This window comes from Pseudoalteromonas sp. 4NS20-0020, from assembly GCF_057554385.1.
The window spans coordinates 115,344-230,686 of record NZ_BAAJMI010000001.1 but is presented as its reverse complement, the minus strand read 5'-3'; the positions used below and the strand labels follow the sequence as shown (position 1 = coordinate 230,686).

Below are 115,343 nucleotides of genomic sequence, written 5' to 3'. Positions count from 1 at the left end.
TATCACCATTATTAAGATCTTTAATAAACGACCTATCAATCTTTAGTCTATCGATAGGAAGGCTTTGTATATAACTTAATGAAGAAAACCCTGTGCCAAAGTCATCAATAGCCACTTCAATACCCAACGCCTTAAGCTCCCTCAGAGTATTAATAACCGTGTCTAATTCATCCATTACTACGCTTTCAGTGACTTCAAGCTCAATGTTTTTTGGGTCCACACCGTATTTTAGTAAGGTATTTTTTACTGTTTGCGCATACCCTTTAACTTTAAATTGCGGAACCGACACGTTAACAGCAATACATATTTCAGTTCCTTCATTTTCTAATCGCTTTTGCTGTTGGCACGCTTGCTCTAACACCCACTGCCCTATATCAACGATGAGTCCAGCGTCTTCAGCTAAAGGTATGAACACTGCGGGTGAAATGTAGGTGCCATTTTCCAACGGCCAGCGTAAAAGAGCTTCGCAACCAATTAATGACAAATCATCAAACGATAACTGCGGTTGGTACCATACTTCGAGCTTCCCTCTGGCAAAATCATGGCGCAGCTGTCTAATTAAACCTAATCGCCACTCCATTTTTTCTTGCATATCAATACTGTAATAAACACCTTCCTTGTGCTTTATTTTTTTAGCATGATTTAAAGCAATATAAGCCACTTTTAATGTTTCTAAACCAGAGCCTTGAAAGTCTTGCTGTTGGCATAAGCCAATTCTAAAATCGATGGGTAACACATGTTCCGCAGCAGAAAACGACGGACTTAACTTTTCATTAAAATCAGTTAAAACAAATTCACTTTTTGGGATTAAAAAACCAAATACATCAGCACCTACACGAGAGAGTAATTGAGCTGTGGGGACAATTGCTCTCAAACGCTCAACAATAGCAATAAGTAGCTTATTACCTACATCTTGCCCTAAGCCATCATTTATATCTGAGAAGTTAATAACGTCTAACAAAACAAACACATATTTGTTTTCACTGACGTTTTGAAAATCATCTATGCGCTCAATAAAATCAGTTCTATTTGAAATACCAGTGAGTAGGTCTTTATAAGCTGCATCTCTTAGCTTTACAAACAACCGTATATTATCGAGCGCAATACTAATATTAGTTAAAAATATTTCAGCAAACTGCAGTTGAATATCTGTCGGTGCTCCACCACTCTCAATATATAAAGCAGCTTTGCGGTGCTTACTTTTTAAAATAAAGGTGATGCTGTTATCTGTATATTGATGAGTGAGTTGTCCAAAACAGGCCTCAACCTGAGATAACGCAGTTTGGTTAACATTAACTAATTTTTCACCAAAATATTCTTCGTACTTTTCACACCCGCCCAGAACCTGAATAAAATTTTCACCATCAAGCTTGGTACAAATTAATCCGTTAGATTTACAACCTAAAATAACCCCCATAAATTCAAGTGCTTTATTGCACAATACTTTTACATCTGTTTGCCCCAAAATGTATTTAGAGGCAGATAAAATAGTATTCATCGCTTGCGCTTGATACTCAAGTAGGCATATCTGTTCGTAAGAACGAATAGCAGCAATAAGCGTTGTCACAAGTTTTGAGCGTGTCAGCTCTGTTTTAGTTTTGTAATCGTTTATATCGTATTCACGAATAACTTTTTCTTCGGGGATATTAGCGGCTTGGCCCGTACGTAAAATAATGCGAACGCGTTTGTTATTAAGAGTGTCTCTGACATGTTTAACCACCTGAAAGCCGGCATCGTCAGTTTCCATAATAACGTCTAAAAAAATAACAGATATATCATTGGGCTGAGTAAGTATATTTTTGGCCTCAGCGCCAGAATATGCGTGATGAAACCTAAGCCTAGCACCACCATACTCTAGTCCAGATAATGCGAGCTTTGTAACCGTATGAATTTCTTCGTCGTCGTCTACAATTAAAATATCCCAATATCGAGATGGCTCAACAACTATTTCGTCGTCTTGCTGTGGGTCTAAAAATAGAAAATCATTTTGTTCAGACGACATATTTACCCTTTTTCTGGTACTGCTTAATGCTTAAATATTCTAACGTAATGTTTAAAAAGCTATAAATTTAGTTTTTGGCTTATGATCTAATTCATACTATAGTCGATTAACAAAAAGTTGTTACATATATAGTTAAAAAAACTACCAAAGGTATGGTTATTAAATTATTAAAAGTACTGTTCAAATATGTATTAGTTTTACTACTTATAATAGTCGTAGTCGGATTACTGCTGCCACAAGATTATCGTGTAAGTAAACACGTAGAAATTAATGCCAATACCAGTACAATAAAAACACTTGTTGCCGACTTTAACCAATGGCACACATGGTCACCTTGGCAGCAAGTAGACCCCACCATTGAGTTTATTGTTAATGAACCTGGTGCTGGTGTAGGCGCTCATCAATCATGGATAGGAAAATGGGGATATGGTGAAATGACTATAACCTCCCTAAGTGATGATGAAATGTCGTTCAACATATTGCTAAATAATGAACACATTATTGAAGGCACACTCACATTTTCACCGCAGGCAAATGCCAATATCGTGACCTGTTATATTGAGGGACAATCAACGACTCTTCTCATTTCAGGCTATATGGCACTCGTATATGAGTATATTTTAAATAACACTCTAGAGCTTGGGTTAAATAATTTAAAAACCGTAGCACAATTAAGCGATATACAAAGCGTAGCAAATAGCCATGACAGTAAAAACAGCACAAGCACGGATTAATCTAGCTAATATAATAGAATCGTTACTTGGCTACCCTGTGACTAAGGTGCCCAACAACGACACTTCGCCATCATCAGAACAAAGTTACAATACAAAAGGGCAAGTAAAACCGCAGTACCATATAAATAGCGAACACCCTTTGCTGACTCGCGCAAAGCAAAGACACGATTTACTGGCTATTAAGCGCCAACAAAATATAGAAGCTATCTTAACCAAAGCAATGGAGTTTTGCCCCGATGTAGCTAGCAATAAACACCCTGATGCAGATTGGGTTGAACACTTTATTGCTTTATGTGAGGACACCTCAAATAGCTCTATGCAAGCATTGTGGGCAAAAATTTTAACCGGTGAAACATTAAGCCCGGGGACTTTTTCAATTAAAAGCTTACAAACACTAAAACACATGACTCAGCGCGAAGCCGACTCTTTGCAAAAATGCGTGTCTTTGTCAGGTTATAATGAAAAAGACGATAGCCACTTTATTTTACTTGGCTTTTATAAAAAACCGTCTTTATTTGACCTACTTCGTAAGGGAAATAAAGTGTCATTAAATTTAGGTAAAACAGGAATAGGCTTTCCTGATATTTTAACTTTAATGGATTTGAATTTGCTTTACAGAAAAGAAATCGAATCTGCGGTGCTTAAAGCTGGCCAAGAACTCACTTTGTCGTTTTTATCTCAAAAGGTGACGCTTAAAGCAAAAAATAGTGATTTGGTTTTAAGCTATTACAAATTCACACAAACCGGCGATGAACTATCTAAACTCATACGATTTCCTGTAAATAAAGTATATAAGCAGCTGGTAAACACGGCACTAGAGGGAGAGTTTGATTTAGCGTGGCATACTACAAAATAGGACGCCACGCTTTGTTCAATTAGAAGGCACTAATTAAAAATGAACCTGAATACCTGCAAACGGACCCGATGCGTCAATATCAGTAGTAATATCATCAATATCGTCAAGCTCTAATACCATTGATCGGTAACCTGCTTTAACAGCAATATCTACAGCTAAGTTATCTACAAGTTCCCAAGCAACACCTACTTGATAATCTTGCACTTTACTATCGTCAATTGCCAAAAGGCTGCCTTCAAAAAACACACTTAAACCTGTAAGTGGTAAGCCTGCTTCTGCACGCGCGTATGCAAGTGGCACAAAACCAGAAAACTCAACCGTTTCAGTAAAATTTGCGCCGCCATCTTGCGTTGTACCATTAACAATGATGTCACCGTCAAACTGCTTTGCGTTTAGACCTAAATCAATAGAAATCAGGTCATTATCAAATATTTCGTAATACAAAATGTAATCTACATGCGTTAAATCGCTTACAGAATTAACGGTTGTACCCACTACGTAGTCTGAACCATTAAAGCTAAACGTATCATTTAGTACAGTAGAGCCATTTAGCTCAAGTTCTGTATACTTTAATTTAAGATTAGGTACTAATGGCACCGGATGCTCAAGCGCGGCGTAATAGCTTATGTATGTTTCATCTTCAAAGTTAAAATCTTGAGGTGCATTTGCTTTGTAAGAAAGCTGACCTTCATTATCCGACTGCCAACCATCAACACCTACATATAAACCTAATAGGGTATCAGCCTGAGCTGCAGGTGCTAAACATGCCATAGATAAGGCAGCTGCTAAACAATACTTTTTCATTTTTTATCCTTGCGCTAATAGTTCGCTAAGTTCGATTAAAGCCGCGTTGGCTCTAGAAATATAATTTGCCATAACAAGAGAATGATTAGCAACATAGCCAAAACCATTTCCGTTTAAAATTAGTGGGCTCCACACGGTTTCTTGCGTGGCCTCAAGTTCACGAATGATTTGCTGTAAGCTAACGCGTGCGTTTTTCTTTTCAAGTACATCGTTAAAGTCATACTCTACAGCTTGTAAAAAATGCAGTAACGCCCACGTTGCACCACGAGATTCATAAAACACATCATCTATATCAAGCCATGGTGTTCTTACTTGCTGCTGCAATGGAGCAAGCGTTGCTTGCTTATTTGAAGAATTACCAGCTAAGTCAGTATTAACTTTATCTTGCCCAACACTTGCACTTAAACGCTGACTTAGACTGCCTAAACGTTTTTCAGCTTCTTTTAACCAACTACGTAAGTTATCAGCGCGGGCATAAAACTGACTATCGCGCTCATGCTGATGAGCCATTTGCGTACGGTAAACAATTAAGTAATCAATCCCTTTTTGGTACTCGCCCTCAGCACTTGGCCACGCCCAAGCTTCAGAACTTATATTAAATTGAGGTTGTGCTTTTTTAAGCGCTTCGTGTTCAGTTGATTGCGATTGAGAGCGGCTAAAATCTTTTCTCATAGAAAGTGATAAATCACGAACCATTTCAAGTGCGCCATATTCCCAAGCAGGCATATCATCCATAATAATGCTAGGTGGTATAACGTCGTTTGATAAATATCCGCCTGGCTTATCAAGCAGCGTATTTGCAACAGTGATAAGTGTTGATGTAGTAATGTAACCCGTCACCATCGTTTCATTTCGAAGTTGCGCTTGCTCTTTTGCACTTTCAACCACATCAAAACGTGAAGGCTCAGTACTCCAGTAAACGGCAATGGCGTAAAATATAATAAGCAGTATAACTATAATGCCTGCTATTTTTCCTTTGTGTTGCGACATGTAAACTCCTAGTGATGAGAATGTTGTGCTGACGACTTAGCTTTATTTATTTGCGACTCTAGCGTAACCACCTCAATATTTGTAAATAAGCGATTACCATCACTAAAATATAGCGTTAGTTTGCGTTCTTGCCCTGCTTTTAAAGGCTCTTGTGGCTCAAATACCATTAAATGATAGCCTCCAGGCTGAAAATCGACACTTTCATGCGCTTTCACAATGACCGATTCAACCTTTTGCATTTTCATCATACCATCAACATGTGCATGCTCATGTATTTCAACACGTGCTAGTCCGTCAATACTGGCCTTTGTTAATATTGCATTTGTACCACTATGATTGGAAATAGTTAAGTAGGCGGCACTTGCCTTACCGCCAGGTAAGAACTCTCTAACTTGCGCGTTACTTACTTCAAGTTGTGCGGTATCGGCTGAATGGTTATGGCCAGAGTGCGCAGCCAAAGATGACGAAAAAAAACTAAAAGCCAATGCAGACACAAAAGATAAACACAATTTTGTCATCATTTTAATCCTTGTAAAAACGTAATATCACACGTTAAATTTAACATAGTTAACGGGGAATAGTGAGTTAAATTAAGGATTAAGAAACCACTTTTTTGTTATCAGCCACTAACCAGCACAATACCGCAATAAATAATAATGGCCATGCAATCATCACTGAGCCAAATAGCAAAGCCAAAACGGTACCAATAACAGCCACTGCTGCTGCACCAATTAAACCTAAAGTCACTAACGCAGCAATTGCGGCAACGGCTACAATGGCTATAAGTACACTCACTAATTCAACACCAACCCAGCTCATATCTGCAATCCACAATGGAAACTGCCACGTGTCAAAGTTTAAAAATGAGAATGAGTTAGTAAAAAACACCAAATAAATGAGTATACAAACAGCTATAGCTTTCATTTTAAAATTCCTTAATATGCTTTTCTTCTAAACAGCAATGCGCAATGAAATAACCAAGCGCAACTACAAACGGAAAACTTAAAAACAGTAAAATAGTAACCAAGCGTGTTGCCCACACCGGAAAATCTAATCGGTAAGCTAAGCCACTACATACGCCAGATATCTTTTTATTTAGCGTGTCTTTAAACCAACCACGCTGATGATTAAATCGACTCATAATTCCTCCTAGGCGCTTTGTTTAGAACTAACATTTAAGCGTGCTTTTAAACTAGCCAGCTCTGTATCAATTTTTTCGTTTTTAACAAGTGACTCGATTTGAGTTGCCGTCGAATTAGCCTTATCAGTTAACTCATACGCCTCGACTTGTGCTTCAATACCCTCAACACGTTGCTCTATTTGCTCAAAACGAGAGAGTGCATGAGCTACTTTATCGCTATTTAACTGAGTATTTATATGCGACCTGGCAACGACTACATCATGGCGCTGCGCTAGTTGAGCTTGCTTTGTTTTTGCCTCTGCTATTTTTTGTTGAAGGCGTTCACAATCAGATCTAATTTTTAATAAAGACTCTTGCAAAGTCTCACGTTGAGCTTGCTTCTTTTCAATGCTTTCGCTTACAGCTTGCTTAGAAATGAGTGCTGACTTTGCAAGATCATCGCGTCCTTTTTCAATTGCTAACTCAGCTTTAGATTGCCATGTCGTAAGCTCTGCTTTTTTAGTATCAAGGTGGCGGTTAATTGCTTTTTCTTCACATAAAAGCGCAGCTGCTGTGCTTCGGCATTCGTTTAATGCATCCTGCATATCGTTAAGCATTAAGTTAACAAGCTTTTGAGGATCTTCAGCTTTATCAAGCATTGCCACTATATTTGATTGAATAACATCGTTTACGCGATTAACTATTCCCATTATATTCTCCTGTTGATTTTTAATTGATTACAACAAGTAGATTCCAAGAGTTATGCCAAGTCACTTTATATTAATAAAAGAAGCTTATTATCAAAGAGTTGAAATGAAAAAAGATAAGATCAAAATGACCACACACTGAATAGCGCTAAGTATAATTGGCCAATAAATTATGTTTTTGACTAATTTTTAGGATCAAAAAAAGCCACTGTATAAGTGGCTTTATATGTTACGTTTGAAAAAATTACTCGGGGACAAAACTAAGTGCTTTATCCATTACAGATAAATCAGCCTGCTTACCATGGCCATTCTCTGAAAGGTGACGTCTAAAGCCACGCGCACCAGGTTGCCCCTGAAAAATACCCAGCATATGACGTGCAACATGCCAAAAATTAGCGCCTAATCGCATTTCCTCTTCAATGTAATCATACATAGAGCGTACAACATCATGACGGGTTTGCGTGTTAGCTGTATCGCCGTAAATTTTTTCATCAACCTCGTTAAGCATAAACGGATTACTGTAGGCCTCGCGCCCAACCATAACCCCGTCAATGTATTGAAGATGCTCAAGGCTTTGCTCAATCGTTTTCACGCCGCCATTAATACTTAAATCGAGTTGCGGATAATCTTTCTTGAGTTGATATACACGCGGGTAATCAAGTGGCGGAACTTCACGGTTTTCTTTAGGGCTTAAACCATTTAGCCATGCTTTGCGCGCATGGATAATAAAGTCATCACAGCCTACTTTATGACTTGCTTCAATTAACGCACATAAAAACTCATACGAATCTTGTTCGTCTATACCAATGCGCGTTTTAACAGTCACCGGAATGCTAACTTCATTTTTCATTGCCGCAACGCACTGAGCAACCAATTCGGGTTCAGCCATTAAACACGCACCAAAGCGACCATTTTGAACCCGATCTGACGGGCAGCCTACATTTAGATTAATTTCATCATAACCACGCTCCTCGGCAAGCTTCGCACATTTTGCCAATGCCTCAGGGTCAGAACCTCCCAATTGCAATGCAACAGGTCCCTCATGCTGGTTAAAATGCAAGTAGTCGCCACGGCCAAACAAAATAGCGCCCGTAGTGATCATTTCTGTATATAGCACGGTGTGCTTTGTCATTTTACGATGAAAAGTACGACAATGACGGTCAGTCCAATCAAGCATTGGGGCGACAGAAAAGCGTCTGTTTAAAGTTGGTTTATCCAAAATATATTCATCCAAATGTAAAACCCAAGTGGGTATAAAAGCAAGGCGTTTAAAGGAGGCGCATTTTACACAAAACTCCGACTAGCAGCAATATTAGCTATATACCTGCAAACCAAAGTAATGCGCTATACCATTTAAAATATTAGTTACTGCAACAGAGCTTAAAATAAGTCCCATTATTCTACTTATAATACTCGCGCCACTATCGCCAATAACTTTATGCACATGTGTTGCAAGTAAAAGTAATATGAGCACCAAAGCCAAAACAGCAAGCATCATCGAGGACGTCATCAGTTGCTCAATCCAAGTAAACTCTTCATTACGCGTCATAAGCACAGCACCTAACATAGCGCCTGGGCTCGCGATTGAAGGAATAGCCAATGGAAAGATGGCTGTTTCAGTGCTGTCACGTACGCTTTTTATTTCTGTTTCGGGTTTGCTTTCACCAAAAATCATCGACAGTGCAAAAAGCAGTAGTACTATGCCGCCCGCTATCTGGAAAGCCGACAATGGAATTTCAATCGCATTTAATAAAAGCTCACCAGCTACAACAAAAAATAGCAGCACAACAGCCGATACCCCAACGGCCTTAAAGATGACTTTGCGCTTAAATTTATCATCTTCTCCTCGGGTCACTGCAATAAATACAGGTACAGTTCCTATTGGGTCTATCACCGCAAAAAAGAAGATAAAAATGGCTAATAATTCGTTCATTTCGGGGTTTCCTAAATAAAAAGCGCCTAATAAAAACACTGCAACTACAACACAGTATGTTAGTATATCATGGTAGCGTAAGGATAAGAGAATGATGAATATAGAATCACTAGTTAGTAAAGCTAAGCAAGTATGTGACAACCGTGGCGCTCGTTTTACGCCTATCCGTGAAAAAGTATTTCGCTTATTAGCCAGTGCACAAGGTGGTGTAGGTGCCTATGATCTACTAGAACAACTCAAAATTACTGAGTCTGGTGCCAAGCCAGCCACTATTTATCGTGCATTAGACTTTTTAGCCGAACTAGGATTTATTCATAAAATTGAAAGCACCAACGCATTTATGTTGTGTCATCATTTTGATCATATTCATCCTGTACAATTGCTAATTTGCGATAACTGCGGATATGTTAAAGAACTTCACTCTACCGTTATCTCTCATGAGCTAAACAACTTAGCGGCAGAAAGTGGGTTTGTAGTATCAGGGCAAACAATTGAAGCTCATGGTAAATGTGAGTCTTGCAGAGCTTTATAAAAACAAAATAATTCTTTATGGCTATACTAGTAAGTTGTAGCCATTCAATAGCACAAATTTAAGAGTATTCAGTATGAATGTAGAGTTTATCAATCCTTTTTTATCATCATTAATCAACGTGTTAAGCACCATGGCACAAACACAGTTGAAACCTGGTAAACCGCGCATTAAAACTGATGAAGTCGCCTGTGGCGATGTATCTGGTTTAATTGGTATGGTTGGCCCGCAAACGCGTGGGTCGTTCTCAATCACATTTGACGAAAGCCTAGCTCTTACAATTATGGAACGTATGCTTGGCGAGCGCCCAGACACTATTAATGAAGAAGTCACAGACATGGTGGGTGAAATCACTAATATGGTAACCGGTGGTGCAAAAAACCTGTTAGGCGAAAAAGGGTTTGATTTTGATATGGCTACACCTATTGTTGTTTCAGGTGCGGGCCATACAATAACACATAAAAGCCAAGGCAAAAAAATCATAATGCCATTTAGTAGCGACGCTGGCACAGCCAATATAGAAGTTAGTTTCGATACACTATGAGTTGGCAACAAAAAACAATTTCACTAAAACCTCGTTCTCGGGGTTTTCACTTAATTGATGATGACGTTTTAAACCAACTCCCCGAAATTGCCCACTACAAAGTAGGCTTACTGCATTTATTTATTCAACACACATCAGCAAGTCTAACGATTAACGAAAATGCCGATCCTACTGTGCGTATGGATATGGAAAGTCACTTCAATAAATTTGTACCTGAGCGACAGCCTTATTATCGTCATGATTATGAAGGCGACGACGATATGCCTGCCCACATAAAAACCAGCACACTTGGTTGTGAATTAAGTATTCCAATTTCAAATGGATACTTAGCTTTAGGAACTTGGCAGGGTATTTATTTAGGCGAACACCGAGATGTTGGTGGCGCAAGGCGCATTATAGCAACTATTGAAGGTGAGCTGCTTTAACTGAAATTTCAAAACTTCTCAGTCAAAAAGTATCCCCCCCTCTTAATTCAACTATACGACCTCAGGATAAAATATCGCTTTATTAATGAAAAGCTGGCTCTGCGCAAAAGTGATAACGTCAAATAATCAAAGCCTGAATGCTGAATATTACAAATAGGAAAAGTTAGGTAATAAAGGTTTGAATTATGCTTTTTAATGAAGATATTTTGAAGGGATAAAAATATTGGAGCGGTACACGAGGCTCGAACTCGTGACCTCGACCTTGGCAAGGTCGCGCTCTACCAACTGAGCTAGTACCGCATTTTTACTTCTTTAGTTATTTTACGTTGGTGCGCGACAGGTCGCGTTCAACACTCTAGCAACTGAGCTAGTACCACATTTTTGGTTAGAAATTGGAGCGGTACACGAGGCTCGAACTCGTGACCTCGACCTTGGCAAGGTCGCGCTCTACCAACTGAGCTAGTACCGCATTTCTAAATTTCAACTCCAATTTCTTTGGTGAGAAATTGGAGCGGCACACGAGGCTCGAACTCGTGACCTCGACCTTGGCAAGGTCGCGCTCTACCAACTGAGCTAGTGCCGCATTATGGTTAGTCAGTAATTTATCCGTTGGTGCGCGACACGTCGCGTTCAACATTCCGGCAACTGAGCTAGTGCCGCATAATCGCTTGCTCAAGCGCACTAACCCCGCGGGGGTTATCGTCTTGAGCGGGGCAGGATTCTACAATAATACGATGTGTTTGCAAGTGTTTTTTACAAATTAAAGAATTTTTCTCTGTATACCTTCAATTCCATAATCGAATCTTTAATGTCGTCTAAGGCAAGGTGAGAGCCTTTTTTATTTACTTGAGCGAGCACTTCTGGTTTCCAACGTCTAGCAAGTTCTTTAATCGTACTTACATCAAGGTTGCGGTAATGGAAAAAATCTTCGAGTTCACGCATATATTTATTCATAAAGCGTCTGTCTTGCCCAATTGAGTTACCACACATTGGGGATGCGCCTGCTGGCACCCATTGTTTTAAAAACTCTAATGTTTGCGCTACCGCATACTCTTCATCAAACGCACTTGCTTTACAACGCGCAGTTAAGCCTGATTTACCGTGCTGAGTAGTACACCACTCGTCCATACCATTAAGTAATTCATCGCTTTGATGAATAGCAATAGTTGGCCCCTCAGCTAATATATTAAGGTCTGCATCAGTGACAACAGTTGCAATTTCAAGTATTTTATCGGTCGCAGGTTCAAGTCCGGTCATTTCCAGATCGAGCCAAATTAAGTTTGATTTATTAATAGTCATAATTACCTTAAACGGTGCTTTTCTTTAGATCCAACGCATTTCGATATATCATATTAGCATCAACCGTCGAGCTAAAGCTTTTTTTATACCAACTCGGTTAAGTATTATTGCGAATTGGTATTATGCTCAAAGCCGACATTTAAACAAGGTTATAGGCCAAACGTGGCAAAACAGAAAAAATTAAGTAAAGGCCAATCGCGTCAGATAAAGGCCAATCATCAAAAGCGTATTAACAGCGCAGGTTCAAAACCAGCTAAAAAAGGTGCCCAAGAGTGGCAGGCAGATAATTTAGGTCAGGTTGAAAGCGCCATTGTGATCAGTCGATTTGGCCAGCACGCTGATGTTGAAACGCAAAATGGAGACGTGCTTCGCTGTAATATACGCCGAACGGTATCTAATTTAGTATGTGGCGACGAAGTGTTATTTCGTCGCGCTAAAGTAAGTGAAGGCGATTTAGCTGGAGTTATTGAAGCAACACAAGAGCGTCGCTCGCAACTTACTCGCCCCGATTTTTACGATGGGGTAAAAGTAATAGCTGCAAATATTGACCAAATACTTATGGTTTCTGCTGTATTACCTGAGTTTACCCCTAGCATTATTGATCGCTATTTAATTGCCTGTGAGGATATGGGTATTGAGCCTATTTTAATCCTCAACAAAATCGACTTAATCGACGAAGCCGGCCTTAAAGATATTCAAAACGTGCTCGATATTTATCGCACATTAAATTATCGCGTACTGCTTGTCAGCAATATAACCGGTGAAGGAATTGATGAGCTTAAAGACATGCTTGTTGGTAAAAATAATATTTTTGTAGGTCAAAGTGGCGTGGGTAAATCAACCCTAGTAAATACTGTACTGCCAAATGCCGAAATATTAACGAAAGAGGTATCAGAAAACAGTGGCTTAGGCCAACACACCACAACGGTATCACGCCTTCATCACTTACCCACTGGCGGTAACTTAATTGACTCGCCGGGTATTCGTGAATTTGGGTTGTGGCATTTAGACGTTGAGCGTGTGACTTGGTGCTTTAAAGAATTTAGAGAATTTATAGGTGGATGCCGCTTTAGAGACTGCAAACACTTAAATGACCCGGGCTGTATAATTAAAGAAGCCGTAGCCAATGGCGACATTTCGCAACTACGCTTTGACAGCTATCACCGAATATTAGAATCAATGGCCGATGGCCGTGCCGGCGCTCGTGCGCCGCGTGTATAATTAAGGAAAAATACCGTGAGCTTAGACAAATTTAAAATCGCAATGCAGTACGCAATGCCAAAACACTTTATTTCGCGCGTTGTGGGTAAATTAGCAGCTGCAAAAGCCGGTGCGTTAACAACAACGCTTATTAAACTGTTTATCAAGCAATATAAAATAGATATGAGTGAGGCTAAATATTCAGACCCGTCTCATTACAAAACATTTAACGAGTTTTTTACTCGTCCACTCAAAGACGGCGTTCGTCCAATGGTTGAAGACGCTGATACAATAATTCATCCAGTAGATGGTGCAATTAGCCAGCTAGGCGACATAGTTGATGGACAGCTTATTCAAGCCAAAGGCCACGACTATAGCTTGCAGGCACTTCTAGGTGGGTCTGAGGACGATACAACTGCGTTTTTAGGTGGTAAATTTGCAACTATTTATTTAGCACCAAAAGATTACCACCGTATTCATATGCCTATTGATGGCACATTAAGCAAAATGATTTACGTACCGGGCGATTTATTTTCGGTAAATCCGCTTACAGCGCAGAATGTTCCCAACTTATTTGCGCGTAACGAGCGTGTAGTGGCTATTTTTGAAACGGAAATAGGTCCACTCGCTATGGTATTGGTAGGCGCAACTATTGTCGCTAGCATAGAAACTGTTTGGGCCGGTACTGTTACTCCACCAGCAGGTAGTGATGTATTTAGTTGGAATTACCCGACCAGCGGTGAAAACGCAATCACACTTAAGAAAGGCGAGGAAATGGGTCGCTTTAAATTAGGCTCAACGGTAGTGCTTGCATGGGGTGCTAATAAAGCAAACATACTAGATGATCAACTACCAGAAGTGGTTACTCGCTTAGGTACTGCGTTTGCAAAAATTAAAGAAAGTGAAGAGCTATAAGTTTTTAGTTTTTAGTTTTTAGTTTTTAGTTAAAGATTAAAAGCACCGCGTTTATGACAAATGCGGTGCTTTTTTATTGGTAGACAATGAGCTTGCTCACGTTAGAAGCCCAGCTTCTCATGGCTTAGCCCCGAGTTTAGCCACGCGAATTACCTCTTATTTTATCCACCACACTCTTTACAGTTTAAATCTTTAACTACTTTAAAATGTTGCTGCTTTAAACTCAGCGCATCAAAAGTAATAAATGCACTCCCCTCAACATGTCCGAGTAAAAAATTAAGCGTAAGTTGTGCCTGCATAGAACCAACAATCCCTAATAAAGGGCTTATTACCCCCGCATTACTGCAATTAATAGCGGGTGCTTCACTCGTTTTTGGAAAAATACAGCCGTAGCAAGGGCTTTGAGTCTGTGTAAAATCAAAGCCCATTAACTGCCCGCTTGTCGCGATAGCAGCGCCAGCTATTAAACGCGTTTTATTTGCTAAGCAATACCGGTTCACGGCATAGCGCGTGGTAAAATTATCTGAGCAATCAAGTACTACATCGGCATTGCTTAAAAGCTCAGCGCAATTCTCCTCATAAAGCTTTTTACTGTGCGTCACTATGTGTATTTGATTATTGAGGCTCGTTAACACTTTACCAGCGGCCGCTACCTTGCTTTGCCCTAAATGATTAACTTTATAAAGCACTTGCCGCTGTAAGTTTGAAAGCTCAACGGCATCATCGTCTATTAAAATAAGCGAACCAATACCTGCCGCCGCTAAATACAAAAGTGCTGGGCTGCCTAAACCGCCTGCACCGACTACAGCAACAGTGGCAGACTTTAGTGCTAACTGCCCTTCTAGCCCCACTTCTTTTAATAATAAGTGGCGGCTATAACGCAGGGTTTCTTTATCGCTGAGCTTATCCATTTGGCTGGTTTATAGCACTTTGTAGCGAGCTAATAGCTGCAATATAGTCATCCGCTTCACTAATGGCCCTTACTACCGCAACACTACCGACGCCTGTATTAGCAACTTCATTTGCGCGGGTTAAATCAATTCCGCCAATGGCAACCGTTGGGTAGCTTTGCATTAATGGCACACACTTTTTAAGTTTATCGAGCCCTTGTATTTGCCCTGTCATATCTTTGGTCGTGGTTGGATAAATAGCGCCAAATGCCATATAACTTGGTCGGTAATTATGCGCACGCAGCATTTCATAAAAACCATGAGTCGAAAGCCCAAGCCTTAAACCCGCCTCTTTAATGGCGGCTAAATTAGCAATGTCTAAGTCTTCTTGGCCTAAATGCACGCCATAAGCACCGTGCTTTATTGCTAACTGCCAGTAATCATTTATAAATACGTGAGCGCGGTACTTTTTACCCAGTTCAACAGCCTGTTTTATGAGTTCATCAAGCTCAGTCTCAGTTTTATTTTTAACACGTAATTGCGCTGTTTTGATCCCTTGCTGTAAGCACTTTTCTAGCCAGTCATTACTATCAACAACCGCGTACAAGCCTAATTGTTTACTTTCACAAAGTGCAAAATCAGCGGCCATATTAAACTCAAGCGGCACATCAAAATCAAGTTCATCACCAAGCCAGCTACCTGGCTCTATAACTTGAGGGTAGTCGTCTAAATGTGTAGGAAATGATGTTTGCGCTACAGGCCCTATTCCTTCACCGTATCTAACCGACTGCTTTAAACCTTGGTTTATATAAGCTTTGGCTAAAATAAAGGCATCTTTTAGTGGGTAATCTTTTGCTAAACACGCTGCAATAACCGACGCCATACTGCACCCCGTACCATGGTTGTGTGGGGTTTGAATTTTTTTATTACCTAGCCAATATTCTTCGTTATTTTGTATGCAGTAATCAATACAGTAACCACTAGGGAAATCCCAATGCCCACCTTTAATAACCACTGACTTTGCTCCCCAACTTAGCAGTTTATTTGCTGCGTCTTTAACGGCGCTTGGGCCAATTAAATATACGCCGGTTAATAATTGAGTCTCGTGCGTGTTAGGTGTTATTACATCCACCAGCGGCAATAAGCACTCTTTAATAGCGCTTACGGTATCTTCTTCGGTTAATACATCCCCGCTTGAAGCAATAGCAACGGGGTCGTAAACAATCACTGGTGGAACTGGCCATTTAGCTTTGTAGTGGCTTATGTGTTCACTGATTAATTGAATTTGCTGCACATTTGCTAACATGCCAATTTTAATTACTTTGGCCTTCATGTCTTTTTCAAGTGCCAAAAGCTGTGATTCAATAATATCGGTAGACACCGCATTAATAGCTTCTACACCTAAACTATTTTGCGCCGTAAGCGCGGTAATTGCGGTACAGCCATGTACACCAAAACTTTGCATCGCCTTTATATCGGCTTGAATACCTGCGCCACCGCCAGAATCAGATCCGGCAATTGTCCACACTACGTTATTCATATATTTTATTTCCTTACTGCTGATGCCAAAACGGCATGCCCATTGTAGGAGTTGAGGGTGCTGCGAGGTCTTTTTCGGGCATTGCTTTAGCGTTATAAGCAAAGCGCCCTGCCTCAACCGCCGCCTTAAATGCAAGGCTCATAGTTTTTGGGCAACCCGCCCCAGCAATGGCTGAATTTAATAATACAGCATCATACCCTAATTCAAGCGCTTGGCAGGCATGCGACGGTAGACCTAACCCTGCATCCACAATAAGTGTTGTATTTGGTAAGCGCTCACGAATCGTTTTTAAATTGTAACTATTTAACAAGCCTTTTCCTGTACCTATTGGTGCCCCCCATGGCATAAGCACTTCGCATCCTAGGTCATTTAAACGCTGACAAAGCACTAAATCATCGGTGCAATAAGGCAGTACTTTAAACCCATCGTTAATTAGTATTTCTGTGGCTTCAAGCAAAGCAAATGGATCAGGTTGCAAGTTATAGTCATCACCTATCAGCTCAAGCTTAATCCAATCGGTAGCAAATACTTCACGACACATTTGAGCAAGGGTTACCGCTTCTTTTACGCTGTGACACCCAGCCGTATTGGGCAATATTTTTAAACCCGTATTTTTTATCAATTGCCAAAAGTCATCACCTGCTTCTGCACTTTGCTGGCGCCTTAGTGATACCGTGACAACCCCCGCACCAGACGCTTTAATTGATTGCGTCATAATATCTGGCGATGGATACAAAGCAGTGCCAATTAGTAATCGGCTATTAATTGCTTCACCATAAATATTTAACGTGTCTTTTACTTGCATGCGCCTACCCACCTTGAATGGGCGATAACAATTCAATGCTATCCCCTTCATTTATAACAAAACCGTTATGCTGACTTTTTGGTATAAATACGCCATTAACAGCCACCGCATAAGGGGCAATTGCTCCATACTCTTTTAATATCTCAAGTAACGCATGAGAGGTTAAATCTAAAAGCTCACCGTTTAACGTAATCTTCATTTAATACTCACCTATGTACGATAGCGCTTGTGCAACAAGAACAGGGGCTAACATATAGCCATGACGATATAAGCCATTAATGCTAATAACATTTCCTGATTTTTTTACTTGCGGTCTGTTGTCACTAAACGCAGGGCGAAGCCCTGTTTGAACCCCTAATAAACGCCCTTCTGCAAACCCACTATGCACAGTGTAAGCTGCCGACAATAGTTCTAGTGTTGAACGAACAGTGGCTGGGCCGCTGTCTTGCGATTCAATTTCAGTTGCACCAATGACATATTCATTATTAGGTTTTGGTGCAATATAAATAGGATACCGCGGATGCATTAATCGCACTGGGCGCGTTAAATTAACTTCTGGTGCATAAAGTCGCGCAACCTCACCTCTTACACCACGAAGCAGTTGCTCCTTTTTTGCGCCAAGCCCTCTGCAATCAATAATAAAATCAAACGGGCGATTATTAATTTCACCATTTTTGATAGTTACCCGCTGATTAAACACAAACTTTACTTTTCGCCTGTTAAGCATGCTGTAGCTTGCTTTATAAAAGGCTTGATTATCTATTTGCCCTTCACAGGGTAAAAACACACCTTGGCTAAAACGATTCGCAAGCTCAGGCTCTAACTGCGCTATTTTCTGAGCATTTAAAGCCTCAGCATTGTGCCCAGCTATGGGTTTTATTCGCTGGGTAAAGCTTTGTAGGTCGCCTTTATCTTGTTGATGTGCAACCACTAATGTGCCTTGCTGCTGAAAAAACACATCGTGTTCAAGCTCTTCTATTATTTGTGGCCAGCGATTTATCGAATCCAATCCCATTTGCGCTAAATCGGCTTCACACAATACCGACTCAGCCAATGGCGCAAGCATAGCTGCTGCAACTTTGCCTGCACTATTGAGAGCATGTTCATCATCGGCCTCAAACACACTCACATTGTGCTGCTTACTTAGCTCAAGTGCAGCAAGCCTTCCTGCTAAACCAAATCCAACAATGGCAATATGGTACTGCATAAAAAATCCTTCATTGGCTTGCCGCGAGTCACAAACTACATGCAATCTTGCGCTAAGGTAGCCACCTCATTGCACGTAGATAGATATCCGCAGCCTAAGGTCGAGTTATATCGCTTTGTGATAAATTTCAGAGCCCGTTTGCTTAAACTCCTCTGATTTAGCTTTCATTTGTGCTTCTACATCAATCATTTTAATTTCAATAGCCTCACCCGCGTTATTAGGATCAATACCACGCTCCTCTAAATCGTTAGCGTAATCGCGTACCTCTTGGCTGATTTTCATAGAGCAAAATTTAGGGCCACACATAGAGCAAAAATGAGCTACTTTGCCCGACTCTTGTGGCAGTGTTTCGTCGTGGTATTCGCGTGCACGTACAGGGTCTAAACCAATATTAAATTGGTCATGCCATCTAAACTCAAAACGCGCTTTTGACAAGGCATTATCGCGCTCTTGCGCGCCTGGGTGTCCTTTAGCTAAATCGGCGGCATGCGCTGCAATTTTGTAGGTAATTAAACCTTCTTTAACGTCTTCTTTATTTGGTAAGCCTAAATGTTCTTTTGGCGTTACATAACACAACATAGCACAGCCATACCACGCTATTTGCGCCGCTCCAATACCCGATGTAATGTGGTCGTACCCTGGTGCAATATCGGTTGTTAGTGGGCCTAGAGTATAAAATGGCGCTTCGCCACAATGTGCTAGTTGCTCATCCATGTTGGCTTTAATCATGTGCATTGGCACATGCCCTGGCCCTTCAATAAATACTTGTACGTCATGCTTCCATGCTATTTGTGTTAGCTCGCCTAATGTACGTAACTCACTAAATTGTGCTTCATCGTTTGCATCAGCAATAGAGCCTGGGCGAAGGCCATCGCCTAATGAAAAACACACATCGTATTGTTTTAAAATTTCACAAATATCTTCAAAGTGCGTGTATAAAAAGTTCTCTTTATGGTGCGCTAAACACCATTTGGCCATAATAGAGCCACCGCGCGACACAATACCTGTAACACGTTTTGCCGTCATAGGTACGTAGCGCAAAAGCACACCGGCATGAATAGTAAAGTAGTCAACGCCCTGCTCTGCTTGTTCAATTAAGGTATCGCGGAATATTTCCCACGTTAAGTCTTCAGCTACACCGTTTACTTTTTCAAGGGCCTGATAAATAGGCACAGTACCAATGGGTACAGGCGAGTTACGTACTACCCACTCACGTGTTTCGTGAATATAGCGCCCTGTTGATAAATCCATGACGGTATCGGCGCCCCAACGAGTCGACCACACCATTTTTTCTACTTCTTCTTCAATAGATGAAGTGACCGATGAATTACCTATATTAGCGTTCACTTTAACCAAAAAGTTACGGCCCACAATCATTGGTTCGGTTTCTGGATGGTTGATATTGTTAGGTAAAATTGCGCGGCCGCGTGCTATTTCGTCACGTACAAATTCAGGGGTTATAAAATCGGGAATACTCGCGCCAAACGACTCGCCCTTATGCTGCGCAGCTAATAATTCTTCGCGAATCTTTGCACGCCCCATATTTTCTCGCACTGCAACGTATTCCATCTCTGGCGTTACAATACCTTGGCGGGCGTAATGCATTTGTGTGACATTTTTGCCCGCTTTACCACGGCGAATTTTTGGTAGGTGATCAAAACGAATATGATCAAGTCCATCATCAGCCATACGCTGCTGTGCAAACTGCGAGGTGACCGAATCGAGTACTTCTGTATCGTTGCGCCCTGCAATCCATTGCTCACGAAATTTTGGTAACCCTTTACGTACATCTAATTCAAAATTTGGGTCAGTGTACGGGCCCGATGTATCGTAAACACGAAGTGGCTCATTAGATTCATACACCGGATTTTCGTCGGTGCCACCAATAAACGTATCACTGAGTGTTATTTCGCGCATACCTACACGCACGCCTGGCTGGCTACCTTCAACGTACACTTTTTGAGAATTTGGAAATGGCTGCCCTGTTAAATTATAAATATATTCAGATGCAGCTGCGCGCGTTTCGCGACGCGATGATTTATTTGTAGTGTTTGACATGACTTACCTCATAACTAAAGGGTTGTCTTGTCAGATATTCCAAAAGGAATAGAGAAAGATCGTAAAGTAGCTTCATGCCACTTTGCAGCCTATAAAAATGGGTATCACTTTATTGCACGCATAAAAAAAGACGCACAAGCGTCCCGTTTAAGGCAGCTTGTTCCCTACGCAGGTATTAACCTGATCAGGTTCACGGATCCCGCTTTCGCGATCTCAGCCTAAGCAACATACTTAGGCACTCCGACAAGTATATAAATTGTTCGTTGATTTAATAAACAATCTTATTAAATCTGCGTTGAGTGTACGCCAGTTAAAAAAGACCCGCAAGGGGTCATTTTTTAAAACTCTAAAATTTATTTAGCAACAAATACAAACTTTTGCTCGCCTTGCATAACTAATTTTTGACCTTGCATGCTAAGCGTTGCACCTTGCTTTAACGTTTTTAAAAACTGCTGTTCAAACTGATCTGTTTTTTCGCCGCAAGATTTTCGGGTCATTCCAACTTTTTGCACACTAAGGCTACTTTCGTTAAGTTCACCCTCGCCAAAAAATCGGTTACATCCTGCAAACCCATTTACTTGAAGCGCTTCTATAAAGCTAACGGAGGCCGTGTATTGTTCCTCTAAGGCTAGATCATCAATTGTAGATAACTGCCATTGTGTGTACTTTAGCTGCTCACTGGTAACGGTCCCTGTTGATGCGCAACCAACACATAAACCGATTATAAGCATCGGTATTGCTGCTAATTTCATACTGCTACTAACTCATTGTCTAATTAATGTCATAATAACAATATTTATGCGATTTATCCGTTAAATTTGCATGTTTTAAATGTAATTTTTTGTTCATAAAACGTTATATATGGAATATGAGTTAGCCTAAATCATTATTGTTGAATAGGGTTTGCATTTCGGGTGGTAAAAAAGGACGCCCTTTTTCGTTAACGGCAGTACCTATTACTTTTGCTTTGAGCATTACTTGCTGGTCGTGTTTACGTACAATAGTTTGCTCAAACGCAAACTTTAAACGACTTAGACGAACGGGCTTTACAGACACATAAAATTCATCTTCTGGCACCAATGAGTGCTTGTAATCAACTTCACTACGAATCACAACTAAATTAACTTTTTGCTTAGCAAGTAATGCAAAGTCAACACCGTTCGAAAATAGGAATTCATGGCGGGCATGTTCTAAATAATTAAAATAAACACTGTTATTAACGATCCCTTGTAAATCGCATTCGTAATGACGTACTTTAAAATCAACTTTAAAAGTCATATTAGTAATCCTAGTTTTTTTACGTATAATCGCTGCGTTATAACACAGGTATAAAAATAATTACTAGGGTCAGTTTATCTTTTAAGATTAATACTAAAAGGTCAACAGACCCCAGCATAAGCCCCTAAAATGGAGTTAAGTAACAAAATGAACTTACGTTTGTCTTTAATCACTGCCGCACTTTTGCCGCTAATGAGCGCCCCTTTTTCAGCTAATGCTGATGATAGCGACATAGAAAAAATAGTGGTCACCGGTGACTTTCAACGAGAAACTATTCAAACTTTAAGTGCCAGTGCAAGTTTACTCAGTGAAGAAGAAATAAGCCTACGTGGTGCAAGTTACTTAGACGAAGTATTAGGCAGTGCCGCTAACGTAAACTTCACTGCGGGTGCGTCTCGTGGGCGTTTTATACAAATTCGTGGCGTGGGTTTACGCTCACAATTTGTTGACCCTATCAACCCTTCAGTTGGTTTAGTTATTGATGGCATTAACTACTCTGGCCTTGGCGGCAGCTCATTATTATTTGATATTGACCAAGTAGAAATTTACCGTGGGCCACAAGGAACACGTTTTGGTGCAGACGGCATGGCCGGTATGATCCAAATGCAATCAGCTAAAGCAACTAGCGATCCGAGTTTAAAACTTCACTTAGGTGCTGGCACATACAACAGCCATGAAGCAGGCCTTGCAGCAAGCACTGGTTTGACCGACGATACAACGGCTCGTGTTAGTTACTTTCGCAGAAAATCTGACGGCTACGTAGACAACTTATACCTGAACGAGTCAACACAAAATCAAGACGAGCAAGTTGCACGCTTTAAGTTAAACTCTCAGCTTACTGAAAACCTAAACACTGAGTTAAATTTTCATTATATTGATATAAACAATGGTTACGATGCTTTTACGCTCGACAACAGCCGCGACAGCGTTGCGGATGAACCAGGTCAAGATAACCAAAAAAGTTACGCGGTAGGTATTGCTAACACTTACACGGGTTTCGATAAATTTGATGTAAGCCTTAATGTTTCAGCAATCGATAGCGAGTTACTTTACAGCTACGATGAAGACTGGGTATGTAATGATATTAACGAGCCGCAACTTTGTGCTGCAGGCTTACACCCTTGGGGTTACAGCTCTACTGATATTTATAATCGCGATCGCGATGATCAATCAGCTAACTTACAGTTTAACGATAAAACCGGTAACTGGGTTGCGGGTCTTTATTATCAAAACCGCGATGTTGATTTAGAGCGCCAATACACATGGCTTGCAAGCCCATTTGCCTCTACCTATGAAACCAGCAATATTGCATTGTATGGCCAAGTAGCAACCCCTATTGGCCCAAAAACCACTTTAATAACAGGCCTACGTGTTGAGCAATACCAAGGTGATTACACCGACAGTAACGGTTTTATACAAGAAACCGACGATGTTATGCTCGGTGGTAAAGTCGCGCTTGAGTATCAAGTAATAGATCGCACTATGATCTACGCAAGTATTACGCGTGGCTACAAAGCCGGTGGTATTAACTCTGAAGCGCTTGCAAAAGCAAAAGATGAAGGCCTAAACCTAGACGCTAACTTTTTTCAACAGCACACCAGCTTCGACCCTGAATACTTATGGAGCGGTGAGTTTGGCGTTAAAGGATCATCACTTGATGACGCTTTAACGCTTCGCTTAGCAGCATTTTATATGCACCGCGACGACATTCAATTAAAAGCATGGCAAGTTGAAGGCCAGCAGTTTACAGGCTACGTTGATAACGCAAGCTCTGGTAGTAACTACGGCCTCGAAATTGAAGGTAATTACCGACTTACCGATAACTTATTGTTAACTGGTAGCGCTGGTTATTTAGACACAGAAATAGATGACTTTGTAACGCAATCTGGTTTAAACCAAGATGGACGTGAGCAAGCGCAATCGCCTAAATACCAATACGCATTCACTGCACGCTATAACTTTACCAACGCTTTTTATGCCATGGTGGGTATTGAGGGAAAGGATGATTACTACTTCTCAGATAGCCATAACTCAAAAGCGCCTAACAGCAACTTAGTTAATTTAAGCTTTGGCTACGAAACTGATATGTGGTCAGTACGCGCATGGGCACGCAACGTGTTTGATGAAGCTGTGCCGACGCGTGGTTTTGAGTTCGGTAACGACCCACTTGATGGCTACGAAACGCATACCTACACACAATTAGGTGAGCCAAGAGTAGTGGGTATAACGTTTACTTTAGAGCTGTAAGTTGTAAGTTGTAAGTTGTAAGTTGTAAGTTGTCAGTTGTCAGTTGTCAGTTGTCAGTTGTCAGTTGTCAGTTAAAGATTAAAAAACACCGCGTTTAATTAAAGCGCGGTGTTTTTATTTATAGACGTCGAGCTTGCTCACGTGAGAAGCAACGCCTCTAATTACTTTAATTTAAGTACAATCGATATAATCAAACAACCTTTCAAAGCCTCGCTTTAACGCGCCAGCAAGCTGTGCGCTTACAGGGCAAGTATCAGGCTCTATCTACATCAAAGGCAATTACATCTTTAATTTTGTCTTTGTTAGTTGCTAGCATTACCAGCCTATCAATCCCCAATGCTACGCCTGAACATTGCGGTAAACCATGCTCCAATGCAGCAATTAAGCGCGAATCCATCGGAACTTGTTTTAAACCGTGCGCTTCACGATACTGGTTATCTTCATCAAAGCGTTTAGCTTGTTCTGTTGCGTTGGTTAGCTCGTTAAAGCCATTCGCAAGCTCCATATTTTTATAATAGAGTTCAAAACGACCAGCGACTCGCTCATCGTGTTCACAAATTTGCGCTAATGCCGCTTGTGAGGCAGGAAAGTGATAGACAAAACAGGGTTTAGTTTGCCCAATGCTCGGTTCTACTTTCATACAAAATAACAGCTGTAGCAAGGTATCTTTATGAGTTTCGTTTTTAGCTATGTCAGCAAAGCCGTGCTCACAAGCATGCGCCTTTAGTTGATCTAAAGATGCTGTCAATGGATCCAGGCCTAATACTTGTTTAAATGCATTCTGATAAGTAATACGCGTTGCTGGCTCCACATCAAGTACACACTGCATTAGCTCATCCATTTCATCCATCAATGCAAATTCGTCAAACCCAGGGCGATACCACTCAAGCATCGTGAACTCAGGGTTATGATGGCTGCCCGCCTCTTCATTTCTAAATGCTTTGCAAAGCTGAAAAATAGAACCTGAACCGGCCGCTAACAAGCGTTTCATTGCAAACTCGGGGGATGTTTGTAAATAAAGAGGCAAACCACCAGCATGCCCGGGGCCCATAAATGAAGTATTAAAACTTGCCAAGTGAACATCAGTGACACTAGCAGCACTTAAGCTCGGTGTTTCTACTTCCATTACATCTCGTACGTAAAAAAATTCACGAATCGTGCGTAAAATTTCTGCGCGTTGCTTTAATGTTTTTATATTTGCGCTGGGCGCCCAAAGTGTTGCTGACATATTTTCTCCAAAAAAAATCCCAGCATAGGCTGGGATTCATACCAATTCGCTTAGGCCGTGTTGCTCTTTGCGAATTGGTATTATTAAGCTACGTTAAATATTACTTAACACGGCCTACGTACTCACCACTGCGGGTGTCTACTTTAATTACTTCGCCAATTTGAACGAATAATGGAACACGAACTACTGCACCCGTGCTAAGTGTTGCTGGTTTACCACCCGTGCCCGCTGTATCACCTTTTAGGCCAGGATCTGTTTCAGTGATCTCAAGCTCTACAAAGTTTGGTGGAGTAACTGCAATTGGGCTGCCATTCCATAGTGTGATAGTACATACATCGTTTTCAACTAACCATTTGCCAGCATCGCCTAAAGCTTTCTCGTCAGCAGCAATTTGCTCAAATGTTTCGTTATTCATGAAATGCCAAAATTCACCGTCTGTATAAAGATACGCTAAGTCCGTATCCATAACATCAGCACCTTCAACCGATTCACCTGATTTAAAGGTTTTTTCAAGTACCTTGCCAGAAATAAGCTTGCGGATACGAACACGGTTAAACGCTTGGCCTTTACCAGGTTTTACCATTTCATTTTCTAAGATACTGCAAGGCTCGCCGTCCATCATAATTTTTAGGCCGCCCTTGAACTCGTTGGTGCTATAATTCGCCATCGTTTCCTCTATTTTAATTTTTTCGAGTAATCTACGTGCCAATGATACAAAGAAATGAAGCAAATTTGCATAAAAACTGGCAAAAAGAATTAGCAAATGTAGTTACCTGTCCAAAAACCTTGCTTGAAATGGTTGGTTTATCGAGCCAAGTCCATGAAAACGACCTAAAAGCTCGCAGTTTATTTCCGGTACGGGTGCCAGTGCCTTTTATAAAAAAAATGCGTAAAGGTGATGCAAACGATCCTCTATTGCTGCAAGTTATGCCTCGTCATCAAGAGTTTTTAAAAAAATCGGGGTTTAATAAAGATCCTTTGCTTGAGCAAGACAACGATCAACCCGGGATTTTACATAAGTATAAATCGCGTGTTTTAGTTATGTTTAAAACCGGTTGCGCGGTAAATTGTCGGTATTGTTTTAGACGTCATTTTCCGTATCAAGAAAACCAACTTAATAAAAAAAGCCTACTAGATGCCCTTAGCTATATAAAATCAGATACCAATATAAACGAAGTGATCTTAAGTGGTGGCGACCCGCTTATGGCCAAAGACGATGCCATTAGCTGGTTTTTAGATGAGCTTGAAAAATTACCGCAAATAAAACGTATGCGAATACACAGCCGTTTGCCTGTGGTAATACCTGCGAGAATTACCGACGAGCTATGTGCCCGCTTACAAAAATCACCACTAAAAATTGTATTTATAAACCATATAAATCACGCCAACGAAATAGATGATGAGTTTAAAGCCGCAATGCAAAAGCTTAAACATGCAGGCGTTATGCTATTAAATCAAGCGGTTATTTTAAAAGACGTGAACGATACGGTTGACGCACAAATAAATTTAAGTGAAGCGTTATTTGATGCCGACGTGCTGCCGTATTATTTGTATTTGCTAGATAAAGTTGAAGGCGCAAGTCACTTTGATATTAACGAAGAGCAAGCAATAAAAATAATGGCAGAGCTTTTAAAAGCTCTGCCCGGATTTTTAGTGCCTAAATTAGTAAGAGAAATAGGCGGTCAAAAAAGTAAAACCCCTATAGATCTCAAACTCATTTAGAGCGACATTTAAACGTATACGTTTATGTTATTACCAAGTGTTGCAGTCACCGATTTAGCCGGTGTTTGCGCACTTGATGATTGCGCAGCACCTTCAATTAGTGCAAGCGCAGCTGCGCCGTCTGCCTGTTGCTGTTTTTTAGCCAAAGAAGCGCTGTAAACTTCACCACTTTCGCTAGCCCCTGACATAACGGGTAAACTTGAACCTGATATATTCATATTACTAACCTGACTTTTAAATGTAATCCACGTATTATATCGGCCATGCAGTACAAAGCTTTAGGAAAACCATGGATTCTATAATTGAACAACTCAACGCTAACTTAAAAATTGTTTATCGTCAGGCACTTGATGCCGACAAAAAACTAGACGAATTACAACAACAAGGCCATGGTAAATTTAAAGCCTTATTTGGAAAAGACGCTGGTTTTGACTTTGAAGCAAAGCGTTTCAAACCCTATGTACTAGACGTTGCAGCCGACGTAGAAAGTTTATCAACCGATGGCTTTAACGAAGAAAAGTTAAAAACAACCGTCATTAAATTACAACAGTTACTCACTTTACTCGCCACGTTTAAATAACCAAAGTTAATCACTTGCCGCTCTTAAGCGGCAAGTTAACTCAATCAATACTTGTTAATACTTGTTCGCCAAACCACTGTGTGAGTAATCTTTTTTCGTGGTCAAATGACTCCTCTCGGCCTCTTCTTATTCTATCCATAAAGCCCATGTCTTTGAGTTCAACATCATTTGCTTCACTTATTACATCGCCTTCTTTATTAACTAACGAATAGTTCAGGTTAATACGTGGGAAAAAAATAGGTTCAACAACGCGTATTTCACTTGTGCCACTGAAACGTACATCACCAGCTAAATCAACATCTGTAATTTCGACATTCAGCTTATAATCTTTTGGCAGTTGCTCAGCAAGCTTGGAAAAATGTTTTTCAAACTGCTTAGTAATTTGCTTATGGTAAGACGCTTTAGTTTGGTTTGATGCACGCACATCGCGATAGTCTTTAAAGTCATGCCACTTAACTGCAGACTCGCCAGCATGTGTAAATAGTGGCAATACAACACACAGTGCCATTGAAATTTTTGTAACTGAGTTCATAGCTATCTCCAAAAAGTAATCCATAACACAACGTATATGGTGTGACTTTATTGCTTACCTTAATTAAATAATCCTAACAGATATATATTAACTATAACTTAATCATAGTTGTTAAATGTAATTATAAACGAACAAAATGTAATCTGATGTACCTTTTAAAACTACTTTAAACCATCTTCTTTGCAAACAAAAAATTAAATATAAAGCATGTAAACTATGCCATTTTATGTTGAAATTAAAACAACTGAATAAAGAACCCTACGGAGCTTTCATGACTATTTTAGTAACCGGTGGCGCAGGCTATATTGGCTCGCATACCGTTTTAGAACTTTTGCAACAAGGAAGTGATGTTGTTGTTATAGATAATTTAGCAAATTCATCGCAAGAGTCTCTGGCTCGCGTTAAACAAATTACGGGAAAAGAAGTAACTTTTTATCAAGGTGACATACTCGATAAAGCTTTTTTAGATTCAGTATTTGTAAAGCATACGGTTAACAGCGTTATTCATTTTGCAGGCTTAAAGTCGGTTGGCGAATCGGTTGCTAAACCAGTAGAGTATTACCAAAATAATGTGCAAGGCACGTTAACCTTAGTTGATGCTATGCGAGATGCGGGCGTATTTAAGTTAGTATTTAGCTCATCTGCCACCGTTTATGGCGACCCTGCAAGCTTACCAATCAAAGAAGACTTCCCTGTAGGCGGTACTACCAACCCTTATGGCACATCTAAGTTAATGGTTGAAATGATGCTCCAGGATATCGCTAAATCTGACGAGCGCTTTGCGTTTGCTATTTTGCGTTATTTTAATCCTGTAGGTGCTCACGAATCGGGCCTAATTGGTGAAGATCCTAATGGCATTCCTAATAATTTATTACCATTCATTGCTCAAGTAGCAGTGGGTAAACTCAAGCAGTTAGCCGTATTTGGTGATGATTACGACACCATTGATGGCACAGGCGTACGCGACTACATTCACGTTGTAGATTTAGCTATTGGCCACTTAAAAGCGCTTGATAAAATAGCTACAAATACGGGTGCACTTGTATATAACCTTGGCACTGGTAATGGCTATTCTGTTCTGCAAATGGTTAATGCATTTATTAAAGCAAGTAACCAAGCAGTACCATACCAAGTATCACCTCGTCGCCCTGGCGATATTGCTGCATGTTACGCCGCACCAGAAAAAGCCCTTAATGAGCTGGGCTGGGAAGCTAAACGCGGAATTGATGCCATGATGCAAGATACATGGCGCTGGCAGTCAAACAATCCAAATGGCTACAGTAAGTAAAGTCATTAAATTTGCGCTTAGCCACAAACCGTTAAGCGCGTTTTTTACCAATTTTGCATTTCTACTAGCCGCGATTGCGTTCGCGCATATTCAAAGCTTAGCTTTTTACCCACATATAAATGCTCTATATTTACCTGAGCATTGATGATCAGTAATTTTTGACAGTCATAAAATTCATCCACTAATGCAATAAAGCGCCGAGCCTCGTCGTCTAAAGTGTGTTCTTCAAGCGTTTGCTTTTCCCGCTGGTAGCTATCTTCTATTCCATGCACAATCGTTTTACCCGTTGCGGTTTCACCCATTTTAGGCACATTATTAACGTACAATACATCAAACTGGGATGCTAAAAACATATAGTCGTTTGCACTACGTGGGCCTGAACATAAAGCCATAAAATCAATGATTACGGCTCTAGGCGCTTTTAATTGGTAGCTAAGTTTACGGCCGTGAATCGTAATTACATCTGAAAAAGTAACCTGTGAATTCGCTTGCACAAAAATAGCTTTAAAATCATCACTCGGTAAGTTGATATAATAGTGGCGGCTATTTTTACCATATCTAAAGCGATGATCCTCCTCACCGGCCACATTGACTATGTGGCAGTGGTTGTTAATTAAATCGATAGTAGGTAAAAATCGCGCGCGTTGCAGGCCGTTGCTATAAAGCTGTTCTGGTTTTGCATTAGAGGTAGCCACCAGCACTAAACCTTGCTCAAACATCGCTTTAAACAATCTAGCCATAATCATGGCATCGCCAATGTCGCTGACAAAAAACTCATCAAAACATAATACTTTAATGTTTTTAGCCCATTTTTTCGCTATCAATGTAAGCGGATTAGCGTGGCCTTATAGCTCAGCTAATTGACTATGAACATGTGCGATAAAATGATGAAAGTGAAGTCGCTGTTTTTTTACCACTGGCACATTGTTATAAAATAAATCCATTAACATAGATTTACCGCGCCCTACCGGCCCATACAAATAAACTCCATTTATATTTGGTGTTTTTTGCCACCATTTTACCGGTGTCTGAAGTTGTATGCTTAAGGTATTTAATGCCATAACCGCACGTTGCTGGGCAGCATCGTACGTCAGCTCACCAGTGGCCACTTTGGCCTTATATAGGTTTAAAATTAGTGTGCTGTGCACTGTCATGGTATTTCACTATCGGCTATAATCGCGCCCATTGTAGCCGACTAAAAATGTGAACCAAAATGAAATTCCCTTGCCGTTTAGATAAATTTATTAGCCACTTAGCAGAAGTACCGCGCACGCAAGCCCGCGCTAGTATTAAGCGTAAAGAAGTAAGCGTAAATGGTGAGGTGATTACAGCACATAACTTTCAGTTAGCAAAAGAAGATGCCGTATTACATAACGGTGAGCCATTAGTATTTTTAGGTAAACGTTACTTTATGCTAAATAAGCCTGTTGGTTATGTGTGCGCAAATAGTGACGACTTACACAAAACAGTTTTTGACTTACTTGATGAGCCAAATATGAGTGACTTTCATGTGGCAGGCCGATTAGATATAGACACAACAGGCTTAGTTATTATCACTAACGATGGCGACTGGTCACATAAAATTACCTCACCACGCAGTAATAAATTTAAAACGTACCTAGTTGAAACCCAAGAACCAATTACCGACGAAGCGCTTGAGCAATTACGCGAAGGCGTTATGCTACACAATGAAAAAGATGCCACCCGCCCCGCTATTGCTGAGCGCTTAGCTAACTACGGTTTACGCTTATCAATTAGTGAAGGAAAGTACCATCAGGTAAAGCGCATGCTTTACGCCGTTGATAACAAAGTGGTTGAATTACACCGTGAGCAAATTACGGGTATTAAGTTAGATGAAGACTTAGCGCCAGGCGAATACCGCTTGTTAACTGAAAATGAGATAAAACTATAGGGCGGTCTGATAACGAACCACTTTCCCTTACGATTTAATTTGCACTAAATCAAAGTCTGCCATGCCCGGTACAATCGCTTGTAAGCGAGATTCGGTGACATCTAACGTATTAAGGTATTCGCAATATTCTGACGCTTTTAGCTCTAATTGGTCTGCTTTTTTTTGCAATGACTTATCAATCTCTTTCGTGATGATATCCATGCGTTGACCCATATCGTTAATGCGATCCTCAATATTGCCTTCACGCGATTTAAACGCATCCCCTAAAGACACTAAAATAGCACCTAACGAGCCATGAACCGCCGAGTGGATTTTTTGGCTTATTTCTTTTGTAAAAAAGTCATCGATTTGAGAAAGTGATTGAGGAGCTATAAAAAAAAAGTCGTCGCCTCGCTTAAACTTATCCATCAACGCGCGTTCTACGTATTGCAGTTGGGTTTTAAGTACTTCAGGCTCTTTATCCGACATGCCCTCAACCACCTGCTCAATAGCACTCAGCCCTAAATTAACACCGTCGGTGGCTAAATTTACAAGTTCGGGTACTGTTTGGCGAATGCCTTGGCTAAATTGCTCCAGTACTTTGCTTTCATCTTCACCTAAATCGACCCAATAGCCACGAATAAAGAGCTGGGTATTGTTGTTAATTTGCACTCGTGTTTGGCCTTTATCAACAATTCGTATTACGTCATCGGTAATAATTAGACCGTGTCTGAGTTCAACATCACACGGTTTTTGAGCAAAGGCAGCGGTACTTGAAAGTGCAATGGACAGCGATAAAATCGCACGAGATAAAAACGCCATATACACCTCAAAAAGACAAAAAATGGAAGGCAAGTAGGTTAACAAAAAACCAATTTTATGCAAGAAAAAACAGCGCTTGATACTATCGAAGCGCTGCTTATAAAGGCGTTTAAAGCTCAGGGCGTATTAACCTGCGCCCTTATAAAATTAAATGGGTGAACCTGGCGGTATAGGCAGAACCTTAAAGTTATTAGGCCACTCTCCATTAGCTAAAAAGTGTTTTACCTGTACCGCTAGGTATTGCTTAAATGCGCTTTCACCGGTGCTTGTATTACTCAGCATAGTGTTTTGATTAAAGTCGTCACTTAGCTTAACTAAGTAATAACGAAGCTGCGCTTGTACCTCTGGGCTTACATTATTATTTGCCACTAAGTCAGCAAACGTTTTTGCTGTTAAAAACTGTATACGCTGGGTTACTTTGCCTTTCATTGTGTCGGGCGACGATACATTATAAACATGGCTATACAACTGCTTTAATAACGCATCTAAACTGTAAAATTGGTTATTACGGGCTTGTTGTTGCGCTAAACGATTTAAGCGCTGTGGATTAAGCAACAACGATAAACTATGCTGCACTGCCACCTCTGGTAAAGCCATTGCATCAAGTGTTAACCCTGTACGCCCCACTACGCTTTCGCGCGATTTAGACTCACCATATGCTTTTGGCGGAATTAACGATAATACCGATTCAGGTATAACTAAATTTTTGGCTGTAAGCGTTGCTAAAATGGCATTAACTGCATCTTGTTGCACTTGCTTATCAACAACCTGAGCGCCTTGGACAGGCTCATCACCGCGTGTTTCATATTCGTAATTTACACCTGCAATTAACTTAACCACAGACTCAACTTGAAAACGATGAAATAAATAAAGTGGTACAAGCTTTTCTTCTAACTGAGATAGCGCAACACCGGACTTAATATTATTAATACCAAATTGCGAAAGTGCCTTTTTACGAACATCTAAAACACGTAAAAGCTCTTCTGATGGGTTAGCGCCGTTATCCCATAAGTGAGCCGTTGGATGAGCGCCCCCTTTAGCCCGCGCGTCAGAATCTGAAATAAACGCTAACCCTTTGGCTTTATTCTCTTTTAAAATTGCGGCCAGCTCTGCGCTTTCATCTTGATTTGTAAAGTCGCTATAACCGTATTTAATTACCTGCGTATCCCATACGCCCATACCGGTTGCATAGCCACGAGTTACATCAAGCTTGCCTTGTTCATTAAAGCTCAATAATGGGTGCGGGTAATCCATTACTGAGGCTCTATCACTTACTGATGCCGCAAAGTTATGGGCAATACCTAATGTATGGCCAATTTCATGGGCGCTTAACTGGCGAATACGATCAAGCGCCATAGCGTGTAAGTTTTTAGCAACTTCATCGCCTTTAAAATAAGGAGCAGCCAGCGCTTCTGCAATTAAAATATCTTGGCGAACACGAAGCGATCCTAAGGTTACATGTCCTTTTAATATTTCACCGGTGCGCGGATCAATAACTGAGCTTCCGTATGACCAGCCACGTGTTGCCCTATGCACCCACTGAATTACGTTGTAACGAATATCCATGGGGTCAACATTGGTTGGTAATACTTTAACAATAAACGCGTTTTTATATCCTGCAGCGCTAAATGCATCATTCCACCACTTACCGCCTTCAAGTAAGGCGCTTTTAACTGGCTCTGGTACACCGGGATCTAAATAATAAACAATAGGCTCAACCGGCTCGCTAATAGGTAAGCTCGGATCTTTTTTTGCTAAGCGGTGACGCGGTATATAACGAACATACATCGACTCGCCTAAAGGCGCTGCGTAATCTTTGTGTTCAATACTCCAAAAGCCCGATTGCGGGTTAAATTTACGTGGTGTGTAATTATCATCTGGTAATTGAATAAGTGAATGGTGCATATGTACGGTAACAGTGTACGGGTCGGCGCTAACTTGGCGTACAAACTTACCCGGCTTTGCGCCTTTAAATGTAAGCACGGCCTCAAGTTCGGTGTTTTTTACAAAGGCTTTTGAACGCGCCATGTAAACCGCACTTCGTGATTCATCAAGGTTAAAATTACCCTGCTTACGGGCAGCTAATGTACGGCTTACTCCATGTACATCGCTCAATAAATAAGGTGTGTAATCAATAAGTGCTGTGCTTTTTTCTTCTGCAACCACTTTAAAGCCCGCCAATATGCTTGATGCAAATGCCTCTTTAATACTTTGCTGTTCAGCTTTATTACTAGTATTAGCACGGTAGTAAGTATTTACAGCACGCAGCATAACTTTATCGCCAAAGCGCTCAAATTGTACCAAATGCGTGTTGCCAAGCTGGCCTCGATCAAGCCCAATATCGTTTGACCCTATCCCGTATGGCAAACTTTGTTGTAATAAAAACTGCTGCTCAAACTTATCTACCTTTAAATACACTTTGCCGTTTTGAGTATCGTAATAAAACGAGTAATACCCCGGAAAGTGGTTCATTTGTGTAGTAAATTCATCAATTGACTTAATTGCTGCGTGCGCTTGAGTTATGATAGAGCACAACACGGTAAAGAATATGTAACTTAGTAGTGGTATTTTTTTCATAATCTTATCTTTGTTATTGGCGTTTTAGGTACGATTAGGTGCCCCCATTATAGGGCGGTATTTAAACAATACAGATATTTAAGACGAATTTCAGCGCTCTAAACTAATCTCTCTCACATTATGATTGGTTTTAACACGTTATCAGGAAAATAGAATGCGTAGACTCCCTCCAGTATTGCTAGAAGATGGTTGCCCAAGAGAACTATTATCATTAATCCGAACTATTTTAGCGGCATGTAAAGAAATATCGTTTCGTGTTGGTCAAGGTGCGCTTTCTGGCGTATTGGGCTCAACACTTGATGAAAACATTCAAGGCGAAACGCAAAAAAAGCTCGATGTATTATCTAATCAGCTATTAAAAGATATTTTACTGGAGTCGGGCACAGTTAAAGCCATTGCCTCTGAAGAAGAAGATTACACCGTTGCAGGAAACCCCGACGCTAAATATATTGTGGCATTTGACCCACTTGATGGGTCGTCAAACACCGATATTAACTCGCTGGTAGGGACTATATTTTCAATTATGGAAGCGCCTGAAGGCTCAGATGCAGCAGACGAAAGTATTTTTATGCAACCTGGCCACAAGCAAGTTGCGGCAGGTTATGTACTTTACGGCCCATCAACAATGTTGGCGCTTAGTACAGGTAAAGGCACACGCATGTTCACCCTTGATAAAACCCAAGGGAGCTTTTTACTAACAGAAGACTTTGCCACTATACCTGCAGATACAAACGAGTTTGCAATTAATGCGTCTAATCAGCGTCATTGGCAACCCGCTATGCAAAACTACATAAATGATTTACTACAAGGCGATACCGGCCCGCGCGCTAAAAACTTTAATATGCGCTGGATTGCAGCCATGGTAGGCGATGTTCATCGCGTACTAAGCCGAGGCGGTGTATTTACTTACCCAACTGATACTAAAGATCCTAGTAAACCCAATAAACTGCGCCTGCTTTACGAAGCAAACCCAATGGCTATGCTAGTAGAACAAGCCGGCGGCATTGCCTCAACAGGGTCTGAACGTATTATGGATATTCAGCCAGAAGCTATCCACCAGCGTGTAGCGGTTATTTTAGGATCTAAAAACGAAGTAGAAACCTGCTTGGGATATCACAAGTAACCACGTTGTCAAAAAATACTAAAACCGCATCTAATTTAAATGCGGTTTTAAGTTAACCTAAACTTTAATCCTTTAACAATGCCAGTATTTTTTCAAGCTTTTGGTGATCAAGCTCGCCCATTTGCTCGCTATTACTTAGCGCATAAATAACGCCCTCGTGTTCAGCGCAATCAACGTCTTTTCGTGACTCAATAACGTTAGCCCAAAGCTCTAAGTCATCTAAATCTATTTCACCACTCAAACAGCGTTTAATTACACCAACTAATACGTCAGTTTTTAATGTATATAAGGGCGCTTGACCATATGCAGGCGTTGACACAATAACCGATATTGCATCGTCTCTTTGTGCCGAAAACGTAATAAATTCTGCTAATGCTTTTTGTATATTCATAATGTTTGTTATTCTTGGTGCTCTACTGTTGATAAGAACTAAAATGACTCAAACAAACTGCAGCCAATGTAATACAGTGCTTAACTGTAATGTAAATAATATAACCGCATGTTGGTGTAACCAGTTACCTGCCATTTTACCCCTAGACGCAGCTGCAACAAGCTGTTTGTGCCAAACCTGTACACTTAATAAAATTAATCACTACCTTGAAGAGCTATATACCCAACCAATTAAAGATCAAATTGCGTTTGCAAAAGCATTTAAAGGAAACGATAACTTAATTGAAGAGCTCGACTACACGATGCAAAATGGATACATGGTATTTAGTAAGTGGTTTTTTTTAAAGCGAGGAACCTGTTGTAAAAATGGCTGTAATAACTGCCCGTATGGATACAAGCTGTAAAAAGTTTCAAAGTGAATAAAACATTATTATCACCACAGAGAAGACAAGGAGCAGTGCAGGAGAAGTAATTTTAAAACCAATCAACCGTTACGCTCTACTCAATGTAGCGTGCTGCGCCTCGGTGCGCTCGGTGGTAATTAAATGCTATTAAGTAATACAACAAAAAGTGACTTATTCACCACAGAGAAAACAAGGAGTAGTGCAGGAGAAGTAATTTTAAAACCAATCAAACGTTACGCTCTACTCAGTGTAGCGCGCAGCGCCTCGGTACTCTCGGTGGTAATAAACATTTAAAGTTACCCACACGTAGGCGTGAAGCTTGCTCACGCAAAGGTTGTTAATGTGACTATGTATAAATTAAACGTGCCAGCAAGCAAGGCGCCTACAAAAATTGCTTGTTATGGTATTTTCACTTATACATCTTTGGTGATAGGCAATGAATCACTCGCGCCCCACTCACTCCAAGAACCGTCATAAACACTTAAGTTTTTATAACCACATTCATCAGCAAATAAAGCTAAAATACACGCTGTAATACCTGATCCACAGCTAAATTGAATATACTCTGCAGTACCTACAGCGTTCTCAAATTTTATCTTTATTTCTTCAAAAGCTTTAGCCTCGCCATTAGTTAATGTATCTAAAAAAGGCAATGAACGGCTTTGTGGTATATGCCCACCTCGCATGCCTTTTCGAGGTTCACTCTCTTCACCAGTAAAGCGTTTATAGGCACGCGCATCTAACAATATAGTATTTGCATCATCTATTGCTGCTAATACTTGCTGGCGGTCAATAAAGTAATTTGGATTATAACTTGCTTCAAAATTACCACACGTTAAAGCCTCACTATAACCGTGCTGCACTGCATAGCCGCACGCTAACCACTTTTTAAGGCCGCCATTTAAAACCTTTACATTGTGATGCCCCATGGCTTTTAGCATCCACCACGCCCTTGCAGCACTAAATAAGCCAGCATCTTCGTATACCACAATAAACGAATCATGGTTTACACCCGCATGCTGCATAACCTGTGTAAACTGCTGTGCATTACACATTGTGCTTGATAGCGGGTTTGATTTATCTGCTAGCTCATTTTTTATGTCAAACCGCTTTGCATTGGGTAGCATAGCTTCAGGCACATAAGTTCCTAAAACACCGGGGCGAAGCATACCCGCATCAAACAAAACTAAAGTAGGGTCGTTTAGCCTTTTTTGTAATTGCTGACAGGTTATTAGGTTTTTGATTTGATACCCTTTTAATAATAGAGCTAATGGGGTTTGGAGTAATAATCAAAATATTACTCAATTATCGCTCTTATAAGTTTCTATGAAGGATTGCGAACTACTTCAATTATTTCCGTAGTTGAAATGGAAGGTGTTCTAGTTAAGTATTGTACGTCACATAACGTTTTGAAGTTATCGAATTTACCTGCCCAATCATCCCCCATTACTAACAAATCTGCATCATGTTCTTTTATATAATCGCCTTTGAGCTCAAGGGAATGCTCTATAAAAATTTCATCGACACAGCGTAAAGAACTAATTATTTTAACTCTATCACTTTCGCTATAAACTGGAGTTCTACCCTTCTTTTGCATATTGAGTGCATCTGATGATATCCCAACAATTAAATAGTCACCTAAGGATTTGGCGCGTTCTAAAATGTTAATATGACCGACATGAACAATATCAAAGGTACCAAATGTAATAACTCGTTTCATTCATAACTCTCTAAGTAATTAACTATACGGTCAGCGCAATTTCCATCTATTTTTCCTGCAAGCTGCTCTATAATTTTTTTCCGGTTAAATCTAAACTCTTCCGATTCTGAGGCACACAACTGAACTGCAGATACAACATCACTGAACTGTTCAGCCCTTTGACAAATTTTGTGAAAATAATTTATGTCCTCATCAAGCCGTGCCTTAAAACGATAAGAAAATATACCTCTATAATTCCATCGCAACTTGTAAAAGTCACACCACACAACAGGCTTATCTAGAGCTGCAAACTCAAATATAGCAGACGACGCGTCTGATAACATTATGTCTGCAACCGCTAAAAAAGGCGTTAAGTTAAATTCACTTTCACTTGTTAAATAAACATTATTATATTTTTGCCAGCGCATGATTTTACTTTTTTGTTTTTTATAACGCGGTTTAGACAAACTAAAAAAGTGTGGTTTTATAATAATATTATAATCAGGAAAACACTCTGGAAAATCATCGCTCATACACTCAATAGAGCTCGGATAAAAAGTGGGGGCATATAAAAGTGTTGGCTTATTCTTATCTAAACCCAACCCAGCCAAGTCAACTTTTTCGACTGAGTTGTTAATAATTGGATCTAATTTCGCATAGCCGCTATCAACAAAATTACCATTTGGATATAAGTTTTTTAATCGTTTTAAACGATGTTCACCTTCAACAAAGCGAACGGTAGTCGTTGTGTTTGATACATCGTAGTAGCAGCTTTTTGGACCTATGCCATGCTGCATTAATACACTTTTATTATTGAGCTTATCAACGTCTAAAAACGCATTACCAAACACGACCCAATCACACTCAACACCCTGATAGAAATCTAATGTATTTGATTTATCTTCCAACCAAATTGCTTTTATTGAATGTTCAACTGCGAATGTCTCGCAAATATCTATAAATTGTTTTTCTTGAGATCTATAAAATACTAATGCGCATTGATGACCTCTTTGTGATAATTTTTCAATTACAGGTATATATTGAGGTAAATAATAAATATGCTGGACGTCGAAATATACAAACATGAAAAATATACAATAAAGTAACAATATTGTTCATTGTACATAAGTAATGGCTTGTATTGTAGGTAAACAGAAAATAATGTTTATCCACTATATGTTAATAATGTCGCTTCTTAATGGCGCCATTTTTGACAAAATTTTATTTTGAATAGGATGAGGTATGTTTTGCTCATTCATGGCATTCACCAACAAATCAACAACATGATTAAAATCTTTTTCTGTTATATTCATGCCGGTGTGTATGTCTACCATTGAATCACCTGCGTAGCTGTATTTACACGGACCATCAGTAAGCATGCACATATGCAAAATAAAACCTTGACGAAAATGCGCTATGTTTGTGTGCTTAAAATAGTGAAATACCTGCTCGTCGTTGCCTATTTGATTAATAAAGCTATCAATTAGTTTTTCTATGCCGGCGTTGCCGCCAATTTGGTAATATAAAGTAGGCGGTGCTTTATTCGTACAGCCCATTAAAATACCAACACATAAAAACCCAACTGCAATTAACTTCATTACCAATACCCTGTTACCGATAAGTACCAACCCGTTTGATCGTCTGCCCCTGCAATACGCCCTAAATCTAAATATGCGGCAGTTACACTCACGTTTTTATTAGGCATCCAGGCAACAAAAACGTCTTTCCAGTCTTGCTCACCCAAGTTTAAGTTATTCGCTTTTTGACGATACTCAATACCGATTGCCAATTCACGACTTAAAAATACAGCGGTGCTACCTTCAAATAAAAACGCGCTTTCCGCATTGCCGCCACCATAACCGAGTAGTCCCAGTTCATTGGCTTCACTATAGCGTGTTGTTACATTCCAAAACCAGTTATAACCTGCAAGTGCACCTAAGTGAAGCTTACTGGCAGCCAAGTAATAATCTGTACCGCTGGTATCCTCTGCGCCAACAAGTTTGGCTACGGTGCCGTCATCTAGCGATTTATGCTGTATACCTAAACTTAACTGCGGCAATTGGCTGTAAACAATATCACCATATAAACGTATTTTTGCACTGGTAATCGATTGCTCTATTTCTGTGTTAAGTGCTGGCACGTCAAACTCTTGTTTTGCGTAACTTAGCTCTACCCGATTAAATAAGTTTAACTGCGCACCACATACATTTAATGCGTAATCACTCACATCAGCTCGGCTACAAAAACCATTTACCGAAAATTCATCTTCGCTCGCATAACCCGCAAGCTGAGCCCAAGGCACAATACCGCCACCGCCGCTACCTTCAACTTGAGATACACCAGGTGTTGCTAGTAACTTTCCGCTACTGTTGGCAACCGTTGGCAAACTTATTAGCAATAAAACACTGACAAATAAATGCTTAATTTTTACCATAGTATTCTTCCAGCCATTGTTCTAATAAATCAGCTTTTAAAGGCCGGCTAAGGTAGTAACCTTGTGCATGGTCGCACTGCATTGTTTTAAGTAAAGCTAACGACTCTTCGGTTTCGACCCCTTCAGCCACCACCGAAAAACCTAACTGATGCCCAAGCGTAATTGACGACTGCACTATGAATTGATCTTTTTGAGAGGCATCTAGTTTTAAAATAAAACATTTATCAAGCTTAAGCTCATCAATAGGCAACATTTTTAAACGCCCCAGCGATGTTTGCCCTACCCCATAATCGTCAAGCGATATTTTAACGCCAATTTGTTTTAAATCTTTAAGCGCTTTTATGCCCTTTTCTTCGTTTTCTATCATGTCGCGCTCGGTTAATTCAATGGTGATTAACCTTGCATCCACATTATGTTTTTTAAGCGTAGCGACTAACGCGGCATGAAACCCCGGAAACGCAATATCTTGTGCAGATACATTAATAGCGGCTTGAAGCTCAATACCCTTCGACTTCCAGTCGGCAACTTGTGCAACAACGGTATTTATTACCCATGCAGTTAGTTCAACAATTAGCCCTGAGCGCTCAGCTAAATCAATAAATAACTCGGGATTAACCCAGCTGCCATCTTTACGCTGCCAACGAATAAGCGACTCAACTTTATCTATTTTTTGAGTTTGCATATGCAGCTTAGGCTGGTAGGTCATAAACAGCTGACCATCGTCGTCGCTAATAGCTTGCTTTAATTCATCAAGCATAATTAAACGATCTAAGTGGGCCTCGTCCTCGCCATCTTGGTAATAATGTATATGGTTTTGGTTATTGGCCGCATTTTCTACGGCAATAAGCACTCGCCTTACTAAGTCGTCACTGGCAGTACCTTGCGATGGGTACTGCAATACCCCGGTACTAAACTGTAAGTTAATTTTTAGCTTTTGAATGGTATAACACTCTTGGAGCCTAGCAATTAATCCCTCTATGCCGCACTTTTTCTCGCTAACCGCACTGCTTGGAAATACCGTTAAAAACTCATCTCCCCCAATACGCGCATGAATCCCACCAAACTCATCCGAAAACTCACTTATTCTGCATGCCACGGTTTTTATACATTCATCGCCAATGCGCGGGCCAAGCTTATCGTTTATATGGCGTAACCCTTTTATATCAATAGCTACAAGCGTATATTGAGTTAATTCGCTTAATTCTTTGTCCAACACTTCCAACATCGCAGAGCGATTATAAAAGCCGGTTAAAGTATCGTGTCGCGCCTGAAAACTAATTTGTTGTTCACGCTTGTTGATGTCGTTACCCATGTTGTCGAACGCATTAACTAAGGTCGTTATTTCTGTGCTTTGTTTTTTACCTTTAAACTCAAAATTATAATTACCTTGCGCAAACTGCTTAGCAATTACAACCAGCTGAGAAAGCGGCGTTGTTAAGTTATTTGCTAATAAGCTACTTGTTATTACACCTACAAACATCGTTAAGATAGACAAAATAATAAGGGTAAAAAATAGCTTTTCAAAATCGCTATAACTTTGTGTTAAATCGGCGCTTAATAAAATAATAATTGGGTGTGTTGCCAAAGAGGCTAAATTAATATCTCGGTTTCGGTAAACCGGGTACTCGCCAAATATTCGTGAGGTGGTGGCCGAGTTAAAATAACTCACCGGTTCAAAAGGCGTTGGGCGCTCATCTAGCGAGCTAATTACTAGGTTGTCGGCACTGCCTACAAAACTTACATCCATGCCCGTTAAGCTTTTAAGCTCACTTGCAACACTGTCGTCTATTTTAAAGCCTACTAAACTGTAAGCTATGGTTCTTGGGGCTTTTACAGGTAATAAAATAACCTGGTAAAGCTCATTGTTTAACACTACAAATGTGGATTGCTCTTGTGCGTTAAATAGCTCTGCGAGTAAAGGTCGCAAGTCGTCTTCAAAGGCACCTTGCTCTAAATTTGACGAAATTAGCTGACCCGATAAATCTATAAGCAACATTAATTGCGCGTCTATCCGTTGGCTGTGATTATACAAAACACTGCTTATGGTACCCGCATCGCGCGTGGCAACCGCTTGTTTAAAACCAAAATCGGCAGTTAATACTTTAGCTGCTGTTAACAATAGGCTTTCTTTTGAGGTTAAATATTGCTTATAAACGTTTTGCGCAACACTTATGTCTTGGTCTACTTTTTGTTCTTGAAACTGACTTGTTGACCACCAAAAACTAGCAACACTCACAAGCGTTGTTAATAACACCAGCCCTACGCAGAGTGAGGTAATTCGGTTTTTTAAACTATGAGTCATTACCAGCCTTAAATTTGCTACCAAAGGTGTTTCTTGGTGCTGGTGTAGATGTGTTTACCGTCATGGTGTGTTTGCTTTTAGCGCTTACTGTTATAATTTTTTTATTCTCCAAAGGTGCTGTTTGCAAAGCGTGCCATACGCTTAATTCAATCGGTAATAGGTTATTTGGCAAGGTTACTTTGCCTTGCTTATTTGTTTTATAAACATGTTTGCTACCTGCCACATATATGTAGCCAACCATGGAGTCGTGAATATTACACCCCAAAACAACGACTCCTTGATTATCAAAAGTAATAGGTGCTTTTGGTTGCCCTGAATATAACTTTAGCTGAAAAGGCTTAGCTTGCGAAAAAGAATACACATGGTGGCGAATATTATCGCTATTTGGAAAGTCAACTTGCTGCCCTTTTTGCACCACTAATAGCTCTGGCAAAAACTGTTTATGAACTTGGTCCATAGTGGCTACAGGAAGATTTGGCTTGGCTAATTGCTCGGCGTTAAAGTGTAGCTCAATAACAGCATTTGCTAGTTTACTACCGTGTTGATCTTCTACTACCAACTCCAGTGCAGCGGCGTTAGAAAAGTAACCAAAAAACAAACCCATGGTTAAAAAACGGCAACTTTTAGTTATTTTTTGCAAACAACGTTCAAACATAACAACACCTAACTATTAACGTTAGGTTAAGGTAATTAATTACAGGGGTTAATTGCAAGGAATATAGCCCAGTAACTAAAAATAAAAAGTTAGCCACTGGGTTTTTTAGTTCTTTAGTATGGCTATTTTACAATTAAGCCATAATCAGCGTCTAAAATAGAAATGACCTCTTGGCGCGGATCTTCAGGAATAGTAATTGCTTCACCAACTATTTTGCTGGCAATACCCACATAAGTATTAGACACTTCAAGCATGACTGATTCGGGTAAAATATACTCTTTTGCTAATTTTTCACGCTCAGCCATGCGATCTTTGTTTAGTAATACGTCGCTTTCTGGCACGTTATTAATTAACAATTGGCGAAAGCCTTCTTTAGAGTTTTCAACAATTTTACCATCTCGATACGCAGCGCCATCCCATATACGCGATGAATCTGGTGTACCCACTTCGTCGATATAAATAAGCTGTTGTGCACCATTTAGGTCTTCTACATAACCAAATTCAAACTTGGTATCTACAAAAATTTGGTCAAGCTTGGCAAGCTCTTTACTAATTAAGCCAAAGCCTTCTACTAACAGCTTTTCGTATTTTGCAACGTCGTCTTCCGACTTAAAATTAAATACGTCTAAGTTATTTGTTATGTTCTCGCGGGTAATATTTACATCGTCTACTGGCGGTATGTCGGCAACGCCTTCAATAATCCCCTTGGTTGATGGCGTAATAAGTACATTATCGAGTTTTTGATTCGCGTTTAACCCTTCAGGTAAATCTATACCGCAAAAGTTACGTGTCCCTTTAGCGTAATCACGCCACATGCTACCCGTAATATATTGGCGCGCTATCGCCTCTACCTTAACGGTGCTTGCTTTACGAACAATCCATACATATGGGTGCGGAATATCCACAATATGATTGCCAGCTAAGCCTGCTTCGTCAAATAATTTAAACCAATATGATGCAACGGTGTTAAGTGCTATCCCCTTACCCGGCACACCACTTAAGCCATTTTCACCTTGCCAAATACAATCAAACGCTGAAATACGGTCCGAAATCACCATAATAGCCAGCTCAGTACCTGCAGGTACTTTGTAGCCTTTATCTTTAATTAATCGTGCACTGTCTTCGTCTGTTAGCCAATAAACTGAACGCACTTTACCACTGTGTACTTCACCTTTGGTGCGGATGGGTAAATCATCGTTTATGTCTAAAACTTTATAGCTAGTCATGCTATCTCCGGGGTTAGGGATGCTCTATGAGCAAAGTATGGTATGGGGTTATGTGCGGTATGATAATCCAGCCAACTTCAAAGCTCAATCTTGGGCTTGAAACTAAATAACTTGAACTTTGGTTAAGAGATTTAGCAAGAATATTTATATGGTTGTCACAATCGGGTAAACTAGCTGTGCTATAGAGTCGAGGAGCTAGCTTGAACTACTTAACCACCACCAAAAATAAAAAATACTTAATGTATATATCTCAAAATTATTCATACGCAATTTTGAGGCCTATTCAAGCGGCCATATTAGCGAATGGTGGTCAGGTACGCTGGTTTTTACAAGGTAGCTCTGTAAACCCTGACTTTTTAACACCCGATGAAATACGTCTGAATTCAATAGACGACATTCACAACTGGAAACCCGATGCTACGTTTGCACCGGCTAATTTAATTCCTACGTTTTTTCCGGGTATTAAAGTGGGTGTATTTCATGGTTTTGATGCCGGAAAACTTGATAAAAAAGGTAACAACGACCACCTAAAAGCAAGGGGCTGCTTTGATCTTTACTGTACTCAAGGCCCCAATACCACAGTGCCATTTAAAGCCTTACAAAAAAAGCTTGGTTATTTTAAAGTAACTGAAACTGGCTGGCCAACGCTCGACCGCTTGTTTACTGGCGAATTACAAAACCCATATACCAGCAAAGCCGACACTCGCCCTACACTTTTAATTTGTTCTACTTTTTCAAAACGTTTATCACTTGCACCTAAACTTTACGAGCAAATAAAGCACTTTAGCGAAACAGGAAAGTGGCGCATATTAATGCAGTTTCATCCTAAAATGCCTATTGAGCTTATTAATAAATACAAAGCGTTAAGTAATCAAAACTTAACGTTTATCGAAACCGACGACGTAGTCCCCTTATTAAAGTCGGCCGATGTAATGCTGTGTGATACCTCGTCGGTGCTTTTAATGTTTATAGTGCAACGCAAGCCTGTTGTGACCTTTTGTAATAATGCCCCAGACAAGCACTTACTAAACGTAACAGTTCCAAATAAGCTAGAAGACGCGATAGACCTTGCATTTACCTACCCTAAAACATTGATGCAAAATATAGAAAGCTATTGCCAACAGCTACACCCATACACAGACGGTAAATCAAGTGAGCGAGTAGTGGCTGCAACGAATGAGTTTTTACATAGTGACGAAAAGCTAAAACCTAAACCGTTTAATATTATTAGGCAGTTTAAAACGCGTAAAAACCTTAATTATTGGAAGTGGTAAACAAAACAATGATAAGCCTTAATAACGTTACTTTTAAATGGCATAAAAACGATAAAACGCCCACGCTAACTGTTAGCAAACTTAACATTGAAAAAGGCCAACATGTTTTTTTACATGGCCCAAGTGGTTCGGGCAAATCAACGTTACTTGCCTTACTTGCCGGTATAAATAAAGCCACCAGCGGCAATGTCACGTTACTAAACCACACCTTAAATACCCTAAGTAACACCCAGCGAGATGTATTTAGAGCTGACCACATTGGTATTATTTTTCAAAACTTCAACTTACTTCCTTACCTATCGCCTATTGAAAACGTAATACTGGGCTGCCAATTTTCAAAAAAGCGCCAACAAAAAGCATTAAGCCACTCTGCCACATTAAATAATGAGGCAACACGGTTATTAAACGCGCTGGGGTTAACCGAGCAATATCATAATAAAAATGTGGCCGAATTAAGCATTGGCCAACAACAACGCGTGGCCGCCGCACGCGCATTTATTGGTAACCCAGAAATTATAATTGCCGACGAGCCAACTTCAGCCCTTGATACACAAAACCGCGAAAGCTTTATTAACTTATTGTTTGAACAAGCGAGTAATACAAACAGCACACTGATATTTGTAAGCCACGACGAAAGCTTAAAGCCGCTGTTTAATCGCTCAATCGACTTAGTAAGTTTGCAGGAGACATTATGATCCTTACAAAGCTTGCTTTAAAAAGCCTAATAAATAGACGGGCAAGTGTTGTTTTAACACTGTTTACCATTGCCGTTAGCGTGATGTTATTGCTAAGTATTGAACGTGTTAGGGTTGATGCTAAAAGCAGCTTTAGCAATACCATTTCGGGTACCGATTTAATTATAGGAGCCCGCACCGGCGATATTCAATTACTGCTTTCATCAGTATTTAGAATTGGCCACACCAATAATGGCGTGAGCTGGCAAAGCTACAATTACATAACAAGCCAACGCGGCGTAAAGTGGAGTATTCCTATTAGCCTTGGCGACAGCCACAAAGGCCAAGCTGTGTTAGGCACAACACCCGATTACTTTACCCATTACCGCTTTGCTAAAAAACAACATTTGAGTTTTAGTGCAGGTAATCCTTTTAGCACTATTCACGGCGTGGTATTGGGCAGTGAGGTGGCAACAAAACTAGGCTACAAGCTGGGCGATAGCATTGTAATATCTCATGGTATGGGTAATACCAGTTTTCATCATCACAACGACAACCCGTTTGAAGTAGTCGGTATTTTAAACCCAACGGGTACCCCGGTCGACAAAACACTGCATATACCGCTTGCCGCTATTGATTTAATTCACGGCGGTAACGCAAGTCATAAGCACGATGAGCACGATGAGCACGATGAGCACGATGAGCACGATGAGCACGATGAGCACGATGAGCATAACAACCTAACTGGTCACCCTAAACAAATCACTGCATTTTTAATGGGGTTTGATTCGCCTTTATATACACTACAAATTAGGCGTAATATAAATCAGTACAAGCCCGAGGCTCTATTAGCTATTATGCCTACCGTCACGCTAAAAGACTTATGGGAAATGCTCGCCATTGTTGAAAAAATACTACTACTTTTTTCATTTGTTGTCGTGCTAATAAGCCTGCTCGGTATGTTAACCACGTTGCTTGCAAACCTTAATCAACGTCGCCGTGAGCTTGCTATATTACGCTCAGTTGGTGCAAGGCCATGGCAGCTATTTACACTTATAAGTATGGAATCCTTGCTTACAACATTTTTAGGCTGTGTGCTTGGGTGTGCATTATTTTACGCCACCTTATTTTTAGGAGCCGACTACCTACAAAGCCATGCGGGTATTAGTGTAAATATAGCTATGCTTTCACGCTATGAACTCACCCTCATAGGCGTTATTATGGCGGCGGGTTTTATTATTGGTTTAATACCAGCAACTCGTGCTTATTTTTACTCACTCAGCGACGGCATGAGTATAAAAACATAATGTTTAGGAATTTTATGACACTTTTTAAAACAGCTTTAAATGCTTTTTGCATATTAAGCTTAGCTATTATTAGCTTTTCAAGTAACGCTAACCCACCTAAAGAAATTTTTTGGGAAGACTTAATTCCAAAAGGCCATGTGCAAATAGATACCCAAGCACAAGCAAACCACGAAGGCAGCGATCAAAACTGGGTACAGCCCGACCTAGACGCCCCTGTAGTAAAAGAACTAGACGGGCAATCTGTCAGCTTACCCGGCTTTGTTGTACCGCTAGAGGGCGATAGCGAAGTAATCACCGAATTTTTATTAGTACCGTATTTTGGCGCCTGCATACACGTACCACCACCGCCACCTAACCAGCTTGTACACGTTACTATAAAAGGCGGCGTACCAATCGAAAGCCTTTACGATGCAATTGTAGTCACAGGTATTATTACAACAGAAACCTGGTCAGGTGAATTAGCGCAGGTAGGTTACAAAATGCAAGCCGTAGGCGTAGCGCCGTTTGAGCTCTAAAAATCTTTCAGTTTTTCTTGCAACGCTCTTAGTCTTCTCTGTGGTGATAATAATGTCTTATTCACTTTGTTAACTAGGTGCAAAGCCTAAGCTACAAAACAATTTCTACCACTAGAACACTGAGGCGCTGCGCGCTTCACATAGAAGAGCGTAATACAATATATATGTTTTAGAATTACTTCTCCTGCACTGCTCCTTGTCTTCTCTGTGGTGATAATAATGTTTTATTCACTTTATCAACTAGGTGCAAAGCCTAAGCTACAAAACAATTTCTACCACCGAGAACAACGAGGCGCTTCGCGCTACACTGAGAAATGCGTAATACAATATATTTGTTTTAAAATTACTTCTCCTGTACTACTCCTTGTCTTCTCTGTGGTGATAATAATGTTTTATTCACTTTATCAATTAGGTGCAAAGCCTAAGCTACAAAACAATTTCTACCACCGAGAACACCGAAGCGCTGCGCGTTGCACCGAGAAGAGCGTAATATTACTTCTCCTGTACTGCTCGGTGCTCTGTGTGGTGACATCATCACTTTTATATCAAAACAACGCGCGCCTAAAAATAAAGCAAAACATCTGGGTAATTTTAATCGTGACCGCGAAGCTTGCCCACGCAAAACATAAAACCCAGCACCAACCCAAATATATAAGCTCCCACAAAAAAAGCGCGGGTAAAGCCTCTGCTACAACGAAACCTTCTAAAGCGCAGCGTCTCTAAGCCTCTTTGTGAATAATTGACATTTAAATAAAACCTTAATGCACTAAGAGAAGCAAATGAGCAGTAAATGAGAAGACCAGAGCCAATTAGTTTGAGTTTATTTTCCATCATCTAACACACCGAAGCGCTACGTGCTATAAAGATCAAATATACTATTTGCTAGTAACTTCTCCTGTACTGCTTCTTGCCCTCTCTGTGGTGAAAAAATCGTTTTTGTAAATAACGCTCACCAATACAAACCTTAGTGACTATTCTGATGACTGCCAGGTACCTATGATCTGATAACTGACAACTGCTTTCTACTAATTCATATTTGACAACTAAATGGGGCCTTAAAGCTTTTCTAAAACATGCTCTGCGCGGCTTACTGTGAACTCTTTGCCCTCTTCTACAAATAACTCAGTAACAACCGCGTTATTCACAATCATCGCGTAGCGAGATGAACGAATACCACCAAAGCCAGCGGTGTCTTTTTCAAGCCCGAGTGCTTTGGTAAAGCTTGCATCACCATCGGCTAACATTAAAATTTCTTCAGCGTTTTGCGAGTCACCCCATGCTTTCATTACAAAGGCATCGTTTACCGAAACACAATAAATAGCATCAACTCCTTTTGCTTTAATTTTATCAGCAAGCGTAATAAATTCAGGTAAATGCGCATTTGAACACGTTGTCGTAAACGCCCCCGGCACAGCAAATAACACCACTTTTTTACCATCAAATAATTCTTTGTTAGTCAGTGTTTGCATGCCTTCGCTTGTTAACTGCGTAAGTGTAACCTCTGGTACGTTTTGGCCTTGTTCAATCATGATAAACCCTTAAAAATATAAATAACGAATAGCCCATAGCATAGTGGACTTTGCTAATAGACGCAGCTTTATTATCAATAAGCATAAATACAAATTTTTCACACAATATACGTTAAGGTAAAAGTTGGAGTGCTCATCTACTAATGCGAACTTACAGTCGCACAGCGAATTTAATGTAGGCGCTTTGCTTGCTAACGTACTTTGTTTATAGATAGTTAAATAACCTTTTGCGTGAGCAAGCTTCACGCCTACGTGGAAATAACTCTAAAAATAATTACCACCGAGCGCACCGAGGCGCTGCGCGCTACACTGAGAAGTCCGTAATACAATGCATTGGTTTTTAAATGGCTTCTCCTGCACTGCTCCTTATCTTCTCTGTGGTGATAATAATGTTTTATTTACTTTATCAACTAGGTACGGCGCCCAAGTTACATAACAAGTTTGACCACCGAGAGCACCGAGGCGCTGCGCGCTACACTGAGGAAACATACTATCTTCTAGTATCTTCTCCTGCACTGCTCCTTGTCTTCTCTGTGGTGAATAAGTCACTTTTTTAAATAACGCTCATCATTACAAACCTTAATGGCTATTATGATAACTGCCGCCAACTCAAACGGAAAACTAACATCTGTAACTGCCATCTAATACCTAGAAACTTCAACCTTATAACTAGCAACTCAAAACCACTATGTAAAAACGCTTTTTTCTTTCTTACTAACGTATTTATTGCTAACCTCGCATTAACGTATTTACTTACTATAAAAATTGGCTAACGGAATAATTATGCTCAAAAAAATATCGTTACTTATCGCATTAGCATTAAGTGCAAACGCTTTAGCAAAGGGAGGCGTATCACCATACTTACCTTTAAACCAAGCACCAGAGTTAGAGCATAATGTAGAGCGCCTTTTAGCAGTAAGTAAAAATACCCACATTATGAGCAGGCCTTATAAAGCGCACGATATATACAATGTGCTGCAAACCATTAGACATAGTTACCCAGAGCTTTATCAAACTCTGTCGTACCAAATAAGCCCGTATATTCAAAGCGATGCAGGCGCATTTGCTAAAGCAACCTTTGCTGCTGGTACAAAAAACAAAACACTGCCAAACCAACGAGGGCAAACCACTAAAACCAACTTAATTGTTGAAGGTGGCGCTTACGCTAACTTTGGCCGTTACTTTGGTGTGAGTGTGGCAGGCATTGCAAACGAAGACGAAATACTCCCAACCCAAAGCTTTATTTACCTAGGTTATAAATACGCACAGCTCGATATAGGCTACCGTGAACATTGGTATTCACCTTTTAACGACAGCGCCATGCTATTAAGCACACACGCTAAAACAACGCCATCAATTACCATAAGTAATGTTGAACCAATAACCAGCTTTAATATTCGATACGATATGTTTATTAGTAAAATGACTGAGCAGCGTGGAATTTTAAAAGAAGGTAAACAAAGTGGGGTAGAAAGAGTATTTGAACCAGGTAAACCTTATTTATACGGCTTACATATTAGTTTTGCAGCAACAGATAACTTAACCATTGGCCTAAGCCGTTTAATGCAATTTGGTGGGGGCCCGCGTAGCGTCACAATAAAAGACTTTGCAGAAGGCTTTTTTACACCCGGCGCTAAAGATAACGTAGGCAGCGATGATGCTAATGCATTTGGTGAAAACTTTGAGCTGGGTGATCAATTAGGATCAATCACGTTTGAATACAATAATAGCCTATTTGATTTACCGTATGAGATTTATAGTGAAATAGCCCTTGAAGACACACTAGGTGGCTCTCGTAATAATGCTTATAGTTTTGGGCTTTATTTACCTTTTGTTGCAAATAACCACAGCTTACGTTTTGAACACAGTAATTGGCAAAAGCTTTGGTATGCTAACGGTTTATACCTAGACGGTAATCGTAACTCAGGCAACGTAATTGGCCACTGGGGGGGCGATGAACACGACTATACCGACTATACCCCAGCTAAATCGATGAGTGTTAATTGGCATTGGCAGCTTAGCGCTAAAGAAAGCTTAAATACAACATTTCGTGGCCTTACAAACAAACGTGATGGTTACAAAACCAGTTATGAACTACAAACAGCCTATACGCGTAAACTAAACAAACCTGTTTGGGGTGCTAAAAGCCTAGGCGCTGAGCTTTATGTAGGTAAAGATGTGTATGGCGAAGCATTTTCGAGAATCGCCCTCTCAGCTAATTTTTAAATTCGAAGGTGCGAAATTTATTTCGCTTGAGCAAGCTTCACGCCTACGTTGAGATGATTTAAGGATTTAATTACCACCGATAACACCGAGGCGCTTCACTGAGAAGACCGTAATACAATATATATGTTTTAAAATCACTTCTCCTGCACTGCGCCTTGTCCTCTCTGTGGTGATAATAGTGTTTTATTCACTTTATCATTTAGGCAAAAAATTTAACCGCAAGACAATTTTGACTGCTGAGAACACAGAGGTGCTAGGCGCTAAATAGAGAAGAGCTTATTACAATAAATTGGTCTTAAAATCACTTTTCATGCACTGCTCTCTGTCTTCTCTGTAGTGAAAACAATGTCTTATTCACTTTATCAGCCAAATACAAAGCTTGCCTAAAAACAAAAAAACCGTGTTTAAACTAAACACGGTTTCATAATTTTAAAATAAGCCAAATTGTTTATTACAAATTAACCACATTGTTTAATGTTGGTGCATTTTCACCATTAACCAATGTATTTAAATGCTGTGCAAACTCTTTACCCAGCTTTTCATCGCGCATACCGTATTCAACAATCGCCTTTAAATAACCAAGCTTATCGCCACAGTCGTGTGCGCGGCCACTCATGTGAAATGCCTCTACAGTTTCTTGTGCCATTAACGCATCAATAGAGTCAGTTAACTGTATTTCACCACCAGCACCCACAGGTGTTTTAGCAAGTAACGGCCAAATATTTTTACTTAATACATAACGGCCAACAACAGCTAGATTTGACGGCGCAGCATCAACCTCTGGCTTTTCAACCATAGTTTTAATTTGGGCGCTTTCACCAGCAACTAATTGCACACCATTAATGTCGGCAATACCGTATTTACTTACGTCATCCATAGCAACAGGTTCAAGCATTATTTGGCTAGCTGCGGTTTCGTTAAAACGAGCGATCATAGCAGCTAGGTTTTCTGTTTTTTGGTTTGCTGTGTATGCATCAAGTATTACATCGGGTAGTACAACTACAAAGTCATCATTACCTACAATGGGTTTTGCACACAATATAGCGTGGCCTAAGCCTTTAGCTTCGCCTTGGCGAACGTGCATAATAGTCACATCGCTAGGGCAAATAGAGCGCACTTCTTCAAGCAATGTGCGCTTAACGCGTTTTTCAAGCGTTGCTTCTAACTCATAGCTAGTATCAAAGTGGTTTTCTATCGCATTTTTAGAGCTATGTGTTACTAACACAATCTCTTTAATGCCTGCAGCTACACACTCGTTAACAATGTACTGAATAAGTGGCTTATCAACTATAGGGAGCATTTCCTTCGGAATAGCTTTCGTCATTGGTAGCATACGTGTGCCTAAGCCGGCAACAGGAATAACTGCTTTCATAAGTAGTCCTTTATTTTTTAAATTAATTATTTTTAAACTAACAGATTAAATATAGATGGGGGATGAATAAAAAATACATTGTAAGCTGTCAGTTATTTAAAAGCACAGCTTTAATTAAGCTGTGCTTTTAATTAAGCTTATTTATAAAAGTTTTTGTACCATTTAATTAACTCGCTAACGCCTTGCTCAACACCAACTTGAGCTGTATAGCCCGTCGCATTAAACAGGTCTTGCGTATCAGCGTAGGTTTTATACACATCACCCGCTTGCATTTCGCGGAAGTTTTTATTTGCCTCAGTACCAAGCTCAGCCTCGATTGCTTCAATAAATTTCATTAAGTTTATTGGGCTACCGTGGCCAATATTATAAACAGCATAAGGGGCAGAGCTAGTAGCTGGCGAGCCACTTTCTACACGCCAGCTTGGGTTTGCTTTAGGTATAACATCGGCAGCGCGTAAAACACCTTCTACAATGTCATCAATATATGTAAAGTCGCGCCACATATCGCCATTATTATTTATATCTATCGTATCGCCTGCTAATATTTTTTTAGTAAAAATATACGGTGCCATATCTGGGCGACCCCATGGTCCATAAACCGTAAAAAAGCGTAAGCCTGTGGTAGGTAAACTATATAAATGAGAATAGCTATGAGCCATTAGCTCATTTGCTTTTTTAGTCGCCGCATAAAACGATACTGGGTGATCAACACTGTGGGTAGTTTCAAATGGCGTTTTTTCGTTTAGGCCATAAACAGAGCTAGACGAGGCATAAACAAGGTGCTTAACATTATTATGTCTACAGCCTTCAAGTACGTTTAAATGCCCCACTAAATTTGAGTCGGCGTAGGCGTCTGGGTTTTCTATTGAATAACGTACACCCGCTTGCGCAGCTAAATGTATTACTTTATCAAACTGCTGCGCTACAAATAACTCGCTCATCGCTGCACGTTCGCTTATATCAAGCTTAATAAACGTAAAGTTTTCGTGGTTTTCAAACTGCGCTAAGCGTGCAAGCTTTAAACTTACATCGTAATAATCGTTTAGGTTGTCGATACCTATAACAACATGGCCAGCAGCCAATAACTTTTGACAGGTTGCAGCACCTATAAAGCCTGCAGCACCTGTAACTAAGTATTTCATAACTTCCTAATTTAAAGTTAAAAGCCACATCAACCTAAACTTCAGCGGCTTTTAAAACAGTATCTAATAACTGATATTCTAATCAATCACTACCAAATAAATCACGCGTGTACACTTTATCTGCAATGTCGCTTAGCTCTTCAACCATACGGTTAGAAACCACAACGTCAGATATCTGCTTAAACTCATTTAAGTCTTTTATTACGCGTGAGTGGTAAAATTCACTCTCTTCAAGCACTGGCTCATAAACAACCACCTCAATACCTTTGGCTTTAATGCGCTTCATAATACCTTGAATAGCAGAGGCTCTAAAATTATCAGACCCTGTTTTCATTACTAAACGATACACACCCACAATATTAGGGCTGCGTTTTATGATTGAATCAGCAATAAAGTCTTTACGTGTCGTGTTTGCATCTACAATTGCACCAATAATATTATTTGGAACATTTTGGTAATTAGCACGCAGTTGCTTGGTATCTTTTGGTAAGCAGTAACCACCATATCCAAACGATGGGTTGTTATAATGGCTACCAATTCTTGGATCTAACCCTACACCTTGTATAATTTGCTTGCTGTTTAAACCGTGTGCTTCTGCGTAGCTATCAAGCTCATTAAAGTACGCTACGCGCATAGCAAGGTAAGTGTTAGAAAACAGCTTAATTGCCTCAGCTTCAGTTGAGTCAGTAAATAGCACTTCAACATCTTGCTTAATGGCGCCTTGCTTAAGTAAGTTAGCAAAAATAGTGGCGCGCTCGCTTTGCTCTCCTACAACAATACGTGACGGGTGTAAGTTATCGTAAAGGGCTTTGCCTTCACGTAAAAACTCAGGAGAGAATATTAAATTACCTGCATTTAACTGCTTTTTAATATCCGCAGTAAACCCAACCGGAATGGTCGATTTAATTACCATTACCGCATTTGGGTTATGCGCCATAGCATCTTTAATTACGGCTTCAACCGAGCTGGTATTAAAGTAGTTATTTTCAACATCGTAATCAGTAGGGGTAGCAATAATTACGTAATCAGCATTTTTATACGCAGCTACTTTGTCGGTAGTGGCTGTAAAACTTAAGTCATTACGTGTTAAAAATTCACTAATTTCAGTATCAACAATTGGCGACTGTTTGTTATTGAGCAATGCTATTTTATGCTCATCAATATCAAGTGCGACCACTTCATTGTGTTGCGATAAAAGCATAGCGTTCGAAAGGCCTACATAGCCCGTACCTACTACGGCAATTTTCATGTTAATCCTTTAAGGTTTAGTTATTAATTAATACATGTGATTTTATCAGACTTGTATAGCATTAGGTATTAGATTTAAGCTTACTGTTATTTACCGTCCGAGTATTGTTTTTCTGGCAGGTCTAATTTGCGTCTAAAAAAGTTAATAATTTTGCAGTAATTAATTAAAATCACTAGGTAGACAGCGAACATAACTATAAAGCTGTAAAACATTAAAAATTCTGGAATAACAAAAACTTCACCTATTATCCCCACCCCTGCAAATACTGATGCAACACTACATATTAAAATAAGGGTTTGTGTTGGCGAGCAACCTAAACGCTGGCAAATATGGTGCAAGTGCTCACGGTCAGGTTTAAAAGGCGATTTACCTTGTTTTACTCTGCGTATCATAATGGCAACCATATCCATAAGAGGCAATGCAATTAGCCACAGGGCAGTAACCGGGCGTATCATCGGGTTACCTGGGGTTTGGCTTGCACCTATAAGCAGCCAAATAACAGTAAAACCAATCATCATGCTGCCCGCATCACCCATAAATACCTTGCGCTCACGCCCTATTAGCCCCAAGTTCATAACAATATATGGGACCATACAAACCACTAATAGCAAGCATAGGTAACTTAAGCTTTTTTCGTTACCCATACTTAGTAAAATACCAATAGCACCAAAGGTGACTATCGACAAACCACCCAGTAAGCCGTCAATACCATCAACCATGTTAAATGCGTTTATACAGCCAATAACGGCAAATACGGTTATTATTCCACCTATATATCCATAACCCAACGCTATTTCACCAAAGCCTAAAATATTACCAAGTGTAACCAATTCAGCTTTTGCAAAATAAATCATCGCAACCGATATAACAGCCTGCACTAACATGCGTATTTTTACGCTTAAATCAAAGCGGTCATCTAAAGCCCCCACAGAAGTTAAACCAACAATGCTACACATATATAAATTGGCGTGGTTAATCATACCTGGGTGAGAATATATGTACTGCACAATAGTAATACAAATAGCCACGCCGCCCACTAAGGGTATATTACCCGTATGAAGTTTGCGACCAGAGGGTTTATCAACTAAACCTACTTGCCTAGCAACTTTTCGCATTAGAAAAAGAACTGCAAACGCTATAAAAAAAGTAAAAAGGAGGTCTAGGAGCATAATGAGCCTAATATATTGTTGTTAATTATTATCATAGTATTTTAAATCTATCCGTTTTAACTGCTAGCGTAACTTTTTATAAGCAAACTTTAATAGCTTATTAGGAGCGCAATGGAAGAAAAGTCTACTTATAATCAATACAAAGTTTTTTAATGTAACTTGCTTTAAAATATACATATATTTTAATCGAAGTGAGACCTCATGGAAGGCTTTTAAAAGGCCCTTTCTTCGCTCAACAGTAGCCTCATTTAGTCTATACTTTAGCAAGACTTCATCCAAATTAGCAAAACGGTAATTTTTACTTAATAGTATAAACCATAGTGCCATATCCTCAGTAAGGTTTGTATCCGTAGGGTAAAGATTATCACCTTCAAATACATTCGCTCTGAAGACAACAGTAGGGTGAATAAAAGGGCATCTTGTGATACTGAATGTTTTTAAATTTTCATGTTCATGAGGTAATTTTTTATACTTTAAAGCAAAAGATGCCCCAAATTCACTGCACGCAGTGCCTAAAACATCTACCTCTGAGTGTGCATCTAAAAATGCTACCTGCTTTTCAACTCTCTTAGAAAAAGATATATCATCACTATCCATTCTGGCTATATAATCGTAATTACTTTTTAAAGCTTGTTTTATTAGGTGGTTGAGGGCATGAGCTAAACCATTATTTTTAGAACAGCCAAAAAAAGTAATGCGTTCATTTGAATAAAAAGCTTGAAGCGTAGCATTCAACTCATCCGACAGCTCACCATCTTTGTATATATATAAATCACAGGAATAAGTTTGACTTAGAATACTATTAATTGCTTCAAGTAAATACTCACTATTATCTGAGTGATAGACTGACATTATAACTACAACTTTAGCCATGTATTAAAACCTACTATTGGAATTAAATTATTTATTTTTAGTGATGAGTGATAGAAGAAATTTTAATAACTTAACCGTGAATCCCGGTAAATACTTAAGTAATAAGCATAAGAAATAGCTTGGGAAATACCTCTCTTTGATCGACCAATCAAGGAAAAGCTGAGCACTTACTAAATTTTCAGATATCGTTTGTCTAATAGCCTGTTTAAAATACACATACCCTAAGCCCTTTGGTTTAAAGTCTATCAATGCATAGATTCCATCTTTATCAAGCGGATCACCTTTATTGTTTAACCTCATTTCATGGCAATGAACTGCGAATTGAGCTAATTTCCTCTGAAGTTGAGTTTTTGCAGGATCTTCACTAACAGAGTTCGGTTGGTTCACGTACCGCGTGTATAGCACTTTATCCAGTAGTGAAAAATCAGCATGTGAGCTCATCCTACACCAAAGGTCAATATCCTGGGCAAACTTAAATAAAATACGATAGCCACCAACTTTATTATATAGAGACTTCCTGAACATCACCTCACCATGATGAAAATAATTTTTATTTAAAAATTTTAATGAGTAATCCCCCTCAAATACCTCGCCTTGAATGTAACTCGTATCTGTACCTACAACTTCGAATCTGGATTTGCAAGCTACTAAACCTATATTTCGTTTCTCATCTAAATACTTAGCTTGCACCTTAATTCTTTCTACATGAGAAATATCACCACTGCCATGGATAGCTATATACTCGCCTTTGGCGATGTCTACTGCATGCCTTATCGCATTGACGAACCCACCATTTTCCAACCTAACTATCCTTACATTATCGTAGGTATCAAATTTACTTAACTCTTTATATGTATTGTCTGTCGATCCATCATCTATCGCAATAATTTCAAAGTGGTTTGCAGATTGATTTAATAGACTTTCCATACTCTCTTTTACTAACTCATATCGGTTGTAAAACACTGTAAGTATTGAGACCTTCACTTGCATAGAGTCACTCATATTTAAAAAGACCTTAAATCGCTAATTTTAATTAATAACAAATCTTTAAAATTCACTTTGAATTCAAATTTAAAAACTAATAACATAGCCAAACCGGCTATGGAATAAGACACACTAGATGCTAATGCAGCCCCTAACTCGTGGTATATTGGTATCAATAAATAATTTAAGACAATATTAATAAATACAGCTAATAAAATAGGCTTTAAACCTTTATGGGGCTTTCCTTTGCCTGCATAGTAAGCATATATAAGCTTGAAGAAAATCATCAACACAGCACCGGGTAGTAGAAAAATGAGAGATTCATAAGCCCCTAAGAAACTTTCACCAAATAGAAAAGTTATAATTAACCGGCCCAAAAGTATTATGAGGGCACATATTATTATAATACCCAGTAAAGTAGCTCTAATTGCAGCGCATAGCTGCTCTATAGTAGCTAAATTATTAGCTGAAATGGAAAAGAGCACTACGATTAATGCCGCTGGTACCAACCATATAATTTCTATCAATTGAGTAGAAACTGTATATAAGCCCAAATTATAATCATTGGACATTATTGATAGCATAATAATGTCGAACTTATAGTTCATAACTACCAAAGCAAAAACAATGCCATAAGAAAAGCTTTTATGGAGCATTTTTTTCACAAATAATAACGAAGGTGTATACTTAAACTTAGTGAGGTAACTCTTAAAAACCTTCAAAGATATTAATGTAAAAACTAAAAAGCTCGATATGTAATAAATACAGAAAACAAGTTCAACATTATTGAAAGAGGTAAAGTATAAAATTACGAGCAAAATGAAAGTAATAAAACTTTGTAATACAACAAATTTATTATATTCTGAAAAGTTGTTATAACCTAAAAATACAGCCCTAAAGCCATTTACAAGCAATATATTTAAGACTAATAATGAGGCAAGGATATATTCGAACTTAAGCTCTTTATTCATCATATAAAAATAAGCGAAAGATATAATTATTCCAACTAAGCCTGCCAACAGAAGATAAGTAAACAAATTCGAAATCACTAATGAGATAGGTTTTTTTATACCAATAAAATATACTGCTGTTTGCCTCATACCAAACTCCGTAAGGCTTGATACTAGATTTGGAATTACTAAAATTGAATAAATGTAACCCCTCCCTTCTGGACCGTATATCCTAGCAATAAGTATTGAAGCTAGAAATAAAAACAGAGTAGATAATTGGTTTGAAAAAAAAACCGCTGTAAACTTTTTAAACAAGTTCATCTGAACCCCGAGAAGAGAAGTAGCTTGATAGAAACAAACCTGCTGACAACGAGAGCCACCATGAATCGTACATACTAAATGATTTTAAAAAGTTAAAGTAAACGTACAAAAACATGAAGAAGAATAATTTACTACTTATATTGAGTTTTCTCTTAAATATCTTAATAAAACCGAAAAAACATAACCATATAAAAAATAGGCTAAAACAAAAACCTATCAACCCTAACTCTGTTAAATAATGAAAGTGGATATTGTGCGGGTAATAATTCTTTTCGCCATATACTTCAAATCCTGTTCTACCAAAGCCAAAACCTGTTAAAACTGTTGTGAAATCGAGCGAGTATAGCAACTGACCGTATGTGTAAGCTCTTTCCCCTACATCCCCATTTGCAAGAGTTTCTAACCTCTTATATAAAGTGCTATCGGTAAATTGACTTGCAAACACATTATAAAAAATAACTACCAATAAAATTATAAACACACCATATACAAATCTTTTAATACTATTAAAGTTAGACATCAAAAATATCAGAGTTACAAACAAGCTTAATACAAATGAACCTCTGCCCATAAACTGCGTCAAAGAAAAGAGAAAAAATAAAGACGATATAAAAGCAGCTGCCTTTAAGTACAAAGGTAATTCATCATCAAAGCTTCGAATAAAAGACATTACTAAACAAGCGCCAATTGGAAGCGTGGCTGTTAGATAGTTCCCTAACTCTGTATACGCAATTGAAAAATCTTTGATAATAAAAAAACAGTAAATAATAGTAAATAAGTAAGCAAACATTTCGAAAGCCACAAGTGACATTTTTTTCAACTTGGAGCTATAAAGCAATACTAAATTTGTTAAAACTAAACTGACAATATTTACTATAAATATTTCAGTAGAGACCTTCTCAAAATAAAACGAAAATAATGCATAGAAAGACATCAAAACTATGAATGTATGAATATAAAGTTTAAGAGCCTTTTCTATGCTATATTTATTTCTTGGAGTAGTTAAACATAAGCTAAAACCCAACCATGTAAATACAAACAAATATATTATGTGTTTAATATACACACTACCTAATATCGAACTTAGAGAAAAAGCACAGAAAAAACTAGCTAAAAGGACACCTAATAAAAACCCTTTATGCTCAGAATAGAGGTTCACTTAATATCACTCAGGCTGAATGATTCACCAGTTTTAGAATAGAAAATAGCTTCAGCATGCATAATAAAACCATATTCTTTGTAACACCTATAGTTAATTAATTTTACTAGCTGAATTACATCCTCAGAAGTAGCACCACCCAAATTTACTATAAAATTAGCATGCAATTCAGAAATCTGTGCGTTTCCAATTTTTGTTCCTTTTAAACCAAGAGATTCAATTATGTATCCTGGGGGACCCTTTTTTTTATAAATTTCTGGAGAACTCATAAAAACAGAACCACAGTTTGGAAGTTTCCTCGGAAACTTAAGCCTTCTCTCTCTCAATATTTCAAGAAGCTTTATCCTATTTTGGTTAGGGCTTATTTCATCTACACGAATGGTACAGGATATAATGACTCTACTATTGTTTTTAAATGGAGAAGCTCTATAAGAAAATTCTGTAGGATCAGCCTCCCAATTAATTATTTTACCATCGCCATTAATATACCTTACGCTAACAAGCCTTTCGGAAATCGACTGTCTTTGACTCCCGCCATTCATCGATACTAAGCCACCTAAGGTAGCAGGTATACCGATACAATGCTCCAAACCTCCCATACCAACTTTTGAGAGTTTTCTCACTAAACCAGGCACCCATACACTAGCACCTACCTCTACTTCTCTACCGCTAATATTTAAATAATCGAACGATCTGCCGAGTTTAATTACCGCATTTTCAAAACCAGAAGTGTCAAATAAAATATTAGTCCCGTTACCTATTACAACATAGCTCTTGCCTAATTTTTTAATTAACTCTAATGTTGCAATTAGTTCATCGATACTTTCTACTTCGTAATAGAAGTCGCAGTTACCGCCAATTTTCCAATATGTTTTATCCGCAAGATATGTCATTTTTATTTTGGCACCTTCACGGTGCCATTCCTGATTTATTTTTGATATTTAACTTTTACACCAAGTAAAGATAGCTTGTATTCTAGGTCGTTATAACCTCGTAATGCCATTGAAACACCTTTTATTACTGAAAGCCCAGATGGAGCGCATAATGCAGCGAGGACAGCAGCCATCGTTCCACGTAAATCAGTAGCTGAAGCATTAGCTGCACTAAATTTAACAGGGCCGTTTGTAGTAATCTTCCCTTGTATTGCTTCAAGTTCTAAGTCTACAAACTTTTGTAACTCCTCAATGTAAGTTATGCGTTCAGGGTATCTATAATCGTGAATTCGTGATTTACCTACAGATTTTAAACCAAGCATTACATAAAATGGCTGCATATCAGAAATAATACCTGGGTGAGTACCACAAGCAACCTCGAATGAGTGCGCATTTCCATCGACCATACATGCTTTATTGATAAATATGCTATCACTGTTTTGAAAGAAATCCACACCAGCATTTTTTAAATACATTAAAGGTATTTGCATTGATTCAAAAGGAATATTCTTAATTAATATCTCACCGCCAGAGATAGCCCCGTAGATTAACCATGTTAATGCTTCAATTCTATCTGGTAGAACATGAAAAGTATGTCCTTTTAAGTAGTCACTTCCTGTTACTTTTATTGAGCTTTGTCCCGTAACCTCAATAGAAACACCACTAGCCCTTAAGAAGCTGATTAGATCTTCGATCTCAGGCGTTATATAAGCATTAGTAAATGTAGATGTACCTTTAGCTATTGCAGCGACTAACAGCGCATTTTCAGTTCCACCTACAGTGGAAATAGGAAATTCATAATCACTTGCTTCAATTGAGTTAGGCGCTGTAATTACTAAACATTCGTCTGTTTCTTCAACATCACAGCCAAAAGCTTCCCAGATAGCAATATGTACATCGTACTTTCTAGCCCCTATATTACACCCTCCAGGGTAGGGGATATTAGCTTTTAGACCCTTTTTAAGCTGCCCAGCTACCAGCAAGTAAGTTGTTCTTATAGGATAGAAGTAATCATCTAGTTCAATAGGCGTATGTTTTGTAGGGTCTATCGTTAAGGTATCATTTTCTGAATAAGTTTTGACGCCGTTCTTGTTTAAAAATCTTTCCTTATGCTTTGAGTCTACTAAATTAGTTGGGTAACCTGTTAGCGTAACAACCTCGTCACATATGGAAGCTGCTGCTAAAAGTCTGGTCGCAGAGTTTTTTGCCCCTGAAACAGTAACAGTGCCATTTGGAACTTGCCCCCCTTCAATCTCAATGATGTCGTTATAAATCGCCATTGTATATTTCCCAAAGTATTAAATTAATAAGGTGCACATTTACACCTATTTACGCAATAAAAATTATATGAAAGTTCAAGAAAAACTATTTGCCAGGCTTGTACTCATAATTGTAATAACCATAATAACCATAAGCATTACTGGCTTTTTTAACTACACCGTTAAATACTAGACCTTTAACATCTATCCCATTTTGCTCAAAACGGTTGCGGGTTAGGTCTATTTCACGCAAGTGGTTTTGGCCAAAACGAGCCACTAGTAATGTGGTGCCGGTATGCGCGCTCACTATAGCTGGGTCGGTTACTGCCAATATTGGTGGGGTATCTATAATTACTATGTCGTAAGCGTTGCTTACTTCTGCAACCAACTTGCTAAAGTTGCTGTGCATTAATAGCTCAGAAGGGTTTGGTGGTATTTGCCCGCGGGTAATTACATTTAAGCCTTCAACTTTAGTTGCTTTGGTTATTTGTGATAAGTTTAAACGGCCCGACAGATAATCACTTAAGCCATCATCCCACTTTAAGCCAAATTGCGTTTGCAAGTAGCCTTTGCGCATATCGGCATCAATAATAAGCACTTTTTTACCGCTTTGTGCAAGTACTGCCGCCAAGTTAACCGATATAAACGATTTACCCACGCCCGGGCTTGGGCCCGATATAGCAATAATGTTGTTTTTAGCTTCCATCATCGCAAAGTGTAAGCTGGTACGTAAGCTACGCAGGGCCTCTATTGAAAGGTCAGCTGGGTTATCGAGCGCCAGTAAGCTTTTTGCTTTACCTGTTTTATTTTTACGCCCTGTAAAGCCGGTTAGTTTATCTTGATAGTCTGAATGGGGTACGCTTGCATATACAGGTATGCCTAGGCCTTCAATTTCGGCTGGGTCTTCTACCCCTTTGTGCATCGTTTTTTGTATAAGTACAATAGCCACTGCAAGCATGCCACCTAGCATAGTCACAAAAACCACTATTAACGCCTTTTTAGGTTTTACCGGCTTACTTGTGTTTACCTCGGCGTAGTCTATTACGCGTACATTACCTACTGTACCGGCGCGCACTATGTCTAGCTCTTGGGTTTTGCTCAGTAGCAACGTATAAATTTGGTTGCTTACTTCAACATCGCGCTTTAAACGTAGTAGCTCTTGTTGGGTTTCGGGTAGGTTACCTACCTCGCCAATTAGCTCATTTTTTTGACTTTCTACTGCTTGTATTTGCTCAATAATACCTTGGTATGCTGGGTGGTCTTTTTTAAATTTACGGCCAAGATCTAAGCGTTTTAGGTTTAGCTCTTGTAGCTTAGTTTCAAGTTTTACAACTTGTTCGAGTACACCTTGGGTCTCAAGCGTTATGTTTATAGACTGGCGTTTTATTTGGTAGTCGTTAAAACGTTGCTCGGCGTATTCAAGTTGTTTTTTAATTTCAGGTAATTGCACTTCTAAAAACTCAAGCGATTTTTGTGCCTCTGCGCTATTGCGCTCTACATTACGGCGTACATAAATAGCGGCCACTTTATCAAGTACTTTCTCGGCGTAGCTTGGTTTAGTGTTTTGTAGGCTTAAATTAATTATGCCTGAGTCTTTACCTTTTTCGCTTGCGCCAATTTCTTTTTGTAAGTCGAGTATTGTATTTAGGCGATCTTGTCGGATAATTAAAAACTCAGTACCTGAGCGCGCATTAAGCTTGCGCACTGTTAGATTGAATTTACCATTAGTAAGCTCTTCACCTACTTTACCCGCCAGTATTTGGTCGCCATCATCATTTAAAAGCGCAACACGGTTACCGTCTTGTGCTACAAGTACAAACTCTTCGTTTATCGCATTACGTGGTACGTCAAACCTAAATATATTTATGCTTTCGCCGCCCCATGCATAGCTGCTTGCACCAAAGCTTGGCTCAGCTAAATCGCCATCGCTTATTGGGGTAAATTTACGGTACGCACGATTACCAATAAATGGGAAGAGCTTAGGCTCAGCTATTATATCAAGCTTAAGTGAATCTACCGCTTCTCCAATAACACTGCGCGATTTTAGTAATTCTATTTCGGTTACCGCTGCCGATGTACTTTCAAACATGCCTGCCATGTCGTCAAACCCGGGGACGGATGCACTGCCGTCTTCCACTTGAATCATGGCCGTGGCTTGGTAAACCGGCGTGCTTAATACCGCATAAACCACACCTATAAACATAAATATTGCTGTTATGCTTGCTATAAAGTATTTGCGGTCGAGTAATGCACCTAGTAGTGCCATTAAATCGATTTCTTGCGTGGGTTGTGCGGTGTTTTTGTTTTTACTTTCAGGCTGGGTATTCATTAAATTAGCCATTCCTTATAAATACTTTTGCCAAGCGCTGCATGCGCTATCGATTAATGTGTAAACGTGCTCAAATGCCTCGGTGCTTTGGCGGTATGGATCAGGTATTTCAGCATTCTTGATCCACTTACCTAATAAAAATGTTTTACCACGTGCTTCTGGGTAACGGGCGTGTACATCGTTTAAATGGCGCTCTTCCATAACCAGTATTACGCTATTTTGCGCAACTAAAGCAGACGACAATTGCCTACCTTGGTGTTCGTCCATATTTACACCATGTGCTTGGGCAATTTGTTTTGCTTTTGCATCGGCCGGTTTACCTTCAAGCGCTGTTAGCCCAGCCGACGACACTTTAATATTTTTACCTTCAAGCTTTTGTTTTAATACATACTCACCAGTAGGGCTGCGGCAAATATTACCGGCACATACAACTAATACAGAATCGAACATTGTTATGCGCCTTAGTTATTTATGTCGTTTAGGTTATCAACAGTCGCTACCGACGGTAACAATAAGCTTATTACGCGGTTCCAACGGGCCAATGGTGCCGATGTTACGTATACAATGTCGTGCGGTTGCAGTTCAAACTGCTCGGCTAATACCATTGCTGTAATATTTTTAGCGTGCAGCTGGTATACATTTGCAATAACACCTGTTTGTTCTACATTGCTTTTACGCAGTACAAACACGCCGTTTGCGTCGGCTGTGGTTTCGTTTAGGCCGCCGGTGTCGCTAAGTGCTTCGGCAAGGTTTAAGCCATATCGGTTTAATACAATAGACCCTGCACGTTTTACGTCGCCCAGTACAAATACTTTTTGTGCATCATTACGCGTTACATGAACTATGTCGCCGTGTTGCAGTAAACGGTTTTGCGAAATGTCACCATGTGAATAAAAGCTGTCCAGCTGTATGGTTTCTGTTTTGTTACCACGGGTAAACGTTACTGTGCGCCAATCAGCTGCTTCTGTTAATCCACCCGCTTGATTTAACGCGTCAATTAGGGTTAATGGTATTTCTGTAACTGGGTATACGCCTGGTTTGTTTACCTCACCGGTTACGTAGGCTTTTTGACTTCTAAATCCCACTACTTTTATGTCTACTTGTGGGTCTTCTATTACGCGGCTAAGGCGTTTAACTAGGTCTTCGCGTACTTCACCAATTGTGCGCCCTGCGGCAGGAATATTTGGTGCATATGCATAGGTAATAGTTCCGTCTTTTTGTACGCGAAAGCCATCAAACTCTGCGGTACGTTGCACTGCAGCCGGTATTGTTAGCTCGGGATGATCCCATACGCCTATGGTTAGTACATCGCCTACACCTAGCTTGTATTCGTAATTGCTTACGTTTACACCTGCGGTATTCGATATTGGCTTTGCAGATGCACGTGCTTGTTTTTGTTGTTTAATTAGCGACGAGTCGATAATTTGAATATTTACTTTTTCGAGATCTTGCTCAAGGTTTTGTGTTTGCTCGCCAGTTTCTATGCCTTCAAAATGGCTGCCTGGCACTATGGTGCAACCGGTAACTGATAGTAATGCGAGTGAGGTGAAGAGTGATTTACAGCTTAACGCCATTGTAGAATCCCAAAATTATTTTAAATATTTTGTTCCTCACCGACCTTGGTGAGTACTTGTATTTTTGTGCGGTAATTAAAGCATGTGAGGGCTTTTCGCGCAAGCCGAAACGCGCTTTTGAATTACTGCTTTATTTTAAATAAGTATTTAAGCTTACTCAATGTTTTATAAAATAAAGGTAGCAAACAGAGCTGGTTTATTTTGTGATTTATTAACCAATATGAACAATCACACCAAAAATTTAATAGCAAAAAGCTTAGTAATACCTGATTAGCAACTGCATGGTTATTTTAAAAAATAACTTACCTGTAAATTGCACAAAGAAGAGCAAATAAGAACTAAATGAGTAACTGCAAAGCGATTAAATAAGGTGAATACAATTTTTATTAAATTAAATCGTTACTATGGAGGACTCTAAAGCGCAGCGCTCTCTTAACCTCTTTGTGAATAACTCACCAATAAATGCACAAAGAGGAGCGAATGAGAACTAAATGAATAACTGCCAAGTAATTAAATCGTTATTTTGGAGAACTCTAAGACGCTACGTCCTCTAGCTCCAGTTTGAAAGCAAAACGATTTTCCTGTTTAGCCCTTCGGGCACGCTTCCGCCCCTAGGTTGCAGTTCCTACTTACTGATGATTTATATATTTTTAATAATTACCGAGCCAATGGGCTAGGTGCCTACAAAACCTTTACCTAAATTCAATATCTGTATTATCCACGCTCATTTCTACCTGCTTATTAAGCAAGTTAATTAACAAAATACTGCGTAGATCGCCGTCAGGCTCTTTGTATATTGCGTCTATATTTTTAAACGAATTATTATTTACACTTACTGCATCGCCTTGTTTAGGTAATTGCGATTCAACAGTATTCGATGTGTGATTATTTAAATGCTCAATTATTGCTAGTGGTACAACTTGGTAATTAGCCCCATACGTTACAAAGCCACCAATACCGCGAGTATTTTTTACAGTAGCAAAAGGCCCATTTTTTGAGTCTAGGCAAACAAATAAGTAATTTGGAAATAAGGCGACTTGTTTGACGGTACGACGACCTTTAACCAGCTTTTCAGTGGTTAATATGGGGTAAAAAGCTTCAATTCCTTGATTATTCAAGTTGGCTTTTGCCCGCTCTTCTTGGCGCGGCTTACACATTACTAAATACCAACTTTCCATGGCAACCTTACTACCTACTAAATTGCAATAAACACAAGATTAAACTAAATCGAGCGCCATTATAGCCAGCGCATAATGCCTATGTAAATAAGCCTGATAAGTTATTGGTTACTTACATAACCAATATTCATTGTTATTGTTTACGTAACAATTACTTAACCAAAGTGAAATTTATGACTACCTTATTGTCACCGCTCACTTTTTATTCGAACAATGTATTGATTTTATATTTTGCAAATTACAAAAATGTTATCTACCTTAGGTAATTAACAAGTTTTTACGAGTAAATGTATATGGATATACTTCACCACGGGGCTGTAAACGGTGTTACAGGCTCATGCCATGAGCTTTTAATTAATGAGCAAACAAGTGTGCTTATTGATTGCGGGTTATTTCAAGGAGAGGACTCAAAAGAAGACTTATCAATAGAATTTGATATTAGCCACGTTACCGCGCTTATTGTTACGCATTGCCATATTGATCATGTTGGCCGAATTCCTTATTTGTTGGCCGCAGGGTTTGAAGGGCCAATATTTACCTCACAAGCTTCAGCAAGTTTGTTGCCGCTAGTAATAGAAGATGCGCTAAAAGTGGGCGTAACACGCGATCCTAAAATTATAAATGCCTGCCTAAAACTACTAAAGCGCCGCACTGTACCTGTAGACTTTAAAACGTGGTTTGATTTGCCATGCAATGGACAGCAAAAGGCTAAAGCACGATTTCAGCGAGCTGGGCACATTTTAGGTTCAGCCTATGTTGAAATTGACATTAAAACTCATAAGCAAAGCACTAAACCAAATAGCACTCACCGCGTTGTATTTTCGGGTGACTTAGGCGCACCCTATACGCCCTTACTCCCCTCGCCTATAGCGCCTTATAAAGCCGACACTTTAGTGATTGAATCTACCTATGGTGATAAAAACCATCAAGGGCGTAAACAGCGTACCCAAACACTTAAAAAAGTAATAGAGCGCGCGGTTGCCGATAATGGCGTGGTGCTAGTACCTGCATTTAGTATTGGCCGAACCCAAGAGCTTCTTTATGAACTAGAACAACTTATACATAGCTCTGGTAAGCATTCTAAATGGCGAGATATTCACGTAATACTCGACTCCCCCATGGCGGCAAACTTTACTGCTCAATATAGAAAGTTTAAACACTTATGGGATAGCGAAGCAAAACAAAAAGTAGCCAAAGGCCGTCACCCTCTTGATTTTAAAAACCTAACCACTGTTGATTCGCACAAAGAGCATATGACCATTATTAATTACTTAAGTACGCGCCAAACGCCTGCTATTATTTTAGCCGCCAGCGGTATGTGTACCGGAGGCCGAATAGTTAATTACCTAGAGCGATTTTTAGGTGATGCAACCGCCGATGTTTTATTTGTGGGCTACCAAGGGAGAGGCACGCTAGGCCGCGATATTCAACAATACGGCCCACGTAATGGTTATGTATTCATAAACAATACACGCGTTTCCATTAATGCCAAAGTACACACCATTAGCGGCTACAGTGCGCATGCCGATCAAAACGGGTTAATTAAGTTTGTAACGGGTATGCGTAAAAAGCCAAGCCATATAAAAATTGTGCATGGCGATGATGATGCAAAAGCTGCATTGGCAAATAAGTATAAAGAGATTTTGGGGGAAAGCGTTAAAGTTGAGATAGGAAGTTAGCTTTTAACGCGCCAGCAAGCAAGGCGCCTACATGGCGTTAAACCTTAATATTTATGGTTTGTCATACCTTTGTAGGCGTGAAGCTTGCTCACGCGAATTACTAGACCTAAAACACCAACAATCGTCTTAATAAAGCTACTCAAGAACTACTTATGTTAGGCAAAACGGTTACATTTGATTGGCTAGTTTGTTTTTCTTTCCAGTTAAGATCGCAAATACCATCCGTAGGTGAAAACGCTGTGGGTGCTTGTAAAAGTAGCTTACGAATTTGAGGATGGTCAGATTCGTCACATGCAATTTTTAGGTTCGCTAAAAAGGTATCTAATTCAGTCCATGGCATTTTTATTTCATGGGCACTTAATATTCTTGGGTGATCTGTACCAGTAACGTTATCGCCAATTAACAACTCTTCGTATAACTTTTCACCTGGGCGCAAACCAGTACATTTAATTTCTATATCGCCATTTGGTCGTTTTTCATGCTTAACTTCAAGCCCTGACAAGTGCACCATTTTTGTTGCAAGGTCTTTAATTTTTACAGGCTCCCCCATATCAAGCACAAACACATCACCACCGACACCCATTGCACCCGCTTGGATAACAAGCTGAGCAGCCTCTGGTATGGTCATAAAGTATCGAGTTATGTCTTGATGGGTTAATGTTATTGGGCCACCTGCTTTTATTTGTTTTCTAAAAAGCGGCACAACCGAACCCGATGATCCTAAAACGTTACCAAATCGAACCATGGTAAAGCGCGTGGTGTCTTGTACCTCTGAAAGGCCTTGTAAAACAAGTTCGGCCATACGCTTAGTTGTTCCCATTATATTTGTTGGGCGAACAGCCTTATCGGTAGACACTAAAACAAATGTTTCTACATTGGTAAAAATGGCTGCGGTTGCTACGTTATAGGTTCCGTAAACATTGTTGCGAACACCTTCAACTACATTATGCTCTACCAGTGGAACATGCTTATAAGCTGCTGCGTGGTATACAGTTTGAATACTAAATGTAGAAAATGTAGATTCAACAAGCTTTTTATTTTGTATAGAGCCGAGTATAGGTAACACTTCAATATTTAGGTTGTTGGCAACGCAATATTCTGAAAGCTCTTTTTCAATAGCGTATAAAGCAAACTCAGAAAGCTCAAATAAAACAATTTTTGCTGGATTATTTTTTATTATTTGCCTACACAGCTCTGACCCTATTGAGCCACCTGCACCAGTAACCATAACGGCTTTATTGGTAATATTTGATGACATTAAATCTTGTCTTGGTTTAACTGACTCTCTTCCAAGTAGGTCATCAATTTCTACATCCTTAATTGCATCAACGCTTGTAGTGCCCGACACTATATCGGCCATTCCAGGTATGGTCATAACTTGTAGTTTAAATTTCTCGATTGAATTTAAAACTTCTTTACGGCGGCTTCTTGAAGTGCTTGGTAGAGCAAGTAAAATTTTATTAGCTGATTTTTGCTGTGCAACTTCAGCTATTTGTGTAGGTGAGTAAACACATAGCCCCTGAATTACAGATAGATGTTTTTTAGCGTCATCATCAATAAATGCAACAGGTGAGTATTCTGGCCCACTAGCAAGCGCAGTAGCTAATTGCCGACCTGCTGAACCTGCTCCATATATAATTACACCTTCTTTGCGGCGCATAGTGATTTGCCCTACAATGGCACGCACTGTTAACCTTGACCCACCAACAAATAAAATGCAAAAACTAGCGTATATAAATGGCACTGTACGTGGTACAGCGGCACTTAAAAAGAATGACAAAACAGTTAAATAGAATGTAGATAGCACGACGCCAGCCGCAATAGCCCACATAGCTTGTGTATTCAAATAACGTAATACAGCTCTGTATAATCCTAGCTTTACAAAACTAAATAAACTCAGTGGTAGTAGCGAGACTAGTAATAACCATGTATGTGTATTTTTTAAAACAACTGTACTATCAAGCCTAAGCAAAAAAGAAAGCCAAAAAGCTACTATTATAAATACGCTGTCGATAAGGAGAGAAATAATTCTTTTTTGGGGGCGCGGTAAACTAACTAAAAACTTTAAAAACACAATACATTTCCCTGAAGTCAGCAATCTTGTTGCTATTCTATTGGCTACAATTTTACTACAAGATGAACAACCATTGCACTTAATAAATAAAGACTATATGTAATATTTTATATAGTCTTTATGTATTTGGTTATTTTTTGTAAGTAAACGTTATTGCTTTGTGTATTTTACTTTAAGGAAGCAGAGGCAAATACCTCTTTAACTACTTTTATTGTTTTTTCCATATCACTTTCGGTTAATGTAGGGTGCACCAAGAACATTATTGAAGTATCACCTAACTCTACAGCATGAGGTAAGCGTTTTTTAGGTCTCCATGGGGTATTATCAAATGCTTTTTCAAGGTAAACCTCTGAACAACTCCCCTGAAAGCAGGGTACACCACATTTCACAATTTCGTTTACTATACGATCGCGATTCCAGCCATCAGCTAAATACTCAGGTTTTATAAACATATAATGCTTATATTCAGCGTGCTGTATGTACTTTGGAATGTTAACCAACCTTACACAATCAAAATTTCTGACCGCTTTGTCTAACTGTGCAGCATGTACTTGGCGTTTTGCAGTCCAATCATCCATTCGTTTTAATTGTATACGGCCAATAGTAGCTTGCATTTCTGTCATTCGCCAATTAGTGCCAAAACTCTCATGTAACCACCTAAAACCGGGAGGGTGCTCTCTGTTATAAATAGCATCAAAGCTTTTACCGTGGTCTTTATAACTCCACATAGTTGACCACAACTCTTTAGAGTTAGTCGTTACCATGCCGCCCTCACCGCCGGTGGTCATAATTTTATCTTGGCAAAAGCTCCATGCGCCTATGTGACCTATACTTCCTACAGAGCGGCCTTTGTACTTAGCGCCATGCGCTTGTGCACAGTCTTCAATTACATAAAAACCATATTCTTTGCTGAGCGCCATTATTTCGTCCATTTCGGCTGGCATACCCGCTAAATGAACAACAATTACTGCTTTAGTTTTTGGCGTTAATACTGCTTTTATAGATTCGGTAGTAATAGCCTGGCTATTTAAGTCAACATCAGCAAAAACAGGAGCGGCGCCAGATGTAACAATACTTGAAGCAGACGCTAAAAAAGTGCGTGGCGTAGTTATTACTTCATCACCAACGCCTATGTTTAATGCTTTTAAAGCAATGTCGAGTGCTAGTGTGCCATTTCCCAAGGCTATGGCATATTCACTATCAGCCCATGTTGCAAATTCTTTTTCAAATTCACGCCCTTCAGTGCCCGTCCAATAGTTCACCTTATTAGATAAAATAACACGGCTAACTGCATCGGCTTCTTCTTGTGTAAAGCTAGGCCATGGGGAAAATGGGGTATTTAACATTGAATTCCTATAAAATTTAAAAGGCTTAAGTATTTTCTGAGACTTTAATGCAAGGGGACCCGTAAGCAATTACACCCGATGGGATATCTTTGACAGCCAAACTACCTGCACCAATTAATGTATTATCACCAATATGAATGAGTTGTTTTACTTTACTACCAAGACCTACCCAACTAGCTTGACCAACATTGACACCTCCTGCTAACGATGTGCCTGGACAGATATGCGTAAAGTCACCTATTTTACAATCATGCTCAATTATGGCTGAAGTATTAATTATACAGCCACGGCCTACTACTGAAAAGGCGTTAATAACAGCGTTAGCTGCTATGACAGACCCTAAATCTATTTGAGCATATTTACTTATAACAGCAGTTGGGTGAATAAGCACAGGAAGCATGTAGCCTTTTTGGACTAACGTTTCTATTTTTACTTTTCGGGTAATGTTGTGGCCTATAGCAACAGCCACGCTTACCTGGTTATTTGGTACATTAAGCAGGTCTGAAAATGTACCTATAACAGGCCAATGCTCTATATTTTTTTTATCAGGAAATGCATCATCATAAAAACTAACACTAAAGCCTAGTTGCTCCGCAATATCAGCTATTACTTTACCGTGGCCACTAGCCCCTATAATAGCCAGCGTTTTTAAAGCAAGTTTAGTCATTGTTAGAACCTTTAAAAGGCTCAATAGTTACGTGTCCATCAGCACTTATACCTTCACGCACAAATACTTTTTTTACCGTTAACAGTAATATTTTAATATCTAACCAAAAACTTTGGTTGTCTACGTACCAAACATCAAGCTTGAACTTTTCATCCCAGCTAATTGCATTGCGCCCATTTACTTGTGCCCAACCAGTGATACCTGGGCGTACATTATGGCGGCGTGCTTGCTCGTTACTATATAGCGGTAAGTATTGCACGAGTAGAGGCCTTGGCCCTACTAAGCTCATGTCGCCTTTTAATACATTAAATAAACCGGGGAGTTCATCTAAACTAGTCGAACGTAAAAAAGCACCAAACGGTGTCATCCGCTCATCATCTGGTAATAAGTTACCATGCTTATCTTTACCATCAAGCATGGTTCTAAACTTCATCATTTTAAATACTTTACCGTTTAAACCAGGGCGGTCTTGTGTAAATAAAATGGGTGAGCCCAATTTAGTGCGAATTAATATACCTACAATAATAATAATGGGTAGCAACATAACAAAGGCACTCAATGCCACTATAAAATCAAATAAGCGTTTCATGATTTAACCAACTGTTCATAAAAGTTTTCTAGCGTTTTTAAATAGGTATTTCTTTCGAATCTTTCAACAATTCTTGTTCTTGCATTACAAGCCATCAGACTTAATGAGGGTGTAGAGGTATTAATAGCATTTTGCATTGCTTTAGCTAAGCTATCTTCATTTCTAGGCTCAACTAACCACCCATTAAAATCAGGAGTTATTATCTCATTACAACCATTAATATTTGTTGCAATAACTGGCAATGACATTGCACCGGCCTGTAATACGACATTAGGAAAACCTTCTCGATAGCTTGAAAGAACCAATACATCACTAGCTATAAGTGCCGGACGAATATCTGAATGAAACCCTAGCATATGAATTCTTGAATGGTTTTTAATTATAGCCATAATATCAGGCTGTATAGGTGCTGTATCATCAATATCACCAACTAGTAGCAAGTGATTTTTTTCTGTTTGCAATAAAAAAGCGTTAACAAGCTCTTTTATTCCTTTATCTATATTTAAGCGCCCTACAAATGTAAAAACAAAGTGTTCAACAGGAATAGATAATTCACTTTTTAGATTAGTATTGATGCTATTGTTATTTATATTAAAATATTCAATATCAATGCCTGCTATATTGCCATTGCCAATTAATTTTAGCTGTTTTGATGTGATTTTATAACTTAATAGATCGCGCTTAACTCCTTCTCCTTCTGGTACTATGTGAGTAGCTGATTTACATATAATTCTATCTATAAAAATTAATAAGCTTTTTTTAAAACCAGTTTGAGTCGGAAAAATAAGACCGGTAAACGTATGTATTTTAATTTTTACAAAACATAGTCTTGCAGCTAGCATGGCGATCAATCCTGCTTTTGGGGTATACGAATGCACTATATCTGGTTTGTGAATTAGAAATAATTTGATCATAAAAAATAATGAAATAAAGTCTCTAAATACATTTATGCCTCGGCTCATTAGCACTGGATGTACTGAAACCCCCTCATTCTTAGCTACTCGCTTTAAAGCAGTTGCAGGAGAGCTTACAACAGATACATCAAATGTATTATTTAAAAATTTAGGCTGGTTTTTTAAAATAGTGTCTAGAGTTTCAGGTACAGTCGTGACTATAAATAATGTCTTTTTTTTCATAAGGCTTAAGAGTTCCAGATCTCATTATATTTACTTACCATGGTTTCTATCTTGAAGTTATTTTCTATTCGCTCTCGCGCTTCGAGCTGCCTTGTTTCCCAAGCACCTTTTGAATGGGCTTTCATATTTATAGCTTCAACTATTTTACTTGCTAAATCTTGAGAGTTTTGCGGTTTAGCCACCCATCCAGTGTCACCAACAATATGTACAGCATCTCCAACATCTGTGGTTACGCATGGAGTACCACACGCCATAGCCTCATTTAATACATTTGGGAATGCTTCGCTTGAACTTGATAAGAGGTGTATGTCAAGCCCGTTCATTATGTGTGGTATGTCACTTCTTTTGCCTGCCAAAATAACATTGTCGAGTACGTTATTTTGTTGTAACCACACCATTAGTTGTTGGTTGCTGTCACACATATCTAAACCAACTAATAAACATGAAAAATTAATTTTTTGTTGCTTTACTAGGCCTAAAGCTTTTATTAAATTTTCGTGATCTTTGAATGGATGAAAACGACTCACCATTCCTATAAAAACAGTGCTATTTGAAATACTAAACTCTTTTTTAATTAGTTCTTTAGCACTATTGTCAGCTTTAAAAGCATTAAGATCATAACCATTGTAAACCACATTAAGCTTTGCTTCACAATAGCCAATTCCTTTATTAGCTTCTGCAGCTTTATCGGCACAACAAATAATTTTTTTAGGTACGAAGTAACTTAAATACCCGCATAACTTCGCAACTAATATCGTGGACTTTTTAGCAGCACCTGGGGTTAAGTCTGATTGATGCAGCCCCCATGTTATATTTTTTATACCCGCACTACGAGCCACTAGCCCACCTATGAGGTCAGCATGATACATCCATGTTTGTACTGCATCTGGTTCAATACTTTTAATCAGTTTATATAACTTTAATAGGCCGCTAAATGTAAAACGCCCTAATGGCATATCTAATGAATACGCAGTAACACCTTGTTGCTGCAATAACGGACCATATTTTGATAAGCCCATTAATGAAATAACCGTATGGGTATTTTTTGTATCGGTTGTACATAAGCGATATAAAACAGCCTCTGCACCACCGTCAGCTAACCCTGTAATAATGTGTAATACTTTCAATTAAAATACCTTTAAACAATAATCAGCTAACAAACCAGCCTAAACCCTCAAGCCTGAAATGTAGACTCCACACCAAAAAGAAATATAAACAGAAAACCAATTGAAAAATACGCTTGTATTTTACTTTAAAACGAAGAGAAGCTAATAACACTAGCAATACAACACTTTCAAATATTCTTGCTGTAACAGGTAATAAAAAATAAGTTGAAAGGTATAAAATTAGAAAGAATATTATTTGTGTGTTGTATCTTAAAAAGACTTTGCCTTGCATAACAAATAACATGAAAACAAAGCTCCAATAAATAAAGCCTAATCCACTTGCGCTTTGCGATGCTCCGTTACTATACTCTGCTCCCTGCCTCGCACCAATAAACTGTGCTAAGTAAAGCCCCATAACTCCAACTACGACCCCAACAAATACATAAAGTATACTTCTGATCCCGTGAGAAAGCTTTAAGTGCATTAAAAAGCCAACACCCAAAAGACCTAATGAGATGATTATGAATGATGAGTGTATGAGTGCAGCACAGACATAAAAAAAATACTTTACTTTCTTTGAAGCGCTAAACCACCCAATTAAAAAGATTGCTACCCCAAAACCTTGTCGTAAATGAATTAAGTTATTTTTTAGAACCAAAGGTAACAATAAAAATAGCATCACCATATAAAAATACTTTCTATTGGTGTTTTTTAGAACCAAGTAAAATGTAGTAAATGTAGAAAATGCAATTATTGCTCTTATAATATTTTCTGGCGAAATGACAAACGAAAGTAGTGAGTTAATAACCAACCACAGAGGCTCATTGACTAGTAGCGGTAACACACCTGATGAAATATTTTTGACTAATAATATTGGAGAGCTTTCTGGATATAGTAAATAGCTTGCTCTATCAACCAACCCATCTACAGGTAACGCTGTTAAAAATACACAAAAAAATAATGCTATAAAAAAACTGAGTAATTTATACGATTCTGGATTTTTCCTAAAAGAGCGATCATAAAAATTATATTTTTTGATATTAGAACTCATTTAACAAAGCTTCCCAACTTTGGATTATATTTTTAACTTTATATACCTCTGATGATTTTAAAACGTTATCGCCATTCAAAGGAGACGTAAGCGCTTTATCTAAATAATCCTCCAGGCTAGTTATATTTTGATACTCAACCAGATAGCCATTATTGCCTTGTTTTATTATTTCGCTTGGACCACTTTTACAATTAAATGCAACGACAGGTGTGCCTAGGGAAATAGACTCAACTAAAGTGTTGGGGAAGCCTTCGTACAAAGAGGTTAGTAGTGTTAACTTAGCATGTAAATAATAAGGGATTACGTTATTCTGAAAGCCTTCAAAATCGACTTTTTCACTCAAATTAAAGTCAGTAACAAGTTTCTTTAATTTCTGCTCTAAACTACCTTGACCAACTATTTTAAGCCTTAAACTAGGGTGATTTTTTGATACGACAGAAAAAGCCTGAATCGCAAAATGAAATGCTTTTTGATCTTCGAGCCTACCCACACATAAAATATAATCGCCTTTAAACACTTCGTTTGGCTTTATATTAACAGCTTCATTTTCGACTATTGTGTTTACGGGATTATATATAACACTTGTTTTATTTTTCAATTTTGGAAACACTGATAACAAATCAGTTCTCATGCCTTCACACTGATTAACAATATGATCAGATTTTTTGTAAACTTTCATGAGTAAGAAAGAGAACACAGAAGTACGAAAGCTTCTTTTAACACTTTTTGAATTTTCAGAAAGGGAGTTTATATTCCTACTTATAATTTTTACATTAATCCTCATAAACAGCTTGATCAATAACAATATAAGGCTAAGTTCATAATTAAAAACAACTACCTTAGCTGGTTTATGTATTTTTAGATAATTGTATATAGGCAAAATAGAACTACGTGCATTTGGTAAATCTAATACAACTAAGTTGACCTTTTTACTTAATCGAGTCTGATAAGCAGCATCTTTCAATGTAAGTATTACAAGCGTTACATCCCAACCTGCTTCAGCTAAGCCACTTGCAATAGTTACACATACACCTTCAGCACCACCGCCAGCAAGGGAGCTAACAAACAATGTTACTTTATTTTCTTTCATAACATTAAGTCCTAGGATCTTGCTGCCATAAGTCACCTAACCACTTATCATAAGCATAAGAGTTAAAACCTGCATCTCCCGATTCGTGAGCAAAAGTAAGCTCACCAAAATATATCTTTCCATCTATGTTATAGAAATCAACGCGGGCATAACTGAAATCTTTAGCTAAAGTTTTAGCAAGCTCTAGCATGGTATCAAAGTTTTTTGGCCTTTCTATTTTGGTAATAATCGACGGGTATATACTCGTCATAGGAATCCAGTTTAGCTTCTCATCAAAAAAAGAACGATGATGTGCTTCATCTCTGTCAAAATCGATATGTAAAATAGTTTTCACATCACCATTAGACTGCTTAAAAACATGAAACTTATAGTCTCTTAAACTGGACTCACCAAGGTGAGGGTATAATCGCTTTTCTACTAATATGCATGGTGATATTTCACTATACCATGGCTCACTTTTCAGTTTTCCATAATCAACTTCTAACTGTTGATTAACATCATCACAGGCGAGTTTAATCTCTTCATCGCTGCTAGACTCTGTTAACAGGTAAACTGGCCCAGAGTTATGATTTGCTTTGAGTAGCACATCGCCTTTTTCAAGGATAAGGCTTTTTAAAGTAATAAAGTCAATATTTCTACCGGAGTAATAAGTTTCTATGACTATTTCAGAGAACCCTTTTTCAGCAACCCACTTTTTAACAGCAAGCTTATCCGAACATACAGAAAATAGCGGATTAGAAGGGTTACTCTTTCTAATATGAACTTTTTCATTAAATGTTTTTGGGTTTATAGCTGTTAATAAATACCCATTTTTTTTATAGAAACTGATGTAAAACCAACATCTACGCAAAAAATTGGAATTTTTATAAAGATAGCTTCTGATATTTCTAATATAACTCACACTAAAAACCTTTAATTAATTTTTACATTATTCTTTACTTAAAATAGGGCAAATTTATAATCACGCCTCTAAATCCACTAAAAATTTATATATCTTTTAAACAAAAAACTAAAACTTTAAACTTAAACTTAAACTTAAACTTAAACTTAAACTTAAACTTAAACTTAAACTTAAACTTAAACTTCACATCAATATAAAGTACCGCTCATGCATACCAATACAGTCAAATTTTTAATTTTATTATTTGATTTTTCAAAAATCTTCAAAACGAGTTAAATAAGGATGCCTTTTATTAAAACGCATGCTAACTCTGTCTAATATTCTTGAAAATTCATATATCCAGCGGTTATATTTTAATTTTTTAGCTGGCATAGCTATATACTTCAATTCATCCATTGATTTTTGACAAGACTCATTAGTAAAACTATCAATGCACTCTAAATGACTAGATATTAAGGTTTTCCTTTGCTGAGTATTCATATTGATATAATCTTCAATAATTGCCTCAACCGATATCATTTCTAAATCCAATCCTTTTAGATTGTATTCATATTGGTTAACATCGCTAAAATACCCATATGTTTCAGCCTCTATAACATTTTCAACACCTACAATACTTGGCAAACCTAATGCTGCGGCTTGGATTATAGCAGTACCACTACCTATGAATAAATTATAATTACTCACTGTTTCATCAAACTTTAGATAGTCTAATGTCCCTTTCAAATGAATAGAATCACTCAATCCAGCTTTGTTTATTTCATCGGCCATTTGTGCTTTTAAAGGGCCATCACCATAAATATCGAATTGAACATTAAACCCTTTTGTTTTTAAATTTTTTAGGACCTTAATCATATAAAAATTATATGTTTTAAAATCAACTAGTCGCCCTATTGCTACTATTTTTATTGGTAAGTTTATTTCACCTGAAACTTTAATATTTTTTTTATCGATAACACCCAATCTAAAAGTATTTGCATCAGTCAATTTTTTACGTTTGTATTTTATATACAATTGGCGATTGCCTTCCGAAAAAAGAAGTAGGGATTCTTCGGGTAAAAAATCAAATATAAATCTGCGATTAACTTTCTCATGCCAAGCAACATTATCACCGCCCCACAAAAATTTTATGTAATGATAAAAGCCAACCGTAATAGTTATGTTTTTATTTAGCATATTTGATAAGCGGTATCCCAATAGCGCATGCATTCCATCGCTTGCATGTATTTGGTCTACACTTTTTAAAGCGCGATCTAATGCCCTTTTTTTTATGGGCACAAGTAAAGGCAATCTGCGTGTGAATTTCCCAAAATTTAAAAATATATCATCAGGAAATAGTACGTTTGCATACTTTTTCATTTCGTTTAATAATTCAGGGTCACTTTCATGTGGTAATGACAAAAGAAGAATGCTTGTATGCAACCCCAACCTATGACGTTCTTTAGCCATTCGCATAAAAAACGTTTCAATACCACCTACTGGTAAAGCACCATAAATAAATAACATTCAAACCCTTTTCATTAAATAGTTTTTTAAATAACAATATGTTTCTGCAAGTCTTTTAGAAAATAAAACACAACTTAAAATTAGGAGTAAAACCCAAATCCACATTAGCGCCGGTTCATTTGCTTTCGTAATGACCATAATACTTGTAGCAACGACATAACCAATCATAAGAATATAAATTTTCACTCTTGGTATGGCATTCCATAAATAAGCACTAGACTCTGTTTTTACTGTAAAAAAAGTAAAGAATGCAACTATTGAAGCCAATGCAGCGCCAGAAGCCCCGTAATAAGGTATTAGTAAATAGTTTAGAGTTGCATTAACTGCAAATGCTATAAAGGACGCTAACATAGAAAAGTTAGTTCTGCGGGTTATGCCAATTCCGACACCTGTCACCTCGCTTAATAAGTAAAATAAAGGCATAGCTACGCACGCTACTATTAAATATTCTATAGCGGAGTATTCCTGAGGTAAAAATAGAGGAATAATAAAAGATAATAAACCAAATAAAGACCAAATCAGCACAACAAATAACACCATATTTTCAACAACACACTCGATTTTACTTTTCTCTAAACCCTCTTTTACCCAACGATAAAGAAGGGGGTGCCATATACTAGAAAAAATAGATGTAACAACTGATATAACCCCAGCTAGAGCTGCTGACAACGAATAAATACCGAGTTCCTCAAAACCGGCTAAACTTCTAAGAAAGAACCTATCCATGGTACTCACCCCCCAGTAAGCAATACCTCCGGCAACTAGCGGTAAGCTAAATGCTAGCATTCCCTTTAATAATACGGTGTCAATTCGCTTCGTAAGAGCTGCAATCCACGAATCCTTTGTTAACCAAGAAAATATAATTAATGAAAACGATATCGCTAACGTATTCATTGACATAAGTGTATAAAATTCAGCTTTTAAGCCAAAAAGCATTATTAAGCTTATTAATATGAGTAAGAATAACTTAGGAGCAATCTGCGTTATAGAAAATGCTAAACCGCGTTCTTGCATACGAATTACATGCGCTAAAAAGTTAATAAAAAAACTAGCTAACAATCCCATAAATAATAAAACCGTTAGCGAATTTGAATCTATCCCAAATAATAATTTAGAAATAGAATAAGGCTGTAATAAAGCTATCAATGCAACAATAGTAATTAGGGCTAAACCAGGAAGAATACTTAATTTTAATAAAGCTTCTTTATCAGCCTTCTCATGGTATTCACGAACATAAGCTTGATGCATTGATAAACTAAATAAAGATACAGCTAACCCTAAAACCACTTGCAGCATTGTCAAACGGCCGACATCTTCAACTGTAAAAAACCAAGCTACAAACGGTAGGGTTATAAACCCAAGAAGTGCAGCACCAATTGGGCCTAGAGCAAATTGTAAAATTGTTTTAGCTTTCAAAAAAAAAGTCCAAACACGCTTTTATTACTTTGTCTTGATTTTCTGTAGTCATTCCATAATACAGCGGTAAACGTACTAGCCTTGAACTCTGTCGCGTTGTATAAGTATCACTGCCTGAAAAATCGCCAAACTGTTTTCCTGCAGGACTTGAGTGCAGTGGGATATAATGAAAAGGTGTCGTAATATCCTGCGTTTTCATATAACTAATAAATTTATTTCGCTCTTCATTTGAGCTCAATTTTATATAAAACATATGCGCGTTATGCGTTAATGAATCCGGAATATGAGGCAGCTGTTCAGCCTTTAGTTTTAGGCTAAGTTTATTGTAATAATGTTCCCATATTGATAAACGGAAATTATTTATCGTGTCTGCTGCTTCAAGTTGAGCGTATAAATAGGCCGCTTGTAACTCGCTTGGTAAAAAGCTTGAGCCTATATCTTGCCACGTATACTTATCGACAATACCATGCAGGAACTGGCTACGATTTGTTCCTTTCTCACGTATAACCTCAGCTCGTTCAATCAGCTTAGGATCATTAATTAAAATTGCACCGCCTTCACCACCCGATGAGTAGTTTTTCGTTTCATGAAAGCTATAGCAACCTATATGCCCAAGAGTTCCTAATGCTTTACCTTTATAGGTAGACATTACGCCTTGCGCTGCATCTTCTACTACCCACAAATTATGTTTTTCTGCGATAGCAAGTATGGTATCCATTTCACAAGCTACACCTGCGTAATGTACTGGCACTATTGCTTTTGTGTTAGTCGTAATTGCAGCTTCAATGAGTGTTTCATCCATATTCATAGTATCTGGACGTACGTCAACAAATATAATTTTTGCACCACGTAATACAAACGCATTCGCTGTAGATACAAATGTGTATGAGGGCATAATAACTTCATCACCAGGCTGAATATCAATCAGAATAGCAGCTAGCTCTAACGATGCGGTGCATGAGGGAGTTAATAATGCTTTTGTTGTGTTGAAGCTGTCTTCAAACCATTTTTCGCATTTTTTAGAGAAGTAACCATCGCCGCATAACTTGTCTGATGCAATCGCTTGCTCTATATATTTTAACTCTAGGCCTGTTTTAGGGGGCACATTAAAAGGGATCATCTTCAAACCTGTTTGTAGAACCAATACGAAATATCAGCAATAGCAAAACCATTTTTGCAATATAAGTTTGCAGCCGAAATATTACTTGTTTGTGTTGCAACCTTAATTACTTTAGCTTTTTTAGCAATGCAGTAGCTTTCAACAAGCTCGAGTAGCTTTTTGCCTAAGCCTTGACCTTGCCAGGGGGAAGCAACACCAATAAGCCCTACAGTTGCCTCTTCCTCTTGAACTCTGACGGTTACAAAGCCAGATATAGCATCATCATTTTTAATTACTAGACAGCAATCATCAAACCTTGATAAAACAGCATTCTCGACCCATTTTTGGTAAAAGCTGTCTCGCTCCTGTGCCGAAAACCAAGGCTCTCGAAAACGACTGTTAATATACAAGTTGCTAACAATACATTTAAGCTCTTCGATAGAGTCATTATTTGCTATATGATTTTCAAAGCTTAAAGGAGTTTCAATATTTGGTCTGACATTTTTTTTAAATACCAACTCACCCTCAATAAAACTAAAGCAATATTCACTAATGGCATTTAAGCTCAGGTAATCTGAAGAGCTAGCTTTTATAGTTATAAGTGAGTTTGTAGGCCAATCATGTTTTTTTAGCTTAGGGGTAGGTAATTCTAACGAAAATATTTTGCGTTCGAAAAACTGGCTATCCCACTCTTTTTGTGAAAAATAGTTACTCATTACTTTGATATTAAATCCATTAAATATTTACCATAGCTATTTTTCAGCATAGGAGCAGCCAATTCCTCCATTTTATGCTTTGTAAGCCAGCCATTATTAAAACCAACCTCTTCTAAACAAGCTATTTTATATCCTTGACGCTTTTCTATTGTTTCTACAAATTGAGCCGCTTCAAGTAAGCTTTCATGGGTACCTGTATCTAACCAAGCAAAGCCTCGACCAAGTATTTCAACATTAAGCTTATTTTGCTTTAAATAAATTTCATTTAAGCACGTTATCTCTAGCTCACCTCTATGCGAGGGCTTAACTTGCTTTGCTATCTCTACAACTGAATTATCGTAAAAATATAGACCGGTTACCGCTAAATCAGACTTTGGTTTTGCAGGTTTTTCTTCAATTGAAACTGCTTTTTGACTTTCATCAAATTCAACGACACCAAAGCGCTCAGGGTCTTTTACTTGGTAGCCAAATACTGTCGCCCCTTGACCATTTTTTGCATTATTAACAGCTTGTTTAAGCTTTGGGGTGAAACCTTGCCCATAAAAAATATTATCGCCTAGCAATAAGCAAACGTCATCAGAGCCAATAAACTCTTCACCTAAAATAAACGCTTGAGCCAAACCATCTGGGCTTGGCTGTATCGTGTAACTAATCTCAACACCAAAGCGTGAGCCATCACCTAGTAATCGTTTAAATGACTCTTGATCTTCAGGTGTAGTAATAATTAAGATTTCACGTATTCCCGCTAACATCAACACAGAAAGCGGATAGTAAATCATTGGCTTATCATAAATTGGGAGTAACTGCTTAGATACCCCCATAGTAATAGGGTAAAGGCGTGTACCGGAGCCTCCGGCAAGGATAATTCCTTTCATGCTATTTTCCTTTAGCTGTCATATTTATTTCACCCAGACGCTCACGCTGATATGAACCATCTTGTACATTTTGACACCACGTTTGATTGTCTAAATACCATTGAACGGTTTTACGTAAGCCTGTTTCGAATGTTTCAACTGGTGTCCAATTTAGCTTTGCACTCATTTTTGATGAGTCAATAGCATAACGCCTGTCGTGGCCCGGGCGGTCTGCCACGAACGTTATCTGTTCTGAATATAGAGAATCTTTAGGCACTAAAGTATCTAAAATACTGCAAATACTTTTCACCACTTCAATATTTTGCTTTTCGTTGTGACCGCCTATATTGTAGGTTTCTCCAACAATACCTTCGGTCACTACTTTATATAAAGCACGCGCATGGTCTTCTACGTATAGCCAGTCACGTATTTGGTCACCTTTACCATAAATAGGTAAGTCCTTTCCTTCTAGGGCATTAAGTATCACTAAAGGTATTAATTTTTCAGGAAAGTGGTAGGGGCCATAATTATTAGAGCAATTAGTAACGATCGTTGGAAAACCATACGTGCGCAGCCATGCTCGAACTAAATGATCGCTCGATGCTTTACTTGCAGAATAAGGACTACTTGGCGCGTAAGATGTTTCTTCTGTAAATAATGGAAGTCCACCTTCTTGTTCATCAGGGTGAGGTAAATCACCATATACTTCATCAGTTGAGATATGATGAAACCTAAACGATTTTTTGGCATCGTTATTTAATGTATTCCAGTATTCACGAGCCGCCTCTAATAAGTTATAAGTTCCTACAATATTAGTTTGTATAAATTCGGCAGGGCCAGTGATTGAACGGTCAACATGGCTTTCTGCAGCTAAGTGCATTACGGCATCTGGCTTGTGCTGGGCAAACACACGGTCTAGGGCTACACGGTCACAAATATCAATGCGTTCAAATTTATAGCGATCGTTACTATCAACTGATTTTAGTGATTCTAAATTACCTGCATAAGTTAGCTTATCAAGATTGACAACCAAATCTTGAGTGTTATCAATTATATGTCGGATAACAGCAGAGCCAATAAACCCTGCGCCACCAGTCACTAGTATTTTCAATTTAATTACCTTTAAAAAATTACTGCTAAAAGCGGATTATTTCAGTCTTCTTTTTTTAAAAAATACAAAGTCAAAACACTAATTGTTGCCAAAATAAACCCTAAAATTGCTGCAAATATACAAATAAAAGCGCGTTTGGGGCCTGACTTAACTTCAGCGACAACTGCTGGATCTACTGTTTTAAATACGTACTCGTCGCGAACGTTAGCGAACATAATCGTTTTTGCTTGCTCTTCTATCAGCTTATATAAAATTGAACGTATATCGGCAATTTTTGTTTTATTTAGCTGTTTTACTAAAAAGTCAGTGCTTCGATTTGCTTCTGCTACATCTCGTTTTTTCATAACTGAATTAATATCTTCGATTAACCAGTCTACCCATTGCTTTGCAATTACTGGGGATATATGTTCAATCGAAATTGTAACCATACCTGTATCTTTAAGAGTATTTATAGATACGACTTTGCTGAACGCTCTATGTGCTTCTTGCATTGAAGGCTTTGGCTTGAAAGGTGCTGATATTTCACGGATCCACTTTTTTTGGTCTGCTATATAGATATCTTCATTGTACGAAATATCATTAGTACTACTATTCCAGGACTTTACTGCCATTAAATCAGGTAGAATATTATGATTTTGTATAAATTCGCTAGTAAATTGACGTGACTTTAAAACTTCTATTGCTAGTTGTGTTTTATTATCTGAGCCTGCACCTAAATTAATTCCAGCCAAGCTAGCCAAACCACCAAACTGTCCTGATAATCCTCCCAAACCTGTAGAGTCTTTTTGCTCTGCTACTGTTAATAATGCCTCAGACTTATAGGTATCAGGTAAACTCAATGCATAGAATACGGCTACGATAGTAAATACAATCGATGTGAAGACAATAATAAACTTACGCTTCCAAAGTACCGATAACAACTCCTTTAAATTTACCTCTGCATCAAAATCTTGCTCTAAATAATTTAACTCGATGTTATTTTGTTTAATTTTATTACCCATGAAATTCTCTTATCAGCCAGCTTTCTGAGTTATATCGTACAACCTTCCGCAGAACATTGAACTTAAGCTTTTAGCTGAAATAATTGAAAAAATTAAAACTATTATTCTTAACTCAATAAAAAAGAGTACTCTTTGTATTTAATAAGCTTAAATTCAAGTTTCGATTTATATATCCATCAATGCCCTATAAAAAATGCAACAAGAGTTTTACAGATTGCATTTCTTGATGGACTACTTTACAAACTACCAATCGCTGCGACAGCAACACCTAGTTGATAAAGGATCTGCGTCGCAGTGCTCCACAGTGTTAGCTTATCCATGTGGCCAGCATCCATAGGGACTACTATTGTATCGCCTGGCTCTAACTGGTTTGCATTATTAGCCGCGAACCAGCCTCCTGTATTTGGAATTTCAACAGAACCATTGGCTTTAATAATGTAAATGCGGTCTTCTGCAGCTCGCTCTTTAAGGCCGCCGCTTAGGTCAATGTAATCATCAACACTTACGCCAGCTTTATAAAGGTGCGATGTAGAGTAGTTAACTTCACCAATAATACTTATAGAATCACGTTTGCTTGGTACGTAAAGCGTGTCGCCATTTTGTAGAACTAAGTTTTGTTGGTTATTTACTATTAAGGGTAAATCAATAACTAAACGCCCTACCGCTTCAACACTTGCTAAATCATTTAGTAGTTTATCCATCTCATCGTATGAAAGAGAGTTACCGCTAACTGAATTTTGGAAACTTTTAGAAGCAATATCGCGGCGTAGCTCAGTTGATAAGCGCCCTAGTTGTTGTTGTTCTTGCTCTTTTATAGAAACACGGGTAAATATTGCTGCGTTTTGTTCTGCAAAATCAGAAAAACCACCCGCACGTTTAAGTAAATCAGTAAGCGTTTCGCCTCGGCGAATAGTGTAGGTACCAGGGAACTTAAGTTCACCTTTTAACTGTACTTTTACGTTTTCTTGCCAGTTAGGAATCGAGAAAATATTAATGCTGTCTTTACTACGAAGGGTGATATTGTTTTGTGATTCACCTTTTAGTGCACTTTCAAGATCAAATCGTACGTGTTCTACCTGAGAGGCATCACCTAAAACAATGCGCGTTATTTCAGCTTGTTTAGTATAAGCGGATTCTAATAAGCCACCTGCTGCGGTTACTAAGTCGGCTACTTCGCCACTCACTGTAAGAGGATAAATCCCTGGGTAAGTGACGTTACCGTTAATTTCAACTAGCTGCATAGCTTGCGCTATTGATGCTTGCTGTTTTAACTTTTCGATAATAGGAAGAAGTAAATTATGGCGACTAAAAAAGGCATAGTCTTCTGCTTTTAATTCTTGCGATTGTTCGTTAACTTTACGTTTTGAAATATCTGCAATTGTGAGGGCTTGCCCACTTTCGGTAATAATTTCTTCTTTTTGGTTTATTCCAATGTATTTCTCAAACTCTTTTTGTTTAAACTCATACCATTGCTCGGCTTTAAGTTGTTGCTCTTGTTGTTCTTGGCTTAGCGCCATGTTTTCAAGCGCTGTTTTTTCTATTTCTTTTTCTTCAAAGCGGCTAAATATAATGATTTTATCGTTCGCTTTTAGCGCTAGATTATTGTCAGCGTTTTTAATAATCGCTTGCGCTACGTCAAACTGGTGCGCTTCTATGTCACCATTAATGTTTGTTTCACGAATTAATAAACCATAGCTTAAATCTGCTTGGGGGAGTAAATCGCCACGCACAGACTTAAGTACGTCTGAAATACGTTTACCTTGGTACCACTGATAGTTACCTGGGCGTGCAACAGCACCAATTAGGCTAATTGAATTTTGGTATTGTGAACTTACCGAATTAAAACGAACTCTGTCGCCATCTTGCGGAATATAGTTAATGTTACTTTTGCTAAAATCAACAGAGAGTATTTCTTTACGCTGATTATTAAAACGCTCAACAACCACGTTTTTAGCATAAGCCTCTGGTTTTAATCCACCGGCCATGTTTAAAAGTTGTTTAGCCGTTTCACCTTGTTTGAGTTCAAAAATAGCTGGGCGTTTTACAAGGCCTTCAACGGTTACTTGTGACCCAACAGAAGGTACAAATACAACGTCCCCAGGTTTTAATACTATATCTTTACTGCTATCGCCGTTGATCAGTAAATCGTATAAATCGAAGTTACTAATCACTTTACCAGCGCGTTTAACTTGAATATTACGAAGAGAAGCAATGTCAGATACACCACCGCTTACAAATAATGCATGCGATACGGTGGTTAAAGACGAAACACTATAGCTACCCGGTTTGTAAGCTTCACCTAATACTAAAATACGCATGCTACGTAACTGCCCAAGCGATACAAACGCTTTTACGCCTATAACTTCTTGCTCTACTTTTGCATTAATAAGCGCTTTAACCTCTGCAAAAGTTAAGCCGGCTACTTGAACTGGTGTTAAATCGGGAATGCTAATTCTGCCTTCACGATCGACTTTAACATCAAAACTTTCACTTTCTTTACCATAAAAGTTAATGATTAACTGATCACCTGGGCCTACTAAATAAGTATCAGGAACTGCTGCGCTTTCATTTGGCATAAAAGAGGTCGGCTCACCGGCAAAGAGTGAATAACCAAATGGTTTTAATTCATCTTTTTTGGGATTAAAGCGCTCGTCATCGCTGAGCTCTGCTTGCTGTGGCTCTTTGCGATCGCCAATCGTTGGCTGACTGGTTGGTGTTTGATTGCTTGATTGGTTTGATCCTGTGATTGTAGAAAGGTCAACACCATACTGCTTAGCTAAGGCTTCTTGCTGTGATTTAGGTAGTTTTTTAAATTGTTCTAACTGCGACGCAGTTGGCGTAAAAGCCATTGCGTTGATGCTAAATAAAAGAACAAAAGCACTTAATAATTGTGTAAAAACTTTCACGAGTAGGTATATCCCTAGGTCTACAACCAAAATTGGTGGCTATAATACATTAATCTGAGGCAAATAAAAAAGGGACTTTCGCCCCTTTTGTCATTTAAATGTCACTAATTTAATGGTTTTGGTTAAAAACTGTAAACTAGTGTGAATGACGTCTCTGTGTCTGTGCTTTCTTTGTCATCAGCAACGTCTGAGTTGTTGGTAACATTAAAAGCCACTTTCATTTGTAGAGAACCATTAATTTTAGCAAGCAATGCCGTTTCTGAACGTGTTTTAGTGTTCGTGTCACCGTATTCAACCGCCACTAACTGCGTAAAACGTGCATTATCAGAAATTTGCCAATTGTAGTCTAATTTACCAAGGGCAATCACTTCACCTTCAAACTCACCAGCAAGCGGGTTGCCATTTTCGTCTACTTCAGTGCTGTCATCTGGGTACTCAAAGTATTTGTAACCCGGACCAATCTCTGCGCTTAACCACATTGTTTTTTCATTTAACAAACGTAAGCCATAACCCGCTGAAATTACAGATTCACTGCGGTATGCACCAAAGTAGTCTGAAACGTGTGAACCATAAATGAATAAGTGAGAATGCTCTTCATTTAATTTGTAGTTACCTTGGGCTGAAATTGAGTACTTTTCGTTTGTGCGTTGAGTAACTTTGTTACCGTTTGCATCGTCAACTTCATCTTCTTTGTAGATTCCGTCAAGCTTGTACTCGTTGTTCCAGCTTTCTAAGTTGTGCTGTACTTTAATACCACCTTTAAGCGTTGTTGTTTCCGTGTTACCACTAGTAACAATAGCACCAAGCTCACTGGTAACTTCCCACGTTTTTTGCTCTGCATCTTCAGCGAAAGCGTTAGTCGCAGCAGAAGCTGCAACTAACACTGATAAAAGCTTTAATTTCATTAAAAATAACCTATTTAATACTAAAAATTAGTCTTGCTTGTGTAAATGAACATCCATTTGCGGAAATGGAATTGAAATATTTGCGTCGTCTAATGCAATTTTAATATTTTCCATTAGTGAAAAATATGTAGGCCAGTAGTCAGCAGCATTAACCCAAGGACGCACAACAAAGTTAACGCTTGAATCACCTAGTTCTGAAACAGCTACAGTATAAGCAGGGTCTGTAAGTAAGCGTGTTTCTGCATCAAGTACTGATTTTAATACTTCTTTTGCCTGACGTAAATCAGCATCGTAACCAACACCAATTACTAAATCGATACGGCGAGTTGATTCGCGCGATACGTTTGTAATCGCACCTGACATAATTTGAGAGTTTGGCACAATAATTACTTTATTATCTGGTGTGCGAAGTTCTGTAGAGAATATTTCGATTTTTTTAACCGTACCAGATTTGCCACCGGCTTCTACAAAATCACCCGATTTAAACGGACGAAGTAAAATGATTAGTACACCCGACGCAAAATTAGACAGTGAACCTTGCAACGCTAAACCTACCGCTAAGCCGGCTGCACCTAAAATAGCAATGAATGACGTTGTTTCAATACCAATTTGCGAAAGCGCCATTAGTACTGTTAATGCAAATACAAGGGTATACACAATACTTGCTACGAAAGAGCCAACCGCTTTATCTACTTGTTTTTTCGCAAAGCCCTTTTCTGTTAAGTTAGAACAAAACTTAGCAACCCTACTACCTATTAAAAAGATAATAAGCGCAACAACTGCTTGAATACTATAGTGTAAAATTAAGCCTGAGTTATCATTAAGCCAATTAAGTACTGAATCCATGTTTACTCCAAATGTTTTTGATTAGTGTTTTTCCGGATAGCATTATACATTAATTTACAATTTGTTCTCATTTATTAATGAATTCATACTATATATATGGCGAATTGTTTATAGTTTTTAATCGCGCATAGCTTGAAGAAGCATTACTGAACTTTCGCTGTACGAGAGTGAATTTTTAGATTTTATTTTTAAATTTAATTTTTTTTAATTTAAGGCTTCACAAGGTTTATTATTTTATGTATTATGCGCGCCACACCAAACAAGGTGTGTAGTGGCGGTTGTAGCTCAGTTGGTAGAGCCCCGGATTGTGATTCCGGTTGTCGCGGGTTCAAGCCCCGTCAATCGCCCCATTTTTTCTATACCAATCTTCCTCTGTAAATAAAATCTACAACGTTAATCTTACACAAACTTTTTAAACCCGCTTATATTCAAATTTGCTAGCCCTATATTATCTTCGATGAATTGATATTTATGCTTAAAATCAAATATCATTGAATTTATTATGTATTTTCATTAAAAACCGCTTATTTTCTGTTCAAAACCTATTTTTAATGTAAAATATATCTACACTTTTCAAGATATATAACTAAGTATGATTAAACCGATTCTAAAGCTTTTCCTATGTAGTTATTTAACCGCCCTCAGTTTTAGTTCTATTGCACAAAATATTAACAGCTACAGTCAGTTTTTAATCGATGTACAAAAATTAGTCTCTGAAAAAAAATTTCATCAAGCCTACCAGCTAAGCCAAGAACAAAACCAGTATTTAGGCGAGCCCACTTATGATTTTTTGTTAGGTGTTTCTGCTTTAAAGTTAAATCATACTGCTGAGGCTATTTTTGCTTTTGAGCGCACCATTGAAAGCAACCCAAAGTGGTATGAAGCGCGTTTATTTTTAGCTCGCGCTTATATGTTGGTAAAAAACTTTCCTGCAGCACAAAATCAAGCCTTAATACTTGTTAACTCATCTATGGCGCCAAACACCATAAAAACCTCTGCACAGGCATTGTTAGATAGGGTCGCTTTACAGAGTAAACGAGCCGGTGATTTTTATTCTCAAAATATTGAGTTTGCGTTAGGTGTTGATGGCAACGTAAATGCAGGCACTACAGAAGATACAATTATTATTCCTGAAATTGGGGAATTTTTATTATCTCCTGAAAGCAAAAGCACAGATGATAGTTACGCTAAGCTTAATTACTCAGGTAAATACTCTTATCCTATTAATCAACAAAGCACTGTAGTAATAAACGCTAACGCTGGGTGGTACAAATTCGCCGAACTGAGTCAGTATGACAGAGTTAATGCCCATTTTAGTGCTGCATACCATTATGATATTGGAAGTATTAATTGGCACGTTCAGGCTTCAACAACGCCTTTAATACTTAATTCAGAACTTTATAGAGCTGAGTCGGCTATAACCTTGGGGGCTGATTTTGCGTTATCAGACGGTATTACCCTTTTTGCAGCGCTCAGTGGGGGGGAATTAAACAACCGGTTTGACGACAAGCTCGATAATACATTTTATACGATTAATACTGGAGTAAGTTATTCAACACAATATTGGTTTAACCGTTTTAGTGTCAATGTTAAAAATGAGGACGCAGACTTAACTCAGGGAGAGTTTAATAGTCGCCAAAGCACCAGTGTGTACTACCAAGCCAACACTCAATTAGCCAAAAATTGGCAATTACTTTCACTTGCTGGTTACCAATGGATTAATTACAAAGAAGATCATCCTTTATTTTTGCAAGAACGTGCCGATAATCTACTTATGCTCTCGGCTACTGTTCGCTACTTAGTTAGTCGTGATTTTGCGTTGCAACTAACCACTAACTACCAGGATAAAAGCAGCAATATTGCTTTGTTCGAATACGACCGTTTAGACATTAATTTAAGCGCCTCTTACTCATTTTAATTTAAGGTATTTATGAAACACATACTTCCTATCATTACCGCCTTACTGTGTGTAAATTTTTATGCGCAAGCAAGTGAGCCAGCGGGTAAAACAATTTTGGCCCGTGGTTCTGTATTAGCAACAAATGAGGCAGCCCAACAACGTCAATTGCAGCGTCGTGATACTGTTTTTGGTATAGACCGAATAACGACTGGCAACCAAAGTAAAGCGCAGTTTTCAATGTTAGATGGCGGTTTAATTTCTTTAAAAGAAAATTCAGAACTTAATATAGCCAATTACCAGTTTGATAAAAACACACAACAAGGGTCTGCATCTATTGAGTTACTCAAAGGCGGCCTGCGTTCTATATCTGGCGTTATCAAAAAAAATGGCGGTGCTTATGACGTCAAAACCCCTGTGGGGTCAATTGGTATTCGTGGCACGCACTTTGAAGTGCAGCTAGTAGGTAGTGATGTATTTATAGCTGTGTGGGATGGTGCAATCGACCTAACACTTACAAACAACAACGTGCTGTCGCTTGGTGATAATGAAGCGTTTTCGTTTGCACAAATTACAAGTACTGGTGATGTTTTTACAACAACGCGTGCCGCAGCTGTATTTGATCAAACCGTTGCAACTATTGAGCCTAATAGCGAAAGTGAAGAAACAGAGCAAACTCAAACAGCCTCAACAAACAACACAATCATAGAAGATGATAGCACAGCAGACGCATACTCTGAGCAGCAATTTCAGGCTGTAGATAACGCCTTTTTAGTTGACCAAATAGCTCAGCGCCAAGGTATTTTTAACTACAACGCTTCTGATTTTAGTGTGGCTTCAAGTGCAGGAGGCGTTACCGACTTTTCTATGACTATGGCCGTTGATTTTGACAATGGAACAGTGCCTGATGGCGAAATTAGCTTTAATGATGCCGGCGGTACTTGGTATGCCGCGTACAGTGGTTTAATAAATATAAGTGAACTTGATTTAGCTATTACGTTTGCCTCATACGGAAACAATAAAGCAGAAGGTGATATAGACGCGGTGTTTTTAAATGACCTAGACACCATTATAGGTAACTTTCAGTTGAGTGAAATTAATAATCCAGATGTAAACGCGAGCGGTTCTTTTATATTAGAACCGTAAACACATTGGATAGACCGCTTTTATTTTGGAGTATTAAATAATGACCGCAAAAAAACACCTTTTGCTTGGTTCAATGATGTTTGCACTAAGTGCTTGTGGAGGCTCAGATGAGCAACAACCTCAAGCGTCAGCGCAAGCGGCTACATCTACAGTTAACCCACCAGCCGTTGCAAGTTATGTAAATTTAGCGGGCGTTTTAGCCAGTAATAAAACAACACAAATACTGATTTTAGGTGAAAATACCGCGAGTCGCGGCGCTGTGGGCTCAGCTATAGCAAACTCGCAAGCTACTATTGGCTTTACTCAAACAGAAACAGTACAGGGTAATGTTTCATTTTTACTTAATGCCCGCGATCCCGATGGCATTAGCGAAATAAACTTAGTATTACCCGGCGTTAATAAAAGCCTGCCTATTTGCTCATCTGATTGTGGTAATGAATACGAGCGTTCTGTTATTGGGTTAAGCCCATCTATTTATGGTGTAATTGCTGGAGAATTACGCTTAGAAATATGGATAACAGATACACTCCAAAACCAAGTACTTGCCGATGCAATTACGTTTAGCTGGCAGCCTCATCAAATTGTAGGAGTAACAGCTCAACGAGAAGATCAAGGTATTAACCTTGCTTGGCAAGCCAACAATGAGCTAAACCGTTATAACGTATATATTGCCACCCAACCGGGTGTATCGCCTTCTAATGTTGATGAACTTGAAAATGGCCAACAATTTTTAAGCATTTCGGACCCTTTCTTTACAATACCAAACACGATTACAAACAAAAGCTATCAAGCTCTTATAACAGGCATAGATGGTAGCGGTGAAAGTGGGTTTTCTAACTTAATAAACATAGCTCCCCTAGGTGGAGAACTTGCTTTTGCTCCTACAGCTAACAACGATATATTTGAAATTGATGAAGATACTGCCCTGCAAGGCAATGTACTAACAAACGATACGAATCCGTATAGCGGCCAACTGCGTGCTAATACACAAGTATTAGTAGCCCCTTCGCATGGCTCAGTAACTATGACCGAATCGGGTGATTTTACTTATCAGCCTGCGCTTAACTTTAATGGTGAAGATGCATTTAGCTATCAAATTATTAACGAGCTAGGCAGAACCGACACCGCGGTTGTGGCAATAACTATCAACCCAATTAATGATGCGCCTACTGCCCTAAACAATACCTATAATATTTCAAACGATGGTACGTTAACTGTTTCAGCTCCCGGTTTGTTAGGTAATGATAGCGATGTTGATTTAGATGAACTTACGGTTGATGTAGCGCCTGTTAATGAGCCGCTGCGCGGACAGCTAACCTTATTTGCTGACGGTAGCTTTGAATACCAAGGCGAACCAAATATGCAAGGTGAAGATAGCTTTCAATATAAAGTTATTGATAACCAAGGCGGTGAAGCTACAGCAACTGTATTTATTGTAAGCACCAATACTAACTCGGCACCCGTAGCTAATAACGATAGTTATAACGTAAACGAAGATAATACGCTTGTTATCTCTGCAGAAAGTGGGGTACTTAGCAATGATACTGATCCTAACGGCGACACCTTTACGGTAGACGACACCTTTATAGTTGCACCTACTCACGGGCAACTTTTACTTAGCATTGATGGCAGCTTTAGTTACATACCTGATGCTAACTTTAATGGGGTAGACCAGTTTCAATATGCAGCCATTGACTCCCAGGGTGCTAGTGCCACAGCGACTGTCACTATCGTTGTAAATAGCCAGCCAGATAAACCGGTTGCGCAAAACGATGCATATCAGTTTAGCCGAAATAGTCTATTTTCAGTCTCAGCTGAAAGTGGCCTACTAGCCAACGACTTTAATATAGAAACTGGCGAACTTACTGTTGATACCGCACCTGTTACAGCGCCTCAAAACGGCACGCTCAATTTAAATAGTGATGGCTCATTCACTTATCAACCTAATGCTGATTTTTCTGGGGTCGATAGTTTTTCTTATTCAATTTCAAACGATCAGGGCTTAACCGCAACCGCTCAAGTAACCCTGAGTGAAAGTGGAAATAACACCTTCCCTGAGGCAAGCGATGATCAGTTCACCATAGCCGAAGATAGCAGCGCAACACAGCTTAATGTACTAGCAAATGACTCAGACGCTGACGGCGATACCATTACACTATTTAATGTAAATAGCACACTTGGCTCAGCAAGCATTGTTAATGGGCAAATTGAATATACCCCGCCGGCCAACTTTTCTGGACAAACTATTCTTACCTACAGTATTACTGATGGATATGAAAATGGCTCTTCTGGTGAGAAAGACAGTACCGCAAGTGTTACGATTATTGTAACGCCTGTAAATGATGCGCCCGTTGCAAACGCTGACCTTGCTACCATAAATGAAGACGCAATTGCATTGCTCATTGACGTTTTAGCCAATGATTCGGATATTGATGGCGACAGCTTAATATTGAGCGAAGTCTCTGCCGACAGTGGCACTGCGCTAATTGTTGAAAATCAAATTCAGTACACACCCGCCCCCGATGCAAATGGTGTAGCAACGGTGACTTATTCAATAAAAGATGCGCAAGATGCAAATGCGACTTCAACACTGAGCATTACTATTTTACCAATCAACGATGCACCCGTTGCCACTGCTGATACCGCAAATATGGATGAAGATGCGGCACCTATTACTATTGACGTACTCGCTAACGATTTAGACGTGGATGGCGACAGCTTAGTGATCAGTAACGCCACTGCCGATGTGGGTGCTGTAAGTGTTGTAAATAACCAAATTCAATATACGCCAGAGGCTAATGCAAACGGTGTTGCAACGGTCACTTACACTGCAAGCGATAACAATGGTGGAACGGCTAACAGCACATTGTCCATTACCATCAACCCAATCAACGATGCACCCGTTGCCACTGCCGATACCGCAACCATGGATGAAGATGCAGCGCCTATTACTATTGATGTACTCGCTAACGATTCAGATGTGGATGGCGACAGCTTAGTAATAAGTAACGCGAGCGCTGATATAGGCACTGCAACTATTGTAAATAACCAAATTCAGTACACGCCTGCTGCTAATGCAAACGGCGTTGCAACGGTGGCCTACACTGCAAGTGATAATAATGGTGGAACGGCTAACAGTACATTAGCCATTACCATCAACCCAATCAACGATGTCCCCGTTGCCACTGCCGATACCGCAACCATGGATGAAGATGCAGCGCCTATTACTATTGATGTACTCGCTAACGATTCAGATGTGGATGGCGACAGCTTAGTAATAAGTAACGCGAGTGCTGATGTAGGCACGGCAACTATTTTAAATAACCAAATTCAGTACACGCCTGCAGCTAATGCAAATGGTGTTGCAACGGTCACTTACACTGCAAGTGATAATAACGGTGGAACGTCTAACAGTACATTAGCGATTACCATCAACCCAATCAACGATGCACCCGTAGTTGCTGAACAAAGCTTTAGCATTAATGAGGACGCGACAGATTCCGACATTATAGGAACCATTGTTGCAACTGATTATGAAAACCAAGATTTAACTTACGTATTAGCCGGCGGTGATTTTGCTTTATTTAGCTTAAATGCATCATCTGGCATTTTAAGCGTGAATGGCGAAACCCCTTTTGACTATGAAACCAAAACTCAATACATATTAAATATTCAAGTAACAGATAACGGCACCCCTAATGAAACCACTGCGGTTAATATAACGGTTAATATAATTGATGTTGCCGAGCCACTAATCCCTATTGAAGATACATCATTTGGTCGCCCTATTTCAGGGCAGCTTGATCTAGGCAGCGTATTTTCAAGTGGGCAATTTAATGACAGCATAGCGCTTAACAACAACTTATATTTTGTGGGCTTTACCAATAATGCAGACAAAGACATTCTTATTGTTTCGTACACAAATAATGGTGATGTAAACACCGCATTTAATACCACTGGCATTAAAATACTTGATTTAGAGCAAGATGAAGAAGCCACTGCCATTATTTCCGACGGCACCGATTTATTTATTGCCTACTCTAGTTTTGATGGCAGTAATAACGAAGCGTGCGTACTTAAGATGGATCTTGCAGGAGCATTAAGAACTGGCTCAGACGACGATGACGGGGAAAGTAACACGGGTATAAAATGTACAACGCTTAACAGTACCACGGTTATCAATGACCTTGAAATTGACGGTAATAAATTACTTGCTGTAGGCAAGCACTTTGATGGTACTCAAACCGATAGCCTATGGATACATTATAAAACCGACGACTTGTCATTTGAAAACTCCACACCCACCATCGTTGATGTAAGTGGTGCTAATCGCGATGATGAAGGTTACGCAGTTAAAAACTTTGAAAAATCAGACTATTTAGTTGTGGGTAGCGTTACCGATGCTGATGGTACTAAAAACTCACTTTTGCGTTATTTAAAATCGAATGGTAATAACGATAATGACTTTAACGGTGGTGCGTCTCTTACTATTGATTTATCTGGTAATGATAAAGACGATGAGTTATTTGCCATTGGTGGTTTAGCTGATTCTAATTTTACAGCTTTTGCAGGTGGCTATATGACAAGCCAAACAGGTGAAAAAGAAGCTGTTGTGTTAGCCATTGATAAAAATGGCGAGCTCGTGACCAGTTTTGACACAGATGGAATTGCTATTTATGACATTGATGGCAACAGCGGCGCGGGTAATGGAGGCGATCAAGTAACGGGTATCCAATACGAGCCAATTAAAAATGAAATAATGCTCTCGGGCACAACGGGTGTTCCTAATGCAGAACACGTATTTACAGCTCGCGTAATTAGTTCAACCGGTTTACTTGATGATACTTACGGTGAGTCTGGAGTTAGCATTCTTTCGGATATAAATGCTAAACAAATTGTAAACACAACGTCTATCGACTCTAACGATACTTTATGGGTAGCCGGCATTGATGACGACACCAACGCTAAACCATTTATTGGAGCAATAACCGATCAAGCCGCATTGTTTACTAATTTCAATAGCACAGGTTATTTAACAGTTGATGAAATAACCGAAGCGTCAAACGATAAATCAATGAAACTGATACAACTTAGTAATGGCGCTCAAGCAGGTAAATATATGCTTGCCTCAACAGCCGAAACAAACGGTGTAATAAAATTAGTATTAACTCGCTTTACCAGTACAGGCGCAATAGACTCAGGCTTTAGTAAGACGGGCCACAAAGAAATTGCCACAGAGTTAAACTCACAACACGTTGCGTTAGCTGAATTAAACAATGGCAACTTATTACTTGCTGGTACTAAAAAAACCACCAATGGCTCGCAAGGTTTTGTAGCCAAAGTGGACCAAGACGGCTCCCTCGACACAACATTTGCAACCGATGGCATCTATGTAACCAACATTGAAAATACCGAGGCGCTTACATTATCAGATATAGCAATAACCAATAGTAACAATATTGTTGCAGTGGGCACTGCAACGCAATCTGCAAACGCACAGTCATTTGCAATAATGCTCACAGCGCAAGGGGTACTTGCTACAAGCTTTGGCACTGAAGGCGTTTTATTAGGGTTAACGGGTGAGGATTTTTCTAAAATTCACATTGATAACAATGAGATTTTTATTGCTGGTGAATTAGTAACAGGTGCTGATTCAGCATTGATTGCGCTCAAACTTAACTTAACCGGCAATGAGTTGTTTAGATATTCAGGTACCGATACGCCTAACACCAACAATAAAGTAGCCAGTGTACTAACCGACTCATCTGGCGCAATCTATTTAGTTGCAAATTTAGTCAGTACACCTGATAAAGCGAATGTTGTGCGCTTGCTTTCGTCAGGTGCGTTAGATACAAGCTTTGCTGACAATGGCGTTGGCCAATATATTTTAGCTGTAACCGGCAATACTTTAATTAAAGGTGCCAAGCTAGATAGCACTGATAAACTTATATTAGTCGGTACCAGTAACAACCAGGGCGTAATTGCACGAATTACTACAAATGGTGAGCTTGATAACACATTTGGTACTAGTGGAGTTGGTTATTACCAAGCTAACCTTTGTACAAATTCACTCGTATTTACCTCGTTGATTCTACAAACTGACACGCAAATAGTCTTAAGTAGCACTTGCGATAATGGTAGCTCAAATAATATCAGTGTATCTAAGTTTGATTTTTATCCGGATGGAGTTGAGCCATAAATGAAAGTCGAATTATTTGGGGTAAGAGGCTCAATGCCTACACCCGGTAGCGATACCCACCTATATGGTGGGAATACATCGTGTACTTATGTGACAAAAAAAAATGGCAGTTCACTGATATTAGACTCGGGCACTGGAATAGCAAAACTTGGAGATTATTTACTCGAGCAGCAAAGCCCCATCTATATTTTGCTCACTCACAATCATTGGGATCATATTCAGGGCTTTCCTTTTTTTAAACCTATTTATCAAGCAAATCGCGATATAACAATTGTTGCAGGTGATGTTGAGGATAAAGGTAGCCAACACGCTATTTTAAAACAAATGAGTGGCTCTTATTTCCCTGTACGCCATCAAGATTTACCGTCAAACATTACGCTCAATACTGAGCTTTCGGCACAATCACAATTTAACCTTAATGGTTTTTCTATCTCCACCGCACCGCTAAATCACCCTGGTGGCGGAACTGCTTATTGCTTAATTGCTGATGGCGCGAAGGTGGCATATGTGACCGACAACGAGCTTAACCCACCTCAGCAAACTAAAACCAGTATTAGCGAGTGGGCAGCATTTATAGAAGGGGCCGATTTACTTATACATGACGCTCAACTTATTGATGCTGACTTACCATTAAAACATGGCTGGGGCCACAGCACTATTGACCAAGTTGCTCAACTTGCAATAAAAGCGAAAGTCAAAAACATGGTGATAATCAGTCACGATCCATCAAGAACCGATGAGCAACTTATCGAAATAGAACGTTATTTACAAACAAGCTACGGCAATGATGTGCGTATTGAATGTGGTAAAGAGGGGCGCGTTTTTGAATTTTAAATGCGCTAGGAGCTTTGACTATTAACCTATTAAAAAAAATAACATCAAAACATTTTTATATTGGTGTGTTGATCACATTACTCATAGCATCTATTGAATTTTTTTCGACAGGCGCTGTAGCTAAACTTTTAAACCGAGTTGAAGGGATTATTTACGATTCACGCTTACAACTAACCCTCACAGACACACCAAGAAAAGTAAATGAATCTGTAGTGATCATCGATATTGATGAAAAAAGCATGCAAGAACAGGGGCGCTTCCCTTGGAGTCGCTCTAAAGTAGCTGAGCTAGTAACTAAATTGACTGACGCTGGTGTTATTGTTATCGCCTTCGATATATTTTTTTCGGAGCCTGAAGTAAACCCAGTCACTAAAATCATAACTGAACTTCCTGACTTTTCGGCAAAGTATTCGACCCCCCTTTTGACAATAAAACAACAAGTAGATGCCGATACAAAATTGGCTAAAGCGCTGGCAAAAAATGATATTACCTTAGGGTTTTTATTAATTAACGACAAATTAAGTGAGCATAAAGCGCCATCTAAAAGTAGCGTGGTTTGGCGAGAAGATGATCACATCAACTCGCAAATTAATGACTACCCGGGTGCTATTATTAATATCCCTCAGTTACAAAAAGCCGCATCAGGCCAAGGTTTTATTAATGCACATAGTGATGAAGATGGCTTTATACGAAAAGCAGCATTGATTAATAGTGTAGGTGATACCCTTTACCCTTCGTTGGCCCTTGAGGCAGCCCGTTTGTACACATTAGCCAACACAATAGAAACACGCTCAACGACATCAAATGGTATAACCCTATTTGAAGGCATTAAGTTTCACAATAAATGGATCCAAACCGATGAATACGGACAAGTACTTATTCCTTATAAAGGCGGCGCTCGAAGCTTTCCATATTACTCAGCAACCGATGTGCTAACCCAACGAGTTGGCTTGAAAGAGCTTGAAGGAAGCGTCGCGTTTATTGGCACCTCTGCTGTGGGGTTGGCTGACTTACGATCCACACCTGTGGGCTTACAATACCCGGGAGTTGAAGTTCATGCCAATATATTTGAAGGACTCATGAACCCACAACTACTTCCTTCAAAACCGAGTTGGTCACTTGGCGCCAGTTTGATCATTATTATTATTACTGGCCTTGTGCTGTCGTTTTTTAGTATTGGCAAAACCGCACGTTTTATTTTGGCACTGTCGATTATTGTTGCTGGTGTTGTCGTCGCTATAAACTTTTATTTGTGGTCGGCACAAAAGGTGAGCCTTCCTTTGTTTATGACCTTGTTACTCACCACTCTTCTGGCTAGCTATTACATTATTGTTGGTTCTATTGCTGAAATGAAACACAGCAAAAAAATAAAAACGATGTTTGACCAATATGTACCACCAGAACGTATCAACCAGCTTATAGAGCAAGGCGGTAACCTAGCTAAAACAAGCGAACGCAGAAACATGACTGTTTTATTTGCCGATATAAGAGGTTTTACGTCACTGTCTGAGAGCATGTCGGCTCATCAATTAAGTGAGTATTTAAACCAATACTTAAGCTCTATTACTAAAATAATATTTGATAATAATGGCACAATCGACAAATACGTTGGCGATATGGTCATGGCATTTTGGAATGCCCCGTTAATAGATAAAGACCACGCCCAACACGGCGTAGAAGCGGCTTTAGCAATGAATGAAGGCCTAATAGAAATAAACGCCGTGTTTGCACAGCAAAACCTTCCTGCAATTAGTATTGGAGTAGGCTTAAGCTCTGGCGACATGAATGTAGGAGACATGGGCTCAATATATCGTAAAGCCTATACAGTTTTGGGTGATGCGGTTAACTTAGGTGCTAGAGTCGAAAGCTTGACCAAATTTTACGGTGTCGCTATTCTGGTCACTGAAGAAACAATGCAAGCTTGCTCAGGAATTACTTTTAGGCTCATAGATAAAGTACAGGTGGTTGGAAAAAAAACCTCAATTGCACTATATGAACCCATAAATTATACGAATAAGCTCAATAAAGTACAGCTTAACGAAATAGATAACTCGCTTAAAGCCATCACATTTTTCCATAACAAAGAATGGGAAAATTCGCTTAGCTTATTTGAGCAATTAGAAAATAACGCTGTATTAAACGCAGGCGTTTACCGTGTTTACATAGAAAGAATACAAAGTACAGATATACAAACACTCGCTAAGGATTGGAATGGTGCCTTCGTACATACAAAAAAGTAGCAAAAATATGCCCCAGCACATTAAAGACAGAACAAACCTTCAGCACTTTATCGATATTAGTATTCGCCTTACTACCGAAAAAGAGCCACAACTGCTGTTAGACGAAATTTTACAAGTTGTTATGTCTATCGCTAACTCAGATGCAGGCAGTATTTATTCGATTACAGAAGATGATCAGCTTAAGTTTGAAACAGTGATCAATAAATCACTTAACTTATACTTGGGTGGCGGTTCAGATCGTTTTGTTAGCTTTCCCAATATTGACTTGTGTATCGATGGCAAACCAAACCAACGAGCAATCGTTGCCCATGCTGTTAATTCAGGCAAAGTAATTAATATTCCTGATGTTTACGCTGCACTGCCTTTTGACATGAGCGCTGCGCGAGAAATGGATGCCCGCACAGGTTATCGCACGCAATCAATGCTAACTATTCCTTTAAAAGATCACCAAGATGATATTTTAGGTGTGATACAGCTTATAAACGTAAAAGATAGCAACAATAATATTATTCCCTTTAGTGAAGAGCTCGTCACGCTAATACGCTCGTTTGCTTCATTAGGGGCTATTGCATTAACTAACTCATCACTGATTAAAGAAATGGAAGAGTTGTTTTCTACTTTTGCTGAAACCATTGCAATGGCTATCGATGAAAAGTCTCCCCATACCGGTGGGCATTGTAAGCGTGTACCCGCATTAACGTTAATGCTGGCCGATGCGGTAAATGCAATAAGCAAGGGCCCATTAGCGTCATTTTCTATGAGCGACTCAGACCGGCATCAATTAGATATAGCTGGCTGGTTACATGACTGCGGAAAAATCGCCACCCCCGATCACATCATGGAAAAGGCAACTAAATTAGAAACCATTTTTGATCGTATCAGCTTCATAGACGCCAAATTTGAGATCGTTAGCCGTGATTTAAAAATTAACTACCAAGAACAAATAATCTCAGCAATGAAAAATGGTAAGCCTGTAGAGGTGCAGCAACTCGAAAGACTGCTCGATACCGAGCTTAAGCAAGTTGCACTGGACCGTGCTTTATTACAACGCATAAATGTAGGCGGGGAATTTTTAGGTGACAAAGAACTTGCCCAAATAGAACGCATTGCACAACACTACCACTTAGTGATCAATGACGTAAAAACACCACTGCTCAATGATGATGAAGTTGAAAACCTGTCAATACGAAGAGGAACGCTCACCGCTGGCGAGCATGATGTCATGAAGCGTCATATGGATGTCACTAAAAATATTTTAGACGCCCTGCCGTTCCCTAAACACTTAAGTAAAGTGTCTGAGTATGCATTAGGCCATCATGAAAAACTCGATGGTACAGGTTACCCAAGGGGTCTCACCAAAGAGCAAATGTCGATACCTGCTCGGTTAATGGCAATTACCGATATATTTGAAGCACTTTCAGCGGTAGATAGGCCTTACAAAAAGGCAAAGCCGGTAAGTGAGTGTTTATTTATACTCGGTACTATGGTCGAAAAAAACCACTTAGACCCTGATATTTTCGCTGTTTTTATCGAATCCGGCGTGTACAAAAATTATATTAGTGAATACGCAAATCCAGAACAGCTTGATGACGTAGACCTTAATAACCTACCTGGATATAAACCAATCCGTTAATGCCCCACTAAAATTAACAACGCTGAACAAAAAAATGCCACCTTACGGTGGCATTTACACACGGGGTTATTTCTACTTATAGAAATCCTTTTACTTTTTATTTGGTTTTTAGTGTTGTTTTATTAACAAAAAATATGTGGCAAAGGTAGCACTTAGTCCTTGCTGTATCAATAGCAAAAAGAAAAGTTCATGATTTCGCCATATTATTGTAATAAACAAACGTTAACGAAACACAGCCTAAGAACCTTAAACGTAAAATCGCGGATTGCTATTAAATTTTGATACACACGTACTTTTCTTCTAGGTATTCATTAAGTCCTTGGTGTCCACCCTCTCGCCCTAAGCCAGATTGTTTTACCCCACCAAACGGAGCAACGGGGTTTGATATAACCCCTTCATTTACGCCTATCATGCCAAATTCAAGCCCTTCACTAATGCGGTAAACTTGTTTTAAATTTTGGCTATAAAAATAAGCGGCTAACCCATAGGGCACATCATTAGCAAGCGCAAGCACTTCAGCCTCTTCATCAAACGGGATGACCGTTAATACAGGGCCAAATACTTCTTCGTGGTATATATCCATTTCAGTCGTTACGTTAGTAACAATGAGCGGGTTTTGAAAGCTGCCGCCTAAGCTGCTGTTATCCCCTATTAGGTCTGCGCCTTTATCAAGTGCATCTTGCACAAGCTGCTGCACTTTCTCTTTCGCTTTTGGATAAATTAGCGGGCCAATATCTACGTCCTCTTCAAACCCATTGGCTACTTTTAATGAGGCTACTTTAGGCGTAATTTTACTCAGCACTTCATCTAAAATACTGCGCTGAATAAAAATGCGGTTTGCGGCTACACATGCTTGGCCACTGTTTCTAAATTTAGCCGCCATAAGCCCGTCAATCGCATCATCGAGATCCGCATTATCAAAAATGATAAACGGCGCATTGCCGCCTAATTCCATTGAGGTACGCTTAACCGTCTCGGCACATTGCTTAAGTAATTGGCTACCAACACCTGTAGAGCCAGTAAAAGTAAACTTGCGGATAATATGTGAGTCAGTGAGCATTTTACCGACTGTTTTTGCGTCTTGCGATACAAGTACGTTAAATGCCCCTTTAACAAAGCCAGCTTGGTCGGCTAGGTATGCTAATGCAATCGCGCATAGCGGCGTATGCTCAGAAGGCTTTAATATAAAACTACAGCCTGCAGCATATGCTGGCGCCACTTTACGCGTCACCATTGCAACCGGGAAGTTCCAAGGAGTAATACCTGCTACAACGCCTACAGGCTGCTTAAAACTGGTTAGACGGTGGTTATTGTCGGTAGATGGGATCACATCGCCATAACTTCGCTTAGCTTCTTCTGCAAACCATTTTATAAAGCCTGCACCGTAATCTATTTCGCCCAGCGATTCTTTAAGTGGCTTACCTTGCTCTTTGGTCATTAGTTCAGCTAATGTTTGTTTGTGCTTGATCACAAGCTCATACCAGCGCATTAGCGTTTCACTACGCTCAGTGGCGTTAGTGTTTTTTAATTTTACAAAAGCGCCCTGTGCGGCAGTTATGGCGCTATTAACGCCTTGCTCGTCTATATCACTTACTTCAATAATACTTTGTTGGGTAGCGGGATCGTTAACGCTAAAGTGTTCATTGGTTTTATAAAATTCACCATCAATAAACGAGTCACAAAAAATTAGATTACTCAAAGTACACCTCCGAAAAATATTTTAGGGGTTAGCTTTTAATGCGTGGCATAGAGCCAAGGCTAACTCTTTACGTCTACAAAATAACTTACGAGCTTTACTCGTCACGCCTACAATTTACAAACAAAAAAGCCGCTGTATTAAACAGCGGCTTTTAATAGATTAGTCGTTAATTAAAAACTAGTGCTCTTCATTAACGATATTGAGATTGTACTTAGGTATTTCAACCACTAAGTCTTCATCTCTAATTATTGCTTGGCAACCAAGGCGCGACTCAGGCTCTAAGCCCCACGCTTTGTCTAGCATATCGTCTTCTAGGTCGTCACTTTCATCAAGTGAATCAAACCCTTCACGAATAACTAAATGACACGTAGTACACGCACACGACTTTTCACATGCATGTGGAATGCTTATGCCATTTTTAAGCGCCGCGTCGAGCACAGTTTGCCCCTCAGGTGCTTCAATTGCAGCGCCGTCAGGACACAATTCAGGATGTGGAAGAAAAACAATTTGTGGCATTCTAATCTCTCTTAAATGTTGTCTACTGACTGACCCGTTAGGGCTTTTTTAATTGATGCATCCATTCTGCGCGATGCAAATTCACTACTGGCGTTATCTACTTTTTCGATAGCCGCTTTAATTTCGCTAGGTTGTTGAGCATTTTCGCGCACTTTTACCAGCTCTGCAATTTCAGCTCTTAAATTTGTAAGCTGAGCGTCATCAAGTAACGCGCCATCAGCATCTAATGAAGCATTTAGTGCCTCAATAACACGAAGAGCCTCAACTTGTTGCTCTTTAAGCATTCGTGCTTGCATGTCGTCTTTTGCGTTGCTCATCGACTCTTTTAGCATGTTAGCCACTTGGTCGTCAGATAAACCAAACGAAGGTTTAACCTGAATTTCGGCTTGCACACCCGTTGATTTTTCCATCGCTGAGACACTTAATAAACCATCAGCATCTACTTTAAAGGTAACCCGAATATGCGCAGCGCCAGCTGCCATTGGTGGAATACCTTTTAAGCTAAATTTAGCAAGTGAACGACAATCGTCAACCAGCTCACGCTCACCTTGTAATACATGCAAAGACATCGCCGTTTGGCCATCTTTAAACGTCGTAAATTCTTGAGCACGCGCTACCGGAATAGTGGTGTTACGCGGAATAATTTTTTCAACCAAACCGCCCATGGTTTCGAGTCCAAGCGACAGTGGCAGTACATCAAGTAATAACATATCTGAGTCTGGCTTATTGCCAATGAGCACGTCTGCTTGCAGTGCTGCACCCAATGCCACAACGCGGTCAGGGTCGATTGAGGTTAGCGGTTCTTTATCAAAAAAGCTATGTACTTGGCTGCGTACCAGTGGCATACGCGTTGAACCGCCGACCATAATAACTTGTAAAACTTCTTCGTTTTCAATGCCAGCATCTTTAACAGCTCGGCGACACGAACGCAGTGTTTTTTTAACCAGTGGCATCGCCATTTCGTCGAATGTTTCGCGCGTTACTTCTACCGTGTGGTTTTGCCCGTCAAATTCAAGCCCTACATTTACTTTTGCGTATTGGCTTAACGCTTCTTTACAGGCTTTGGCTTTGTTAATAAATAAACGTAAAACCGAAGGTGATAACGCTGATACACCGGTTTGCTGCTTAAAGTAGTCAACGAGTAGTGAATCAAAATCGTCACCACCTAAACTTGAGTCGCCGCCGGTTGCCATTACTTCAAACACACCTTGGTGTAAACGAAGAACAGAAATATCAAATGTACCACCGCCTAAGTCGTAAACGGCAATGATACCTTCTTGGCCCGAATCTAAACCATAGGCAACAGCCGCCGCTGTTGGCTCGTTTAACAAGCGTAATACATTAATGCCAGCAAGCTCTGCTGCATCTTTAGTACTTTGACGCTGAGCATCATCGAAATACGCAGGAACGGTAATAACAGCGCCTAAAATTTCTTGATTACCAAAACTTTGTTCTGCACGCGCTTTCAACGCGGCTAATATGTGGCTTGACGCTTTAACTGGGCTGACTTTTCCAGCTTCAGTTTGAATGGCAAGCGAGCCATTATCTTCACAAAATTGATACGGTAATTGACCGTAGCTTTGCTCTATTTCAGCCTGTGTTTTGCCTAAAAAACGCTTTACCGAAATAAGTGTATTTGCAGGGTCTTGTGTTGCAGCTTGTGCCGCATCGCTACCCACAGTAATACCACCGGCTTGATAACGAACAACCGACGGCAACATTGCCGCACCTAACTCATCTGTTAAAGTGCGCGCTTCGCCACTTTGTACGGTAGCAACTAATGAATTAGTAGTGCCAAGGTCAATACCTATGGCTAGTTTATGTTCATGTGGTGCCGCGCTTTGCCCCGGCTCAGCAATTTGCAATAATGCCATAATGCTCTTTAAACTCGTTTTGCTCGCTTTACAGCAAGTAATTAATCGTCAAATAAACTGTCTTCAATGCGTTCTAGTTCGTCACGTAATTTATAAACAAACTTCAGTTTACGAATATTATCGGCAGCTAGTTGGTACTGTTGCTCGTTGCTGCTTGCTAACTGTTCTGCAAGTTGTGCACTGTATTGCTCGTTAAGTTGTTTTATTTGTTTTTCAAAATTAGCAATGGCCGCATCCGGGTCACTCGCTGATGCAAGCTCTTCAAGCTCTTCGCGCAATTCCATTTGTTGCATTAAAAATAATGGATCTTGCAGTGTTTGTTGCTCAGCGCGAATATCAACTCCCAGCTCGCTTAACATATACTCAGCACGTTTAACTGGGTGCTTAAGTGTTTGCAAGGCATCGTTAATTTCAGCTGCGCTTTGCACCGACATTAACTTATCACGGCTGCTTGCATTGGCATGGCGGTCGGGATGTACAGCACGCTGTAATTCTAGATAATTTTTATTAATCGTTGCTAAATCAATATTATAATCAACGGGCACTGCAAATAATTCAAAGTAACGCATAGCTTCAACCAGTAATATTCAGAAATAACAAAGCCCTACAGTTGCAGGGCTTCAAAATACAATTACACGTAGCAATTAAACGGTAAAGCTTTCGCCACAACCACACTCGTCAGCTTGGTTAGGGTTATTAAATTTAAACCCTTCATTTAAGCCTTCTTTAGTGTAGTCGAGCTCTGTGCCATCGATGTAAACTAAGCTTTTTGCGTCAACTATTAAAGTAACGCCTTTAGCCGCAAAGGTTTCATCGTCTTCGTTTAACTCGTCAACAAACTCAAGTACATAAGCAAGACCTGAACAGCCCGTCGTTTTAATGCCAACGCGCAGACCTAACCCTTTGCCGCGGTTTGCTAAAAATGATTGTACGCGGTTTGCTGCCGCATCTGTCAATGTCACTGCCATGAGTTTCTCTTCTTACTTCGCTTGTTTGCTTTTGTAGTCTGCAATTGCTGCTTGAATTGCATCTTCGGCTAAAATTGAACAGTGAATTTTCACTGGTGGTAATTCTAGCTCAGCACTGATATCAGTGTTTTTGATGGTTGCTGCTTCATCAAGTGTTTTACCCTTAACCCACTCTGTTACAAGTGAAGAAGAGGCAATTGCGCTGCCACAACCGTAGGTTTTGAATTTTGCATCTTCAATAACGCCAGTATCCGATACTTTAATTTGCAATTTCATTACGTCACCACATGCTGGTGCGCCTACCATACCCGTTGCCACTGACGGATCGTTTTTGTCTAGAGCACCTACGTTACGTGGGTTTTCTACGTGGTCGATTACTTTATCACTGTACGCCATAATTCTATCCTCATTACCTGCTAGGGTATGTGCTCACATCACTAAGTATTAGTGGTGAGCCCATTCAACTGAATCTAAATCAATACCTTCTTGATGCATCTCCCAAAGTGGAGACATTTCACGTAGGCGACCGATAGAGTTTTTCATTAATTCAACGGTGTAATCAATCTCTTCTTCGGTAGTAAAACGACCAATACTGAAACGAATTGAGCTGTGTGCTAATTCGTCGTTACGGCCAAGTGCACGTAAAACATAAGAAGGCTCTAAGCTTGCAGATGTACAGGCTGAACCTGACGATACCGCAATGTCTTTTACTGCCATAAGTAACGATTCACCTTCAACAAAGTTAAAGCTGATGTTTACAATACCCGGTACTGATTGGTCTTGTGTGCCGTTAAAATATACTTCGTCCATATCAGCCATAATGCCGTCGATTAGGCGTTTACGTAATGCGCTGATGTGTGCAAAATCTTTTTCAAAATCTTCTTTTGCGATTCTAAATGCAGTACCCATACCCACTAACTGATGAGTTGCAAGTGTACCTGAACGCATACCACGCTCATGACCGCCACCGTGCATTTGCGCTTCTAAACGAGCACGTGGTTTACGACGAACGTAAAGCGCACCTACACCTTTAGGGCCGTATGCTTTGTGCGCAGAGAACGACATAAAATCAACTTTAAGTTGTTGTACGTCAATAAGTACTTTACCTGCACTTTGCGCAGCATCTACGTGAAACATGATTTTACGTTCACGACACATTTCGCCAATCGTCGCGATGTCTTGAATTACACCTAGCTCGTTATTCACGTGCATGATGCTAACAAGTACTGTGTCGTCACGCATTGTGTCTGCTAGCTTTTGCAGATCAAGCAAGCCATTTTCTTCAACGTCCATATAGGTTACTTCAAAACCTTGACGTTCTAATTCACGACATGTGTCGATGACTGCTTTGTGCTCAGTTTTAGCGGTAATAACGTGCTTACCTTTCTTTTTGTAAAACTGTGCTGCACCTTTAATAGCTAGGTTATTTGATTCAGTTGCACCCGAAGTGAAAACAATTTCACGTGGGTCTGCATTTACTAAATCAGCAATATCTGTACGTGCTTGGTCAACGGCTTCTTCAGCTTGCCAACCAAAACGGTGTGAACGTGATGCAGGGTTACCAAATTTACCGTCCATTGTAAGGCATTGCATCATTTCTTTAGCAACACGCTCATCAACAGGCGTGGTTGCTGCGTAATCTAAATAAATCGGTAACTTCATTTCTCTCTCCGCTGCAGGTCAACCTTAAAGTTGACAGCTTACTTGAATGTTTTCCAACTGCTTAATTGCGTTATTGATACTGTTATCTTGGCGCGATGCAATTTCTTTCACATCTGATTTTTCCACCAATTCAGCAAGGGTAATACTGTTCAAAAATTCTTCTATACGTGCGCTTAAATCTGACCACAAATTATGGGTCAAACAGCGCATACCGCTTTGGCAGCCAGTGTTGGCGCCTTGGCAACGTGTTGCATCAACCGATTCATCAACTGCGGTAATAATGTCACCAACAGAAATAACACCGGCTTCTCGCCCTAGTAAATAGCCGCCACCAGGTCCTCGAACCGAACTTACCAAGCCATTTTTACGCAGCCGAGCAAATAATTGTTCAAGGTATGACAAAGAAATTTCTTGTCTTTGTGAAATATCAGCAAGGGCGACAGGACCAACACCTGTGTGCAGCGCAACATCAAGCATCGCTGTAACGGCATATCGGCCTTTTGATGTTAATTTCATAACGCCCCCTGCACAAAGAGTGCAAATTTTAATTACCAGAGTAAATTAGTCAAGTATTATCACTTGATAAAAATTTGATTTAAAAACATATCGCTCAAAGTGAATGTAGTTAACAAATTTTTAATACCTGACCTGTTTGGTCAAGTATTGTCTCCATTGTAATTACCTGAGTAATTTAGTCAAGTATTAGCCAGTTATTTAAACACCCGTTTATATAACTAATTGCTATACCTTACTTAGGAATCGATTTATTTATAGAGGTAAGAATACCGCGCAAAATGTTCATTTCAGCCTCTTCTGGGCGTGCACGGTTAAATAAACGACGAAGCTTTGTCATCACAATGCCTGGGTGCTGTTTGATAATAAAACCTGTGTTATAAAGTGTTTCTTCTAGGTGATCGTAAAATAACTCTGTTTGTTTAGAGTTAGGGTAAACGGTGTCATCTTGTGCTTCTTGCTTAGGTTGCTTATTTAAAAATGCCATACGTGTTTCGTAAGACAATGTTTGCACAGCCATAGCAAGGTTTAGCGAGCTATATTCTGGGTTAGCTGGAATACATACATGATAATTACACAGCTGTAGCTCTTCGTTAGTTAAACCACTGTTTTCGCGGCCAAACACTAATGCCACAGGACCATTTTCAGCTTCTTCCACCAGCTTTTCACCACACTCGCGAGGCTCAACCATAGGCCATGAAAGCGTGCGCGAACGTGCGCTTGTACCAATGGTTAATGCACAATCAGCAATAGCGTCTTCAAGCTTATCAACAATCACTGCATTGCCTAATACATCGCTGGCACCTGCAGATAACGCACTTGCATGGCTATCAATTTCACAAGCAGGGTCAACTAAATAGAGTTTTGATAAACCCATTGTTTTCATGGCGCGAGCCGCCGAACCTATATTACCTGAGTGTGATGTGTTAACTAAAACAACGCGAATATCGTCTAAGATCATTGCTGTGCTTCTTACTAATGCCAAAAAATTGCGCGAATTCTAACATAAAAGCACACTAAGATCCTAGATCCTTAAACCCGATCAACACACGTAATAAGGGCCTTTAAACCATGGCCGCTTTTACATACACATCAAAACGGTTCTTTTTAGTTTTAATTTGCATACTGGGGGTTTTGTCATTTAAAAACGGGGCGTAATCAGGGCGCTTAACCACCACTCGCTTGCTAGCA

Annotated in this window: 103 protein-coding genes, 4 tRNA genes, 1 pseudogene and 1 riboswitch (2 of these 109 cut by a window edge); of the genes and pseudogenes, 27 read left to right on the top strand and 81 right to left on the bottom strand. The window is 39.2% G+C overall.

Features of this window, described 5'->3' with window-relative positions; translation table 11 throughout:
- Positions 1-2,002, bottom strand: the 5' portion of a protein-coding gene (locus tag AC27JL_RS00995) for a bifunctional diguanylate cyclase/phosphodiesterase (protein WP_058428334.1). The gene continues 194 nt to the left of window position 1, outside the view; the window shows 2,002 of its 2,196 coding nt (coding positions 1-2,002); its start codon is at positions 2,000-2,002; the stop codon falls past the left edge of the window.
- 152 nt (positions 2,003-2,154) lie between these two features.
- Here AC27JL_RS00995 and AC27JL_RS00990 point away from each other — a divergent pair, with 152 nt between their 5' ends.
- Both AC27JL_RS00990 and AC27JL_RS00985 read left to right on the top strand, forming a co-directional pair.
- Positions 2,155-2,736, top strand: coding sequence for an SRPBCC family protein (locus AC27JL_RS00990; RefSeq protein ID WP_039036365.1), 582 nt, complete (start codon positions 2,155-2,157; stop codon positions 2,734-2,736).
- The gene (locus AC27JL_RS00985; protein WP_138740427.1) at positions 2,705-3,592 is read left to right on the top strand and encodes a TIGR03899 family protein; all 888 of its coding nucleotides are present in this window, start codon (positions 2,705-2,707) and stop codon (positions 3,590-3,592) included. Before AC27JL_RS00990 ends, AC27JL_RS00985 begins: the two co-directional genes overlap by 32 nt.
- Positions 3,593-3,625: 33 nt before the next feature.
- Here the strand turns inward: AC27JL_RS00985 and AC27JL_RS00980 are convergent, their stop codons facing one another.
- The 8 genes from AC27JL_RS00980 to AC27JL_RS00945 form a co-directional block, all read right to left on the bottom strand.
- A complete protein-coding gene (locus AC27JL_RS00980; protein WP_008130280.1) occupies positions 3,626-4,396 on the bottom strand; it encodes a TIGR04219 family outer membrane beta-barrel protein in 771 nt (256 codons plus the stop codon).
- Between the two features lie 3 nt (positions 4,397-4,399).
- Complete coding sequence (locus tag AC27JL_RS00975) at positions 4,400-5,386, bottom strand: DUF2333 family protein (RefSeq protein ID WP_010555652.1); 987 nt, start codon at positions 5,384-5,386, stop codon at positions 4,400-4,402.
- A gap of 8 nt (positions 5,387-5,394) precedes the next feature.
- The gene (locus tag AC27JL_RS00970; protein ID WP_082014408.1) at positions 5,395-5,904 is read right to left on the bottom strand and encodes a copper chaperone PCu(A)C; all 510 of its coding nucleotides are present in this window, start codon (positions 5,902-5,904) and stop codon (positions 5,395-5,397) included.
- A gap of 79 nt (positions 5,905-5,983) precedes the next feature.
- Positions 5,984-6,310: a hypothetical protein gene (locus AC27JL_RS00965; protein WP_008130274.1), complete on the bottom strand. Its 327-nt coding sequence runs from the start codon at positions 6,308-6,310 to the stop codon at positions 5,984-5,986.
- Between the two features lies 1 nt (position 6,311).
- Positions 6,312-6,527 carry a PspC domain-containing protein gene (locus tag AC27JL_RS00960; RefSeq protein ID WP_058550685.1) on the bottom strand — a complete coding sequence of 72 codons (216 nt, stop codon included), beginning with the start codon at positions 6,525-6,527 and terminating at the stop codon, positions 6,312-6,314.
- An 8-nt stretch (positions 6,528-6,535) separates the two neighbouring features.
- Complete coding sequence (locus AC27JL_RS00955; protein ID WP_487194598.1) at positions 6,536-7,216, bottom strand: PspA/IM30 family protein; 681 nt, start codon at positions 7,214-7,216, stop codon at positions 6,536-6,538.
- Positions 7,217-7,457: 241 nt separating this feature from the next.
- A complete protein-coding gene (dusA, locus tag AC27JL_RS00950; protein ID WP_487194597.1) occupies positions 7,458-8,432 on the bottom strand; it encodes a tRNA dihydrouridine(20/20a) synthase DusA in 975 nt (324 codons plus the stop codon).
- Positions 8,433-8,525: 93 nt separating this feature from the next.
- Positions 8,526-9,146, bottom strand: a complete 621-nt coding sequence (locus tag AC27JL_RS00945; protein WP_006792079.1) for a MarC family protein — start codon at positions 9,144-9,146, stop codon at positions 8,526-8,528.
- A gap of 94 nt (positions 9,147-9,240) precedes the next feature.
- Here AC27JL_RS00945 and AC27JL_RS00940 point away from each other — a divergent pair, with 94 nt between their 5' ends.
- From AC27JL_RS00940 to AC27JL_RS00930, 3 genes are all read left to right on the top strand, one after another.
- On the top strand, positions 9,241-9,678 hold the full coding sequence (locus AC27JL_RS00940) for a transcriptional repressor (RefSeq protein ID WP_033019044.1): 438 nt from the start codon (positions 9,241-9,243) through the stop codon (positions 9,676-9,678).
- Positions 9,679-9,751: 73 nt separating this feature from the next.
- Entirely contained in the window at positions 9,752-10,219 is a 468-nt protein-coding gene (locus AC27JL_RS00935; protein WP_006792077.1) for a chemotaxis protein CheX, read from the top strand.
- Entirely contained in the window at positions 10,216-10,644 is a 429-nt protein-coding gene (locus AC27JL_RS00930; RefSeq protein WP_487194596.1) for a secondary thiamine-phosphate synthase enzyme YjbQ, read from the top strand. Before AC27JL_RS00935 ends, AC27JL_RS00930 begins: the two co-directional genes overlap by 4 nt.
- A gap of 224 nt (positions 10,645-10,868) precedes the next feature.
- On the opposite strand, the gene AC27JL_RS00925 is transcribed toward AC27JL_RS00930, so the two are convergent.
- The 4 genes from AC27JL_RS00925 to orn all read right to left on the bottom strand — a co-directional run bounded on the left by AC27JL_RS00925 (position 10,869) and on the right by orn (position 11,943).
- A tRNA-Gly gene (locus tag AC27JL_RS00925) sits at positions 10,869-10,944 on the bottom strand.
- Positions 10,945-11,037: 93 nt separating this feature from the next.
- A tRNA-Gly gene (locus tag AC27JL_RS00920) sits at positions 11,038-11,113 on the bottom strand.
- A gap of 38 nt (positions 11,114-11,151) precedes the next feature.
- Positions 11,152-11,227, bottom strand: a tRNA-Gly gene (locus AC27JL_RS00915).
- A 170-nt stretch (positions 11,228-11,397) separates the two neighbouring features.
- A complete protein-coding gene (gene orn / locus AC27JL_RS00910; protein WP_006792074.1) occupies positions 11,398-11,943 on the bottom strand; it encodes an oligoribonuclease in 546 nt (181 codons plus the stop codon).
- 162 nt (positions 11,944-12,105) lie between these two features.
- On the opposite strand from orn, the gene rsgA reads away from it, so the two are divergent.
- Together rsgA and asd are read left to right on the top strand one after the other, a co-directional pair.
- Positions 12,106-13,164 (top strand): small ribosomal subunit biogenesis GTPase RsgA, encoded by a 1,059-nt coding sequence (gene rsgA, locus AC27JL_RS00905; RefSeq protein ID WP_058428330.1) that lies wholly within the window; start codon positions 12,106-12,108, stop codon positions 13,162-13,164.
- Between the two features lie 15 nt (positions 13,165-13,179).
- Positions 13,180-14,058, top strand: a complete 879-nt coding sequence (gene asd, locus AC27JL_RS00900; protein WP_006792072.1) for an archaetidylserine decarboxylase — start codon at positions 13,180-13,182, stop codon at positions 14,056-14,058.
- Between the two features lie 161 nt (positions 14,059-14,219).
- On the opposite strand, the gene AC27JL_RS00895 is transcribed toward asd, so the two are convergent.
- From AC27JL_RS00895 to AC27JL_RS00860, 8 genes are all read right to left on the bottom strand, one after another.
- Positions 14,220-14,969, bottom strand: a complete 750-nt coding sequence (locus AC27JL_RS00895) for a HesA/MoeB/ThiF family protein (RefSeq protein WP_487194595.1) — start codon at positions 14,967-14,969, stop codon at positions 14,220-14,222.
- Positions 14,962-16,488, bottom strand: a complete 1,527-nt coding sequence (gene thiE / locus AC27JL_RS00890; RefSeq protein WP_487194594.1) for a thiamine phosphate synthase — start codon at positions 16,486-16,488, stop codon at positions 14,962-14,964. The genes AC27JL_RS00895 and thiE overlap by 8 nt, the downstream gene beginning before the upstream one ends.
- Before the next feature lie 13 nt (positions 16,489-16,501).
- Positions 16,502-17,293, bottom strand: a complete 792-nt coding sequence (locus AC27JL_RS00885; RefSeq protein ID WP_286890165.1) for a thiazole synthase — start codon at positions 17,291-17,293, stop codon at positions 16,502-16,504.
- A gap of 4 nt (positions 17,294-17,297) precedes the next feature.
- Positions 17,298-17,492, bottom strand: a complete 195-nt coding sequence (gene thiS, locus AC27JL_RS00880; RefSeq protein ID WP_006792068.1) for a sulfur carrier protein ThiS — start codon at positions 17,490-17,492, stop codon at positions 17,298-17,300.
- The gene (locus AC27JL_RS00875) at positions 17,493-18,500 is read right to left on the bottom strand and encodes an FAD-dependent oxidoreductase (RefSeq protein WP_487194593.1); all 1,008 of its coding nucleotides are present in this window, start codon (positions 18,498-18,500) and stop codon (positions 17,493-17,495) included.
- A gap of 105 nt (positions 18,501-18,605) precedes the next feature.
- Positions 18,606-20,558, bottom strand: coding sequence for a phosphomethylpyrimidine synthase ThiC (gene thiC / locus AC27JL_RS00870; RefSeq protein WP_487194592.1), 1,953 nt, complete (start codon positions 20,556-20,558; stop codon positions 18,606-18,608).
- 144 nt (positions 20,559-20,702) lie between these two features.
- Positions 20,703-20,811, bottom strand: a riboswitch (TPP riboswitch).
- Between the two features lie 100 nt (positions 20,812-20,911).
- Positions 20,912-21,310: an META domain-containing protein gene (locus AC27JL_RS00865; protein ID WP_487194591.1), complete on the bottom strand. Its 399-nt coding sequence runs from the start codon at positions 21,308-21,310 to the stop codon at positions 20,912-20,914.
- A 121-nt stretch (positions 21,311-21,431) separates the two neighbouring features.
- A complete protein-coding gene (locus AC27JL_RS00860) occupies positions 21,432-21,836 on the bottom strand; it encodes an acyl-CoA thioesterase (RefSeq protein WP_058428325.1) in 405 nt (134 codons plus the stop codon).
- 129 nt (positions 21,837-21,965) lie between these two features.
- Here AC27JL_RS00860 and AC27JL_RS00855 point away from each other — a divergent pair, with 129 nt between their 5' ends.
- Entirely contained in the window at positions 21,966-24,083 is a 2,118-nt protein-coding gene (locus tag AC27JL_RS00855; protein ID WP_487194590.1) for a TonB-dependent receptor, read from the top strand.
- A 253-nt stretch (positions 24,084-24,336) separates the two neighbouring features.
- Here the strand turns inward: AC27JL_RS00855 and epmA are convergent, their stop codons facing one another.
- Entirely contained in the window at positions 24,337-25,311 is a 975-nt protein-coding gene (gene epmA, locus AC27JL_RS00850) for an elongation factor P--(R)-beta-lysine ligase (protein WP_487194589.1), read from the bottom strand.
- A gap of 100 nt (positions 25,312-25,411) precedes the next feature.
- Positions 25,412-25,978: an elongation factor P gene (gene efp, locus AC27JL_RS00845; RefSeq protein WP_006792061.1), complete on the bottom strand. Its 567-nt coding sequence runs from the start codon at positions 25,976-25,978 to the stop codon at positions 25,412-25,414.
- 41 nt (positions 25,979-26,019) lie between these two features.
- Here efp and epmB point away from each other — a divergent pair, with 41 nt between their 5' ends.
- A complete protein-coding gene (gene epmB, locus AC27JL_RS00840) occupies positions 26,020-27,033 on the top strand; it encodes an EF-P beta-lysylation protein EpmB (protein WP_243532626.1) in 1,014 nt (337 codons plus the stop codon).
- 8 nt (positions 27,034-27,041) lie between these two features.
- Here epmB and AC27JL_RS00835 read toward each other — a convergent pair whose 3' ends face one another.
- A complete protein-coding gene (locus AC27JL_RS00835; RefSeq protein WP_006792059.1) occupies positions 27,042-27,251 on the bottom strand; it encodes a hypothetical protein in 210 nt (69 codons plus the stop codon).
- A 71-nt stretch (positions 27,252-27,322) separates the two neighbouring features.
- Here AC27JL_RS00835 and AC27JL_RS00830 point away from each other — a divergent pair, with 71 nt between their 5' ends.
- The gene (locus tag AC27JL_RS00830) at positions 27,323-27,613 is read left to right on the top strand and encodes a hypothetical protein (RefSeq protein WP_008130233.1); all 291 of its coding nucleotides are present in this window, start codon (positions 27,323-27,325) and stop codon (positions 27,611-27,613) included.
- A 40-nt stretch (positions 27,614-27,653) separates the two neighbouring features.
- Here the strand turns inward: AC27JL_RS00830 and AC27JL_RS00825 are convergent, their stop codons facing one another.
- On the bottom strand, positions 27,654-28,145 hold the full coding sequence (locus AC27JL_RS00825) for a DUF3016 domain-containing protein (protein ID WP_006792057.1): 492 nt from the start codon (positions 28,143-28,145) through the stop codon (positions 27,654-27,656).
- A 271-nt stretch (positions 28,146-28,416) separates the two neighbouring features.
- On the opposite strand from AC27JL_RS00825, the gene galE reads away from it, so the two are divergent.
- Complete coding sequence (galE, locus tag AC27JL_RS00820; protein WP_487194588.1) at positions 28,417-29,433, top strand: UDP-glucose 4-epimerase GalE; 1,017 nt, start codon at positions 28,417-28,419, stop codon at positions 29,431-29,433.
- Between the two features lie 44 nt (positions 29,434-29,477).
- On the opposite strand, the pseudogene zapE reads toward galE, so the two are convergent.
- Positions 29,478-30,587: pseudogene (zapE, locus tag AC27JL_RS00815) on the bottom strand (cell division protein ZapE).
- A 59-nt stretch (positions 30,588-30,646) separates the two neighbouring features.
- Between zapE and rsuA the strand changes: the two are divergent.
- Positions 30,647-31,345: a 16S rRNA pseudouridine(516) synthase RsuA gene (gene rsuA / locus AC27JL_RS00810; RefSeq protein WP_487194587.1), complete on the top strand. Its 699-nt coding sequence runs from the start codon at positions 30,647-30,649 to the stop codon at positions 31,343-31,345.
- A gap of 27 nt (positions 31,346-31,372) precedes the next feature.
- Here rsuA and AC27JL_RS00805 read toward each other — a convergent pair whose 3' ends face one another.
- Positions 31,373-32,146: a YggN family protein gene (locus AC27JL_RS00805; RefSeq protein WP_006792053.1), complete on the bottom strand. Its 774-nt coding sequence runs from the start codon at positions 32,144-32,146 to the stop codon at positions 31,373-31,375.
- Between the two features lie 147 nt (positions 32,147-32,293).
- Positions 32,294-34,723, bottom strand: coding sequence for a zinc-dependent metalloprotease (locus tag AC27JL_RS00800; RefSeq protein WP_487194586.1), 2,430 nt, complete (start codon positions 34,721-34,723; stop codon positions 32,294-32,296).
- Between the two features lie 154 nt (positions 34,724-34,877).
- On the opposite strand from AC27JL_RS00800, the gene AC27JL_RS00795 reads away from it, so the two are divergent.
- Entirely contained in the window at positions 34,878-35,846 is a 969-nt protein-coding gene (locus AC27JL_RS00795) for a class 1 fructose-bisphosphatase (RefSeq protein ID WP_487194585.1), read from the top strand.
- A gap of 64 nt (positions 35,847-35,910) precedes the next feature.
- Here AC27JL_RS00795 and AC27JL_RS00790 read toward each other — a convergent pair whose 3' ends face one another.
- Positions 35,911-36,237: a hypothetical protein gene (locus AC27JL_RS00790; RefSeq protein ID WP_487194583.1), complete on the bottom strand. Its 327-nt coding sequence runs from the start codon at positions 36,235-36,237 to the stop codon at positions 35,911-35,913.
- A gap of 43 nt (positions 36,238-36,280) precedes the next feature.
- Between AC27JL_RS00790 and AC27JL_RS00785 the strand changes: the two genes are divergently transcribed.
- Positions 36,281-36,640, top strand: coding sequence for a DUF5522 domain-containing protein (locus AC27JL_RS00785; RefSeq protein ID WP_487194582.1), 360 nt, complete (start codon positions 36,281-36,283; stop codon positions 36,638-36,640).
- 413 nt (positions 36,641-37,053) lie between these two features.
- On the opposite strand, the gene AC27JL_RS00780 is transcribed toward AC27JL_RS00785, so the two are convergent.
- From AC27JL_RS00780 to AC27JL_RS00745, 8 genes are all read right to left on the bottom strand, one after another.
- Positions 37,054-37,884 carry a sulfurtransferase gene (locus tag AC27JL_RS00780; protein WP_487194848.1) on the bottom strand — a complete coding sequence of 277 codons (831 nt, stop codon included), beginning with the start codon at positions 37,882-37,884 and terminating at the stop codon, positions 37,054-37,056.
- An 80-nt stretch (positions 37,885-37,964) separates the two neighbouring features.
- Entirely contained in the window at positions 37,965-38,360 is a 396-nt protein-coding gene (locus AC27JL_RS00775) for an FAD synthase family protein (RefSeq protein WP_039036343.1), read from the bottom strand.
- Positions 38,357-39,424, bottom strand: coding sequence for a CDP-glycerol glycerophosphotransferase family protein (locus tag AC27JL_RS00770; RefSeq protein WP_248518656.1), 1,068 nt, complete (start codon positions 39,422-39,424; stop codon positions 38,357-38,359). Before AC27JL_RS00770 ends, AC27JL_RS00775 begins: the two co-directional genes overlap by 4 nt.
- A gap of 87 nt (positions 39,425-39,511) precedes the next feature.
- Positions 39,512-39,937, bottom strand: a complete 426-nt coding sequence (locus AC27JL_RS00765) for a group I truncated hemoglobin (protein ID WP_487194581.1) — start codon at positions 39,935-39,937, stop codon at positions 39,512-39,514.
- Entirely contained in the window at positions 39,937-40,773 is an 837-nt protein-coding gene (locus AC27JL_RS00760; protein WP_487194580.1) for a DUF3034 family protein, read from the bottom strand. Before AC27JL_RS00760 ends, AC27JL_RS00765 begins: the two co-directional genes overlap by 1 nt.
- Positions 40,760-43,075 (bottom strand): bifunctional diguanylate cyclase/phosphodiesterase, encoded by a 2,316-nt coding sequence (locus AC27JL_RS00755; protein WP_341219634.1) that lies wholly within the window; start codon positions 43,073-43,075, stop codon positions 40,760-40,762. Before AC27JL_RS00755 ends, AC27JL_RS00760 begins: the two co-directional genes overlap by 14 nt.
- A complete protein-coding gene (locus tag AC27JL_RS00750) occupies positions 43,065-43,730 on the bottom strand; it encodes a methylamine utilization protein (protein WP_487194579.1) in 666 nt (221 codons plus the stop codon). Before AC27JL_RS00750 ends, AC27JL_RS00755 begins: the two co-directional genes overlap by 11 nt.
- Positions 43,731-43,852: 122 nt before the next feature.
- Positions 43,853-44,956, bottom strand: coding sequence for a phosphoribosylaminoimidazolesuccinocarboxamide synthase (locus AC27JL_RS00745; RefSeq protein WP_487194578.1), 1,104 nt, complete (start codon positions 44,954-44,956; stop codon positions 43,853-43,855).
- A 200-nt stretch (positions 44,957-45,156) separates the two neighbouring features.
- Here AC27JL_RS00745 and AC27JL_RS00740 point away from each other — a divergent pair, with 200 nt between their 5' ends.
- The 4 genes from AC27JL_RS00740 to AC27JL_RS00725 are packed head-to-tail and all read left to right on the top strand — an operon-like array spanning position 45,157 to position 48,726.
- On the top strand, positions 45,157-46,230 hold the full coding sequence (locus tag AC27JL_RS00740; RefSeq protein WP_487194577.1) for a CDP-glycerol glycerophosphotransferase family protein: 1,074 nt from the start codon (positions 45,157-45,159) through the stop codon (positions 46,228-46,230).
- 8 nt (positions 46,231-46,238) lie between these two features.
- Positions 46,239-46,925, top strand: a complete 687-nt coding sequence (locus tag AC27JL_RS00735) for an ABC transporter ATP-binding protein (protein WP_487194576.1) — start codon at positions 46,239-46,241, stop codon at positions 46,923-46,925.
- Positions 46,922-48,211 carry an ABC transporter permease gene (locus AC27JL_RS00730; protein WP_487194575.1) on the top strand — a complete coding sequence of 430 codons (1,290 nt, stop codon included), beginning with the start codon at positions 46,922-46,924 and terminating at the stop codon, positions 48,209-48,211. Before AC27JL_RS00735 ends, AC27JL_RS00730 begins: the two co-directional genes overlap by 4 nt.
- 14 nt (positions 48,212-48,225) lie before the next feature.
- Positions 48,226-48,726: a DUF3299 domain-containing protein gene (locus tag AC27JL_RS00725; RefSeq protein WP_487194574.1), complete on the top strand. Its 501-nt coding sequence runs from the start codon at positions 48,226-48,228 to the stop codon at positions 48,724-48,726.
- A gap of 1,055 nt (positions 48,727-49,781) precedes the next feature.
- On the opposite strand, the gene AC27JL_RS00720 is transcribed toward AC27JL_RS00725, so the two are convergent.
- Complete coding sequence (locus tag AC27JL_RS00720) at positions 49,782-50,255, bottom strand: redoxin family protein (RefSeq protein WP_487194573.1); 474 nt, start codon at positions 50,253-50,255, stop codon at positions 49,782-49,784.
- 783 nt (positions 50,256-51,038) lie between these two features.
- Here AC27JL_RS00720 and AC27JL_RS00715 point away from each other — a divergent pair.
- Positions 51,039-52,481, top strand: coding sequence for a capsule assembly Wzi family protein (locus AC27JL_RS00715; protein ID WP_487194572.1), 1,443 nt, complete (start codon positions 51,039-51,041; stop codon positions 52,479-52,481).
- A 451-nt stretch (positions 52,482-52,932) separates the two neighbouring features.
- Here the strand turns inward: AC27JL_RS00715 and galU are convergent, their stop codons facing one another.
- From galU to rfaH, 14 genes are all read right to left on the bottom strand, one after another.
- Positions 52,933-53,853: a UTP--glucose-1-phosphate uridylyltransferase GalU gene (gene galU, locus AC27JL_RS00710; protein WP_487194571.1), complete on the bottom strand. Its 921-nt coding sequence runs from the start codon at positions 53,851-53,853 to the stop codon at positions 52,933-52,935.
- A gap of 137 nt (positions 53,854-53,990) precedes the next feature.
- Positions 53,991-54,995 (bottom strand): NAD-dependent epimerase, encoded by a 1,005-nt coding sequence (locus AC27JL_RS00705; protein WP_487194570.1) that lies wholly within the window; start codon positions 54,993-54,995, stop codon positions 53,991-53,993.
- 82 nt (positions 54,996-55,077) lie between these two features.
- Positions 55,078-56,244 carry a nucleotide sugar dehydrogenase gene (locus AC27JL_RS00700; RefSeq protein ID WP_487194569.1) on the bottom strand — a complete coding sequence of 389 codons (1,167 nt, stop codon included), beginning with the start codon at positions 56,242-56,244 and terminating at the stop codon, positions 55,078-55,080.
- An 86-nt stretch (positions 56,245-56,330) separates the two neighbouring features.
- On the bottom strand, positions 56,331-57,413 hold the full coding sequence (gene wecA, locus AC27JL_RS00695; RefSeq protein WP_487194568.1) for a UDP-N-acetylglucosamine--undecaprenyl-phosphate N-acetylglucosaminephosphotransferase: 1,083 nt from the start codon (positions 57,411-57,413) through the stop codon (positions 56,331-56,333).
- Positions 57,414-57,476: 63 nt separating this feature from the next.
- Complete coding sequence (locus AC27JL_RS00690; RefSeq protein ID WP_487194567.1) at positions 57,477-58,286, bottom strand: glycosyltransferase; 810 nt, start codon at positions 58,284-58,286, stop codon at positions 57,477-57,479.
- Positions 58,287-58,313: 27 nt separating this feature from the next.
- Positions 58,314-59,288, bottom strand: coding sequence for a glycosyltransferase (locus AC27JL_RS00685; protein WP_487194566.1), 975 nt, complete (start codon positions 59,286-59,288; stop codon positions 58,314-58,316).
- 2 nt (positions 59,289-59,290) lie between these two features.
- Complete coding sequence (locus tag AC27JL_RS00680; protein ID WP_487194565.1) at positions 59,291-60,541, bottom strand: oligosaccharide flippase family protein; 1,251 nt, start codon at positions 60,539-60,541, stop codon at positions 59,291-59,293.
- Complete coding sequence (locus tag AC27JL_RS00675; RefSeq protein ID WP_487194564.1) at positions 60,528-61,352, bottom strand: O-antigen ligase family protein; 825 nt, start codon at positions 61,350-61,352, stop codon at positions 60,528-60,530. Before AC27JL_RS00675 ends, AC27JL_RS00680 begins: the two co-directional genes overlap by 14 nt.
- A gap of 344 nt (positions 61,353-61,696) precedes the next feature.
- Positions 61,697-62,593 (bottom strand): UDP-N-acetylmuramate dehydrogenase, encoded by an 897-nt coding sequence (gene murB, locus AC27JL_RS00670; RefSeq protein ID WP_487194563.1) that lies wholly within the window; start codon positions 62,591-62,593, stop codon positions 61,697-61,699.
- Positions 62,594-62,628: 35 nt separating this feature from the next.
- Positions 62,629-63,912, bottom strand: coding sequence for a UDP-N-acetylglucosamine 1-carboxyvinyltransferase (locus AC27JL_RS00665; protein ID WP_487194562.1), 1,284 nt, complete (start codon positions 63,910-63,912; stop codon positions 62,629-62,631).
- 85 nt (positions 63,913-63,997) lie between these two features.
- A complete protein-coding gene (locus AC27JL_RS00660) occupies positions 63,998-66,220 on the bottom strand; it encodes a polysaccharide biosynthesis tyrosine autokinase (RefSeq protein WP_487194561.1) in 2,223 nt (740 codons plus the stop codon).
- 15 nt (positions 66,221-66,235) lie between these two features.
- Positions 66,236-66,670, bottom strand: coding sequence for a low molecular weight protein-tyrosine-phosphatase (locus AC27JL_RS00655; RefSeq protein WP_487194560.1), 435 nt, complete (start codon positions 66,668-66,670; stop codon positions 66,236-66,238).
- 11 nt (positions 66,671-66,681) lie between these two features.
- Positions 66,682-67,794 carry a polysaccharide export protein gene (locus AC27JL_RS00650; RefSeq protein ID WP_487194559.1) on the bottom strand — a complete coding sequence of 371 codons (1,113 nt, stop codon included), beginning with the start codon at positions 67,792-67,794 and terminating at the stop codon, positions 66,682-66,684.
- Between the two features lie 692 nt (positions 67,795-68,486).
- Complete coding sequence (gene rfaH / locus AC27JL_RS00645; protein ID WP_487194558.1) at positions 68,487-68,972, bottom strand: transcription/translation regulatory transformer protein RfaH; 486 nt, start codon at positions 68,970-68,972, stop codon at positions 68,487-68,489.
- A gap of 293 nt (positions 68,973-69,265) precedes the next feature.
- Between rfaH and AC27JL_RS00640 the strand changes: the two genes are divergently transcribed.
- Positions 69,266-70,651, top strand: coding sequence for an MBL fold metallo-hydrolase RNA specificity domain-containing protein (locus tag AC27JL_RS00640; RefSeq protein ID WP_487194557.1), 1,386 nt, complete (start codon positions 69,266-69,268; stop codon positions 70,649-70,651).
- A 139-nt stretch (positions 70,652-70,790) separates the two neighbouring features.
- On the opposite strand, the gene AC27JL_RS00635 is transcribed toward AC27JL_RS00640, so the two are convergent.
- The 19 genes from AC27JL_RS00635 to AC27JL_RS00545 all read right to left on the bottom strand — a co-directional run bounded on the left by AC27JL_RS00635 (position 70,791) and on the right by AC27JL_RS00545 (position 92,971).
- Positions 70,791-72,725 carry a polysaccharide biosynthesis protein gene (locus AC27JL_RS00635; protein ID WP_487194556.1) on the bottom strand — a complete coding sequence of 645 codons (1,935 nt, stop codon included), beginning with the start codon at positions 72,723-72,725 and terminating at the stop codon, positions 70,791-70,793.
- Between the two features lie 167 nt (positions 72,726-72,892).
- Positions 72,893-74,071 carry a DegT/DnrJ/EryC1/StrS family aminotransferase gene (locus tag AC27JL_RS00630; RefSeq protein ID WP_487194555.1) on the bottom strand — a complete coding sequence of 393 codons (1,179 nt, stop codon included), beginning with the start codon at positions 74,069-74,071 and terminating at the stop codon, positions 72,893-72,895.
- Between the two features lie 25 nt (positions 74,072-74,096).
- Positions 74,097-74,738, bottom strand: coding sequence for an acetyltransferase (locus AC27JL_RS00625; RefSeq protein ID WP_475604701.1), 642 nt, complete (start codon positions 74,736-74,738; stop codon positions 74,097-74,099).
- Positions 74,731-75,327: a sugar transferase gene (locus tag AC27JL_RS00620; protein ID WP_475604700.1), complete on the bottom strand. Its 597-nt coding sequence runs from the start codon at positions 75,325-75,327 to the stop codon at positions 74,731-74,733. The genes AC27JL_RS00625 and AC27JL_RS00620 overlap by 8 nt, the downstream gene beginning before the upstream one ends.
- Positions 75,324-76,463, bottom strand: coding sequence for a glycosyltransferase family 4 protein (locus tag AC27JL_RS00615; protein WP_487194554.1), 1,140 nt, complete (start codon positions 76,461-76,463; stop codon positions 75,324-75,326). The genes AC27JL_RS00620 and AC27JL_RS00615 overlap by 4 nt, the downstream gene beginning before the upstream one ends.
- A gap of 5 nt (positions 76,464-76,468) precedes the next feature.
- On the bottom strand, positions 76,469-77,590 hold the full coding sequence (locus AC27JL_RS00610) for a glycosyltransferase (protein WP_487194553.1): 1,122 nt from the start codon (positions 77,588-77,590) through the stop codon (positions 76,469-76,471).
- Positions 77,591-77,612: 22 nt separating this feature from the next.
- The gene (locus AC27JL_RS00605) at positions 77,613-78,620 is read right to left on the bottom strand and encodes an EpsG family protein (protein WP_487194552.1); all 1,008 of its coding nucleotides are present in this window, start codon (positions 78,618-78,620) and stop codon (positions 77,613-77,615) included.
- On the bottom strand, positions 78,610-79,710 hold the full coding sequence (locus tag AC27JL_RS00600) for a glycosyltransferase (RefSeq protein WP_487194551.1): 1,101 nt from the start codon (positions 79,708-79,710) through the stop codon (positions 78,610-78,612). Before AC27JL_RS00600 ends, AC27JL_RS00605 begins: the two co-directional genes overlap by 11 nt.
- Positions 79,711-79,714: 4 nt before the next feature.
- Complete coding sequence (locus tag AC27JL_RS00595; protein WP_487194550.1) at positions 79,715-80,611, bottom strand: ATP-grasp fold amidoligase family protein; 897 nt, start codon at positions 80,609-80,611, stop codon at positions 79,715-79,717.
- A 252-nt stretch (positions 80,612-80,863) separates the two neighbouring features.
- Positions 80,864-82,117 carry a glycosyltransferase family 4 protein gene (locus tag AC27JL_RS00590; RefSeq protein WP_487194549.1) on the bottom strand — a complete coding sequence of 418 codons (1,254 nt, stop codon included), beginning with the start codon at positions 82,115-82,117 and terminating at the stop codon, positions 80,864-80,866.
- The gene (locus AC27JL_RS00585; RefSeq protein WP_487194548.1) at positions 82,118-83,533 is read right to left on the bottom strand and encodes a lipopolysaccharide biosynthesis protein; all 1,416 of its coding nucleotides are present in this window, start codon (positions 83,531-83,533) and stop codon (positions 82,118-82,120) included.
- Positions 83,523-84,653, bottom strand: a complete 1,131-nt coding sequence (gene rffA / locus AC27JL_RS00580; RefSeq protein ID WP_487194547.1) for a dTDP-4-amino-4,6-dideoxygalactose transaminase — start codon at positions 84,651-84,653, stop codon at positions 83,523-83,525. Before rffA ends, AC27JL_RS00585 begins: the two co-directional genes overlap by 11 nt.
- Before the next feature lie 2 nt (positions 84,654-84,655).
- Positions 84,656-85,348, bottom strand: coding sequence for a GNAT family N-acetyltransferase (locus tag AC27JL_RS00575; RefSeq protein ID WP_487194546.1), 693 nt, complete (start codon positions 85,346-85,348; stop codon positions 84,656-84,658).
- Positions 85,348-86,223 (bottom strand): glucose-1-phosphate thymidylyltransferase RfbA, encoded by an 876-nt coding sequence (rfbA, locus tag AC27JL_RS00570; protein ID WP_487194545.1) that lies wholly within the window; start codon positions 86,221-86,223, stop codon positions 85,348-85,350. The genes AC27JL_RS00575 and rfbA overlap by 1 nt, the downstream gene beginning before the upstream one ends.
- A gap of 1 nt (position 86,224) precedes the next feature.
- Entirely contained in the window at positions 86,225-87,313 is a 1,089-nt protein-coding gene (gene rfbB, locus AC27JL_RS00565) for a dTDP-glucose 4,6-dehydratase (protein WP_475604688.1), read from the bottom strand.
- A gap of 41 nt (positions 87,314-87,354) precedes the next feature.
- On the bottom strand, positions 87,355-88,314 hold the full coding sequence (locus AC27JL_RS00560; RefSeq protein WP_487194544.1) for a Wzz/FepE/Etk N-terminal domain-containing protein: 960 nt from the start codon (positions 88,312-88,314) through the stop codon (positions 87,355-87,357).
- Between the two features lie 236 nt (positions 88,315-88,550).
- Positions 88,551-91,220, bottom strand: a complete 2,670-nt coding sequence (locus AC27JL_RS00555) for an SLBB domain-containing protein (protein ID WP_487194543.1) — start codon at positions 91,218-91,220, stop codon at positions 88,551-88,553.
- Positions 91,221-91,342: 122 nt separating this feature from the next.
- Positions 91,343-92,125, bottom strand: a complete 783-nt coding sequence (locus tag AC27JL_RS00550) for a DUF481 domain-containing protein (RefSeq protein ID WP_010555578.1) — start codon at positions 92,123-92,125, stop codon at positions 91,343-91,345.
- 27 nt (positions 92,126-92,152) lie between these two features.
- The gene (locus AC27JL_RS00545; protein ID WP_058428275.1) at positions 92,153-92,971 is read right to left on the bottom strand and encodes a mechanosensitive ion channel family protein; all 819 of its coding nucleotides are present in this window, start codon (positions 92,969-92,971) and stop codon (positions 92,153-92,155) included.
- Between the two features lie 274 nt (positions 92,972-93,245).
- On the opposite strand from AC27JL_RS00545, the gene AC27JL_RS00540 reads away from it, so the two are divergent.
- The 7 genes from AC27JL_RS00540 (at position 93,246) to AC27JL_RS00510 (ending at position 106,920) form a co-directional block, all read left to right on the top strand.
- Positions 93,246-93,321: transfer RNA gene (locus AC27JL_RS00540), tRNA-His, on the top strand.
- 242 nt (positions 93,322-93,563) lie between these two features.
- Complete coding sequence (locus AC27JL_RS00535; protein ID WP_487194542.1) at positions 93,564-94,889, top strand: hypothetical protein; 1,326 nt, start codon at positions 93,564-93,566, stop codon at positions 94,887-94,889.
- Positions 94,890-94,901: 12 nt separating this feature from the next.
- Positions 94,902-96,014 carry a FecR family protein gene (locus tag AC27JL_RS00530; RefSeq protein ID WP_487194541.1) on the top strand — a complete coding sequence of 371 codons (1,113 nt, stop codon included), beginning with the start codon at positions 94,902-94,904 and terminating at the stop codon, positions 96,012-96,014.
- 40 nt (positions 96,015-96,054) lie between these two features.
- A complete protein-coding gene (locus AC27JL_RS00525) occupies positions 96,055-102,213 on the top strand; it encodes a tandem-95 repeat protein (protein ID WP_487194540.1) in 6,159 nt (2,052 codons plus the stop codon).
- Positions 102,214-103,047, top strand: coding sequence for an MBL fold metallo-hydrolase (locus tag AC27JL_RS00520; protein WP_487194539.1), 834 nt, complete (start codon positions 102,214-102,216; stop codon positions 103,045-103,047).
- Positions 103,048-103,061: 14 nt separating this feature from the next.
- Positions 103,062-105,287 carry a CHASE2 domain-containing protein gene (locus AC27JL_RS00515; protein WP_487194538.1) on the top strand — a complete coding sequence of 742 codons (2,226 nt, stop codon included), beginning with the start codon at positions 103,062-103,064 and terminating at the stop codon, positions 105,285-105,287.
- Positions 105,259-106,920: an HD domain-containing phosphohydrolase gene (locus tag AC27JL_RS00510; RefSeq protein ID WP_487194537.1), complete on the top strand. Its 1,662-nt coding sequence runs from the start codon at positions 105,259-105,261 to the stop codon at positions 106,918-106,920. The genes AC27JL_RS00515 and AC27JL_RS00510 overlap by 29 nt, the downstream gene beginning before the upstream one ends.
- A gap of 271 nt (positions 106,921-107,191) precedes the next feature.
- Here AC27JL_RS00510 and AC27JL_RS00505 read toward each other — a convergent pair whose 3' ends face one another.
- From AC27JL_RS00505 to AC27JL_RS00460, 10 genes are all read right to left on the bottom strand, one after another.
- Positions 107,192-108,619 carry an NAD-dependent succinate-semialdehyde dehydrogenase gene (locus AC27JL_RS00505; RefSeq protein ID WP_487194536.1) on the bottom strand — a complete coding sequence of 476 codons (1,428 nt, stop codon included), beginning with the start codon at positions 108,617-108,619 and terminating at the stop codon, positions 107,192-107,194.
- A gap of 177 nt (positions 108,620-108,796) precedes the next feature.
- Positions 108,797-109,135, bottom strand: coding sequence for an ISC system 2Fe-2S type ferredoxin (fdx, locus tag AC27JL_RS00500; RefSeq protein WP_006791979.1), 339 nt, complete (start codon positions 109,133-109,135; stop codon positions 108,797-108,799).
- Between the two features lie 11 nt (positions 109,136-109,146).
- On the bottom strand, positions 109,147-111,009 hold the full coding sequence (gene hscA, locus AC27JL_RS00495; protein WP_008131644.1) for a Fe-S protein assembly chaperone HscA: 1,863 nt from the start codon (positions 111,007-111,009) through the stop codon (positions 109,147-109,149).
- A 41-nt stretch (positions 111,010-111,050) separates the two neighbouring features.
- The gene (gene hscB / locus AC27JL_RS00490; RefSeq protein WP_008131647.1) at positions 111,051-111,578 is read right to left on the bottom strand and encodes a co-chaperone HscB; all 528 of its coding nucleotides are present in this window, start codon (positions 111,576-111,578) and stop codon (positions 111,051-111,053) included.
- A gap of 75 nt (positions 111,579-111,653) precedes the next feature.
- Positions 111,654-111,977, bottom strand: a complete 324-nt coding sequence (gene iscA, locus AC27JL_RS00485; RefSeq protein WP_006791976.1) for an iron-sulfur cluster assembly protein IscA — start codon at positions 111,975-111,977, stop codon at positions 111,654-111,656.
- A 12-nt stretch (positions 111,978-111,989) separates the two neighbouring features.
- Complete coding sequence (gene iscU, locus AC27JL_RS00480) at positions 111,990-112,373, bottom strand: Fe-S cluster assembly scaffold IscU (RefSeq protein ID WP_006791975.1); 384 nt, start codon at positions 112,371-112,373, stop codon at positions 111,990-111,992.
- Between the two features lie 48 nt (positions 112,374-112,421).
- The gene (locus AC27JL_RS00475) at positions 112,422-113,639 is read right to left on the bottom strand and encodes an IscS subfamily cysteine desulfurase (RefSeq protein WP_006791974.1); all 1,218 of its coding nucleotides are present in this window, start codon (positions 113,637-113,639) and stop codon (positions 112,422-112,424) included.
- Positions 113,640-113,663: 24 nt separating this feature from the next.
- The gene (gene iscR, locus AC27JL_RS00470; RefSeq protein WP_006791973.1) at positions 113,664-114,155 is read right to left on the bottom strand and encodes a Fe-S cluster assembly transcriptional regulator IscR; all 492 of its coding nucleotides are present in this window, start codon (positions 114,153-114,155) and stop codon (positions 113,664-113,666) included.
- 232 nt (positions 114,156-114,387) lie between these two features.
- Positions 114,388-115,113, bottom strand: coding sequence for a tRNA (cytosine(32)/uridine(32)-2'-O)-methyltransferase TrmJ (gene trmJ, locus AC27JL_RS00465; RefSeq protein ID WP_487194535.1), 726 nt, complete (start codon positions 115,111-115,113; stop codon positions 114,388-114,390).
- Between the two features lie 103 nt (positions 115,114-115,216).
- A protein-coding gene (locus AC27JL_RS00460) for a class I SAM-dependent methyltransferase (RefSeq protein WP_203987248.1) crosses the window boundary here: on the bottom strand, positions 115,217-115,343 show its final stretch. 629 nt of this gene lie beyond the right edge of the window; the window shows 127 of its 756 coding nt (coding positions 630-756); its start codon lies beyond the right edge, outside the window; its stop codon occupies positions 115,217-115,219.

Bases quoted from the DNA above. Each gene is read 5' to 3' on its own strand.
- AC27JL_RS00875 (WP_487194593.1), bottom strand. From the start codon at position 18,500: ATGCAGTACCATATTGCCATTGTTGGATTTGGTTTAGCAGGAAGGCTT.
- AC27JL_RS00545 (WP_058428275.1), bottom strand. From the start codon at position 92,971: ATGGATTCAGTACTTAATTGGCTTAATGATAACTCAGGCTTAATTTTA.
- AC27JL_RS00790 (WP_487194583.1), bottom strand. From the start codon at position 36,237: ATGAATATACAAAAAGCATTAGCAGAATTTATTACGTTTTCGGCACAA.
- AC27JL_RS00860 (WP_058428325.1), bottom strand. From the start codon at position 21,836: ATGACTTTTAAAGTTGATTTTAAAGTACGTCATTACGAATGCGATTTA.
- thiS (WP_006792068.1), bottom strand. From the start codon at position 17,492: ATGAAGATTACGTTAAACGGTGAGCTTTTAGATTTAACCTCTCATGCG.
- rffA (WP_487194547.1), bottom strand. From the start codon at position 84,653: ATGATCCCTTTTAATGTGCCCCCTAAAACAGGCCTAGAGTTAAAATAT.
- rfbA (WP_487194545.1), bottom strand. From the start codon at position 86,223: ATGAAAGGAATTATCCTTGCCGGAGGCTCCGGTACACGCCTTTACCCT.
- AC27JL_RS00750 (WP_487194579.1), bottom strand. From the start codon at position 43,730: ATGTTTGAACGTTGTTTGCAAAAAATAACTAAAAGTTGCCGTTTTTTA.
- AC27JL_RS00525 (WP_487194540.1), top strand. From the start codon at position 96,055: ATGACCGCAAAAAAACACCTTTTGCTTGGTTCAATGATGTTTGCACTA.
- AC27JL_RS00655 (WP_487194560.1), bottom strand. From the start codon at position 66,670: ATGTTCGATTCTGTATTAGTTGTATGTGCCGGTAATATTTGCCGCAGC.
- AC27JL_RS00560 (WP_487194544.1), bottom strand. From the start codon at position 88,314: ATGGGTAATAAAATTAAACAAAATAACATCGAGTTAAATTATTTAGAG.
- AC27JL_RS00785 (WP_487194582.1), top strand. From the start codon at position 36,281: ATGACTCAAACAAACTGCAGCCAATGTAATACAGTGCTTAACTGTAAT.
- thiE (WP_487194594.1), bottom strand. From the start codon at position 16,488: ATGAATAACGTAGTGTGGACAATTGCCGGATCTGATTCTGGCGGTGGC.
- AC27JL_RS00535 (WP_487194542.1), top strand. From the start codon at position 93,564: ATGATTAAACCGATTCTAAAGCTTTTCCTATGTAGTTATTTAACCGCC.
- AC27JL_RS00985 (WP_138740427.1), top strand. From the start codon at position 2,705: ATGACAGTAAAAACAGCACAAGCACGGATTAATCTAGCTAATATAATA.
- AC27JL_RS00965 (WP_008130274.1), bottom strand. From the start codon at position 6,310: ATGAAAGCTATAGCTGTTTGTATACTCATTTATTTGGTGTTTTTTACT.
- AC27JL_RS00825 (WP_006792057.1), bottom strand. From the start codon at position 28,145: ATGAACTCAGTTACAAAAATTTCAATGGCACTGTGTGTTGTATTGCCA.
- AC27JL_RS00600 (WP_487194551.1), bottom strand. From the start codon at position 79,710: ATGAAAGAAAATAAAGTAACATTGTTTGTTAGCTCCCTTGCTGGCGGT.
- AC27JL_RS00990 (WP_039036365.1), top strand. From the start codon at position 2,155: ATGGTTATTAAATTATTAAAAGTACTGTTCAAATATGTATTAGTTTTA.
- AC27JL_RS00940 (WP_033019044.1), top strand. From the start codon at position 9,241: ATGAATATAGAATCACTAGTTAGTAAAGCTAAGCAAGTATGTGACAAC.
- galE (WP_487194588.1), top strand. From the start codon at position 28,417: ATGACTATTTTAGTAACCGGTGGCGCAGGCTATATTGGCTCGCATACC.
- AC27JL_RS00755 (WP_341219634.1), bottom strand. From the start codon at position 43,075: ATGACTCATAGTTTAAAAAACCGAATTACCTCACTCTGCGTAGGGCTG.
- murB (WP_487194563.1), bottom strand. From the start codon at position 62,593: ATGACATATCTTGCGGATAAAACATATTGGAAAATTGGCGGTAACTGC.
- AC27JL_RS00650 (WP_487194559.1), bottom strand. From the start codon at position 67,794: ATGGCGTTAAGCTGTAAATCACTCTTCACCTCACTCGCATTACTATCA.
- AC27JL_RS00855 (WP_487194590.1), top strand. From the start codon at position 21,966: ATGGAGTTAAGTAACAAAATGAACTTACGTTTGTCTTTAATCACTGCC.
- AC27JL_RS00720 (WP_487194573.1), bottom strand. From the start codon at position 50,255: ATGATTGAACAAGGCCAAAACGTACCAGAGGTTACACTTACGCAGTTA.
- AC27JL_RS00775 (WP_039036343.1), bottom strand. From the start codon at position 38,360: ATGAAACGAGTTATTACATTTGGTACCTTTGATATTGTTCATGTCGGT.
- AC27JL_RS00590 (WP_487194549.1), bottom strand. From the start codon at position 82,117: ATGTTATTTATTTATGGTGCTTTACCAGTAGGTGGTATTGAAACGTTT.
- AC27JL_RS00955 (WP_487194598.1), bottom strand. From the start codon at position 7,216: ATGGGAATAGTTAATCGCGTAAACGATGTTATTCAATCAAATATAGTG.
- AC27JL_RS00690 (WP_487194567.1), bottom strand. From the start codon at position 58,286: ATGGCTAAAGTTGTAGTTATAATGTCAGTCTATCACTCAGATAATAGT.
- AC27JL_RS00475 (WP_006791974.1), bottom strand. From the start codon at position 113,639: ATGAAGTTACCGATTTATTTAGATTACGCAGCAACCACGCCTGTTGAT.
- thiC (WP_487194592.1), bottom strand. From the start codon at position 20,558: ATGTCAAACACTACAAATAAATCATCGCGTCGCGAAACGCGCGCAGCT.
- AC27JL_RS00980 (WP_008130280.1), bottom strand. From the start codon at position 4,396: ATGAAAAAGTATTGTTTAGCAGCTGCCTTATCTATGGCATGTTTAGCA.
- AC27JL_RS00520 (WP_487194539.1), top strand. From the start codon at position 102,214: ATGAAAGTCGAATTATTTGGGGTAAGAGGCTCAATGCCTACACCCGGT.
- AC27JL_RS00680 (WP_487194565.1), bottom strand. From the start codon at position 60,541: ATGAACTTGTTTAAAAAGTTTACAGCGGTTTTTTTTTCAAACCAATTA.
- AC27JL_RS00640 (WP_487194557.1), top strand. From the start codon at position 69,266: ATGGATATACTTCACCACGGGGCTGTAAACGGTGTTACAGGCTCATGC.
- AC27JL_RS00795 (WP_487194585.1), top strand. From the start codon at position 34,878: ATGCGTAGACTCCCTCCAGTATTGCTAGAAGATGGTTGCCCAAGAGAA.
- iscU (WP_006791975.1), bottom strand. From the start codon at position 112,373: ATGGCGTACAGTGATAAAGTAATCGACCACGTAGAAAACCCACGTAAC.
- AC27JL_RS00510 (WP_487194537.1), top strand. From the start codon at position 105,259: ATGGTGCCTTCGTACATACAAAAAAGTAGCAAAAATATGCCCCAGCAC.
- AC27JL_RS00550 (WP_010555578.1), bottom strand. From the start codon at position 92,125: ATGAAATTAAAGCTTTTATCAGTGTTAGTTGCAGCTTCTGCTGCGACT.
- AC27JL_RS00935 (WP_006792077.1), top strand. From the start codon at position 9,752: ATGAATGTAGAGTTTATCAATCCTTTTTTATCATCATTAATCAACGTG.
- AC27JL_RS00960 (WP_058550685.1), bottom strand. From the start codon at position 6,527: ATGAGTCGATTTAATCATCAGCGTGGTTGGTTTAAAGACACGCTAAAT.
- AC27JL_RS00705 (WP_487194570.1), bottom strand. From the start codon at position 54,995: ATGAAATACTTAGTTACAGGTGCTGCAGGCTTTATAGGTGCTGCAACC.
- AC27JL_RS00615 (WP_487194554.1), bottom strand. From the start codon at position 76,463: ATGAAAAAAAAGACATTATTTATAGTCACGACTGTACCTGAAACTCTA.
- fdx (WP_006791979.1), bottom strand. From the start codon at position 109,135: ATGCCACAAATTGTTTTTCTTCCACATCCTGAATTGTGTCCTGACGGC.
- epmA (WP_487194589.1), bottom strand. From the start codon at position 25,311: ATGTCAGCAACACTTTGGGCGCCCAGCGCAAATATAAAAACATTAAAG.
- AC27JL_RS00745 (WP_487194578.1), bottom strand. From the start codon at position 44,956: ATGACTAGCTATAAAGTTTTAGACATAAACGATGATTTACCCATCCGC.
- galU (WP_487194571.1), bottom strand. From the start codon at position 53,853: ATGAAAGCAGTTATTCCTGTTGCCGGCTTAGGCACACGTATGCTACCA.
- AC27JL_RS00865 (WP_487194591.1), bottom strand. From the start codon at position 21,310: ATGAAATTAGCAGCAATACCGATGCTTATAATCGGTTTATGTGTTGGT.
- efp (WP_006792061.1), bottom strand. From the start codon at position 25,978: ATGGCGAATTATAGCACCAACGAGTTCAAGGGCGGCCTAAAAATTATG.
- AC27JL_RS00625 (WP_475604701.1), bottom strand. From the start codon at position 74,738: ATGACTAAACTTGCTTTAAAAACGCTGGCTATTATAGGGGCTAGTGGC.
- AC27JL_RS00605 (WP_487194552.1), bottom strand. From the start codon at position 78,620: ATGAGTTCTAATATCAAAAAATATAATTTTTATGATCGCTCTTTTAGG.
- AC27JL_RS00805 (WP_006792053.1), bottom strand. From the start codon at position 32,146: ATGGCGTTTTTATCTCGTGCGATTTTATCGCTGTCCATTGCACTTTCA.
- AC27JL_RS00630 (WP_487194555.1), bottom strand. From the start codon at position 74,071: ATGTTAAATACCCCATTTTCCCCATGGCCTAGCTTTACACAAGAAGAA.
- AC27JL_RS00770 (WP_248518656.1), bottom strand. From the start codon at position 39,424: ATGTTTGTATATTTCGACGTCCAGCATATTTATTATTTACCTCAATAT.
- AC27JL_RS00800 (WP_487194586.1), bottom strand. From the start codon at position 34,723: ATGAAAAAAATACCACTACTAAGTTACATATTCTTTACCGTGTTGTGC.
- AC27JL_RS00735 (WP_487194576.1), top strand. From the start codon at position 46,239: ATGATAAGCCTTAATAACGTTACTTTTAAATGGCATAAAAACGATAAA.
- iscR (WP_006791973.1), bottom strand. From the start codon at position 114,155: ATGAAATTAACATCAAAAGGCCGATATGCCGTTACAGCGATGCTTGAT.
- AC27JL_RS00665 (WP_487194562.1), bottom strand. From the start codon at position 63,912: ATGGCGATTTATAACGACATCATTGAGATTGAAGGGGGGCAAGTTCCA.
- AC27JL_RS00830 (WP_008130233.1), top strand. From the start codon at position 27,323: ATGGATTCTATAATTGAACAACTCAACGCTAACTTAAAAATTGTTTAT.
- orn (WP_006792074.1), bottom strand. From the start codon at position 11,943: ATGACTATTAATAAATCAAACTTAATTTGGCTCGATCTGGAAATGACC.
- AC27JL_RS00700 (WP_487194569.1), bottom strand. From the start codon at position 56,244: ATGAAAATTGCCGTAGTAGGTACGGGCTATGTAGGCCTTTCGAACGCT.
- wecA (WP_487194568.1), bottom strand. From the start codon at position 57,413: ATGCTCCTAGACCTCCTTTTTACTTTTTTTATAGCGTTTGCAGTTCTT.
- AC27JL_RS00685 (WP_487194566.1), bottom strand. From the start codon at position 59,288: ATGAGTGACTCTATGCAAGTGAAGGTCTCAATACTTACAGTGTTTTAC.
- rfaH (WP_487194558.1), bottom strand. From the start codon at position 68,972: ATGGAAAGTTGGTATTTAGTAATGTGTAAGCCGCGCCAAGAAGAGCGG.
- AC27JL_RS00930 (WP_487194596.1), top strand. From the start codon at position 10,216: ATGAGTTGGCAACAAAAAACAATTTCACTAAAACCTCGTTCTCGGGGT.
- rsuA (WP_487194587.1), top strand. From the start codon at position 30,647: ATGAAATTCCCTTGCCGTTTAGATAAATTTATTAGCCACTTAGCAGAA.
- AC27JL_RS00970 (WP_082014408.1), bottom strand. From the start codon at position 5,904: ATGACAAAATTGTGTTTATCTTTTGTGTCTGCATTGGCTTTTAGTTTT.
- AC27JL_RS00530 (WP_487194541.1), top strand. From the start codon at position 94,902: ATGAAACACATACTTCCTATCATTACCGCCTTACTGTGTGTAAATTTT.
- AC27JL_RS00975 (WP_010555652.1), bottom strand. From the start codon at position 5,386: ATGTCGCAACACAAAGGAAAAATAGCAGGCATTATAGTTATACTGCTT.
- iscA (WP_006791976.1), bottom strand. From the start codon at position 111,977: ATGGCAGTGACATTGACAGATGCGGCAGCAAACCGCGTACAATCATTT.
- AC27JL_RS00660 (WP_487194561.1), bottom strand. From the start codon at position 66,220: ATGAATACCCAGCCTGAAAGTAAAAACAAAAACACCGCACAACCCACG.
- hscA (WP_008131644.1), bottom strand. From the start codon at position 111,009: ATGGCATTATTGCAAATTGCTGAGCCGGGGCAAAGCGCGGCACCACAT.
- epmB (WP_243532626.1), top strand. From the start codon at position 26,020: ATGATACAAAGAAATGAAGCAAATTTGCATAAAAACTGGCAAAAAGAA.
- AC27JL_RS00575 (WP_487194546.1), bottom strand. From the start codon at position 85,348: ATGAGTAACTATTTTTCACAAAAAGAGTGGGATAGCCAGTTTTTCGAA.
- AC27JL_RS00730 (WP_487194575.1), top strand. From the start codon at position 46,922: ATGATCCTTACAAAGCTTGCTTTAAAAAGCCTAATAAATAGACGGGCA.
- AC27JL_RS00620 (WP_475604700.1), bottom strand. From the start codon at position 75,327: ATGAAACGCTTATTTGATTTTATAGTGGCATTGAGTGCCTTTGTTATG.
- AC27JL_RS00675 (WP_487194564.1), bottom strand. From the start codon at position 61,352: ATGTCACTTGTGGCTTTCGAAATGTTTGCTTACTTATTTACTATTATT.
- AC27JL_RS00715 (WP_487194572.1), top strand. From the start codon at position 51,039: ATGCTCAAAAAAATATCGTTACTTATCGCATTAGCATTAAGTGCAAAC.
- AC27JL_RS00835 (WP_006792059.1), bottom strand. From the start codon at position 27,251: ATGAATATATCAGGTTCAAGTTTACCCGTTATGTCAGGGGCTAGCGAA.
- AC27JL_RS00725 (WP_487194574.1), top strand. From the start codon at position 48,226: ATGACACTTTTTAAAACAGCTTTAAATGCTTTTTGCATATTAAGCTTA.
- AC27JL_RS00765 (WP_487194581.1), bottom strand. From the start codon at position 39,937: ATGAAGTTAATTGCAGTTGGGTTTTTATGTGTTGGTATTTTAATGGGC.
- trmJ (WP_487194535.1), bottom strand. From the start codon at position 115,113: ATGATCTTAGACGATATTCGCGTTGTTTTAGTTAACACATCACACTCA.
- AC27JL_RS00760 (WP_487194580.1), bottom strand. From the start codon at position 40,773: ATGGTAAAAATTAAGCATTTATTTGTCAGTGTTTTATTGCTAATAAGT.
- AC27JL_RS00895 (WP_487194595.1), bottom strand. From the start codon at position 14,969: ATGGATAAGCTCAGCGATAAAGAAACCCTGCGTTATAGCCGCCACTTA.
- hscB (WP_008131647.1), bottom strand. From the start codon at position 111,578: ATGCGTTACTTTGAATTATTTGCAGTGCCCGTTGATTATAATATTGAT.
- AC27JL_RS00885 (WP_286890165.1), bottom strand. From the start codon at position 17,293: ATGCAAGTAAAAGACACGTTAAATATTTATGGTGAAGCAATTAATAGC.
- AC27JL_RS00945 (WP_006792079.1), bottom strand. From the start codon at position 9,146: ATGAACGAATTATTAGCCATTTTTATCTTCTTTTTTGCGGTGATAGAC.